This window comes from Flavobacterium sp. (assembly GCF_965277525.1).
Taxonomy (GTDB): Bacteria; Bacteroidota; Bacteroidia; order Flavobacteriales; family Flavobacteriaceae; genus Flavobacterium.
Genome location: NZ_CBDIDC010000005.1, coordinates 173,014 through 288,356, shown reverse-complemented (window position 1 = coordinate 288,356; position 115,343 = coordinate 173,014). Strand labels below are relative to the sequence as shown.

Here is a 115,343-nt window from a genome sequence, read left to right as displayed (position 1 = left end):
TTACTGTAGGTGAAATTGCAATCATGATGGATGTGCCGATTACTAAAGTAATTGGAACTTGTATGTCTCTTGGTATCATGGTTACCATGAATCAACGTTTAGATGCTGAAACATTAACAATCGTAGCAGATGAATTTGGTTACGAAGTTGAGTTTATTACAGTTGATATCGAAGAGGCTATTGAGGTAGTCGCTGATAAAGAAGAAGATTTAGTGGTGAGGGCACCAATTGTTACTGTAATGGGTCACGTCGATCACGGTAAAACATCTTTACTGGATTATATCCGTAAAGAAAATGTTATCGCTGGTGAGTCTGGAGGTATTACACAGCATATTGGGGCATACGGAGTAACTTTAGATAATGGTCAAAAGATTGCGTTCTTAGATACACCGGGTCACGAGGCGTTTACCGCGATGCGTGCACGTGGAGCTCAGGTTACGGATATCGCAATTATTGTAATTGCTGCGGATGATGATATCATGCCACAAACAAAAGAGGCAATTTCTCACGCACAAGCTGCTGGAGTACCAATTATCTTCGCTATTAATAAGGTGGATAAGCCAAATGCCAATCCGGAGAAAATAAAAGAAAGATTAGCAAGTATGAATTTACTTGTAGAAGATTGGGGAGGAAAAATCCAATCGCATGATATTTCTGCAAAAACAGGATTAGGTGTTAAAGAATTATTAGAAAAAGTGTTATTAGAGGCGGAGATTTTAGATTTAAAATCAAACCCGAATAAAGCAGCACAGGGAACTGTTGTTGAGGCTTTCTTAGATAAAGGAAAAGGATATGTTTCGACTATCCTGGTTCAGCACGGAACACTTAAAATTGGGGATTATATGTTGGCTGGAAAACATCATGGTAAAATTAAAGCCATGCATGATGAAAGAGGGCATACGGTTTTGGAAGCAGGTCCTTCAACTCCGGTATCTGTTTTAGGTTTGGATGGTGCAGCTACTGCAGGTGATAAGTTCAATGTTTTTGAAGATGAAAAAGAAGCAAAACAAATTGCATCTAAGCGTTCTCAGTTAATGCGTGAGCAATCTGTACGTACACAAAGACATATTACGCTTGACGAAATTGGTCGTCGTATTGCTCTTGGTCAGTTTAAAGAATTGAACGTGATCCTTAAAGGAGACGTTGATGGATCTGTTGAGGCATTGTCGGATTCATTCTCTAAACTTTCTACAGAAGAAATTCAAATTAATATCATACATAAAGGTGTTGGGGCAATTACTGAAACTGACGTTATGTTGGCTTCTGCTTCTGATGCGATTATCATTGGATTTAATGTTCGTCCTGCTGGAAACGCAAGACAACTTGCCGATAAAGAAGAGATCGATATCCGTTATTATTCTATTATCTACGCTGCTATCGATGACTTGAAAGATGCAATGGAAGGAATGTTAGCTCCTGAGATGAAAGAAGAGATTTTAGGAACGGCTGAAATTCGTGAGATTTTCAAAATTTCTAAAGTGGGTTCAATCGCTGGTTGTATGGTGATGGATGGTAAAATAATGAGAACTTCTAAAATTAGAGTTATTAGAGATGGAGTAGTGGTGCATACAGGAGAACTTGTTGCATTGAAACGTTTCAAAGATGATGTGAGGGAAGTTTCTAAAGGTTATGATTGTGGTATTCAGATCAAAGGTTACAACGACATCGAGGAAAGAGATGTTATTGAAGCATACCATGAAGTGGCTATCAAGAAGAAATTGAAATAATATTCAATAATTATATTTTAAAGTCCCAATTTATATTGGGACTTTTTTTTGTTTAAAACATTTGTGAAATCGAGTGAATTTGTTTTTGTGTTGGTTTAAATGTGATTTAGATGAGCTTTAATATAAAAGCGATGTTGTAAGTAGGTCAAAAAAATGATAATTTTTTGCTATAAATTCTAATAATTGACTTGATATAATTTGTAATATGAAACGGAAATGAGGAGCAGGGAGTATGGCTGATTAGATGATTATTTATTCTTTTGTGTGATTGTTGGCTTTTTAGAATAATAGTTTTGTCAGTGTATATTTCTGTGAAAAATGTTTTTTTATTGGTGGCAAGTTATGAAGGATGTTTTAAGTTTTGATTAACTGATTGGGTTGAGTAATGAGAAGGAGTTGTTTTGTAGAATGATGATATGATGGAGATAAAAATACTTTGTATTATTGGTGCACTTGTAAATAATGGTTTTAAGTTTAGTAATGGTGTGCAGCAATTTGCAAACGTTGAACAGTTTTAGTAAAATAATAGCTGGTTTGTTACATGGATATTTATTTGAAGAAATAAAGCCAAACGGCTTAGTGTTGTTGTCGTTGCTCCTACGAATACTTCTAAGGCATTTGAATTAGATTTAGGGTATGTGTCAAAGGCTTTAAGGTCTAAGGATGGTAATTGGTTTATGCAGCCTTTAAGTGATGAGGATTTGTCTTTTCGGGCTGCGTTTAATCTTTTGAAGGTGTTTTAGGTGTTGAAATTAGTGGTAATTGCAGATCCTGGATTGTTTGCTTATGCTTCTAAAATTATTATAAGCGTGAGCGAATCTTTTTTGGGTAATCATGCAAGAATATGTACTACAGAGCAAGGAGTACTGCGTAAGGTTGGTTCTTTTCTGTCTGGTTATGCAGCTGTTGGCTCAGCTTGGCTGTTAGTTTTTAGTGAAATTTTCCCTGGTAAAGAAGAGGTTATTGTGAAGTGTGTGCATGACCTTGATGAAAGTCGCATTATTGGTAATGTGCATTGGTGTAGCTATGGAGATATGGGTGAGGTCGTGGGGAAAGCCACTGTGGGATGTTTTTGTAATAACCGCGTTTTTCAAATGAATTTGGTAGAATATAAGTAGAGGTTTTAAGTGTCTGAATGAAATTGTACAAGAATAGAGTGATAGATTTTGATTTAAGATGGAGGTAAAATTGCTTTTTGTTTCTGTTCTGATGCATAGGAGGGAAATGAATGTTTGAAATTTAGGATTTTGTTTTAGGTGATTTTTCATCAGCTGTAGGTTTTAGAATCAATTTCGTTAAGAATTTACTTGTTCCCACAATAGTGTAGTGTTAATTCGGGTGTTGTGCTATGTAATTATTATAAGATTGTCTGAAGAATATCTTTTAGATTCTGATGGTTTTCTGCTGTGATAGAAATGATGTTCAAGAGCTGAAGATTCTGAAATTTGTTCAATTATTCGATTGTGATCATTGAATGGCCTGTGTTGGGAAATTTGATTTACAAAGTTTGGAAGTAGGTTATTTAGTGTTTTTTGGAGCTTAAATAATTTGAAATCCGCATTTTGCGTATAAAAAAAAGCGAGATTTTGGTCTCGCTTTTTTGTTTTATTTTAGAATATAATTTACTTCCCTGGTTTAATTAAAAAGACACTTTTGTATCTTTTTTTTATCTCCGCTAAATTGTGTTCTGCTTCTATTCTGGTTCTGAAATTTCCAACCATTACTTTGTAGTTGGGTGTATTGAAAATTATTGTTCCGTCAATAGTAGAGAATTCTCTTTTGAAATCAGATAAGGTTTTTTTTGCTTCTTCACTTTTACCACTAAAAATTTGAATTTTATAAGTATCATTTGTATTTATTGACGTGTTAATTTTGCGTTTCTCGTTCAGTAACTGCTCAAATTTAGGGTCTTGATTTAGGATTAAATTTTGATCTTGAGCATGGATATTATATGCTAAAGTGAACATTGTTAATGTTAAGAAAACTCTTTTCGAAGGGGCTAAAATTCTCATAATGTGATGTTTTTTATGCAAAAATAGTATTTAAAGTTTGTGTGGAAAATTTTAATATTATTTAGAATTAGTATAAATTGATATTTAAGAGTATTTTAAGGTTTTGAGAATAGTTCATAAGTCGTATTTTTGTGCAAGTTTTAAAAGAAGGTATTAATTTTTTGTTGGTTTAGTACAGAAAAAATCATACCAAAAATTAGTAGATAATTATTATACTATATGAAAAAGGTGGGTAACCATAATTCGATCTCAAGAAAATTACTATTTAGCTTATCGCTAACGTTAATTTTCTCCCTAACTTCATTTGCTCAAGATGCTGCTGCTCCTGCGGCGCCTGAAGCTGCTGCTCCGGCTGCTGCTGCAGGTGGTGATCCAGTAAAAGGGAAAGAACTTTTTAATGCAAATTGCGCTGCATGTCACAAATTAGATGCCAAATCAACTGGCCCAGCTCTTAGAGGAGTTGCTGCCAAACATGAGATGGCGTGGATCTACAAATGGGTTCACAACAGTTCTGAAGTGATTAAATCAGGAGATCCTGTTGCAGTTAAGTTATTTGAAGAAAATAATAAGTCAGTAATGACTTCTTTTCCTCAATTATCTACAGGTGATATTGATAATATTATCGCTTATACTTCTGAAGTAAAAGCTGAGCCTGCTGCTGGCGGACCTGGTTCTGCTGCTCCTCCGGGAACTAATGTTGAAGGTGGTGGTATTTCTAATAACATCATTTTAGGAGCTCTTGCTCTTGTTATGGCTATTTTGGTTGTTATGTTATTCATGGTGAATAAGGTTTTAACTAAAGTTGCTAGTAATAATGGTATTGTAGTTGCTCCTAAAGAAGCTAGGACTCCAATCTGGAAAGCTTTTGCAAGAAACCAGTTTTTAGTATTGGTTACTTCTATATTCTTGCTTTTGGCAAGTGGTTATTTTGTGTATGCTTTCTTAATGCAAGTTGGTGTTGATCAAAATTATGAGCCAATTCAGCCAATTCACTATTCTCATAAAATCCATGCCGGAGATAATGAGATCAATTGTAAATATTGTCACTCTGCTGCTCGTGTGAGTAAAAATGCTGGTATTCCTTCTTTGAATGTTTGTATGAACTGTCATAAAAATATTTCTGAAGTTGCTGAAACTACCGCTACTCCTGAGTACAGCAAAGCGTTTTACGATGCTCAAATCCAAAAATTGTATGATGCTGTTGGTTGGGATAAAGCTAAACAAGCTTATACTGGAAAAACGCAACCTGTAAAATGGGTACGTATTCATAATCTTCCTGATTTTGTTTACTTTAATCACTCTCAACACGTTACTGTTGCGGGTGTTGAATGTCAAACTTGTCACGGTCCAGTGCAGGAATTTGAGATCATGAAGCAATATTCTAAATTAACAATGGGATGGTGTGTTGATTGCCATAGAAAAACTGATGTTAAGATGGAAGGAAATGCTTACTATGATAAAATTCATGCTGAACTTTCTAAAAAATACGGTGTAGAGAAATTGACTGCAGCGCAAATGGGAGGTTTAGAATGCGGTAAATGCCACTATTAATCGAATTATTAAGATTTTAATATTTATATACAATGTCATCAAACAAAAAATACTGGAAAAGTGTTGAAGAACTAGAGAATAGTTCTATTGTTGAGGCGCTTAGAAATAACGAATTTGTTGAAGAAATTCCTACTGAAGAATTCTTAGGAAATGCAGATGCTTTAGCTTCATCTGGAACTTCACGTCGTGACTTTTTAAAGTACGTAGGATTTAGTACTGCAGCCGTTACTCTTGCTGCCTGCGAAGGTCCTGTTCACAAGTCTATACCATATGTTTTACAACCAGAACAAATCATTCCTGGTGTTGCTGATTATTATGCAACTACTGTTTTTGATGGTTTTGATTTTGCTAACTTATTAGTAAAAACTCGTGAGGGTCGTCCAATTAAAATTGATAACAATACTATTTCTGGAGCTAAGTTTTCAGCCAATGCAAGAATTCATGCGTCTATATTATCATTGTATGATAGTATGCGTTTGAAAGAGCCTAAATTGGATGGAAAAAATAGTAGCTGGTCTGCTGTTGATTTAAGAATTAAATCAAGTCTTGCTGATGCAAAAGCAAAAGGTGGACAAGTGGTATTGTTGACAAATACTTTAGCGAGTCCGTCTACAGAAAAATTAATAGCTGAATTTATTGCTAAAAATCCTAATGCAAAGCATGTTGTTTATGATGCAGTTTCATCATCTGACGCATTAGATGCATTTGAAACAGTTTACGGAGAAAGAGCTCTTGTTGATTATGATTTTTCAAAAGCTTCTTTAATTGTTTCTGTTGGGGCTGATTTCTTAGGAGATTGGCAAGGTGGTGGATATGATGCCGGATATGCACAAGGCAGAATTCCTGCCGGGCCTACCGGATCTAAAAAAATGTCCCGTCATTTTCAATTAGAATCAAACATGACATTGTCTGGAGCTGCTGCTGATAAGCGTATTCCAATGAGTATCGCAAATCAAAAACAAGCTTTAGTTCAAATTTATAATATCATTACAGGCTCTTCTATTGCTGTTTCTTTAGATGCTAAATTTAAAGATGAAGTAGTTAAAGCTGCTCAGCAATTAAAACTTGCTGGTTCAAAAGGAGTTTTAGTTTCCGGTTTAGAAGATAAAAATGCTCAGTTATTAGTTTTAGCTATCAACCAGGTGTTGGCTAGTGAAGCTTTTAGCACTGTCGGAACAAGACAAATTAGAAAAGGTTCTAATGCGGTTGTTTCTCAATTGATAAAAGATATGAACGCAGGAAGTGTCCATACTTTAATCATGAGTGGAATTAATCCTGTATATACGTTAGCTGATTCAGCTTCTTTTGTATCTGGATTGAAAAAAGTACAAACATCAGTTGCATTTTCTTTAAAAGAAGATGAGACTGCATCTGTAGCTACGATTGCTGCTCCGGTACCTCATTATTTAGAGGCTTGGGGAGATGTTGTGATTACAAAAGGAACTTATAGTTTGACTCAGCCAACTATTCGTCCAATATTCAATACAAAACAATTTCAAGACGTTTTATTATCATTAAACGGAACTCCTGGAAATTTCTATGATTATATCAAAGCTAATTCAGCATCGGTAGTTGTAGGTTCTTCTTGGAACAAAGTTTTGCATGATGGTGTTTTTGTTATTGGTTCATCTGCATTGTCTGCTGGATCTGTTGATTATGTTTCTGCTGCAAATGCTGTTGCAAAATCAAAATCTTCGGGCGAATTTGAATTAGTATTGTATACAAAAACAGGTTTGGGTGACGGACAGCAAGCAAACAATCCTTGGTTGCAGGAGTTTCCGGATCCAATTACAAGAGTTTCTTGGGATAATTACCTAACTGTTTCTAATGCTGATGCTAAGAAATATAACTTAACAAATGAAATTGTTGCTAACGGAGGTTTAAACGGAAGTTATGCTACAATTACTACTGTTGATGGTTTAAAACTAGAAAATGTGCCGGTAATTGTTCAGCCAGGACAAGCTGTTGGTACAGTAGGTTTAGCATTAGGATATGGTCGTAAGGCTGCTTTGAAAGAAGAAATGATGGTAGGTTTAAACGCTTACTCTTTATATAAAAATTTCAATAGTGTTCAATCTGTTACTATTGCGAAAGCAAATGGTGTTCATGAGTTTGCTTGTGTTCAGGGACAGAAAACATTAATGGGTAGAGGAGATATTATTAAAGAAACTTCTCTTAAAATCTTTAATTCTGAGGATCCTGAACATTGGAACGAACAACCAATGGTATCTTTAGATCACGAAGAAGTTAAAGCTACAACAGTTGATTTATGGGAATCATTTGATCGTTCTACTGGACATCACTTTAACCTTTCTATTGACTTAAATGCTTGTACAGGTTGTGGAGCATGTGTTATTGCTTGTCATGCTGAAAACAACGTACCGGTTGTAGGTAAAGCAGAGGTAAGAAGAAGTCGTGATATGCACTGGTTGCGTATTGACAGATACTATTCTTCTGAAAGCACTTTTGAAGGTGATAACGAAAGAAAAGAGAATATCGCTGGTTTGTCTAGTTCATTATCTACATTTAATGAAATGGAAAAAGCAGGAGATAATCCACAAGTTTCATTCCAGCCAGTAATGTGTCAACACTGTAATCATGCACCATGTGAAACAGTTTGTCCTGTTGCTGCAACTTCTCACGGTCGTGAAGGTCAAAATCATATGGCATACAACAGATGTGTTGGTACTCGTTATTGTGCAAACAACTGTCCGTATAAAGTACGTCGTTTCAACTGGTTCTTGTATAACAAAAACAGTGAATTTGATTATCACATGAATGATGATTTAGGTCGTATGGTATTAAACCCAGACGTAAATGTTCGTTCTCGTGGAGTTATGGAAAAATGTTCTATGTGTATTCAAATGACACAAGCGACTAAATTGAAAGCGAAAAATGAAGGTCGTCCAGTTGCTGATGGAGAATTCCAAACAGCTTGTTCAAATGCTTGTTCTTCTGGAGCAATGATATTTGGAGATGTTAATGATACTGAAAGCAAAGTAGCTAAATTAGCTGCTGATGATAGATCATATCACTTATTAGAGCATGTAGGAACTAAGCCTAATGTGGTTTACCATGTTAAAGTTAGAAATACTTAGAATAAATTATTAATTAAGAAACAATATAAAGGATTATGTCGTCTCACTACGAAGCACCCATTAGAAAACCTTTAGTTATAGGTGATAAATCTTATCACGATGTAACAGTAGATGTAGCTGCACCTGTTGAGGGTAAAGCAAACAAACATTGGTGGATTGTATTTTCAATCGCATTAACAGCTTTCCTTTGGGGATTAGGCTGTATAATTTACACCGTATCTACCGGTATCGGAACATGGGGATTAAATAAAACAGTTGGTTGGGCTTGGGATATCACGAACTTCGTTTGGTGGGTTGGTATTGGTCACGCCGGAACATTAATTTCTGCGGTACTATTACTCTTCCGTCAGCGTTGGAGAATGGCTATTAACCGTTCTGCTGAAGCAATGACTATCTTTTCGGTAGTTCAGGCAGGTTTATTTCCAATTATTCACATGGGGCGTCCATGGTTAGCATACTGGGTTTTACCTATTCCAAATCAATTTGGATCTTTATGGGTAAATTTTAACTCACCGCTACTTTGGGACGTATTCGCAATTTCTACGTATCTTTCAGTATCATTAGTTTTCTGGTGGACTGGGTTATTACCTGATTTTGCAATGCTACGTGATAGAGCAATAACGCCTTTTAATAAAAGAGTATATTCTATCCTAAGTTTTGGATGGAGTGGTAGAGCAAAAGACTGGCAACGTTTTGAAGAAGTATCTTTAGTTCTTGCAGGTTTAGCTACTCCACTTGTACTTTCTGTACACACAATTGTATCGATGGACTTTGCTACTTCTGTAATTCCAGGATGGCATACAACAATTTTCCCTCCTTACTTCGTTGCTGGAGCGGTATTCTCGGGATTTGCGATGGTAAATACATTGTTGATCATCATGAGAAAAGTTTCTAATCTTGAAGCATATATTACGTTGCAACATATCGAGTTAATGAATATTGTAATCATGATTACAGGTTCTATCGTTGGGGTGGCTTATATCACTGAGTTATTTGTGGCTTGGTATTCAGGTGTAGAATATGAGCAATATGCGTTCCTGAACAGAGCTACCGGACCTTACTGGTGGGCATATTGGTCAATGATGACTTGTAATGTTTTCTCTCCACAATTTATGTGGTTCAAGAAATTAAGAACAAGTATCATGTTTTCATTTATTATTTCGATTGTGGTAAACATCGGAATGTGGTTTGAAAGATTCGTAATTATTGTTACTTCTTTACATAGAGATTACCTTCCATCTTCTTGGACAATGTTTTCACCAACATTTGTTGATATTGGAATTTTCATCGGAACAATTGGTTTCTTCTTTGTATTGTTTTTATTATACTCCAGAACATTCCCTGTAATTGCTCAGGCAGAGGTAAAAACAATTTTGAAAGGAACAGGAGATAATTACATTAGAGAAAGAGCAAATAAAGATTCACATCATGAGTAATAAAGTAATATACGCCATTTATAATGACGATGATATTTTGATGGATGCAGTAAAGAAAACCAGAGCTGCTCATCATCATATTGAAGAAGTTTTTACTCCATTCCCAGTTCACGGATTGGATAAAGCTATGGGTTTAGCACCAACAAGATTAGCAATTTGTGCTTTTTTATACGGATGTGTTGGTATTTCTGTTGCAACAACCATGATGAGTTATATTATGATTCATGATTGGCCACAAGATATTGGAGGTAAACCAAGTTTTAGCTTCATTCAGAACATGCCTGCATTTGTTCCGATTATGTTTGAAATGACAGTATTTTTTGCTGCTCACTTAATGGTTATTACTTTTTATATGAGAAGTAGATTATGGCCATTCAAACAAGCGGAGAATCCTGATGTAAGAACAACAGATGACCATTTTTTAATGGAAGTTGCTGTAAATGATAACGAAGCAGAATTAGTTTCTTTTTTCGAAGGAACAGGAGCTGTTGAAGTTAAAGTAATTGAAAAGAATTAATTGTAGCTATGAAAAGGATATATAAAATAACACTTTTAGTTGGTATAACTATTTTAGTTTCATCTTGCCACAATAATTCGGCACCAAACTATCAGTATTTCCCTAATATGTATGAGTCTGTAGGTTATGAAACCTATTCAGAAGCAAAAATATTTAAAGGTGGAAAAGAAGGACAGCTTCCTGCAGAAGGAAGTATCAATAGAGGTTTTGAACCTTATGAATATGAAAATTCAACCGCTGGTTATGAATTGGCTAAAGCTAATTTAAAATCACCTTTGGATTCTATCGAAAGAAATTCCGGAAAAGGAAAAGAACTTTTCGAAATTTACTGTATCAGTTGTCATGGTGCAACTGGAAACGGTAAAGGTAAATTGGTTGAAAGAGAAAAATTTCTTGGAGTACCTAGCTATAAAGACAGAGTAATTACTGAAGGAAGTATCTTTCATGTTGAAACTTATGGTTTAAATGCAATGGGTTCACATGCAAATCAATTAAGTGCCCACGAACGTTGGTTAGTTGCTGACTATGTTCTAAAACTAAAAAGCCAATTATAATTGTTGAACAAACTGATCGTAATAGATATGTATACATTTTCAAGTAAATTAAAAACTCTTTCTATCATTCTAATGGCCCTTGGTATATTAGGAATTGGATATGGTTTTTTAACTGCTCCTAAAGATATTCAAGAAGTTGAAAAAATTCTAGCTGCAGATGCACATGGATCTCATGGTGCTGCGCATGAAGCAACAGCAGAAACTTCACATCAAGAAGCTGGACATCATGAAGCTGCTGAAGCTTCACATGAATCGCACAACGGTGGTGAGCATGCAAAAGTTAACGCTACTGATGAGCACGAAAAACATTTAACACATGTATTGCACCAATTGCAAAATAAGCCTTGGTCAGCTTTATATGTTGCTTGTATTTTCTTTTTACTACTTTCTATGGGAACTTTAGCATTTTATGCTATTCAACAAGTTGCTCAGGCAGGTTGGTCTCCGGTTTTGTTTAGAGTTATGCAAGGAATCACGGCTTATTTGCCTGTTGGTTCTATCATTTTCTTTATTATATTAATTCTTTGCGGATTACACTTTAATCACATATTTGTATGGTTAGGTGAAGGAGTTACAGACCCAAAAAATCCAAACTATGATGCAATAATTGCTGGTAAAGCGGGTTATTTAAACTTTACTTTCTGGATTATTAGAGCTGCTATCTTTTTAGTAGGATGGAACTTATATCGTTACCAATCCAGAAAAAATTGTTTAGCTCAGGACGAAGCTAATGATGATCTATATTACAAAAAGAACTTCAAGTTAACTGCTGGATTCTTAGTATTCTTTATTGTTTCTGAGTCTATCATGTCTTGGGATTGGATTATGTCAATTGATCCACACTGGTTTAGTACATTGTTCGGATGGTATGTATTTGCTTCTTTCTTTGTAAGTGGTATTACTGCAATTGCATTGGTTACTGTATACTTAAAATCTAAAGGATATTTAGAATATGTAAATACAAGTCATATTCACGATTTAGCTAAATTTATGTTTGGTATTAGTGTTTTCTGGACTTATTTATGGTTCTCTCAATTCATGTTGATCTGGTACGCTAATATTCCTGAAGAAGTTACGTATTTCGTAACAAGAATTCAATTATACAATTTGCCATTCTTTGGTGCTGTTGTTATGAACTTTGTGTTTCCGTTATTAATATTAATCAACACAGATTTCAAACGTCTTAGCTGGGTTATTGTAATGGCTGGTGTTGTTATCTTACTAGGTCACTATATAGATTTCTTTAATATGATTATGCCTGGTACAGTTGGAGATAAATGGTTTATTGGAGTTCCTGAAATTGCATCTATACTTTTCTTCTTAGGTTTGTTTATTTTTGTTGTATTTACTGCATTAACTAAATCTCCTTTGTTAGCAAAAAGAAATCCTTTCATTGAAGAAAGTAAACATTTTCATTATTAATATTTAAAGAAGTAAACAGATGACAAGTTTGTTGGTAATTGTAGTTTTAGTTTTATTAGCAATTGCATTGTGGCAATTGACCAAGATATTTGATCTTACTCAAGTGGGATCTTCTTCGGACGATTCTCAAGTGGCATCAGATAATGATAATAATATTCAAGGATATATTATGTTCGGCTTTTTAGCTTTCATTTATATATTTACGATTTACGGTTTACTAAAATGGGGTAATTTAGCACTTCATACTCCTGCTTCAGAGCATGGTCTTTTAGTAGATAATTTGATGAATATTACTTGGGTTTTAATTTTTGTAGTTCAATTTATTACACAAGGTTTACTATATTGGTTTTCTTTTAAAAATAGAGGGAATAAAGATAAAAAAGCATTATTCTTTGCTGATAGTAACAAATTAGAGGCACTTTGGAGTATTATTCCATCTGTAGTTTTGGCTTGTTTGATTCTTTACGGATTGTATGCATGGAACAATATTATGTTCGTTGATAAAGACGAAGATGTTATTGAAATCGAATTATATGCACAACAATTCAAATGGACTGCCAGATATGCAGGACAGGATAATGTTTTAGGAAAAGCTAACGTGCGTTTGATAGAAGGTATTAACACTTTAGGTGTTGATATGTCTGATCCTAATGCTCAGGATGATATCGTAGTTTCTGAATTACATATTCCAAAAGGTAAAAAAATACATTTCAAGATGCGTTCTCAGGATGTATTGCACTCAGCTTATATGCCTCACTTTAGAGCGCAAATGAACTGTGTTCCGGGAATGGTTACTGAGTTTGCTTTTATTCCAACTTACACAACATCTGAATACAGAGAGTTACCATTTATGGTAGAGAAAGTTGCAAATATCAATAAGCTTAGAGCTGAAAAAAGTGTTGAGTTGGTTGCGAAAGGCGGAACAGCTTTAGATCCTTATACATTTGATTACTTATTATTATGTAATAAAATTTGTGGAGCTTCTCATTACAACATGCAAATGAAAGTAGTAGTTGATACTCCTGAAGACTATAAAAAATGGTTAAGCGAAAAAACTACTTTAGCTCAGGATATTAAAGCGGCAGCTGCTGCTAAAGCGCCGGCTGAAGGAGCTAAAGCTACTACAGATAGTACAGCTAAAGATACTGTTAAAGCAGTAATTGATACTGTTAAAGCAGCTGTAGCTAAAGTTGCTATGAAATAATATTTATTAAGAAAATTTAAAGTACACATATATGTCAGCAGAAGCGCACGGTCACGATCACGGACACGATCACGAGCACGAACATCATCATAAAGACACGTTCATTACTAAATATATTTTTAGTATTGATCACAAAATGATTGCTAAGCAATATTTAATTACCGGTATCATTATGGGTATTATAGGTATTGCAATGTCCTTGCTTTTTAGAATGCAATTAGCATGGCCAGAAGAGTCTTTTAAGATTTTTAATGTTTTATTAGGAGATAAATTTGCACCTGATGGTGTAATGGCAAATGATATTTATTTAGCTTTAGTTACAATACATGGTACCATAATGGTATTTTTTGTACTGACAGCTGGTTTAAGTGGAACATTTAGTAATTTACTTATTCCGCTTCAAATTGGGGCAAGAGATATGGCTTCCGGATTTATGAATATGATTTCATACTGGTTGTTTTTCTTATCTGCTGTAATTATGCTAAGTTCTTTATTTGTTGAAGCTGGACCAGCTTCTGCAGGTTGGACAATTTATCCTCCATTAAGTGCTTTACCGCAAGCAATTCCAGGTTCTGGAACTGGTATGACTTTATGGTTAGTTTCGATGGCTATCTTTATTGCATCTTCTTTAATGGGATCTTTAAATTACATCGTTACGGTTATCAATTTAAGAACTAAAGGAATGTCTATGACAAGACTTCCACTTACAATCTGGACATTTTTCGTAACGGCTATTATTGGTGTTATTTCGTTCCCTGTATTGTTATCTGCAGCTTTATTATTGATTTTTGACAGAAGTTTTGGTACTTCATTCTTCTTATCTGATATTTATATTGCAGGAGAGGTTTTACATTATCAAGGAGGTTCTCCAGTATTATTCGAACACTTATTCTGGTTTTTAGGACACCCTGAGGTTTATATCGTAATCTTACCAGCGATGGGACTTGTTTCTGAAATTATGGCTACGAACTCTCGTAAACCAATCTTTGGATACAGAGCGATGATCATGTCAGTTCTTGCAATTGCATTTTTATCTACAATTGTTTGGGGTCACCATATGTTTATTTCGGGTATGAATCCTTTCTTAGGATCTGTATTTACTTTTACCACTTTGTTGATTGCAATTCCATCTGCTGTAAAAGCGTTCAACTGGATTACGACTTTATGGAAAGGTAACTTACAATTCAACCCTGCGATGTTATTCTCTATCGGAATGGTTTCTACTTTCATCACTGGAGGTTTAACCGGAATCATCTTAGGAGATAGTACTTTAGATATTAACGTTCACGATACTTACTTCGTAATTGCTCACTTTCACTTAGTAATGGGTATCTCTGCACTTTATGGAATGTTTGCTGGTATCTACCATTGGTTTCCTAAAATGTACGGAAGAATGTTGAATAAAAACTTAGGTTACATTCACTTTTGGGTAACAGCAGTTTGTGCTTACGGAGTTTTCTTCCCAATGCACTTTATTGGATTAGCTGGTTTACCAAGACGTTATTATACAAACACCAACTTCCCATTATTTGATGATTTACAAAATGTGAATGTTTTAATTACAACATTTGCTCTTGTAGGAGGTGCGTTCCAATTAGTATTCCTATACAATTTCTTTAGTAGTATTTTCTACGGTAAGAAAGCAGTTCAGAATCCATGGAGATCTACAACTTTAGAATGGACTACTCCTGTAGAACATATTCACGGTAACTGGCCAGGTGAAATTCCTCATGTATACCGTTGGCCATATGACTATAGTAACCCAAATCATGATGTAGATTTTGTACCGCAAAATGTACCAATGAAAGAAGGTGAAGAAGTTCTACACCACTAAAAATATTTTAAAAGACTGTCCGTGAGGACAGTCTTTTTTTGTTTTGATAAAAGTGTGATTAATTGAAATTTTTTCGATATCCTAAATTTTCAATTATGTTCAGTATTTTATTGTAATTAAGCATTTTTTTATTTGGGATTTATCTATTTTACAAACTGATTACTTTGCCTATCTTTGTAAAATGAATGAGAACCTAGATCCCACTACAAATGGGTACAATCCAGAAGAATTAGATCTTGAAAAAAGATTACGTCCGCTGTCATTTGATGATTTTGCCGGGCAAGATCAGGTTTTAGAGAACTTAAAAGTTTTTGTTGCCGCAGCCAATCAGCGAGGTGAAGCTCTTGATCATACTCTTTTTCATGGTCCTCCCGGATTAGGAAAAACGACTTTGGCTAATATTCTGGCTAATGAACTTGAAGTTGGAATTAAAATTACGTCTGGTCCTGTTTTAGATAAACCCGGAGATTTAGCTGGTTTATTGACCAATCTTGACGAAAGAGATGTTTTATTCATTGATGAGATTCATCGTCTAAGCCCAATTGTCGAGGAGTATTTATATTCAGCTATGGAAGATTTTAAAATTGATATTATGATCGAGTCAGGCCCAAATGCCAGAACAGTACAAATCAATTTAAATCCTTTTACCTTAATTGGGGCAACAACCCGTTCAGGATTATTAACCGCACCAATGCGTGCCCGTTTCGGAATTTCATCACGTTTACAATATTACACTACTGAACTTTTGACGAGTATTGTCGAAAGAAGTTCTTCTATACTTAGAATGCCTATTTCATTAGATGCTGCTATCGAAATCGCTGGTAGAAGTCGTGGTACACCTCGTATTGCTAACGCGTTGTTGCGAAGAGTACGAGATTTTGCACAAATAAAAGGAAATGGAACTATTGATCTTGAAATTGCGCGATATGCCTTAAAAGCACTTAATGTAGATGCACATGGTCTCGACGAAATGGATAACAAAATCTTGTTGACCATTATCAATAAGTTCAAAGGTGGACCTGTGGGACTTTCGACCTTAGCAACCGCTGTCTCTGAAAGTAGCGAAACTATCGAAGAAGTTTACGAACCTTTTCTCATTCAGGAAGGATTTATTATGCGAACTCCAAGAGGAAGGGAAGTTACCGATAAAGCGTATAAACATTTAGGTAAAATAAATACGAACATTCAGGGCGGACTATTTTAATTCTGGTATCGCGATGTCTGAAAACACAAAATATAATTACCCTAACAGGCTTTCGATATTGAGATTCTTTTTGGATGCTGAAGGAGTGCGTAAAAATCCGATTCCGTTTCATGAAAAATATTTTGATAAACTTGGAGATTCGTTTTCTCTTAAAATTGGCAGATCTAAGCATATAATTTTATCAAGGGATAATGAAGTTGCCCAGTATATCTTGCAGAAAAATCAAAAGAATTATCATAAATCGAAATTCCAATCTGTATATCTTTCAAAATATTTGGGCAAAGGTCTTTTGACTGTTGATGGAGAATTTTGGTTGAAACAACGTAGACTTATTCAGCCTGCATTTCACAAGCAAAAGATGAATCAGTTGGTCGGAAATATGAATGAGACAATTGCTTTAGAATTGAAAGATTTAATTGAAGATAAGCCAGTCGATCTTTTTCCCGTAATGAGTCAATTAGCCTTTAATGTTGTGGCTAAATCATTATTTCAACTTTCAATTTCGGACGAAAAATTAAATAGAATAAAATTTATTATAGAAGAAGTGCAGAATTTCTTAATTAAAGAAATCAGACTTCCTCATAAGGCATGGTGGTTTTCGTTAAGTGGCCAGGTAAGGAATCATCTTGAACTGGCTCAGGAGAATAATAGTATTATTCAGGAAATTATAGAAGAAAGAATGGCTTCGAAAGAAGAAATTAATGATTTGTTGAATATGCTCTTAGAAACCCGATATGAAGATACTGGGGAAGGCATGTCAGTAAGTCAATTGGTCGATGAAATTAAAGTATTGTTTATTGCAGGACATGAAACTACTGCAAACGCTTTAACTTTTGCATTGCATCTTTTAGGAAGGAATCCTGAGGTACAACAAAAAGTTTTTGATGAGATTACCGGGATTCAATCTCAAACAGGTGATATTGTTGAGCAACTTCAGAAAATGAGTTATACCAATGCAGTTTTAAATGAATCAATGCGTTTGTATCCGCCAGCCTGGATTACGGATAGGCAAAATGTTACAGATGATGTACTTGCGGGTTATCATATAAAAAAGGAAACTCTAATAGGTGTTTCTTTTTATGAATTACATCGAAATCCTAAATATTGGGAAAATCCGAATCAATTTATTCCGGAGCGATTTCTTGGAGAGCAGCGAAAGCAATCTATGCAGTACTTTTATCCCTTTGGCGCAGGTCCAAGAATGTGCATCGGAGCGGGATTTGCCATTTATGAAATGTGTTTGACCATTTCGCAAATTGTAAAAAAATACGAGATTAAATCCAGTACAGATACTGTTCACTTTAATCCTCTAATAACGTTAAAGCCAGTTGGTGTAGCAGTTTCATTCTCGAAAAGATGAGCATTAATGCAAAAGAAACATATTCGAAATTTATAAAATCTGAAGCAAAACGTCTTGGTTTTCTTTCTTGTGGAATATCTAAAGCAGGTTTTCTGGAAGAAGAAGCGCCACGTCTTGAAAAGTGGCTCAACAACAATCATCATGGTCAAATGGCTTATATGGAAAACCACTTTGACAAACGTTTAGACCCAACCTTATTGGTTGATGATGCCAAAAGTGTCGTTTCTCTTTTACTAAATTATTATCCTGAAGAAACTCAAACTCAGGAAAGTTTTAAAATCTCAAAATATGCCTACGGTCAGGATTATCATTTTGTAATCAAAGAGAAACTAAAAGAATTTTTGCATTCTATTCAGGAAAATATTGGAGATGTTTCCGGTCGTGCTTTTGTTGATTCAGCACCTGTTTTAGATCGTGCCTGGGCGGCAAAAAGTGGCTTAGGATGGATTGGTAAAAGCGGTAACCTGCTAACTCAAAAAGTGGGTTCTTTCTATTTTATTGCAGAACTCATACTTGATTTAGATCTGGAATATGATCATGCTACTACAGATCATTGTGGTTCTTGTACGGCTTGTATCGATGCTTGTCCCACTCAGGCAATTGTGGCTCCACATGTTGTTGACGGTAGTAAATGTATTTCTTATTATACTATCGAACTCAAAGAAAATATCCCTTACGAAATGAAAGGAAAATTTGATGAATGGATGTTTGGTTGTGACACTTGTCAGGATGTTTGTCCATGGAATAGATTTTCAAAACCACATTCGGAACCATTATTTAATCCGAATCCGGACTTACTTTCTTTTTCTAAAAAAGACTGGATCGAAATTACGGAAGAAACTTTCCGTGCAGTTTTTAAAAATTCTCCCATTAAAAGAACAAAGTTTGATGGTTTAAAACGAAACGTGCAATTCTTACAATAGTTTTTTGAAGTATTTTTCCTTGTAATTACTGTGTTTTTGTCTTTTTTCAAATCTAATATCCTATTCCTTGTTTGTCTTTTTTTTGTAAGATTTTTATGTTTTTATCTAGTATTTACTTAAAAATCAACAATACACTAAAAAATTAAGAAATTTCTGCTATTTTATTATCGAATAGTTAAGTTTTTGGCACTTTAAGGTTAATTTTTGTTGTAAAAAAGTGTAATTCAACGTTTATCTGGGTAGTTTGTCGACTAAAGTAGCTAGTACATAGGTGTTTGCATATTTTCGCGGCTCCAAAACTACTAATTTAACCGTAAGACAATTTTTGTGTCTTGAACTATAATAATTTATGGTGCGAAAACTACTTTATTCTTGTGACGATCTTGAAATAACTTTTTTAAGATTTACAAAATCCATTTTCTCTGTTTTATCGTATCTGTTTCAAATACTGAAAACCAAATTAGGTTTTTCAATTTCCAATATTTCTATTCTTAAAATCACAGTTGTCTATGCGTAATTTTACTCTTAGTCAGTCTAAACTTTTTAGACTAATTTCTCTTGTTTTATTGTTTGTTACTTCTATTTCTTCGTTTGCACAAGTTTGTGGAACGCCAGGAGCAGATGGTCCTGTTACAGTATTAAGTTCTATAAATACATATTATCCTATATCAGGTAATATTACCTTAAATGCGGGAGCTCAATCTATACTCTTAGCGGGAGTACCACCAATAGATCGGTATTCTAATAATTTTGGGTCTACTCAAATTTCTGCAGGAGATTTGATTTTGATTATCCAAATGCAGGATGCTACAATAGATTCAAGTAACAGTCCTAGTTATGGATCAGGAACAACGAATAGCGGTCCGGACGGTTTAGGAGGTACTGGTTTTACAAGTATTGGTAATACTGGTGTTTTTGAATATGTTATTGCAACTAATAATGTACCGCTGACAGGTGGGAATTTAACTTTTAAGGGTACTGGTACCGGCGGAGGGATTCTTAATAGTTTTTATAATGCTGATGCAACATCCGCTAGAGGTAAAAGAACATTTCAAATTGTTAGGGTGCCTCAATACTCAAATTTAACTTTAAATTCAGATATAACAACCCCACCTTTTAACGGTATTGCCGGCGGAGTAATTGCTTTTAATGTTTCAGGAACTTTCAATTTTAACAGTAAAATAATTAATGGAACTGCAAGAGGTTTTAGAGGTGGATACAGTCCTAAGGCAGATTCAGGTGTAAATAATTCGACAATCTATGTTGGTCTGTCTACGAATAATAAGATTTCTGGAAAGGGAGAAGGAATGGCAGGAACGCCTAGATTTATGTGGGATGGCTTTAATGAAGTAGATAATATTGCTGAAGGTATGCCTGGCGGATCTGCTGGAAGGGGTGCCGCTGCGAATGCCGGTGGGGGTGGTAATGATCATAACACGGGTGGAGGTGGAGGTGGTAATGGAGGTTTTGGTGGTCTTGGAGGTGCCGGATGGCAAGGCGGCGGCGGAGATCTTTATCCTGCTTACACAGGAGGAGGAAGGCCAGGTTTCAAATCTTATACTACAGCAACACCTTTTCCAAGACTAGTTATGGGTGGCGGTGGCGGTGCTGGTGATGCTAATAATGCTTCGTCTGGTGTAAAGGGTGGAGTTGGAGGAGCAATTATACTCATTAACGCAGGTACCGTTCAAGGCACCGGTTATATTAACGCTAATGGAGGAAATGGTGCTGCAGGTACTTATTCAGGTTCACCTGATGGAGCAGGAGGAGGTGGAGCAGGAGGAACTGTACTTTTGAATATCTCTAATAATAGTACGGCAAATATAACAATTAATGCAAATGGAGGAAATGGAGGGAACTCAGAAAATGATAGTGGGAATGAGCACGGTCCAGGTGGTGGTGGTGGTGGTGGAATTATTAGTCATAATCTTTCTAGTTCATCAACAATAACATCTAGTGTAAATGGTGGTTTAGCAGGTAAATCTAATGCAGGAGCAGGAATTAATCATGGTGCTGTAAATGGGACTATTGGTTATGTTACGAAATTTACGGTTAGCGACGTACCCACTAATCTACAGGTTAATGCAAATTGTTTTCCTAGTCTTGAGACTAAAGTGAAATCTTTATCTACTGCATCAGCTTGTAATTCGATTGGTGAGAAAGTTTCTTATGAAATTCAGATAAAAAATACAGGAGCTGGGAATGCAGCGGGTGTTGTTTTGGATTTTAGTTTCCCTGCAGGTATCGAATTTGATTCTGCTACAGCCACATATTCAATCGAGGCTTCTGGCCCATTGGGTCCATTGACTAATATTAATACCACAGTACCTAATAATCCTTTATTAGGGATGTTTAATATTGGACAAAATGGTGTTGTTACAATAACCTTGATTGGGAAAGTAGCAGCGTCTATATCCCCAGGGGCATATAGTTCTAATGCACAAGCATTATATCTTGACCCAACACGTACAACTGCGAATTCGACAAGAAAAATAACTGCAGCTACAAACGCTTATGGCACAGTAAATAAAAAATATGAAGGTGCTAACCAAGCAGATGTTTCAGGGGTAAACTTTAGTGGTAGTAGTACGAATCTCGATGATATAACAATTCTAGCTTTGCCGGCTGTTCCAACTTTTATGGCTACACAGCCAACATGTACCCTACCAACAGGAACAATAAGAGTAGATACTCCTGCCAATGGCACAGGAATAAATTATACACTAACAGGAACAAATCCTGTAACGGCTCCGGTAAATAATGCGACTGGTATTTTTTCTGGGCTAGTAGCGGGTATATATAAGTTGACGACAACCAATTCACAAGGTTGTACTTCACTTTCTACTGCAGATATTACTATAAATGCACTTGCAGGTGCACCAACCACAACAGGAGTTTCCATTTGTCAAGGTGATGATAGCGTAGCATTAGTAGCTACTTCTACATGTTCTTCGGGTACTATTCAATGGTATACAGCTGCTTCAGGAGGTACATTGTTGTACACTGGTGTTTCTTTTAATCCGGTGGGAGTTGCCGGATCAGGTTTGGCAGATACGAATACCGCAAAGACTGTAATTTATTATGCGGCATGTACTGGTTCAACTTGTAGAACAGCTACGAGTTTTGTTATTAAGCCAAAACCAACAATTACAAGCACAACGCCAAATTCACGATGTGATGCAGGAACTGTGACTTTGGGGGCTACAGCTTCATCAGGAACAATCAATTGGTATGCTGCAGCAACAGGTGGCCCATCATTAGGAACAGGAGCTACTTTTACTACACCAAGTTTATCTGTAACAACTGACTTTTATGTTGATGCAACAGATAATGGATGTACTACAGTAACTAGAACTCCTGTTAAAGCAACAGTAAATACCTCGCCAACAATAAATTCAACAATAGAAGGTTCTAGATGTGGTACAGGAACAGTTGCACTAAGTGCAACTGCATCAACAGGATCTACCATTTATTGGTATGCTAATCCAACAGGTGGCCCATCATTAGAGACAGGAGCTACTTTTAATACACCAAGTTTATCAGCTACTACGACTTATTATGTAGGAGCTACTACAACTGAGGGTTGTACTACAGCATCAAGAATTGCAGTTGCAGCAGTTATAAATACAGCTTCGACGGTTGTACTAACAAGTGCGACTAGTACACAAAACCAAACTTTATGTGAAGGAACACCAATTACCAGCACTGTTTATACTTTTGGAGGAAGTGCAACGAATGCTGTAGCCTCAAACTTACCACTTGGTTTAGGGAGCATTGTTGATACCAATGCAAAAACAATAACAATTTCAGGGAGTCCAACAACAAGTGGCCCTTATACTTATACAATAACAACGGTTGGGCATACATCACCTTGTAGTGCTGCTACGATAAATGCTAATGTAACGGTAACAGCAAATAATACAGTAAGTGCGGCATCAACTACACCAACATTATGTATCAATACTGTTTTAACAAATATTACGCATACTACAAGTGGTGCGACAGGAATAGGCAGTGCGACAGGATTACCTGCAGGAGTTACTGCAGCTTGGGCATCTAACAAGATTACTATTAGCGGTACTCCAACAGTAGCAGGTATATATACGTACAGAATTCCATTAGTTGGAGGTTGTGGAACTGTTTTAAATGCGACTGGGAAAATCACAATTACAGCTGCACCAAATGCGGGAACTTTATCAGGAACACAAAATATTTGTGTTGCAGGAACCACTACATTTACATCAACAGGAGATTCAGGAAGCTGGTCAAGCAGCAATAATGCAATTGCGACAGTTAATCCTTCAACAGGTTTAGTTACAGGTGTTACAGCTGGAACAGCAACCATCACTTATACCGTAACAGGAACCGGAGGTTGTACAAATGCAACAGCCAATAGAGGGGTTACCATTACAGCTGCACCAAATGCGGGAACTTTATCAGGAACACAAAATATTTGTGTTGCAGGAACCACTACATTTGCATCAACAGGAGATTCAGGAAACTGGTCAAGCAGCAATAATGCAATTGCGACAGTTAATCCTTCAACAGGTTTAGTTACAGGTGTTACAGCTGGAACAGCAACCATCACTTATACCGTAACAGGAACGGGAGGTTGTACCAATGCAACAGCCACTAGAGGGGTTACCATTACAGCTGCACCAAATGCGGGAACTTTATCAGGAACACAAAATATTTGTGTTGCGGGAACCACTACATTTGTATCAACAGGAGATTCAGGAAGCTGGTCAAGCAGCAATAATGCAATTGCGACAGTTAATCCTTCAACAGGTTTAGTTACAGGTGTTACAGCTGGAACAGCAACCATCACTTATACCGTAACAGGAACCGGAGGTTGTACCAATGCAACAGCCAATAGAGGGGTTACCATTACAGCTGCACCAAATGCGGGAACTTTATCAGGAACACAAAATATTTGTGTTGCAGGAACCACTACATTTGCATCAACAGGAGATTCAGGAAACTGGTCAAGCAGCAATAATGCAATTGCGACAGTTAATCCTTCAACAGGTTTAGTTACAGGTGTTACAGCTGGAACAGCAACCATCACTTATACCGTAACAGGAACGGGAGGTTGTACCAATGCAACAGCCACTAGAGGGGTTACCATTACAGCTGCACCAAATGCGGGAACTTTATCAGGAACACAAAATATTTGTGTTGCGGGAACCACTACATTTGTATCAACAGGAGATTCAGGAAACTGGTCAAGCAGCAATAATGCAATTGCGACAGTTAATCCTTCAACAGGTTTAGTTACAGGTGTTACAGCTGGAACAGCAACCATCACTTATACCGTAACAGGAACCGGAGGTTGTACAAATGCAACAGCCACTAGAGGGGTTACCATTACAGCTGCACCAAATGCGGGAACTTTATCAGGAACACAAAATATTTGTGTTGCAGGAACCACTACATTTGCATCAACAGGAGATTCAGGAAACTGGTCAAGCAGCAATAATGCAATTGCGACAGTTAATCCTTCAACAGGTTTAGTTACAGGTGTTACAGCTGGAACGGCAACCATCACTTATACCGTAACAGGAACCGGAGGTTGTACCAATGCAACAACCACTAGAGAGGTTACCATTACAGCTGCACCAAATGCGGGAACTTTATCAGGAACACAAAATATTTGTGTTGCAGGAACCACTACATTTACATCAACAGGAGATTCAGGAAACTGGTCAAGCAGCAATAATGCAATTGCGACAGTTGATCCTTCAACAGGTTTAGTTACAGGTGTTACAGCTGGAACGGCAACCATCACTTATACCGTAACAGGAACTGGAGGTTGTACAAATACAACAGCCACTAGAGATGTTACCATTACAGCTGCACCAAATGCGGGAACTTTATCAGGAACACAAAATATTTGTGTTGCAGGAACCACTACATTTGTATCAACAGGAGATTCAGGAAACTGGTCAAGCAGCAATAATGCAATTGCGACAGTTGATCCTTTAACAGGTTTAGTTACAGGTGTTACAGCTGGAACGGCAACCATCACTTATACCGTAACAGGAACTGGAGGTTGTACAAATGCAACTACAAGCCGAACAATAACCATAAAACCAATTCCTTCAGTACCAGTTTTAAGTTCTGTAATAGAACAGACATGTACCGTGGCAAAAGGAAGTGTGACTATTATAAATTACGATATAATTTACACTTATATAATAACTCCATCAACAGGAGTTGTTCAAAATGGTGCCGAAGTTATAGCTCCTGTAGGAAGTTATACTATTACAGCTTCAGCTAATGGATGTATTTCTGATAGTTCAAGTTTTACTATCAATTCTAAAATCTGTGCCAAAGACGATAACACATATGCGGTTCAGGTTCCGGGAACAACAGTGGCTACCACCGTTGGAAACGTAACAACAAATGATACCTTAAACGGAACAGCCGTTACAGCTTTAAATACAACAGTAACCGCCATAACAACAGGTCCGTTAAGTATAGATGCCAACGGAGTCTTGACCCTTGATCCTAATACGGCATCAGGAAGTTACAGCATTACTTATGAAATCTGTGAGAAAGGTGCTACTCCTGCCAACTGCGATACTGCAACAGCAACCGTAGTGGTAAAAGGTACTCTAGATGCCAAGGATGATAACACGTATGCGGTTCAGGTTCCGGGAACAACAGTGGCCACCACAGTTGGAAACGTAACAACAAATGACACTTTAAACGGAACAGCCGTTACAGCTTTAAATACAACAGTAACGCCAATAAGCACAGGTCCGTTAAGTATAGATGCCAACGGAGTCTTGACTCTTGATCCTAATACAGCATCAGGAAGTTACAGCATTACTTATGAAATCTGTGAAAAAGGAGCTACTCCTGCCAACTGTGATACTGCAACAGCAACCGTAGTGGTAAAAGGTACTTTAGATGCCAAGGATGACAATACGTATGCGGTTCAGGTTCCGGGAACAACAGTGGCTACCACCGTTGGAAACGTAACAACAAATGATACCTTAAACGGAACAGCCGTTACATCCACTAATACAACAGTAACCGCTATTACAACAGGTCCGTTAAGTATAGATGCCAACGGAGTCTTGACTCTTGATCCTAATACAGCATCAGGAAGTTACAGCATTACTTATGAAATCTGTGAAAAAGGAGCTACTCCTGCCAACTGCGATACTGCAACAGTAACCGTAGTGGTAAAAGGTACTCTAGATGCCAAGGATGATAACACGTATGCGGTTCAGGTTCCGGGAACAACAGTGGCTACCACCGTTGGAAACGTAACAACAAATGATACCTTAAACGGAACAGCCGTTACAGCTTTAAATACAACAGTAACGCCAATAAGCACAGGTCCGTTAAGTATAGATGCCAGCGGAGTCTTGACTCTTGAGCCTAATACGGCATCAGGAAGTTACAGCATAACTTATGAAATCTGTGAAAAAGGAGCTACTCCTGCCAACTGCGATACTGCAACAGCAACCGTAGTGGTAAAAGGTACTTTAGATGCCAAGGATGATAACACGTATGCGGTTCAGGTTCCGGGAACAACAGTGGCTACCACCGTTGGAAACGTAACAACAAATGACACTTTAAACGGAACAGCCGTTACATCCACTAATACAACAGTAACCGCCATAACAACAGGTCCGTTAAGTATAGATGCCAACGGAGTCTTGACTCTTGAGCCTAATACAGCATCAGGAAGTTACAGCATTACTTATGAAATCTGTGAAAAAGGAGCCAATCCTGCCAACTGCGATACTGCAACAGCTACCGTAGTGGTAAAAGGTACTTTAGATGCCAAGGATGATAACACGTATGCGGTTCAGGTTCCGGGAACAACAGTGGCTACCACCGTTGGAAACGTAACAACAAATGATACCTTAAACGGAACAGCCGTTACATCCACTAATACAACAGTAACCGCGATAACAACAGGTCCGTTAAGTATAGATGCCAACGGAGTCTTGACTCTTGAGCCTAATACAGCATCAGGAAGTTACAGCATTACTTATGAAATCTGTGAAAAAGGAGCCAATCCTGCCAACTGCGATACTGCAACAGCTACCGTAGTGGTAAAAGGTACTTTAGATGCCAAGGATGACAATACGTATGCGGTTCAGGTTCCTGGAACAACAGTGGCTACCACCGTTGGAAACGTAACAACAAATGACACTTTAAACGGAACAGCCGTTACATCCACTAATACAACAGTAACCGCCATAACAACAGGTCCGTTAAGTATAGATGCCAACGGAGTCTTGACTCTTGAGCCTAATACAGCATCAGGAAGTTACAGCATTACTTATGAAATCTGTGAAAAAGGAGCCAATCCTGCCAACTGCGATACTGCAACAGCTACCGTAGTGGTAAAAGGTACTTTAGATGCCAAGGATGATAACACGTATGCGGTTCAGGTTCCTGGAACAACAGTGGCTACCACCGTTGGAAACGTAACAACAAATGACACTTTAAACGGAACAGCCGTTACATCCACTAATACAACAGTAACCGCCATAACAACAGGTCCGTTAAGTATAGATGCCAACGGAGTCTTGACTCTTGAGCCTAATACAGCATCAGGAAGTTACAGCATTACTTATGAAATCTGTGAAAAAGGAGCTACTCCTGCCAACTGCGATACTGCAACAGCAACCGTAGTGGTAAAAGGTACTTTAGATGCCAAGGATGATAACACGTATGCGGTTCAGGTTCCGGGAACAACAGTGGCTACCACCGTTGGAAACGTAACAACAAATGATACTTTAAACGGAACAGCCGTTACATCCACTAATACAACAGTAACCGCCATAACAACAGGTCCGTTAAGTATAGATACCAACGGAGTCTTGACTCTTGATCCTAATACAGCATCAGGAAGTTACAGCATTACTTATGAAATCTGTGAAAAAGGAGCTACTCCTGCCAACTGTGATACTGCAACAGCAACCGTAGTGGTAAAAGGTACTTTAGATGCCAAGGGCGACAATACGTATGCGGTTCAGGTTCCGGGAACAACAGTGGCCACCACCGTTGGAAACGTAACAACAAATGATACCTTAAACGGAACAGCCGTTACAGCTTTAAATACAACAGTAACCGCCATAACAACAGGTCCGTTAAGTATAGATGCCAACGGAGTCTTGACTCTTGAGCCTAATACAGCATCAGGAAGTTACAGCATTACTTATGAAATCTGTGAGAAAGGAGCTACTCCTGCCAACTGCGATACTGCAACAGCAACCGTAGTGGTAAAAGGTACTCTAGATGCCAAGGACGACAATACGTATGCGGTTCAGGTTCCGGGAACAACAGTGGCCACCACCGTTGGAAACGTAACAACAAATGATACCTTAAACGGAACAGCCGTTACAGCTTTAAATACAACAGTAACCGCCATAACAACAGGTCCGTTAAGTATAGATGCCAACGGCGTTTTAACCCTTGAGCCTAATACAGTATCAGGAAGTTACAGCATAACTTATGAAATCTGTGAAAAAGGCGCTACTCCTGCCAACTGCGATACTGCAACAGCAACCGTAGTGGTAAAAGGTACTTTAGATGCCAAGGATGATAACACGTATGCGGTTCAGGTTCCGGGAACAACAGTGGCTACCACCGTTGGAAACGTAACAACAAATGATACTTTAAACGGAACAGCCGTTACATCCACTAATACAACAGTAACCGCCATAACAACAGGTCCGTTAAGTATAGATACCAACGGAGTCTTGACTCTTGATCCTAATACAGCATCAGGAAGTTACAGCATTATTTATGAAATCTGTGAAAAAGGAGCTACTCCTGCCAACTGCGATACTGCAACAGTAACCCTTATAGTAGGGCAACCAGCAATCATTGCAGTAACAGAAAATACACTTCCAATTAATGGAAGTATTGGAGGAACCACATTCTCATTAACAAACAATGATACATTAAACGGAGATCCAGCTGTTATCAAAAACAGTAATGGAGGAATAATCCTGACGCCAGTAAATGTACCAACGGGATTAACTTTAAATCCAGACGGAACAGTAACGGTAAAACCAGGAACTCCAATAGGAAATTATGAAATAGAATATACTATTTGTGAATATTTAAATGCTACAAGCAATTGTGCTACTATAAAAAGTTATGTTCCTGTAACGGGAGCGGTTTTACAGGCTAATAATGATAATGCAGGAACTGTAGATAGTAGTAAAGGGCAAAGTTCAACAACAAGTATATTTCATAACGATACTTTAAACGGATCGATAGTTAATCCTTCAGATGTTGTTTTGAGTACTGTTGTTTCAAATCCTAACTTAATTTTAAAGACAGACGGTACAATAGAAGTAAAACCTGGAACACCATCCGGAAATTATGAATTGACATATCAGATTTGTGAAGCCTTAAATACATCTAATTGTAGTCAGGCAGTAGTGAAGATTACTGTAGTGAATACTCCGCCAATAACACCATTAATACAACTTATCATTAATAATGATGGAGTAGTAAATGTTGACGGAATAAATGGTTCACTTGAGTTTATCAATGTTTTGGATAATGATTTATTAAAAGGCTTACCAATAAACCCTTTAGATGTTTTAATTACAAATACACCAAATAAATATTTCGAATTTAACTCAGATGGAACTGTAAATGTAAAACCAAATACTCCGGGAGGAAATTACTCTCTGGTATATCAGGTTTGCGAAAAAGCCAATCTTACGAATTGTGGTACTGCAACGTTAAGTGTTTTTGTAGAAGTTCCTGCTATTGCGATTATAAAAACAGCAGTGTTTAATGATGAAAATGGTAGCGGATTTGCAAATGCAGGTGAAACCATTACCTATAAATTCAAAGTAACAAACACAGGAAATGTTCCTTTAACCGGAGTTATGGTTTCAGATCCTTTACCTGGTCTGGTACTTACCGGACAAGCAATAGATTTAGAGGTAAACGAATCAGATGAACATAATTTTATAGCAACTTATAAAATTACACAAAATGATATCAATAAAGGAAGTATAAGCAATCAGGCAACTGTAAAAGGGCGCAGCAACAAAGGAGTTGTTGTCGAAGACAAGTCAGATGACGAAAACAATCTGGAAGACAAACCTACAGTATTACCGCTAAACGGATGTGTTATAAAAGTCTTTAATGCATTCTCTCCAAACGGAGATGAAAAAAATAAGAGATTCTATATTCAGGGATTGGAATGCTATCCTGACAATACGGTAGAAATTTATAACCGTTGGGGTGTTTTAGTTTACAATATAGACAATTATAATAACGAAGACCGTGCTTTTGTAGGTTACTCTGAAGGACGTACAACTATAAAACAATCTGAAGGATTGCCAGTAGGAACCTATTTCTATATTGTGAAATACAAAGACAGTGGCTCAAATTCACACGAACTTTCAGGTTATTTATATATAAACAAATAAAAATTATGAGCGGCTTAGTTGTTTGCTAAGCCGCTTTTTAAAAGCCTTTTAAATGAAAAAGATAGTTTTAATTTTCATGTTTTTCACGATGGTGTGTTCGGCGCAGCAGGATGCTCAATTTACACAATATATGTACAATACCATCACAATAAATCCAGCTTATGCAGGCTCCCGTGGCGCTTTAAGTGTTTTTGGATTATACCGTACACAATGGGTAGGACTTGATGGTGCACCTGAAACAAGTACTTTCTCTGTAAACACTCCTTTAAATAATAGTAATCTGGGACTGGGAGTTTCTTTGGTAAATGATAAAATTGGGCCAACGAACGAAAATACACTATCTGCTGATTTATCTTATACTGTTCCAACTTCTGAGACGTTTAAACTTTCTTTTGGGATAAAAGCCACAGCCAATCTCTTTAATTTGGATGTAAATAAATTAAGTTTTGAAGATCAGGGAGATCCCCAGTTTCAGGATTTAAACAATAAAATTACCCCAAATATTGGTGCAGGTGTTTACTGGCATTCAGACAAAGCTTATTTAGGATTATCTGTTCCTAATTTTATCGAAACAAACAGGTATAATGATAATGATACGGCTATTTTTAAAGATAAAATAAATTACTATTTCATGGCAGGTTATGTTTTTGATCTTGATTATTATATCAAATTCAAACCGGCCTTATTGACCAAAATGGTACAGGGAGCTCCTTTGCAGGTAGATGTTTCAGGTAACTTTATGTTCAACGATAAATTTGTAGTTGGTCTTGCATACCGTTGGAGCGCATCAGTAAGTGCGATGGCCGGTTTTCAGGTGTCAGATGGTTTATATATAGGATATGGTTATGACCACGAAACAACCAATTTAAGAAGATATAATTCTGGATCGCATGAGATTTTCCTGCGTTTTGAGTTTTTTAATAATTATAACAGAATTACATCACCAAGATTCTTCTAAAAAAGCCAATCCATGAAAACCAAAACCCTCAATTATACTGCTTTATTTTTACTTTTTTGTTTCAGTACAATTGCCCAGACAAACAGTATAAATTATGCCAACGACAAATACGATAAATATGCTTATGTAGATGCAATAAAAGTCTATGAAAGTGTAGCCAACAAAGGTTATAAAGACGAAAAAATGTTTCAGCGTCTTGGTAATTCCTATTATTTTAATGGCGAATTGGTAAAAGCCCTAAAATGGTATGACGAATTGTTTGCGATGAATGAGCAACAAGATACAGAATATTTATATCGATATGCCCAATGTCTGAAATCTGCCGGAAATTATGCTAAAGCAGATACGATTTTAGAAAAGTTCAATCAAAAACTTACTACTGACAAAAGAGGTCTTTTGTTCGAAGCCAATAAAAATTATTTAGAAGAGATAAAATCTAATTCAGGCCGATTCGAAATAGCCGATGCAGGAATTAATTCTAAATATTCAGATTATGGAAGTGCTGTTTATGATAATAAACTGGTATTTACTTCTGCACGTGATACTGGTGGAATTGCGAAAAAAAATTTTAAATGGACGAACAGATCCTTTACTAATTTATACACCGCCGAATTATTGCCTGACGGAAGTATTGGAACTCCGCAGCGTTTTCAGAAAAAAGTAAATACAAAATTCAACGAGTCAACGCCCGTTTTTACAAAAGATGGAAGAACGATGTATTTTACACGAAATAATTTTTTAGACGGAAAAAGAGGCAGAGACGAGAATAAAATTACATTATTAAAATTATACAAAGCAAACCTTATTAATGGGGAATGGAAAAATATTGAAGAACTACCCTTCAATAGCAATCAGTATAGTGTGGCACATCCTACTTTAAGTGTAGATGAAAAAACATTGTATTTTGCGTCTGATATGCCGGGAACGTTAGGGCAATCTGATTTGTTTAAAGTAAAAATAAATCAGGACGGAACTTTTGGAAAACCGGAAAATCTGGGAGCAACAATTAATACAGAAGGAAGAGAGACATTTCCGTTTATTTCAGGAGATAACGAACTCTATTTTGCAACAGACGGAAGACCCGGATTAGGTGGACTTGATATCTTTGTTTCTAAAATAAATAACGACGGTTCTTTTCAGCAAATACAAAATGTGGGAGAACCAATAAACAGTAAACAAGACGATTTTGCTTTTATAATTGAAAGTAAAAACAGAAATGGGTTTTTCTCTTCGAACAGAGAAAATGGTCACGGATTCGATGATATTTATCGTTTTACAGAAACCAGAAAACTTAATTGCGAGCAGGAATTAACCGGAACAGTTACAGATGCTGAAACAAACATAAACCTTTCAAATACAACTGTAGCTTTGTTCGATGAAAGTTTTCAACCCGTAGCAGAAGTTGTTTCTGACGAAAAAGGAAATTACGTTTTTCCTGCTGTAAAATGTGGCTTAAAGTATTTTGTCAGAGCATCAAAAACAGATTATGAAAGTAAAGAAACTCCGGTAACAATCAAAAAAATATCCGGAAAAACAACTCTATTAATTCAATTAGAAAAAAGGGTTAAACCTATAACAGTAGGAACAGATTTGGCAAAAACGCTAGATATCCCGATTATTTATTTTGATTTAGATAAAGCAACTATCAAAAAAGAATCTGCTTTTGAATTAGAAAAAATTGTCGAAATATTAAAACAATATCCAACCTTAAAACTCGATATTCGTTCGCATACAGACAGCCGACAAACAGCTAAATACAATCAGGTTTTATCTGATAAAAGGGCAAAAGCAACACTAAATTGGTTAGTTGATAAAGGTATAGATACAAGTAGGTTAACAGCAAAAGGCTACGGCGAATCACAATTAGTAAACGGATGTTCTGATGGTGTAAAATGTTCAGAAGAAGAACATAAGCTGAACCGAAGAAGCGAATTTGTGATTACCAATTTATAAAAAAATAGAACTGTAAATCCCTTTTCTAACTTAGAAAAGGGATTTTTTATTTGAAATTTTCACCCTTTGATTGTAATGTATATTGTATATTTTTAACTGGACTAAAGTCCAGCCCTACAATATAATTTGTTCCTTCGGAACTTTATAAAGGATAATTGACGGGATGTTTGTTATAGTTCTAATTTAACTTTTTATAAAACATTTTGTCCTTCGAAAACCAAAAAGAGCCATCGGTTCGATTTATATTGTAGTGCCGGACTAAAGTCCAGCCCTACAATATAATTTGTTCCTTCGGAACTTTATAAAGGATAATTGACGGGATGTGTATTATAGTTCTAATTTAACTTTTTATAAAACATTCTGTCCTTCGAAAACCAAAAAGAGCCATCGGCTCGATTTATATTGTAGGGCTGGACTTTAGTCCAGTCTATAAGACAACATTTAGATTTTCGATTATTATGTATTGTGCTTTAATTATCCGGAGCAAACATTTGATTAATTTCACCTAACAATTCAAATTCATTCATAGGAAACATCTCAAGCACCATTTCTAAAACAAGAGAGACATTGATAGGATTTTTGTTTGTACTGGATCTTTTATCGCCGTCATGATCAAGTGTCAAAATACACATTTTTATCATATTGGTAATCACACAACCCAGTTCATAATAATTGATATTAATGTGAGCCGTATAAACTTCTGATTTATTGTTTCCAGACTTGGAGGTATTGAAATAGGAAGCAATTAATTTTCTAAGAGTTTCTAATTTTTCAGTTTCATTTGTTTCCATTATAGTATATTTTTGGGTTTGTATAATTTATTCTTTTTCACAAATCAAATCTGTTAAACTGTTTGAAAAGATAGTACGACATAAATATCGTGTTAAGATATAATGGTATATTCTAACATATTACGCAGAAGAATATTGTCACCTTTCATACATTTAAAAGCTTATTTTAATCTTAGGCAATTTGCATTTTATATTTATTATTTCCGACATATTATAATATGTTAATGAAAGTTTTTTCTAAAAATCCCATCGGGATGACATATTTATAGAAATAAGAAGTTAGGCAAATGAACCCCATCGGGGTGGTATACGGAACTTTTTTTTGCGATTCCTTCGTCAGAAAGACGACATGGTGTCAAATAGTTTTTTAAATAAAAAATGATATGATCATATGAATTGGCATAAAGACCTCTCCTAAAATTAAGAAAAGGTCTTTTTTATTTAGAATAAATCTATTAACGTAAAAAAGATTATGTTTTTCGTAAAAAAGTGCTAAAATTCATTCAAATATTTAGGATATAACCTGTAAATTTTAAGGTATTAGATATTATGTTTAAAATGAATGAGTTAAGTTTTAAAAAATCGTTTTCGTTGTTGTTTATATTCATTTTTTTCTAACTTTATAGATCTAAATTTTTTCAGATATGACTGTAAATCAAATACTAAACGCAAAAGGAAAAAATGTTTATTCAGTTCTTTCAACAACAACGGTTTATGAAGCCTTAAAAGTGATGGGAGAGAAAAACATAGGTGCTATCCTTATTATTGATGGCAATGATTTAAAGGGAATATTGTCTGAAAGGGATTATGCCCGAAAAATTGTTTTAAAAGACAAATCATCAAAAGAAACTTTTGTTCATGAAATTATGGAAAGCAATGTTTTTTCGGTAAAACTTTCAGATAATCTAGAAAATTGTATGGAGCTTATGAGTACAAAAAGAATTAGGCACTTACCCGTTCTCGAAGATAGAACCGTGGTAGGAATAGTTTCTATTAGTGATGTGGTTAAAGCAATTATTGAAATTCAAAAAGACACCATAAATCATTTAAACTCTTATATATCTCAATAAAAAAAATCAAAATATAAGTTTTATCAAATAGTCCAAATGCTACTGGACTATTTTTTTTTGGATGTAATAAATGGTATTTTGCTAAAAGAAAATAATAAAAATACGCCATTTTAAACCAAGACTTATATCTTTGTAAGCTAGAATAAAAGCTAAAATAAATGAACAAAGAGAGTAAAAGAAGAGAAGCGTTACTGTATCATTCAGAACCAACTCCAGGAAAAATTCAGGTAGTTCCAACAAAAAAATATGCAACTCAAAGAGACTTGTCTTTGGCTTATTCGCCAGGTGTTGCAGAACCATGTTTAGAAATTGCAGCAAATGTAGATGACGTTTACAAATATACAGCAAAAGGAAATTTAGTTGCTGTGATCTCAAACGGTACAGCTGTCTTAGGACTTGGGGACATTGGTCCTGAAGCTTCTAAACCAGTAATGGAAGGAAAAGGATTATTGTTTAAAATATTCTCTGATATTGACGTTTTTGATATTGAAATCGGAACAAAAGATATAGAAGAATTTATTCAGACCGTAAAAAACATTGCCCCAACTTTTGGAGGGATAAATCTGGAAGATATTAAAGCACCGGAATCTTTCGAAATCGAAAGAAGACTGGTAGAAGAATTAGATATTCCGGTAATGCACGACGACCAGCACGGTACGGCAATTATCTCTTCGGCGGCTTTAATCAATGCACTTGAATTAGCAGGAAAAAAAGCAGAAGATGTAAAAGTAGTAGTTTCCGGAGCAGGTTCTGCTGCGATTGCCTGTACTGATTTATATGTTTTATTAGGCGTAAAAGTCGAAAATATTTTAATGTTTAATAGTAAAGGACTTTTAACAAAAGACAATCCTTCATTATCAGAACTACAGTTAAAATATGCTGTAAATGGGCCTAAAATTGAGCTTGCAGAAGCTGTAAAAGGCGCTGATGTTTTTATCGGATTATCTTCAGGAGATATCCTGACACCGGAAATGTTATTAACAATGAAAGACAGTCCGATTGTTTTTGCAATGGCAAATCCAAATCCGGAAATCGATTATAATTTAGCGACCGAAACGCGAAAAGACGTTATTATGGCTACAGGACGTTCAGATTTTCCTAATCAGGTTAATAACGTTCTTGGTTTTCCATATATTTTTAGAGGAGCGCTTGATGTCAGAGCTACGAAAATTAACGAAGCTATGAAAATGGCTGCTGTAAAAGCGTTGGCAATATTGGCAAAAGAACCGGTTCCTGAGCAGGTAAATGTAGCTTACGGAGCAACAAAATTAGGTTTTGGAAGAGATTATATTATCCCAAAACCATTTGATCCAAGATTAATTACAATAGTAGCACCAGCAGTTGCGAAAGCAGCAATGGAATCCGGTGTTGCCAAAAATCCTATTACAGACTGGGCAGCTTATGAAGATGTGCTTCGTGAACGTATGGGGAATGACAACAAAATGGTTCGTTTGATGACTAACCGCGCAAAAATGGATCCTAAAAGAATTGTGTTTGCAGAAGCAGATCAATTAAATGTATTAAAAGCAGCTCAGATTGTTTATGAGGACGGAATTGGTTTTCCAATTTTGTTAGGAAATAAAGAAGTTATCCTGGAGCTTAAAGCCGAGTTAGGTTTTGATGCTGAACTGGAGATTATTGATCCTAAAACCAATGAAGAAGAAGCAAGAAGAAACAGATTTGCGACTTCATACTGGGAAACAAGAGAAAGAAGAGGAGTTTCGTTACTTGATTCTCAAAAATTCATGCGCGAAAGAAACTATTTTGCAGCCATGATGGTAAACGAAGGCGAAGCAGATGCTTTGGTTACAGGACATACAAGAAGTTACCCAAGTGTTGTAAAACCAATGTTACAATTGATTGAAAAAGCGCATGGAGCCTCACTTGTTGCAACAGCAAATATGATGTTAACGTCTCGTGGGCCAATGTTTTTATCAGATACGGCAATCAATATAAATCCATCATCCGAAGATTTGGTTAATATTGCTATTATGACCGCAAAAACAGCAAAAATGTTTGGTGTTGAGCCCGTTATTGCAATGATTTCGTATTCAAACTTTGGATCATCAACAAGTCAAAGCGCTTCAAAAGTAAGAGAAGCAGTAGCCTATTTGCATAAAAATCATCCGGAACTAATTGTTGATGGAGAAATTCAGGCAGATTTTGCTTTGAATCAGGAAATGCTTTCAGAGAAATTTCCTTTCTCTAAATTGGCAGGTAAAAAAGTAAATACATTGATTTTTCCTAACTTAGAGTCAGCTAATATTACTTATAAATTGCTAAAAGAATTGTATAAAGTAAACTCTATTGGTCCAATTATGATGGGAATGGGTAAACCGGTTCACATTTTCCAGTTAGGAGCAAGTGTTGAAGAAATGGTGAATATGGCAGCAATAGCGGTCATTGACGCTCAGGAAAAAGAAAATAAAAAAAATAAATTAGCAAAATAGTATAAATAATAAGGATCGAATAATATTGTCGTATTTTTATTATATTTGACCCTAATAAATTTATACTATGATAGCACATTTGCAAGGGAAATTAGTCGAGAAAAACCCTACTGAGGTCGTAATTGATTGCGGAGGGGTTGGTTATCAGGTAAATATATCTTTACATACCTTTTCGTTAATTCCCAATGCTGAGCATATAAAACTGTATACGCATCTTCTGATTAAGGAAGATGCGCATACTTTATTTGGTTTTGCCGAGAAATCAGAGCGCGAAATATTCAGAATGTTACTATCTGTTTCCGGAATTGGAGCAAATATTGCCAGAACAATGTTATCTTCAATAGAACCAAGACAAATTATTAACGCAATCGCATCCGGAGATGTAGGAATTATACAGTCAATAAAGGGGATAGGAAACAAGACAGCGCAAAGAGTTATCCTTGATTTAAAAGAAAAAGTGTTAAAGTTGTACGATTTAGACGAAGTTTCGGTAGTTCAAAACAATACAAATCGAGATGAAGCGTTATCTGCTTTGGAAGTTTTAGGTTTTGTTCGAAAAACTTCAGAAAAAGTAGTCGAAAAAATTGTTAAGGAAGATCCGGAAGCTACTGTAGAGACTATCATTAAAAAAGCGTTAAAAAGCCTATAAACTCAATTTTATATAAACGAATTGTATGCGTAAAATTTGTATTTTTTTACTGTTTTTATTTTGCGGTAATGTTTTGCGTGCGCAAGTAAATCCAGCAGTCAAAGATACAACCAAGACTCAATTTTCTGTTGGTAAAGTAGAGTTGCAGGATCCGCCAAGTATAATTTCTGCTTACAGGTACGATCCCATAACAGATCGCTATATTTATACCAATTCAGTTGATGGTTTCTCTATCAATTATCCTATTATCTTAACTCCAAAAGAATACGAAGATTTAGTTTTGAAAGAATCCAGAAGAGATTATTTCAGAAAGAAATCAGATGCTATTGATGGTAAAAAATTAGGAAGTGAAGCGGCTAAAAAAGATTTATTGCCCCGCTATTATATTAATTCAAGTCTTTTTGAAAGCATCTTTGGGAGTAATACAATCGACGTAAAGCCTACAGGATCAGTCGAAATGGACTTAGGTGTTCGATATACCAAACAAGATAATCCTTCTTTTTCTCCAAGAAACAGATCAAGCCTTACTTTTGATTTTGATCAGCGAATCAGTATGAGTTTAATGGGGAAAGTAGGAACCAGATTAGAGGTAAATGCTAATTATGATACCCAGTCTACATTTGCTTTCCAGAATTTATTTAAACTGGCTTATACTCCTTCTGAAGATGACATTGTTCAAAAAGTAGAGGTAGGGAATGTGAGTATGCCATTAAATAGTACCCTTATTCGCGGTGCCCAAAGTTTGTTTGGGGTCAAAACACAATTGCAATTTGGTAAGACAACAATAACAGGAGTTTTCTCAGAACAGAAGTCACAAACAAAGAGTATAGTTGCAGAAGGTGGCGGAACAGTTCAGAACTTTGATTTGTATGCTTTAGACTATGATAATGACAGACACTTTTTCTTATCGCAATACTTTAGAAATAAATACGATGCTTCGTTAACGAAATATCCATTTATTGACAGCCGTGTTCAGGTTACAAGAATAGAAGTTTGGGTCACCAATAAACAAAATAGAGTAAGCACAAACAATAATAATCTTAGAAACATTATCGCACTTCAGGATTTAGGTGAAGGGCAGATTACAGGTATTCCGGATAATCAGGTTGTAGTTATTAGTTCTTCGGCAGGTTTCTTTAATAACCCTATCGATTCACCAACAGACAATAAAAATAATAAATATGATCCGGCAACAATTGGCCAGGCCGGAGCTTTCTTAAATTCGAATATTAGAGAAATTGTAACTGCTAAATCAGGTTTTAATAATCCTAATACGAGTGAAGCTACAGATTATTCAGTACTTGAAAATGCCAGAAAATTAACTTCGAACGAATTTACGTTTAATGCACAATTAGGATACATCTCTTTGCAGCAACGTTTGGCAAATGATGAAATTTTAGCCGTAGCGTTTGAGTATACTATTGGAGGTAAAGTGTACCAGGTTGGAGAATTTGGTAGCGATGGAGTTGACGGGACTGTAGTTACAGGAAATAACAACGCAAATCAGGCGATTATCACACAAAGTTTGGTTTTGAAAATGCTGAAAAGTAATTTGACAAATGTTCAAAATCCGGTTTGGAACCTGATGATGAAGAACGTTTATCAAATTCCACAGGCATATCAGATCAAGCAAGACGATTTTAGATTAAATATACTTTATACTGATCCGTCTCCAATAAATTATATTACACCTGTTCAGGGAACTAGTTTTCCTGCAAACCCAACAGCCGATAATAAGGTCGAACAGACACCATTACTAAATGTATTTAACTTAGATCGATTAAATTATAACAATGATCCTCAAACGGGTGGAGATGGTTTCTTTGATTATATTCCGGGTGTAACAGTAGATGTTCAAAACGGACGAATTATTTTTACCACCAAAGAACCTTTTGGGGAACTTTTATTTAAAAAATTACAAAATTCAGGTTCAGGAGAAAACTACGATGATGCCAATTCGTACAATGCCAATCAACAGAAATACGTGTTTAGAAACATGTATCGAAACACACAGTCCGGAGCTTTGCAAGACAGTGATAAAAACAAATTCTTATTAAGAGGAAAGTATAAATCATCCGGAAGCAATGGAATACCAATTGGAGCCTTTAATGTGCCGCAAGGTTCTGTTGTCGTTATGGCTGCCGGAAGAAAGTTAGTCGAAGGTATAGATTATAGTGTCGATTATCAACTGGGTCGTGTTCAGATTTTAGATCCTTCACTTCAGGCTTCGAATACGCCAATTGAAGTTTCATTAGAAAACAATTCAATTTTCGGGCAACAAACCAGAAGGTTTATGGGGTTCAATGTTGAGCACAAAATTTCAGATAATTTTGTTGTTGGAGGTACTTATCTGAAAATGACAGAAAAACCATTTACTCAAAAATCAAGCTATGGTCAGGAATCTGTAAACAATACTATCTTTGGTTTCAATGGAAATTATTCTACAGAAGTTCCATTCTTTACCAGATTAGTCAATAAATTACCAAATATTGATACAGATGTTCCGTCGAACCTTTCGATTCGTGGAGAAGTAGCATTTTTAAAACCGGATGCACCAAAAGCAAGTGATTTTGAAGGAGAAGCAACTATATACGTAGATGATTTCGAAGGATCGCAATCGACAATCGATATGCGCTCTGCTTATGCCTGGAGTCTGGCTTCTACACCATTTGTGAATTCTATCAATGATAATACTTTTAATGCCAATTCAAGTACATTAGAGTATGGCTATAAGCGTGCAAAATTATCCTGGTACACTATTGACCCTATTTTTTATTCGTCAAAACCATCCGGTATATCAAATGATGATTTATCACTCAATACAACCAGAAGGGTTTACAGTAAAGAGTTGTATCCAAATACAGATATTGCTCAGGGACAAATTCAGGTAATTAATACGCTGGATTTAACATACTATCCATCTGATAGAGGGCCATATAATAACAATCCTAATTTTGGTACCAATCCGGCAACTTCAAACTTTGGAGGAATCATGCGTGCTTTAAATTCAACCAATTTTGAACAGGGAAATGTCGAGTATATTCAGTTTTGGGTTTTAGATCCTTATGTTGGAAATGCAGAAGCACCAACTAATAATACAGGAAAAATATATTTCAATTTAGGGGAGATTTCTGAAGACGTATTAAAAGACGGAAGAAAACAATATGAAAACGGATTAGGGCCAGGTCAGATAATGGTAAATCCACAACCGCTTTGGGGAGATGTTCCTGCATCACAATCCCTGATTTATGCATTTGATACAAATGCTGAAAATCGTAGAAACCAAGATGTTGGTTTAGATGGTTTGCCAAGTTCCAGAGAGGGTTCAGTTTATACTAATTATGCAGGAGAGGCAGATCCTGCAGCAGATGACTATACGTACTATTTAAATACAACTGGTGGAGTTTTGGATCGTTATAAAAATTATAACGGTACAGAAAATAACTCTGCGGTAAGTGTAGACGATCCTAATCGTGGTTCGACAACTTTGCCGGATGTAGAGGATATCAACCGTGACAATACGATGAGCACGATCAATGCTTATTATGAATATAGTATCGATGTAAAACCGGGCATGCAGGTAGGACAAAATTACATTACAGATATCCGTGAGGTAAGTAATGTCGACTTGCCTAACGGGTCTACAACAAATGCGAGATGGATTCAGTTTAAGATTCCTGTTTCTCAGCCACAAAATACAATCGGGAATATTTCAGATTTCAGATCTATCCGATTCATGCGTATGTTTATGACTGGTTTTAATAACCAGATGACAGTTCGTTTTGGAGCTTTAGATTTAGTAAGAGGAGAATGGAGAAGGTATACAGGTTCGCTGGATGCAAATGATACGAACCCTGATGATGATGGTACTGAGTTTGATGTTTCAGCGGTTAATATTCAGGAAAACAGTACAAAATGCCCTGTAAATTATGTAATGCCACCAGGAGTGCAAAGAGAGCAATTGTATAATAACAATACGATCATCAACCAGAATGAGCAAGCATTGGCTTTGCGTGTAGGTGGTGCAGGTTTGCAGTATGAAGACTCGAGAGGAGTTTTTAAAAGCGTAAGTGTTGATATGCGTCAGTATAAAAAACTGAAAATGTATTTGCATGCTGAATCCCTGCCTAACGAAAATACGTTGCAAGATGATGAAATGATTGGTTTTATTCGTTTTGGAAATGATTATACACAAAACTTCTACCAGGTTGAGGTTCCGTTAAAAGTAACCCGAACAGGCGGATCTTGTACAATAAGTGCAGATCAGGTTTGGCTGGAAGATAATAATATAGATTTGGCTCTTGAACTGTTGACAAAAATGAAAATCAAGGCCATGAGTATTGATATTAACTCCAACAAGCGAGACATAAACGGAATTTATTATCCGGATGATGATTTAAGCACGGGAGGTGATGGTGATAGCAGGTTAAGATTAGGGATAAAAGGAAATCCTAACTTTGGTTTGGTTCGAAATTTAATGGTGGGTGTAAAAAGCAGGGCAGATCACAAAAGTATAAAAGGAGAGGTTTGGTTTAATGAACTTCGTTTGGCGGACTTAGAGAATAAAGGCGGAATGGCTGCAATATTGAATATTGACACCAATATGGCTGACTTCGCTACGGTTTCGGCTACTGGTAAAAAAAGTACAATTGGTTTTGGATCTTTAGAACAAGGCGCCAACGAAAGAGATCGTGAAGATATTCAGCAGTATAATATTGTTACCAATCTTAATTTAGGTAAATTATTACCTCATAAATGGGGAATCAATCTGCCTTTTAATTATGCGATTGGTGAAGAAGTAATTACGCCGGAATATGATCCTTTTAATCAGGATATAAAATTAGATCAGTTGATAAGAGAAACTACTGATCCGGCAGAAAAAGAAAACATCAGAACACGTGCTGTTGATTATACAAAACGCAGAAGTATCAACTTTATAGGCGTAAGAAAAGACAGGGCTCCTGAGCAAAAACCACACGTTTACGATGTCGAAAACTTAACATTCTCACAATCATATAATCAGGTAGAACGCCATGATTATGAAGTAGAAAGTTATCTGGACGAGCAATCTAATACGGCAGTAAATTATGCATATACTTTTCAGCCAAAAGAAGTAGTTCCTTTCAAGCAAACTAAATTCATGAAGAAAAGCGAGTATTGGAAGTTGTTGAGTGATTTTAATTTTAATTACTTGCCATCTAATATCTCTTTTAATACCAATATTTTAAGACAAAGTAACCGTCAGCAATATAGAGAAGTTGAAGTGCAGGGAATAGGTCTTGATCCGTTATACAGAAGAAACTTCGCTTTTAATTATCAATATGGCTTTGGTTATAATTTGACAAAATCATTAAAGCTAAATTATACTGCGGCATCAAATAATATTGTGCGAAACTTTTTGAATGATGATAATTCGCCAAAAGAAGATTTTAATATTTGGGATGATTATTTAGATATTGGAACGCCAAATCAGCACTTGCAACAATTAGTACTGAATTATGATATCCCAATTAATAAAATTCCGGTTTTTGGTTTTGTAAAAGCCTCTTATTCTTATACAGCGGATTATAGCTGGCAGCGTTCATCAACAGCATTTTCTCAGTATGAGGAGCAAAATCCTGATGGATCATTTTCTAGCTATAATTTAGGAAATACCATCCAGAATGCGAATTCAAATACGCTTACTACAACTTTTACAATGAATACGTTGTACAAATATTTAGGACTAACGCCAGGATCAAAATCAGCAGCGAAAGCTAAGCCAACAGCGCCGCCAAAACCGGGAGAAAAAATTGTAAATAATGCAAAACCTGTTACAAGCAGCAGTCCGTTTTATGATGGTATGATTGGTATTTTGACCAGTATAAAAAACATTCAGGTTAATTATACTAAAAACAGCGGAACCGTTTTGCCGGGATACACACCAAGTGTTGGTTTCTTTGGAACATCAAGGCCAACTTTAGGATTTATTTTTGGAAGTCAGGATGATGTGCGTTACGAAGCAGCTAAAAGAGGCTGGCTGACAGATTATCAAGACTTTAATCAAAGCTTTACACAGGTAACCAATAAGCTATTGAAAGTTACGGCTAATATTGATTTATTGCCGGATCTAAAAGTTGATTTGTCGATGGATCGTGCTTATTCTGAAAATTCATCAGAACAGTTTAGTGTGGTAAATGGAGAATACATGCCATTATCTCCTTATACTTATGGAATGTTTTCGATCTCGACGGTACTGATAAAAACAGCATTTTCTACCAGTAGCGAAACAGAGTCAGCGGCATTTGATGATTTTAGAAACAATCGTTTGGTTATTGCAGACCGTCTGGCCGGAGAGCGCTATGGAGCAGGTGCAGTAATCCCGAGATATGGAGATGCAAATAATCCAATTCCGGCAGAAACAGATCCTAATTATAAAGTATATGTAGCCAATCAGGGCTATCCGATAGGTTTTACAAAAAGCAATCAGGCGGTTTTATTGCCTGCATTTTTAGCAGCTTATTCAGGAAGTAATGCTTCGGGTAGTTCAACGGATATTTTTAGAAGCTTCCCTATTCCAAACTGGAGTATAAAATACAATGGTTTGATGCGTTATAAATATTTTAAAGATAAATTTAAGCGTTTCTCATTGCAGCATAATTACAGGGCATCTTATACAATAAACCAGTTCAGATCTAATTTTGATTATACAGAAAAACCGGACGGACAAGATGTGAATACCAATTTCTTTAATAAAACCATCATGTCAAATGTCAACTTGGTAGAGCAGTTTAGTCCGCTTATTCGGGTAGATTTTGAATTGAAAAGTTCTTTGCGAATACTTACTGAAATCAAAAAAGACAGAGCTTTATCAATGAGTTTTGACAATAATTTATTGACAGAGGTAAAAGGTATGGAGTATATAGTGGGTATGGGATATCGTTTTAAAGATGTTATTTTCTCTTCAAGACTGGCAGATAGTCCAACCGGAATTATTAAAAGTGATATCAATATTAAAGCTGATTTTTCTCTTAGAAAAAATGAAACCCTGGTACGTTATTTAGATTATGATAACAATCAATTAGCGGCAGGGCAAAATATCTGGGCATTAAAACTAACAGCTGATTATTCGTTTAGTAAAAACCTTACGGCTATATTCTACTACGATCATTCATTTTCAAAAGCGGTAATTTCGACCTCATTTCCTTTAACGAACATCAGGTCAGGATTTACACTTCGATATAATTTCGGAAATTAATTTTTTTAGTTTCTAAACGGGATTTCATTAGAAGATTATTACATTTGTGGCTTAATTATTAAATTATCAATTTACAAACATACTATTATGAGCATACCAGCAAATTTAAAGTACACAAAAGATCACGAATGGGTTAGCATCGAAGGAGATGTTGCAACAGTAGGAATTACTCATTTTGCACAAAAAGAGTTAGGAGATATCGTGTATGTTGAAGTAGAAACTTTAGATCAGACACTTGATAAAGATGAAGTTTTTGGAACAGTTGAAGCTGTAAAAACAGTATCTGATTTATTTTTGCCTTTGACAGGAGAGATTATTGCTTTTAATGATAGTTTGGAAAGTGCACCGGAAACAGTAAACTCTGATCCTTACGGAGCGGGATGGATGATCAAAATAAAAATTGCAGATGTATCAGAAATAGATTCTTTATTGTCTGACGAAGCATACAAACAACTTATCGGTGCCTAAACAATTATTATTACTCTGGGCTCTAATTTGCTCAGGTGTTATTACTTATTTTTGTCTGACAGATTCAAGTAATATTCCTGCCGTAAGTTTTCCGAGCATAGATAAAATTGTACATTTTTGTTTTCATTTTGGATTTACAATTTCGTGGATTTTGTTTTTCAAAAAAGAACTTAAAGGAAAAGCACCTGATGATTATAAAGCCTATTTGATTTCTTTTATATTTTCTGTTTTTTTTGGAATTACAATCGAAATCCTGCAAAGTGTTCTTACTACAACAAGATCGTCTGATGTTAGTGATGTTTTAGCCAATGCACTGGGAGCTTTATTTGGTGTTTTTATGGCAATAGCTTTTAAGAAGCAGATCGATAAAATATAAGAATATAATGACCCACTTCGGTGGGTTTTTTATTGCCAAAAAATCAAGCTTTAAAAAGTGTGTTTTTTTCTGAATATAAAATGTATTTTTGTCGCAATTCTATAAAATCATGAACGTTAAGCAATATTTAGATTCGACCTACTTAAAAACTGCCAGTCAAGCCGGACTTTCGGAGGCAGAAAATAATAGTGTGGTTATAAAGGCTATTGAAGAAGCAATTCTTGAAGGTTTTAAACTAATTATGATTAGGCCTGAACATGTAGTGCTGGCGAAAGAAATGATTTCGAAGGCCAATTCTGGTTTGCTTATTGGTACGGTAATCGATTTTCCGGAAGGGACTTCAGGTATTGAAGCTAAAATAAAAGAGGCAAATAAAGCAATCGAAGATGGAGCAGACGATCTGGATTTTGTTTGTAATTATGAAGCTTTTAAAAATGGGGATATTGCTTTAGTAAAACAAGAAATCTTATTAGGAACCCAAATTGGACTAGCGAATCATAAAACAGTAAAATGGATTATTGAAGTTGCAGCTTTAAGTGATAAGGAAATTATTCAGCTTTCGGCTTTGATAAAAAATGTTGTGATTTCAAACTTTAAAGAAGAGGAGTATTCTTCTGTTTTTGTGAAATCATCAACAGGTTTTTATAAAACCGAAAATAATTTACCAAACGGAGCGACTATTCCAACCATTATAATGATGTTAGAAAATGCATCGCCTTTATCAGTAAAAGCAGCCGGAGGAGTCCGGTCTTACGATGATGCAACAGAGATGATTCGTTTAGGTGTTAAGCGCATCGGAACTTCCGCAGCAAAAGTGATTGCAAATGGAGGAAATACCACAAATCAATATTAAATGAAAACCAAAAATTACGTGAATAAGATTTTTCTATCTTTTGTTCTGACAATTTCTTCCTTCTTTGCCTTTTCGCAGGAAAATAATAATTCCTCAATAAAATCAGGATTTACATCAGAACAATTTCCTGTTTTTCCGGGTTGCGAAAATTTACAGTCAAAAAAACTGGAGAATTGTTTTTATAAAGAGGTTCAGGATTTTGTTTTTCATAATTTTGAAGTTCCCGAAAATTTAAAACACGCAAATTACAGAGGAGAAGTCAAAGTGCTTTTCGAGGTTGATGTAAATGGAGAGTTTAAAGTAATTTATATAAATGCGGTAAACGATGCATTGTCAGAAGAAGCAAAACGTGTTTTTGGGAAATTCCCTAAAATAACACCATCAACTTATAACGGAAAGCCAACTTATTCAAAATATACAATTTCTATAGCTATTCCGGTAAAAAGTGCTGATCAAATTGCAGCAGAAGCTTTGGCTGCCGCCGAAATTTTAAAACCCATCGAAAAGCCAATGACGGAATTGGATAGTATTGTGTATAAAAAATACAACAATCCCGAGTTCGAAAGTCATCTGAATATTCCGTTTTCTCATAGTTATTACGCGCAATTTGATGGCGCTATGAATCAGGTTGGAAGTAATAATCATACAGCTTCTAAGCCTTATACGTATGCTGAGGTTTCAAAATATTATAATTTAAAAGCCGTAAATGAATCGCTTCAGAAAAATGTTTCGACCTGGTTAGGAAGGAAATTCTGGAACGAGAATTTAGTTCAGATTCAGGGAGAAGATTATTGGCTGTCGTTAAATCCTATTCTTGATTTGCAAATGGGTAAAGCTTCTGATCTGGATGCTTCATATACCTATGTAAACACCCGGGCATTAAATTTTAGAGGAGGCTTAGGAAAGCAAATCAACTTTACGACTACTGTTTTTGAGAGTCAGGGAAGATTTGCAGGTTATTATAATGATTATGCCGAAACGTTAAAGCCTTCAGGGGGAAATCCGGCAATTATTCCGGGAATGGGAATTGCCAAACGATTTAAAACCGATGCTTACGATTTTCCATTAGCAGAAGCCAATATTACATTTGCTCCAAGCAGGTTTTTTGATTTGCAATTGGGGTACGGAAGAAATTTTATAGGAGATGGATACCGTTCATTATTTGAAAGTGATGGTGCAAGTCCTTATCCTTATTTTAAAATTAATACCAATTTCTGGAAGATAAAATATACCAATACTTATATGTGGCTGAAAGATGTTCGTCCGGATGTTACTGTGGAAAAAACCTATGCCACAAAATTTATGGCGAATCATTACTTAAGCTGGAATGTGTCGAATAAGCTGAATTTAGGATTTTTTGAATCAGTAGTCTGGACTGATACCAATAATAGAGGTTTTGATGTTAATTTTGTTAATCCGATTATTTTTTATCGTTCAGTAGAATTTTCATCATCGTCCAGAAGTGGAAATGCCCTTTTGGGAATGTCAGGTAAATATAAGTGGAACAATAATGTTAATTTATATGCCCAGTTTTTGCTGGATGAATTTTCAGTAGGAGACATGGCAAGTGGCAATAAAAGCTGGAAAAATAAATTTGGATATCAATTGGGCGCGAAATATTATAATGCATTTAAAGTAAAAGATTTGTTATTGCAATTAGAATACAATCATGTCCGTCCGTATGTGTATTCGCATAGTGCGGTAATTACAAATTATGGTCATAATAATCAAAGTATCGGGCATCAGTGGGGTGGTAATTTTGAGGAGTTTGTTGCAATTGGGCGTTATCATAAGGGGCGTTACTACGCTGATACCAAATTTACAATAGGTAAACGTGGTTTAGATTTTGATACGGCAGAAGACAGCTATAATTACGGAGGTAATATTTATAAAAGTTACGATGAAAAACGACCGTATGATACAGGGGTAAAAGTAGGACAGGGAAATAAAACCAATATTTTTATTGCTGATGTACAGGCGGGATATTTGATAAACCCGATGACAAATTTGAAGTTTTTTGGAAGTCTTATTTACAGAAATTTTGATCCGACACAAGAAACAGCGACTACTTTTAAGCAAAGTACTACTTGGTTTAGTATTGGATTGCGTTCCGATATCTTTAATTGGTATTTTGATTACTAGGATTTTTAATAAGATTTTTCGAAATAATTGTGTTAAAGATTTGCAAGTCCTTATTTTGTAAAGGTTTTATTGAAAAAAATCTAATTTTATAGGTCCGTATTCTACAATCTAATTTGTACATTTGCACCACTTAAAAAAAACATACAAACAAATACCGTATTGAACGCTACTAAAAATACATTTTCAATAAAATCAATATTTAACGATTTCAAAGAAATAACAAAAGCTGGTTTGGCGATCAGTGTATTGTTTTCTTCAATAGCGGGATATTTGCTAGGTGTTAATGATGCGCATCCTTTTGAATGGAGTGTTTTGATTGTTTTGTCTATTGGAGGATATTGTATGGTTGGGGCTTCAAATGCTTTTAATCAGGTCATAGAAAAAGACATTGATTCCTTAATGGATCGCACTAAAAACCGTCCGGTTCCTTCGGGGCGTATGTCTCCAAAAACAGCTTTATTTGTGGCAATTTTGCTCACGATTATAGGGATTTCATTGCTATATACCATAAATGCAAAGTCAGCAATGTTTGCTGCAATTTCAATATTTTTATATACAAGCGTTTATACACCTTTAAAAACAGTAACTTCGTTATCAGTTTTTGTAGGTGCTTTTCCGGGAGCAATTCCGTTTATGTTGGGTTGGGTGGCGGCCACAGGAGATTTTGGTATTGAGGCAGGAACGCTTTTTCTAATTCAGTTCTTCTGGCAATTTCCTCATTTTTGGTCCATTGGCTGGTTTTTATATGAAGATTATGAAAAAGCAGGGATATTTATGCTGCCAACCGGAAAAAAAGACAGAAAGACTGCTTTGCAGATTATTTTATATACAGTTTGGCTTATTATAGCTTCATTATTGCCTTCTTTAGGATTTACAGGGCAGCTGTTTATTACGCCAATTGCAGCAATTATAGTATTTTTGTTAGGATTGTGGATGTTGTTTTACGCGGTACGTTTGTATCAGTTGCGAACTGCAAAAGCAGCAAGAACATTAATGCTTGTAAGTGTTTCGTATATTTCATTACTGCAAATAGTATTTATAGTAGATAAATTTTTAAGATAGTTATGGAAATGACAATGACAATGACAACAGGTGAAGAACAATTAAGAAAAGCAAAATCGGCTAAATTGATTTTGTTATTTGCAATGGTGAGCATGACGATGATGTTTGCCGGACTTACAAGTGCATTTGTGGTAAGTAAATCCAGAGCCGACTGGTTGAAGAATTTCGAATTACCAACGGCATTTTATTACAGTACAGTAGTTATTATTGGTTGTAGTGTTACTTTTTATCTCGCAAAAAAAGCGATTCAAAAAGACAATAGAAGTGCTACTACAGCGTTTCTTTTAGGAACATTAGCGCTGGGTATTTTATTTGTGGTTTTACAGTTTGCAGGTTTTGGACAAATCGTAAAAAGTGGTTATTATTTTACAGGAGAAGGTAGTTCAATTACTACAACTTTTCTTTATGTAGTTACCGTTACACACTTATTACACTTGGCTGGAGGCTTGATTTCACTTTTAATTATAATTTATAATCATTTTAAACAAAAATACAATTCGACTCAAACTCTTGGTATAGAACTAGGTGCGATGTATTGGCACTTTTTGGATTTATTATGGGTATATTTATTTTTATTTTTATATTTCTTTAAATAAGAAAAAAACGTAAATTTGGGAACTTTTTAACGAATATCTTTTATGGAAGCGACAGTAACTACTGCAAATAACAACGAAAAAACTTGGGGAGGCGGCGATATCCAGCCATTAGGAGCAAGTTATGGTAAAATGATGATGTGGTTTTTTATCGTATCTGATGCCTTAACATTCTCTGGATTTCTGGCAGCTTATGGTTTTTCTAGATTTAAATTTATTGAAACTTGGCCTTTGGCTGATGAAGTGTTTACTCACTTCCCATTTATGCACGGTGTTACGGCTCCGATGTATTATGTAGCCTTAATGACTTTTATTTTAATTTTCTCATCTGTAACAATGGTTTTGGCTGTTGATGCAGGTCATCAGTTAAAAAAGACAAAAGTTGCAATCTACATGTTTTTAACTATTATTGGAGGTATCATTTTCGTTGGTTCTCAAGCCTGGGAATGGAAAAACTTCATTAAAGGGGAATATGGTGCTGTTGAAACAGTAGGTGGAAGCCTATTGCAGTTTGTTGATAAAGATGGTAAAAGAGTAGCTCTTGAGGAGTTTGCTGTGAAACTGCCAAATCAGCCGGAAGAACTTACAAGAGCAAAAGGAAAATGGTTCATGGAAAGTGCGGAAACAGTTCCAACATATTCGGTAGCGGATATTCAGGCAGGTTTTAAAGCGCATCCGGAATTATTAATAAGAACTGAGCATCTTACAGCTGAAAAGAAAAAAACAATTTTGTCAAGAGCAGAATCTGAAGCTCGTTTGAGTACTGCAAAATATGTTGTAGAAGGTGCGAACCTAACAAGAAACGAATACGGAAGTAAATTGTTTGCTGATTTCTTTTTCTTTATTACAGGATTTCACGGATTTCACGTATTTTCTGGGATTATCATCAATATCATTATTTTCTTTAATGTGTTGTTGGGTACTTATGAAAAAAGAAGAAGCTACGAAATGGTAGAGAAAGTTGGTTTATACTGGCACTTTGTCGATTTAGTTTGGGTATTTGTATTTACAGTTTTCTACTTAGTTTAATTTTAGATTTTAATTATTATGTCACACGAGCACGTATCAAATACAAAAAGAATCTGGTTTGTTTTTGCTTTACTATCAGCAGTAACTACAGTAGAAGTTATCCTTGGTATTATTAAACCAGGAGCATTAGAATTTAGTCATTTTTTAGGTTTGAATTTGTTGAACTGGATATTTTATATCTTAACAATATTCAAAGCATATTATATAGTATGGGCATTTATGCACATGGAAGGTGAGAAAAGCAGCCTTAGATGGTCAGTTGTTTCACCAGTTATTTTCCTAGTTTTATATTTATTGTTTATTCTGCTAACAGAAGGACATTATATTTATGGGGTTTTTAAAGATTCTACTATTAAATGGAATTTTTAACATGATATTAATTCGAAAAGAGGCTCCGTTTAACGGAGCTTTTTTTATTTTTGTACCTCAATAACTTCTGTTAATACAATGAAAAAAAATATAGTTCTCTTTGTACTTTTTGTTTTGCCAATTGTAGCCTATTTGTTTTTTGCTTCAGGTGTAAATAGTTTTACCAAACTTCCTGTCATAACTCCTAAAATTGCCGATTTTGGTAATTGGAAATCCCTTAAAGGTGAAAAAGTAACCTTAAATGATAAAATTACAATTCTTGGTTTTTCAGGAACTGAGATTTTAAAAAACAGAGGTAATTTTTTCAATCTAAATGAAAAGATTTACCAACGTTATAATGGGTTTAAAGATTTGCAATTTGTAGTCGTGTGTCCTTTAGGAACCGAAAAGGATGCTGAAAAGATCATAGAATCTTTAGGGGCTTTTACGGATGTTTCCGGGTGGCATTTTATTTTTGCTTCTCCTGAGGAGATAAAAGCGTTTTATGATCAACTGCATTTAAAAGGGAAACTCGATCAGGATCTTGGTACTTCGAATGTTTATATCGTAGATAAAGAACGAAATTTGAGAGGTAGAAAAGAGAAAGATGAATACAAGGAAGGGTATAATACTTTTCATCCTTCTGAGTTGAGTAATGAAATGTTGGATGATTTTAAAATTATCTTATATGAATATCGTGCAGCGCTAAAAAAGAATCACAACGCAACAAAAGAACTTTAATCTTTATACCATGTTTAAAAATAAATCATATATCGGAATTTCGTTTATTATTTTAATCTTCGGAATTTACGCCGTTCCTAAAATTGTGGAGAGAATAAAAAATGGTGAAATTGTAAAAGGAAACCGTCTGGATAATGTGGGACTGAAAACATCAAAGTCGGATGGGAAATTAATAAAAATTGGACCTGCTCCTAAATTTGAATTAACAAATCAGGATAATGTTAAAGTTTCTAATGAAACTTATAAAGGCAAAGTCTACGTTTTAGAATTTTTCTTTACCACTTGCCCGTCAATTTGCCCAAAAATGAATTTAAGCATGTTGGAGATTGAGAAAACTTTTTTCGGTAATCCAAATTTCGGAATTGTTTCAATTACAATCGATCCTAAACATGATACGCCTCAAGTTCTAAAAGATCATGCTAAGCTATTGGGAGTAAAATCTTCTAACTGGAATTTTTTAACTGGTGACAGAGCTGTTATTATGGATTTATCAAACAAAGGATTCAATTTATACGCTGGAGAAAATGAAAAAGTAAGCGGCGGTTTTGAGCATTCTGGTTTGTTTGCTTTAATTGATAAAGACGGTAACATTCGTTGTAGAAAAGATGAATTTGGTAATCCAAACATCTATTATGACGGACTAGATAAAAAAGGAGTTAGAGACATTCAGGAAGATATTAAAATATTATTAGCAGAATAAAGATGGAAGATCATTCATTAGAAAAAAAGTATAGCAAACTTATTATTGCAGTTTCAATTATAATTCCGGTTGTCGTTGCGATTTTATTCGGAGTTAAATTAAAAGATTTTGGTATCAATGTAGAGCCACTTTCGTTTTTACCTCCTATTTATGCTACAACAAATGGTATTACAGCGATTGTTTTAGTTTGGGCGGTAATGGCTATTAAAAACGGAAAACAAAAATTGCATGAACGTTTAATGACTTTTGCTATTGCATTATCGATTGCTTTTCTGGTAATGTACGTAGCATATCATATGACAGCTGATTCTACTAAATTTGGTGGTGAAGGTGCGATACGATATATATACTTCTTTATTTTAGTAACGCATATATTGTTGTCTATTGCAATTATTCCTCTAGTACTAATTACTTATGTAAGAGCACTTGCAAAAAGATTTGACAGACATAAAAAAATAGCTAAAATAACTTTTCCGCTTTGGTTGTATGTTGCCGTTACAGGTGTTGTAGTGTACTTAATGATTTCTCCTTATTATGCTTAAAATAGAAAATAAAATAAAGAATACAGGAAATAGAAAAGCAGATAGAAGTAGATTTATGGATTTTTTCTCCACGAAAATGTTCTGTATTCTATTCTCTTTTTTCTTTTCTCTTGCAGCTAATGCTCAATGCGCAATGTGTCGTGCTGCGCTTGGCGGTGAGTCAAATGTAAAAAAAGCCGAAGCAGTTAATAACGGTATCGTTTATTTAATGGTAATTCCGTATTTGCTTGTTGCAGTAATTGGCTATTTGATTTATAGAATGTACCAGTCAAAAAAGAAAAAAGCAGAATAATTTTATTCTGCTTTTTTTGCTTTATTTCAATCCGTCAACAGAAACATTGACCGTTCCGTTTATTTTTATAAAGGCAATAATCGCCTGATTGGTCAATTGAATTTTATCAAATTGAATGTCTTCCATTTTTCCATTCACAAAAACACCCGGCATTGGTGAATAATTCTTCAGGTAAGTTGCCATGCTTTTTTTGCCTTCTTCTAAATTGGGTTGAATGGAATAGCGACAGCTTTCTTCCATTTTTCTCAAGATATAACCTTGGCCCAGCCAGCTGGCAGTTCTCATTAGTTTGCTTTTAGTATCTAAAACGTAATCTAGTTTTTCAAAATAAATTTCTTTTGTTTGAGGATTGTATTGTGGAAATCCGTTTAAATAAAGCGTGCCGTCTATAGATCCTAAAACGTCAAGTGCAATAACCATTTTGCCGTTTTTGTGCCAGATAGAAACATTCTTTACGGTTACTTTTTTAGTTCCTGATCCAAACTCCTGCCCTGCAAAATTTTTGGTCATGATTTTTGAAGCATCAATGTAAGTTGAAATAGCGGCGATATTTGCCGAAATCTGATTAGGAATTTTAGTTACAGGTTTTAAAACAATTTTGCTGGCATTGAATTTAGATTCCGGTTGTTTGCCTACGATAGTTTCCATATTGCATTTCATTCCCATGTCTAACAAAAACAAATCGTTTTTAAGTTTTGCGTTTGTAGAATAAATTTCAACGGGAACAATTCGTAACCAGCTTTCATAAGTATCACTCATCTGGAATGGTGTACATATTTTTTCTAAAGCGGATAAAACATTAGGTTTAAAATCCATTGACTTTTCGATGGCTTCATCAATTTTCTTTTCAATTTTAGATTTGAAAATAGAAATTGCCGGATTCACTAAATAAGTGATAGGCATACTTTTTCCAAATACCAGCATTGTTGGAGTTTCGCTCCAGTCTAATGACTTGAATTCGGTTTTAGTATTTAGTTTCCAGTTGGTCAGCGCTACTTCACTCGATAAAGTAATAACTCCGTTCAGATTAAATTCTCTTGTGTCATAAAGTTCGACGCCTAATTTTTTAGTCCCGATTCTATATTTGATCGTTGCTTTTAGCGGTAGAATTGTTTTGATTTTTTTATCCGGATTAGCGGGATCGTTTTGAATTTTTATGGGAGCTTGTTTCCATATTTTCATTTCGATATCATCATCTTCAATGTTATTGTCTTCGTAAATCAAACCATTCAGTAAAGAATTGGTTTGGTTTTGAATGTCACTAAGCTTTACCGTTATGGGTAAGTTAATAAAGGAAGGATTTGCTTCGTAAACCAGTGGGCTTGCGTCGTCTGGTTCCGGTTTTAGGGTTTCTAATTTTTGAGATGTCGAACAGCTACTAAGCGTGGCAAGTACTGTAAATAAAGAGATAATTGAAAAAAACTTCATGATTAAGATTTTTTTGATGATGCAAAATTAAGAAAACAATTATATTATCTTAAAAAAGTGTAACATTTGATAAGGAATCGAGTCTTATTGTAATAACTAAACGGAATTATTAACGTTTCATTATCATAAATTACTTAATAAAAATGTTATTATTGTTTTAAAATTTAACAATACCATGATCGAAATCAAAGATTTACATAAGTCCTATAAAATGGGAAATTCAGCATTGCATGTGTTAAAAGGAATTAATTTTAATATCGAAGAAGGCGAATTAGTTGCGATTATGGGATCCTCAGGATCAGGAAAATCGACACTTTTAAATATTTTAGGAATTCTCGATGAAGCAGATTCTGGTAGTTATATTTTAGATAAAACACCCATAAAAAATTTGAATGAAACGATAGCATCAAGATATCGAAATAAGTTTTTGGGATTTGTATTTCAATCCTTCAATTTAATAAATTATAAAACGGCACTGGATAATGTTGCTATGCCTTTATATTATCAAGGTATAAAACGAAAAGAACGTTACGAGATTGCCATGAAATATTTAGAGAAAGTTGGCTTAGGGTCACATTCTCATCATTTACCAAACGAATTATCAGGAGGTCAAAAACAGCGTGTAGCAATCGCAAGAGCTTTGGCATCAAATCCTAAAGTTTTATTAGCCGATGAGCCAACAGGAGCTTTGGATACTAAAACTTCTTATGAAGTTATGGAACTTATTCAGGGAATTAATGATGAAGGTAAAACAATTTTGATTGTGACACACGAGCCAGATATTGCCGCAATGTGCAAAAGAAATGTAGTCCTGAAAGACGGATTGATTATCGATGATAAAATGGTAGAACAAGTTAGAGCTTCATCTTATGTTTAATATTGAGCGTTGGCAGGAAATATTTGAGGCAATCTCAAAAAACAGGCTAAGAACATTTCTTACCGGAGTTTCTGTAGCTTCAGGTATTTTTATTTTGGTGATTTTGCTTGGTGCAGGTCAGGGACTTCAAAACGGAATTCAAAAACAATTCGAACGTGATGCTGTTGGAATTATTGAAGTTTGGTCCGGTAGTACAACAAAAGCGTATAAAGGATTAAATCCAGGGAGACAAATTCAATTTAGAGATGGAGATTATAAAGAATCAGTACAGAAATTTGAAGATAAATTAGATCTAAGGGCTGCTACTTATAATTTCTGGGGAGGTGCTTTTTCTTACGGTAAAGAATCTGGAAATTATCAGTACAGAGGCGTAGATCCGGACTACGCCGGTGTAGAAAATCTGACTATTGTTCAAGGTCGATTTATAAATAGTAAAGATCTTGCCAATAATGAGAAAGTAGCTACTATTGGGATGAAAGTTAAAACAGATTTGTTTAAAGATAAAGATCCGTTAGGGAAGGAAATTTTAATTAACAATATCAATTTCAAAGTAGTAGGAGTTTTTACAGATCCCGGAGGTGAAAGAGAAGAAGCGAGGGCTTATTTGCCTAAGACAACTGTACAAAGGGCTTATGGAGGCGGGGATAAAATAAGTAATTTGTTTTTTACCTTAAAAAAAACAGATGATTATGATGCGGCACTGGCACAATCACAGAAATTTACCCAGGATTTAAAGGATTTACTTAAAAGCAGAAATACGGTAGCCCCTAATGATGATGGCGGTGTTGGGGTTTATAATTCTGTAGAAGAAGGAAAAAAATTTTATGACCTAAATCTTTATATCAGATTGTTTTTCTGGTGGGTTGGTATTTGTACTATTATTGCAGGAGTAGTAGGAGTAAGTAATATCATGCTTATTATAGTAAAGGAAAGAACGAAAGAAATCGGGATCAGAAAAGCGTTAGGCGCATCACCGTTTTCTATCATTTCGATGATACTTCATGAATCTATTTTTATTACTACTATTGCTGGTTTTGTTGGATTACTGGCAAGTTTGTTATTGTTAGAATTTGTAGGTCCAATGATTCAAAGTGAATATTTTCAGAATCCTTCAGTAGATTTCAGTGTAGCGTTAACCACATTGGCATTGCTTGTCTTTGCGGGTGCAATGGCTGGATTTTTTCCGGCATACAGAGCAGCCAAAATAAAACCTATTGTAGCACTTAGAGACGAATAATTATGTTTAAGAAAGATAATTGGGACGAGATTTTAGAGGCTTTAACAGCCAACGTTTTCAGAACAGTCCTGACTGCATTTGGAGTGTTTTGGGGAATTTTTATCTTGGTAATATTGCTTGCTGTTGGAAAGGGACTTGAAAATGGAGTAAAAAAGGATTTTGACGGAATAGCGACTAATACAATGTTTATGTGGAGTCAGACTACCTCAAAAGCCTATAAAGGTTTACCTAAAACACGTCGTTATGATTTTAGAAATAGTGATGTTGCGGCCTTAAAAGCTGCTTTTCCGGATTTGTTATATGTTTCGCCCAGAAATCAATTGGGAGATTCTAATAACGGAACGAATAATGTGGTACGTGGTACAAAAACATCGGCTTTTTCTGTTTATGGAGATTATCCTGAACTAATTAAACAACAGCCAATGGATATCATAAAAGGGCGTTTTGTAAATCAACAAGATATTCTGGAAAGACGAAAAGTAGCGGTGATTGGAAAAGGAGTGATTAGCGAGCTTTACGGAAAAGAAGAAGAAGCTGTTGGAACGTATTTAAAAATCAACGGAATCAATTTTATGGTGGTGGGAGTTTATAAATCGAAACAAACAGGTGGGAATGCAGAACAAGAACAAAAGAATATATTTGTGCCCTTTACTACTTTTCAGCAAGCATTTAATTATGGAGACAAAGTAGGCTGGATGGCTATTACAGCAAGAGATGAAGTTTCGATTACAGATCTGAAACCAAAAATTCTGGATCAGATGAGGATACTTCATTCTATACATCCCAAGGACGATCGTGCTGTGGGAAATTATGATATGTATGAACAATTTGGAAAAGTGCAAAGTTTGTTTGATATCTTAAATTTCATTGCTTATTTTGTAGGATCTTTAGTGCTGATTTCCGGTGTAATCGGAATCTCTAATATTATGCTGATTGTAGTCAAAGAACGTACTAAAGAAATCGGAATTCGCAGGGCTTTAGGAGCTACACCGGGTGCAATTCGTGGTCAGATCTTATCCGAATCGATATTTTTGACTATTATCTCAGGGATGTTTGGTGTTGCTGTAGCAACCGGTGTTGTTGCACTCCTGAATATGTTTTTAGATTCAATGCCAGCAGGAAATAATACTATGTTTGCTAACCCAAGCGTAGATTTAAGAGTTGTATTTGTAGCCTTATTAATATTAGTAGGATCAGGTTTGCTGGCAGGATTTATTCCGGCACAGACGGCAATTAGTGTAAAACCCGTAGACGCTTTACGAACAGAATAAATTATCAATCAAAATATAATCGATTAAACCAAAAACAAAATGAAAAAAGGAGTAACCGTAACCATTTTAATCTTCATTGCTATAGTTTTCTTTGGCGCACTATATTATCTGTATGCTAAAAATCAACAATCTCCAATTGTTTTTCAAACTGAAAAGGCAGAGGTTAAAACGATCGTAAAAACGGCAATTGCAACCGGTAACATTCAGCCTGATGAGGAAGTTCTAATCAAGCCAAACATCTCAGGTATTATCGAAGAAGTGTATATCAAAGCAGGAGAGAAAATCAAAGCTGGCGATATGATTGCTAAAATTAGAGTTGTGGCTAATGTGTCTAATGTTAGTAACACTCAAAATCAGGTACAAACGGCTAAAATTGCTTTAGACAATCAGGAGAAAATTTATAAAAGACAAAAGACTTTGTTTGATAAAGATGTTATCTCTGCTAATGATTTTGATGCGGCTCAACTAGCTTATACACAGGCAAAACAAAATTATCAGGCTGCAAGACAAAGCTTAGATATCGTAAAAACAGGAACAACAACATCATTAGGAAGTTATGCAAATACCCTAATTCGTTCAACAGTAACCGGAATGGTTTTAGCAGTTCCTGTAAAGGTTGGAAATCAGGTTATTGAAAGTAATAACTTTAATGAAGGAACTACAATTGCAAGTGTTGCAGATGTTGGAAGAATGATTTTTATTGGAAAAATTGATGAATCTGAAGTAGGGAAAATCAAAGAAAAAATGCCTATTGAGATTACAGTTGGAGCCATCGAAAATAAAAAGTTCGAAGCTGTTTTGACTGATATAGCTCCAAAAGGAGTTGTAGAGAACGGTGCTATTCAGTTTGAAATAAAAGCAAGATTAGAAAACAGGGATGCCACTTTTATTAGAGCCGGCTTAAGTGCAAATGCTTCTATTATTTTAGAGAAAGCAGATAAGGTTCTGGCAATAAAAGAATCATTAGTTCAATTTGATAAAAAAACGCAAAAACCATACGTTGAAATAGAAACTGCTGCTCAAAAATTTCAAAGAAGAGATTTGGTCTTAGGAGTTAGTGACGGAATTTATGTTCAGGTCAAAAGCGGACTTAAAAATACGGATAAAATCAAAATCTGGAATCAGGGTTTGATAAATGAAGGTGAAAAAAAATAATCTGAAAGTATAAAAGAGTTTTGGTTTTAAAAAATGTTAAATTTGCGTAGCATCTTTTTGCTATGCTTTCATTCAAAATCTATGAAAATAAATAAATATAATAGTCTTGTTTTTGCCATGCTATTTGGGTTTGGTTTATCAGCTCAGGCACAATCAAAACAATGGACATTAGAAGAATGTGTACGTTATGCATTGGACAATAATATAACTATAAAATTATCGGAGTTAGACGTTAAAAATGCGGCAATTGATAAAAAGGGAGCATTAGGAAGTTATCTTCCATCAGTAAGCGGAAATGCTTCTCATTCCTGGAATATTGGTTTGAACGTTAATCCGGTGACCAATATTGCTACTACTCAAACAACACAATATTCTTCATTAGGAGTTAATGCAGGGGTTGATATTTATAAAGGTCTGCAAAATCAAAATACCTATCGAAGAGCTAAACTTTCTATTATAGCATCACAATATCAATTGTTGAAAATGCAGGAAGATATTTCATTAAATGTAGCTAATGCATTTTTGGAAATTCTTTTTAACAAAGAAAATTTAAAAGTAAAAAAAGAACAATTACTGATTGATCAAAAACGTTTGGCTCGTTCTCAGGAAATGGTTAATGCAGGAACAATTCCGCGTGGCGATTTATATGATTTGAAAGCCACTGAAGCCACTGATCAGCAAGCTATAATTATGGCTGAAAATAGTTTGTTAATTTCTAAATTAAGTTTAGCACAACTTTTACAATTGAAAGAGTTTGCAGATTTTGATGTTGTAGATGATACAAATGCAAAGGATGAAAATAATATTCTGGCACAAACTCCAACTGATATTTACAATAAAGCAAAAGAAATAAGAACAGAATTGAAGCTGGCACAAACGAATCTGGAAATTGCAGAGAAAAGTGTTGCTATCGCACGAGGTGCTTTTCAGCCTACGCTTAGGGGGTTTTATCAGTTTAGTACAAGTGCAAGTTACAGTGATAGAATTGTTGGAACAGATGGTAGCGGAAACCCGGTTTATGGAGGGCCACATTCTGTTTTAGATCAGTTTAGTGATAATAAAGGACACAATTTTGGTTTTCAATTGAATGTTCCAATTTTTAATGGTTTTTCAGTTAGAAATAACGTAGAAAGAAGTAAGGTAAGTTTAGAGAAATCTAAAATAGATTTAGAACAAAAAAGTTTAGATTTGCAACGTAACGTTTATACCGCTTTTACAGATGCAAAAGGCGCTTTGAATACTTATGAATCGTCAACAGTAACATTAGAGGCAAGACAACAGGCTTATAATTATGCTAAAGAAAAGTACGATGTAGGTTTGATGAATTCATTTGACTTTACTCAGGCGCAAACATTGTTAACCAATGCACAGTCAGATGTTATCAGAACAAAATACGATTACATGTTTAAAATAAAAATACTTGAATTCTACTTTGGAATTCCAATTGTCCCAATTATCACAAAATAATTTATTATGTCAAAAAAAACAATTTATTTCTTACTTGGTGGTGCAGTAGTTCTTATCGCAGCTTTAATTGGTCTTTCTAAAGCAGGAGTAATTGGAAATAAAGATGAAGGAAAAGAAGTAGAAATTTCAAAGGTTTTAGCTTCAACCATTGTTGAGACAGTTTCAGCAACGGGTAAAATTCAGCCGGAAATAGAGGTGAAGCTTTCCTCAATGGTTTCGGGTGAAATTATTGCATTAAATGTAAAAGAAGGACAAGTTGTTAAAAAAGGAGATCTGCTCGTTAAAATAAATCCGGATTTATATACTTCAGGCTTAGACAGATCTGTTGCAAATTTATCAGGAACTAAAGCAGGTTTGACACAATCTGAAGCTAGTTATAAAGAAGCAAAAGCAAGTTACGAGCGTAATAAAACATTATATGATAAAGGTGTAATCTCAAAATCAGATTGGGATAAAGCTATTTCTACTTATGAAGTAGCAAAAGCAACGAGACAAAATGCTTATTATAATGTTCAGAGTGCTTCGGCATCAGTTACAGAAGCAAAGGATAATTTAGGACGTACCTTGATTTATGCTCCTGCTGATGGAACAATTTCAGTTTTAAATGTTGAATTAGGAGAGCGTGTGTTGGGAACGCAACAAATGGCGGGAACAGAACTTTTAAGAGTAGCCAACCTGAACAATATGGAAGTTGAAGTGGATGTGAACGAAAATGATATTGTAAAAGTAAAAATTGGAGATGAAGCCAATGTTGAAGTTGATGCGTATTTAAAAAAGAAATTTAAAGGTACTGTAACTAGTATTTCTAACTCAGCAAGTACAACTTTAACATCAGACCAGGTAACCAATTTTAAAGTTAAAGTTCGTATTCTGAAAGAATCTTATCAGGATTTATTAGAAGGACAACCAAGTACTTATTCTCCTTTTAGACCAGGGATGACAGCGACGGTTGATATTATTACAAAAACAAAAAATAATGTTCTGGCAGTGCCAATTAGTGCTGTTGTGGTAAAATCAGATACTACTGCTGTAAAAGATTTTAAAGTTGAAGATCCAAAAGATGATAAAAAAGCAGCAACAAAAAGCGATAAAAAATTCGAATGTGTTTTTGTAAAAGTAGGTGATAAAGCTAAAATCAGGATCATTAAAACTGGTATTCAGGACGATACAAATATAGAAGTAATGTCAGGATTAAAATCTGGGGATGTTGTGATTACGGGGCCTTATACGACAGTCTCTAAAGACCTGAATTCAGGAGATAAAGTCAAGCTTAAAAAAGCAGATTTGCCTAAGAAATAAACAAAGTATATCTTTAAAATATTGTCAGGCTAAGCGAAGTCGAAGTCCTTTTTTAGTTTGAAAGTTTCGACTTGTTTAGCCTGATATGAATAATTAATTAAAAAAAAATAAACATTTTGCCTTTTATTCTCAATATAGAAACTGCTACTAAAAATTGCTCCGTATCCATTGCTAAAAATGGAGAAACAATAGTGTGTAAAGAAACTGCTGAAGAAGGCTATTCTCATGCTGAAAAACTACATGTTTTTATTGAAGAAGTACTTGCCGAAGCGGGAATTTCGGTTCAGGACTTAATTGCAATTGCTGTAAGTCAGGGCCCGGGTTCTTACACAGGTTTGCGTATTGGAGTTTCGGCAGCAAAAGGATTATGTTATGCACTAAATATTCCGTTGATTGCAGTGGATACTTTGCAGACATTAGCTTCTCAGGCAAATGTTTCAGATGGGAAAATTATTCCGATGATCGATGCAAGAAGAATGGAGGTCTACAGTGCCGTTTTTAATGCTAATTTAGAAGTTGAAAGACCAATTGAGGCTGAAGTTATTACAGAGGATTCTTTTTCATCCTATACAGAAACAATTTATTTTGTTGGTGATTGTGCAGATAAATGCAAAACAGTTTTAACTAAAGGAAACTTTGTATTTTTAGAAGAAATTAAATATCCTTCGGCTGCTGCGATGAGCAAAATCAGTTACGATAAATATCAAAAAAGCGACACTGTAGATGTCGCTTATTTTGAACCGTATTATTTAAAAGATTTTATGGCACCTCCATCAAAAAAATAACAGATTATCTTATTTTTGGATGGTATAGGGCTGAATCGAAATACCTGCTTCATCTAGAGCCAGTTTGCAATTTTCTAAGGTCTCAGAAACAACAGCTCCATAATTTGCATTTGTCGCCCAGGGACGTACTGCAAAATCTATAGAAGCAGCCGTTAAGTTTTTTACGAAAACTTCCGGAGCCGGCTTTTTAAGGACTTTAGGATTTTTGATTAAAACATCTAAAAGAATATCTTTTGTTTTTTTAATGTCTGAATCGTAAGAAATTGAAAAAGTCAAATCGGCTTTTCTTTCTCCCTGCATGGAGTAATTGATAATAGTTCCGTTGGATAAAGCACCGTTTGGTACAAAGACAGTCTGATTATTACCCGTAAGCATTTTAGTTACAAAAATTTGAATTTCTACTACTGTTGCAATAACACCTTGTGATTCGATCGTATCACCAACTTTAAAAGGTTTGAAAACGATAATTAGCATTCCTCCGGCAAAATTAGAAAGTGAACCTTGCAATGATAAACCTACTGCAAGTCCCATTGCTCCTAAAATGGCGACAAATGACGAAGTTCCAATTCCAAGTTTGTCAATTACTGTTACGAATAATAAAATTCGGAGAGCCCATATTAAGATGTCCGAAAGAAACCTTGTTAAGGTAGGATCTAAATTTCTTTTGATCATCACCTTTGTAATAATTCTGTTTATTAATCTGATAGCATAAATACCAACAAATAAAATAATAAATGCGGAGATTAATTTAGGGGAATAATCAACTAATACGTCAATAAATTTAGTAACGTAATTGCTAACTTGTTCTGGATTCATGTTCATATTTTTCGAATAAAAAAACCTTCTCAAAGAGAAGGTGTATTAGTACTGCAAATATAGAGATATTTATTTTTATAAGAAAAAAGAGTTTCTATTCCTTCTAAGAAACGTTATCAGTAGGTTTTTCTATTACAGTTACAGTTTTTTCGGTAGTATCTGTTACTGTTTCTGACACAATAGTTTTGGTGGTTCCGGAAACTTCAGTCGCTTTTTCTTTTATAGAATTGATTACATCACTTATTGAACCTGAAGCTTTTTCAACATATTCGCTTACGATATCTTTTGCCTGATGGGCATATTCTGTTGCGCTGTCAAGTATGGGTTCAGAAGCTTCTTTTGCTTTCGCTATGGTTTCTTCTGCAAAAGTTTCTGCCTTATCAATATAAGGTGCGGCAACTTCCTTGGCTTGTTCAAATTTAGTTTCGGCTTGTGCAGCCAAATCGCTCGCAGAATCTTTGGCTGTGCCAAATAAATTCTTGAAAAATGAAGATAATCCCATAGTTTTATATTGATTGGTTTAGAATACAATATTAACTATTTTTTGAGGATTTTAAGAAAAAAAAATCAAAATAACTTGTTGATAATTAAATGTGTATGAGATTTTTGGAGAAAAGTCTTATTCTAATATATATAAGTCCTATAGGGGCTTAATGATTAGTTGCAAAAGTTTTATTTTACTTAAATGATATATCAGCCAATTAATTAAATAAACAAAAGAGGATGGCACATTTTTCAGACCAGGTTCATATTACTATTGGAAGTTTTACTCAAAACATTATTTATTATGATTTAGAGCTATCACAGAAAATGGCGGATCACCATCATTTTTCATTTGTTTGGCAATATACAGGTAAATCACTAATAAATCCGGCAGATCAGGCTAAAGCGATAAGAAGCTATTTAGGTGATGAAGTTATTTTTACTTTCAAGAGTCTTACCGGAATCAAATTAATGAGCAAAGGAATTATTACTAGTCTTGTTTCTATTGATCTTCACGGTAGCCCTGTAGGATTGCATGTAACAGGAGTAAGCCACACGATTGTTCTGGATGATATGCCAAAATCCCGAACCTACCTGCAACGCGGAATGGATGATATTGTCCTGAATATTTTTGCTGAAGGTCCCGGAGAGTTCTATCAGAGAGATGCTATACGATCTACTTATTATAAAGAATTCAAATACATGGCACAGTATAACGAAACCAGTTTTGAATTCTTAAAGCGATTAGCAGCCCGTTACGGTCAATGGTTTTATTTTGACGGAATGCGAATGCAGTTCGGACAAACGAAAACCAGTAAAATAAAACTGATTAACGGTGCTTCTTTGCATAGTTTTAAGATCCAGGCTACTATGGCTTCGCATAAGATATCTTTGGCAGGTTATAATTATAATAATGCAGAAGGTATTCGAAAAGCAGAAGCGAGAACCTCAATGGGCAGTAAAGACAGCTTTGCTTCTGTAATAGGTTACAATCAGGGTACTGTGGTACAACCTGAGTTAAGTATTGGTGCTTATACCAATAACGCCCAAAGCAAAGACGAGATAGAAGAAATGGTCAAATTGCAAACCGCAGGCAGCGATGCCAATAGTGTGTATTATAGCGGAATCTCTTATTTCCCGCTAGGACTTGGGCAGGTATTCACTATCGTAAACCAAACGGTAGAACACGAGCTGATTGTTATTGAAGCAATGCATCATTCTAAGGTTCACGGAAATTACACCTGCGAGTTCAAAGCAATTCCTGCTGATGTAGCAGCACCACATTATACCAATGTTCATGCTTTTGCAAAAGCCGAAACCCAACCTGCAAAAGTAACAGACAATAATGATCCGGAAGGATTAGGACGCGTAAAAGTAGATTTTTACTGGGCAAACGGAGGGAAATCAAGCGAATGGATGAGAATGATTCAGCCACACTCAGGAGCAGGAAAAGGTTTTTATTTTATTCCCGAAATAGGAGAAGAGGTTTTAGTGGGCTTTGAAGGAGGTAATGCACAGAATCCGTATGTCATGGGAACGCATTATAACGGGCAGGAATCATCAGGTTATAATACTCCAAAAAATGATATGAAAGTAATTCGTACCCGTTCCGGAATTATAATTGTTTTTAACGATGCTGATGGAAGTGTTTTAATTCAGGACCCAAGCGGCAATAAATATTTGATGGATGGTAATGGCAATATGGAATTTGAGGCTCCTAAAAACATGACATTCAATGCAGGTGGAAACATTACTATGAATGCCGGACAAAACTTGACCACAAATGTAGGTGTTAACAAAACGGATACTGTTGGCGGAAATTATACGGAAACAATAACAGGCTCGAAATTTCTTTCGATTGGTATTAATTTCATGGTTAAGGTTATGGGCAATTTTGGAGAACTTATTAAAGGAAAAAGAGAATCAGAATCGAGTGAAAGAAAAGAAATGGCAAAAATGGTTTCTCTAATTAGTACCGAAGAACATATAAATGTACATGCCTTTAAAAATCTAAACAAGTATAGTGGTGAAAATACAACAAATTCGTAAATCATGAGTATTCTAAGAATTGTTGAAGGTGAAATGATAAACACCACAACAGGTGCAATGGATTTGCGCGCTACAGAAGGAGATTTTACTATTCATGCCGCAGGAAAAAACCGTTGGCATGGTGGTGAAGAAGGTATTTTTGAAAATGATTATGAGCCTGGACATCCGGAAGATTCATTAGACAATACTCTTAATGTTAGCTTAAACATTTTTTTTGATGGTACCCAAAACAATAAAACCAATACCGAGAAAGGAAAATATTATAAAGAATCCAACCATGAAGATGATAGCTATACCAATGATTTCTCTAACGTAGCACGAGGCTATGACGCAATAGATCCTAATATTGCCTTTCAAAAAAAACTTTATATAGAAGGTATTGGTACACATGATGAAAAAAGTGATGATGTTTTTCCGGATGTTGCACTAGGTATGGGGAGTCGTGGAGTTGTGGCAAAGGTGGTAAAAGCCTGTGTAAATGCTCCCGGAATGCTATTACAATATAATGATAAAGAAATTGACATTTTAAAAGTTAATGTCTTTGGGTTTAGCCGAGGGGCAACCGCTGCCCGACATTTTTTGCATATTGCCAATAGTCCTGCCATTGTATATAGTCAGCTTCCGGATAATAAAGTACAAATAGCTGCACCAGGCTCTTATGAGGGTATGGAGGATAAAAATAATATTCTTACAGTATCAAATAACCCACTTCTGGAACAACATGGTTACTTTGCTGCCTGCTTATTAAATGATAATTTTAAGATAAAAAAAATCGAAATTAATTTTGTTGGTTTATACGATACTGTGGCTTCACATGGCTTTTACCATGGTAACGACAGCAAAGATTTGCATTTGAACGCCGTTAAAAAAGCACGTTTTGTTTTGCAGTTATCCTCTGATGATGAATATCGCGAAAATTTTGATTTAACCAATATTGACAGTGCGGGTTTGCATGGTTTAGAACTTACTTTGCCCGGAGTACATTCAGATATAGGAGGTTCGTACGTAAACAACTCAAAAGAAATTTCAGTTTTATACTATAAAAGAGAATCGCTTTATAATAAAATGATTCACCATTCAGACAAAGAAGTTGAAAAATTAAGAAAAATTGTAATTAGTGAAGGCTGGTATAAAAAGGATCAAATTGACGCCGGTATTCTTCACAAATCTGATATCGATGATAAAATAAAAAAAGGTTCTGTAGAGGATTTAGAAGAATATTATGCTGTAGTTGGGACACGCAATTTGTACAATACTTATGATCAAATTCCACTCAATCTAATGTTTCACTTTTCTAAAGATAGCGGAGTTGAATATGATGGCGATTACATAACTGAAAACCATAGTATAAAAAATGAATTTATTAAATCGGTAAGCAATAATTTAAATAAGTATGTGAACGCCTGTAATAATTTACGCAGTAGTTATGTCGAAATGTACAATGGTGATCTGGTAGACAAAAGCTCTATAGACAGCGACTATTTGTTCAGATTAAAACAATTATCGTATCTCGATTACATAGACGAGGAAGCACTAAAAAAATTAAGGAACCAATACCTGCACTGGTCTGTAAAAGCAAACGAATTAGGTTTGGGTTCCCGCGAAAGTCAGGCACCTAATAAAGATGGTGCTTATGAAAGTCGATTTAGAAAAAGAGAAATACAAAATGGATAAAAATTGGATAAAAATAATAGTATGCTTTTTAGTGTGCATACCAATAAGCAGCTGTCAAATGAAAAATGAAAAAATACCGGAGTGGACTGCCGAAATGTGTCATCCTGCCAATAAATATAGTGTTGACATGGTAAAAGACGAAATTATTACCCTTGAAGGTATTCATGCAGGAATGCCTTATGGCAGTTCTTCGGGCACATGGGGAGATTCAGGTAAAATGTGGACGAAGCAACATGGTACCCCTATTGGAGCAGACATAACCTATTATGCAGGTTATAACAATACTTTTTACAGGTTGAAAATTGATTTTCCGGTGGAGAAAATGAAAGATCTGGTAAGACGTAATTATGCTAGTCGTGAAGTAAAAAACAAAACGATAGAAGAATATAAATATGAAGGTGACCGTGATCTACAATATATAATGGGTGATGCGGATGCTGCATATAAATCATATGATAATATGTCCTCTTTAGTTTTTGGTTTTGCGCCCAAAGGAATGGTGGTGGTCTGGGTTAACTATGGTTTAACAGTTATCGAGATAGGCAGATATCAGGCTAAAGTAATTACTGACCCGAAAGAATTGGAAAGTGCCAAAAATAAACATTTGGCAACATGGAGATTTACCCCTGAATATTTTGATGAACTGGCGAAGAAATTACACAACCCCAATACCAATTGTGCTTTATGGGATATGTTTCGTTTGCGATACAATTGGAAACCGGTATTTATATCTGATAATCCTAAATTTAGATTATTTGAAGTTAATAGCGAGTATTATAATGGAGAGAGAAATCAAATGTTTCGTCCCTGGTTACTCGAAAACAAAATACGCGACAGGGCTTTGCCAAGTGTTTTTCAGTTTTTTTGGGAAACAGGTAAAGGCGAGAAATTTGAAGGCAGAATATTTTTTAATCAGGATGAAATATTTAACCGTTTTAAAAACTTAACAGGAGATAATGAAATTCAGGTTAAAATAGCCTCTAATAATGGAGATTTAGAGGTTATGCTTAATAATGAAAAACTCAAGGTAGACAGTATTAGAATTTACCCTAGTGATAGGGAATTTAATGATTCTTATAAATAATTTTTCATTCATCTGACAGCAAAAAAGAGAAAAACAAAATGGATAAAAATTGGATAAAAATAATAGTATGCTTTTTAGTGTGCATACCAATAAGCAGCTGTCAAATGAAAAATGAAAAAATACCGGAGTGGACTGCAGAGATGTGTCATCCTGCAAATCAATACAGAGTTCAAATGGTAAAAGACGAAATTATTACCCTTGAAGGTATTCATGCAGGAATGCCTTATGGCAGTTCTTCGGGCACATGGGGTGATTCTGGATCAATGTGGACGAAGCAACATGGTACCCCTATTGGAGCAGACATAACCTATTATGCAGGTTATGACAATACTTTTTACAGGTTAAAAATTGATTTTCCGGTTGAGCGTATGAAGGATTTGGTACGGCGAAATTACGCTATTCAGGAAGTAAAAAACAAAACGATAGAAGAATATAAATATGAAGGAGATCGTGATCTACAATATATAATGGGTGATGCGGATGCTGCATATAAATCATATCATAGTATATCCAGCCTTATTTTTGGTTTTGCGCCCAAAGGAATGGTGGTGGTCTGGGTTAACTATGGTTTAACAGTTATCGAGATAGGCAGATATCAGGCTAAAGTAATTACTGATCCGAAAGAATTGGAAAGTGCCAAAAATAAACATTTGGCAACATGGAGATTTACCCCTGAATATTTTGATGAACTGGCGAAGAAACTATACAACCCCAATGCCAATTGTGCTTTATGGGAAATGTATCGATTACGATACAATTGGAAACCGGTATTTACATCTGATAATCCTAATTTTAGATTGTTTAAAGTCAACACGGAATACTACAATGGAGAGAAAGATCAGTTAATGCGTCCCTGGTTACTCGAAAACAAAATACGCGACAGGGCTTTGCCAAGTGTTTTTCAGTTTTTTTGGGAAACAGGTAAAGGCGAGAAATTTGAAGGCAGAATATTTTTTAATCAGGATGAAATATTTAGCCGTTTTAAAAACTTAACAGGAGATAATGAAATTCAGGTTAAAATAGCCTCTAATAATGGAGATTTAGAGGTTGTGCTTAATAATGAAAAACTCAAGGTAGACAGTATTCGAATTTACCCTAGTGATAGGGAATTTAATGATTCTTATAAATAATTTTTCATTCATCTGACAGCAAAAAAGAGAAATACACAATGGATAAAAATTGGATAAAAATAATAGTATGCTTTTTAGTGTGCATACCAATAAGCAGCTGTCAAATGAAAAATGAAAAAATACCGGAGTGGACTGCAGAGATGTGTCATCCTGCAAATGAATTCAGAGTTGATATGGTAAAAGACGAAATTTTTACCCTTGAAGGCATAAGTGCCGGAATGCCTTACGGAGGCTCATCCGGCACATGGGGTGATTCAGGTAAAATGTGGACCGAACAACACGGTACACCTATTGGAGCAGACATAACCTATTATGCAGGTTATGACAATACTTTTTACAGGTTGAAAATTGATTTTCCGGTTGAACGTATGAAGGATTTAGTACGACGAAATTACGCTATTCAGGAAGTAAAAAACAAAACGATAGAAGAATATAAATATGAAGGAGATCGTGATCTACAATATATAATGGGTGATGCGGATGCTGCATATAAATCATATCATAGTATATCCAGCCTTATTTTTGGTTTTGCGCCCAAAGGAATGGTGGTGGTCTGGGTTAACTATGGTTTAACAGTTATCGAGATAGGCAGATATCAGGCTAAAGTAATTACTGATCCGAAAGAATTGGAAAGTGCTAAAAAGAAATATTTAGAAACATGGCGTTTTTCATCTAAACGTTTTGATGAATTAGCTCAAGATTTTTATGTTCCAAATGCCAATTGCGCTTTATGGGATATGTTTCGTTTGCGATGCAATTGGAAACCGGTATTTACATCTGATAATCCTAACTTTAGATTGTTTAAAGTCAACACGGAATACTACAATGGAGAGAAAGATCAGTTAATGCGTCCCTGGTTACTCGAAAACAAAATACGCGACAGGGCATTGCCAAGTGTTTTTCAGTTTTTTTGGGAAACAGGTAAAGGCGAGAAATTTGAAGGCAGAATATTTTTTAATCAGGATGAAATATTTAACCGTTTTAAAAACTTAACGGGAGATAATGAAATTCAGGTTAAAATAGCCCCTAATAATGGAGATTTAGAGGTTATGCTTAATAATGAAAAACTCAAGGTAGACAGTATTAGAATTTACCCTAGTGATAGGGAATTTAATGATTCTTATAAATAATTTTTCATTCATCTGACAGCAAAAAAGAGAAATACAAAATGGATAAAAATAAAAGTCAAACACAAGTTAATCCTTCAATGAATTCTGGAAATAGAAGAATAAGTAAAAATTACTCAAAACAATAAAAAATAAAATTATGTATTACGAACTAATAGTAGAGGGAATTCAAATTGTTGTTCCTTATTATGATCATGAAGAATATTATGTAATTATAAATAAATTAAGTGAAGCTAAATTTATAATTAATAGAGCTATAAAATTTGAAGATGAGGTATTGGTAATGTATACAGACTCTTTTGGTAATCTAATGTCGAACAATAAAAAATTGAAAGTTGTGCTCAATAAAGATCAGGAAATTCAATTTAAAAATTATAGGGAGCAGGTTACTCTAAAAAGTGGTAAGACAGTTTCAATATTACCTATGAAAGATATTCAGGAAATTGCTAATCAAACATTTTATGTTGACAAACAAAAACATGTTGTCAATTTTTTAAATTTCACAATAATACAGGGTGATAATGCTGAATGCCTTTTTAATCTAATTGGAAAAAGAAATGAAAAGAACTAAAAAGCCCCAAAAGCATTGCTAGTGAGGCTTTACAACCATACAAAAGGAACTTAAGTTGTATGTGTTTTCAATTCTAATAATTATGCATTTACAGCTTCTACTTTAATCGCTTCATCATTCAACATACTTTTTAGCATATTTTCGATTCCGCTTTTCAAAGTAAAAGTCGAAGAAGGACAACCGCTACAAGCCCCTTGTAAAATCACTTTTACCGTTTTGTCATTTTCGTTATAAGAGTCAAAAGCAATATTTCCTCCGTCAGCGGCAACTGCCGGTTTTACATACTCTTCTAAAATATTAATGATTTGTTGCGATGTAACATCTAGTTTATCAAATGCTTCATCTTTCGTAATATCGTTTTTAGTAGCGACTTCAATTAAGCTTTCATCTAAAACAGTTCCTCCGTTTTCGATATATTGTTTAATGAAAGTTCTCACTTCCAAAGTGATCTCATCCCAGTCATTGATATCATATTTAGTTACCGAAATGTAATTTTCATCAATAAAAACTTCTTTTACATACGGAAATTTAAACAATTCTTTTGCTAATGGAGAAGAAGCAGTCTGATCGATATTTTTATATTCAACAGCATTTTTGGTTAACATTCTGCTCACTACAAATTTTAAAGCTGCAGGATTAGGAGTTGTTTCTCCGTAAACCGTTATAGGTTGTTTTTTGGGCTGATTTTCGTCGATTTTTATAATAACACCACCTTTGTCTACAAAGGATTCAATTTGTTCCGCAACGGCGTCTTTTACATCGTCCCATTCTACAATGCTGTATCTCTCGATCGCAATAAAGTTTCCTGAGATATAAACTGTTTTTACAAACGGAAGATAAAATAATTGTTGTGCTAAAGGCGATGATTGTGCTTCGTCAATATTTTTAAATTCGAAATTTTGATTTTTTGTAATGAAATCTTCAAATTCAAACTTTAGTATAGTTGGATTTTGAGTTTCTTTTATGGTGATTTTTGTCATGATTTATAATTTTTTACAAATTTAGTAAAGTTATTTTCTACTAATACCTATATTTGGTTTTTTAATAAAATAATTAAGACTCTTTTCAAATAAATCGTATTAAATTAGGAGAGTCTAAAACATAATTGCCTTTATGGAATTTAGAATCAGGGTTTTATTTGTTTTTTTAATCACTACATTTTATTCTTATTCGCAAGAAGGAATTCCAGTTTATTCAGATTATTTATCAGATAACTATTACCTGATTCACCCTTCAATGGCCGGAGCTGCAAACTGCGCAAAAATAAGACTGACAGCCAGAAAACAGTGGTTTGGTCAGGAAGATGCACCCACACTTCAAACCTTGACTTTTAATGGTAGAATAGGAGAGCGATCGGGAGCAGGAATTATTGTTTTTAATGATAAAAATGGTTACCATTCGCAAAAAGGAGTAAAACTTACTTATGCACATCATATTATGTTCTCCAGAGATGAAATAGATTTGAATCAGCTTTCTTTTGGTATTAGCGGAGGATTGATTCAGAGTCAGTTAGATGAGACGAAATTTGGCGGAACTTTTGATCCAATTGTTTTCGGGGCTATTCAAAAAGATTCTTATTTTAATGTTGATGTGGGAGCATCCTATAATTACCTTGATTTTTATGCCCACGCAACTGTTCAGGGATTACTTGAAACCAGAAGAGAATTGTATACGGATTATGAAAGTGATAACTTGAGAAAGTTTCTTTTGAGTGCCGGATATGTTTTTGGTAAAAGAGAAAATATTACCTGGGAACCATCAGTTTTATTTCAACTATTTGATAAGACGAAACAGAAATCCATAGATTTGAATATGAAGGCTTACAAAAATATGGATTTTGGAAGTATATGGGCTGCATTGTCTTACAGAAGAAGTTTTGATGGTGCACAATATAGCACATCAAGTGGAGTAGCAGCTCAAAAGCTACAATACATTACACCTATAATAGGTGTTAATTATAATAATTTTATGTTTGCTTATACCTATTCACAAGTAACCGGTGATGTGAAGTTTGATACCGGAGGATACCATCAAATTACTTTAGGAATCAATTTGTTTTGTAAAAAGGGACGCTACGATTGTAATTGTCCGGCGATTAACTAAATTTATATTATGCTTATTAAATCTGTAAACGGAAAAACGCCTTCTATTCCAGAAGATTGTTATGTTGCTGAAAATGCTACTATTGTTGGTGATGTTGTATTTGGAGATTCTTGCAGCGTTTGGTTTAATGCTGTTATTCGGGGTGATGTTAATTTTATTTCAATAGGAAATAAGGTGAATATTCAGGACGGAGCTATTATTCATTGTACATATCAGAAACACCCCACTATAATAGGAAATAATGTTTCAATAGGCCATAATGCTATTGTGCACGGATGTACCATTCATGACAATGTTTTAATAGGAATGGGAGCTATTGTAATGGATAATTGTGTAATAGAAAGTAATTCGATTGTTGCTGCTGGTGCTGTTGTAACACAAAATACAATAGTAGCTTCAGGAACTATTTATGCGGGTGTTCCGGCAAAAAAAGTAAAAGACATAGATCAGTCAGACTTTGCCGGTGAAATTGAGCGTATTTCGAACAATTATGTAATGTATTCCGGTTGGTTTAAAAACGAAGAATAAACTAAAATTACAAAAACTCCAAAATAAAAATTCCAAATTCAAATAGCACTTCAGGCATTTTGGAATTTGGATTTTTTTTGTTTTTGGAATTTAAAAAACTTACAAGTTGATTCTTTCGAAAAAAGTATTTTTATAACTTTCGCTAATCGGAATTCGTTTGTCACTAATCAAAACTTTATTTTTTTGTATTGATTTTACATGTTTTATGTTAATGATATACGATCTGTGAATTCGGGAGAATCCCTTACTGGAGAGTAAATTTTCTAATTTTATTAAACTGATTAAGGTCAAAGTAAATTTACCATCGGTAGTATAAATTTTGACATAATCCTTTAGGCCTTCAATAAATAAAATATCCGAAAAATTCATTTTTACGTTTTCATATTCTGCTCTTACAAACATAAAGTCCTGCTCTAATTCCGGAGCAGTTGTATTTTCGGAAATGGTCTGAACGGGAGCTGAGGGATTTAGAACTTGCTGTGCACGTACAACAGATTTTAAAAAACGATGAAACGGAATGGGTTTTACTAAATAATCGACAGCTCCAAGATTAAAACCTTCAACGGCATAATCAGAATAAGCAGTTGTAAAAATAACCAAAGGCTTTTTTTCGATCGTATTTAAGAAATCAATTCCTGAAAAATGAGGCATCTGAATGTCCAGAAAAATCAAATCAACATTATTTTGATTGATAAATGAAACTGCATCAATGGCATTATTAAAAGTACTGATCAATTCAAGGGAATCTACCTTTCGAACAAAATCTTCTAATAATTCAACTGCTAAAGGTTCATCGTCTATAATTACACATTTCATTTATTGAAGTTTAAGTTTGAAAAATCAGTCTAGCAGTCAAAAGTAGTTTTAAACCAGTAAATTAAGTTTTAAAATTATCATAAAATACAGGTAGTGATAAAACTATCCGTTTACGGTAATTGTTTTGCTTAAAGTGTAACCGTCTGTCAGATTACCCGTTAGCGTTGCTAGTTCGTTGGCTAAACTATCTGAGAAAACGTTGTCTTTTGTATTTGAGGTATCAGCCTGACCGTGGGCAACATAATTCGCACTTGAATACACAGTACTTGAAACCGTTTCAGGAAAGGCAATTTGTGTCACCAATAATGATGATCCGGTACTGCTTAAAACTTCAACATGCACATGTGGTGCCCTGCCCTGATACCAACCCGGAAAAATCGAAATAAAGGAAACTTCTCCTTTTGAATTAGTGGTTTGTCTTCCTCTTAAAAAATGAACAGTAGTATAGTCAGTTTGTTGCATCGACGTGCCTCCATATTCGGAATAATTTCCGTCTTTATCACAATGCCAGACATCAACTAACACACCTGATAATGGTGAACAGTTATTGTTTTTATTTTCGATCACTAAATTGATAAGTAAAGCAACTCCAACACGGTCAGATTTTATGTTTTCTAAAACCAGCTGACTTGGTGTTTTAATAGGGAAGGGGCCTTTGGTTTCTGATGGGGAAATGGTGCAACTGCCGTCTCCCGAAGCGTCTGTACCAGTAGTATCATTATCACTTTTAGAACATGATTCTAATAATTTTGAAGCAGTTGCTAACGAAGCAATTCCTAAAATACCATTTCGGATGAATTTCTTTCTGTCCATAATAAGTTTTGTTAATGTATTGCAGTTTGAATTTTATCTAATTTTAAATTCAAATGCACACGATAAAATTGATTGTCCTGCGCTATGGTAAGTTCGTGTGCGTTTGGATATAGCAGATCCAGTCGGTTTTGAATGTTTACCAGTCCAATTCCTGAGTTGTCAGGATCTTTGATATAATTCTCAATTGTATTTTCTATCCAGAAATCAAGGCTGTTTTCTAAAATGAAAATCTTGATTTTTACATGTGCGGCACCCTTGTAATCAGTTCCGTATTTAAAGGCATTTTCGACAAACGAAATCAACAGTAAAGGTTCAATAAATTTATTTTTAGTGTCACCATGAACGTTGATAACAATGTCTTCGATATTGTTGAGCCTGAGTTTTTGCAGCTCAATGTAATTCTGGATATAATTGACTTCTTTTTCTAAAGCCACCGTTTTATTATCCGTTTCATACAGCATATAGCGCATTAATTCTGATAATGTTACGATGGCATCAGGGACCAAATCAGATTTTTTGTGTGCCAGGGAATAAATACTGTTTAATGAATTGAATAAAAAATGTGGATTGGTTTGTTTACGCAAATAAATCAATTCGGTATTTGTTCTGTGTGTCTCGGCAATTAATTTGTTTTGTTGGTTGTTATAAAACTCGGTTAATGTTCTAATAATTGCACTAATGGTAATAATTAAAATATAGAAAAATGAAGGCCCAATTTTAAAAAACAATGGTTGTCTCCTCGCCATTATAGCTGGTCTTGTTCCTTTGTACATTAATTTAAAGTCTTCGGGCGGAGGCATATTTCTGATTTTGAGATGTCTTACTTCTGAGAAATCGGGGATAAAATAATTGATCCTTATAATCATAAAAAGTAAAATAACAGCAAATACAAAAATGAAATAAAGCCAGTATTTTTTTTCTAAAAGTAGTACGGGAACCAAATAAAAATAATTCAGATAAAATAGAATAATTCCTGTAGTCCATTGTATATAAAAGTCATTGTTGATCTTAAACGGACTTTCATAAAATTGAATTAATGAAGTCAGAATAAAGAAAACCCATATGATGCAATGGAAAAGGATTTTATTTGAACTTGTATTTTTGATGGTATCTAGTGTCATTTATAATTTTATTTTTAATAAAATTAAATCATTTTTGGTTACCCTTGGTGATATCTTTTGATTGAGTTTCTCTACTACCAGATTCGCTACTTTTAAAGCGTCAGCTTCTGTTGAAAAACTTTTAGTATCGTTTATTACCGGAATAATAGATTGTCTGATAATGATTTTATTTTTAAAAGCAACTGTATATCCCCAGCCTGATGTGGTTTTAAAAGATTCACTTTTAAAGGTTTCGTGTCTGGCACAGGCCGTAAATTGTAAAACCAATAAAACCAATAATAAATTCCTCCGGATTTTACTCCGGAAGAATTTCATCTTTGTCTTAGTTGTCATCGCTGGTTTGCTCTTCTAAAGGTTTAAATTCCCAGGCATCATCAAAGTAAGTAGAACCTACTCTTCCTAACATATAGAACCCACGATTATTAATTGCGAATCCAACAGCATCTGTTCTGCTGGCTCCTTCCATAGGCGTTTTTTCTACCCATAAATCGGTTGTTGGGTTATATTCCCAGATTGTTTTAATGCTTTCTCCACCCACAACATATCCTAATCCGTTCATAGAAAAACTAGAGGCATTCGAACGAACGATTGCGTAGTCATCATTGTAAGAATAATCATCATCAGTATCTTTATCGATGTCACGTTTTCTGGTCCATACCTCTGTAGAAGGATCAAATTCCCAGAAATCTTCCTGATATACTCCATTATTAATTCCGGTTCCAAGATATACTTTATCTGCAATTACAAAAGCAGTTGCATTACGTCTTTTGTTTCCGCTGAATCCGTTTACAAGAGTCCAGGTATTTGTCTGATCGTTGTATTGATAAAAATCTTTTAAGTAATTTCCATCATAACCAGTTCCAAAATATGCTTTTCCACCAGCCTGAAAACCTACAGCAGCATAACGGCCTGTGCCTGCAAAATCAGTTTTTTGAGTCCAGCTATTGCTTGTAGGATCGTATTGGTAAAAGTCTTTTAGTTTGTTGGTCCCATCGTAGCCAAGACCCACATAACCTTTATCATTAAGGGTGAAACTCGAAGCAGAACTTCTGCCAACACCCGTAAAATCTGCTTTTTGTTCCCAATAATCTCCGGTAGAGTTATACGCCCATAAATCTTTTAAATATACATCACCAGTATAGCCTGTTGCTACATAGGCAAAATCTCCAATAACAAAACTAGTGGCACTAGATCTTGCAGGGCCATCAAATGCTGATTTTTTTACCCAGTTTCCCATTAAATCATCATCGTCATTGTCGTTGCTGCAGCCTATAAAAATAAGACCTGAAAACAATGCCGCGAATAATATTCCTTTTTTAAAATTATTCATAGTGTATTAAATTTATTTATTGTTTGTATTTGATGCCAATTCCTAAAACATAACCATTACCGGTATTAAAATCATATACTTTATGATTGCTATTGTCGATCAGGTTGTATTTTTTGTCAAAATCATATCCGGCTTTAAAATTCAGAAACCAGTTTTTATCTACGTTTCTTTCATATTCGAGTGCCGATGTCATTTGCGATAAGCTAGCTTTTGAGGCATTATTATTTAAATTATTCTGAGCATCCAAATGATAAAAATTACCATTAAAACTATTACTCAGACTAAACTTGTTTCGAATATTGTTTGAGTATGAAATTTTTGAATCCGGAAACCCAATCAGTAACGAACTTTCTTCGTTTACCTTGTAGTTTAAGGATAGAGTGGGCATGAATTTAGGAGAACCAAAAACAGTTGTTCTGGCGATACCAATGTTAATACTTGTATTTGAACTTAATTGCTGTTTAATGTCAAAATTTCCTAAAACGGAAAAAGCATCAGCACTTAAATTACTTTGAAAATTAACTGTTGGGATAATCGAAAAATTCAGGTTTGTTGTATTTGAAATTTCATGAGAAAATTCAAACTTGTTCTGAATCTGATTAAACCGATCCAAATTATCATACGCGCTACTTTCTAATTCATAATTGACTTTCAAATTCGAATATTCTAATGTGTTTGTTATACTGTTTTTGGTGCTTATTTTTTTGTTGAATGATAAACCGATATTGGTTTCATTAAAATCAATTTTATCAGTAGGCTCTGTTTTTACATTCATCCTGACTGAAAAGTTCTCCTGAGCTTTCATATTGAAAATTGAAATCAAAAAAATCGAACAAATTAAAAACCTTATTTTCATTACCTCTTTATTGGTTCAAAAGTAGGTGGCTAATGGTTTTAAAAAAAAGAAGATATATGTACGGCACTTTTTGATAGACTAATTCGCCTTTTTTACGGTTGAATCGGGTATTCGTTGGTATTAATCTATTGTAGATGATTTTTTGCTGTTTGTAGTATAAAAACACTGGACTGTATATGTTATAGTGTGGTGCAGGATCGTGCATTTTATATTTGTTCAAAAAATTGATTATGCACAAGTTTATATTGATGTTGTTTTTAGCCATCGGCATAGTTTCATGCGGAACTGATGCAGATGCGGGTGAATTTGTTGTTGGATCGGATTACTTGGCAGTAGGCAATAAAGTTATTTTAATTGATACTTTGACAGTGGATATGTCTACAATAAATTTTGATTCTTTAGTGACCTCTAATCAAAGCCGAATTTTAATCGGGAATTACGAAGATCCAATTTACGGAAAGGTAAAATCGAATAGTTATTTTCAGTTGGCTTCAAGTTCATACACATTAAACAACAGCGGATCTGATACGGAAGTGACTAATTTTGTTTTCGATTCTATTTCGATGATTTTAAAATATGATAACTATTATTACGGAGATACTACAAAAGTGCAAACGTTTGATATTCATCGATTAACACAAAGTGTAAAACCAAATACTGACGATAAGAGTTTTTATAATAATTCGTCTTTGAGTTATAGTGATGAAAGTCTCGGGACAATCTCCTATAAACCAAGGCCAATCGAGAAAGATTCAATTAACATTAAGATGAGTGATGCCTTTGGAGCCGCACTTTTTCAAAAATTAAAGAAAAGAGAAATTACAGACTTTGATAGTTTCAGTGAATACTTAAAAGGCCTTGTTCTCGTGCCGTCAGGTTCTAATTCTTCGAGTGTCATTGGTTTTCATGTCGCAACAAGTAAAGTTCGGTTGTATTATTCAAAATATCAGGCAGATACTGAAGAGGTTCCTTATATAATAGATTTTACCATTTTGGATGCTACAAAACAGTTCAATTCAATTTCATCGGATAAGACGGGAACTTTATTAGAGAATTTACCTGTCTCGACTAGTAAATTATCAAGCACATTAACCAATCGACAGGGGTTTATTCAGTCCGGAACAGGAGTGGCGTGTAGAATTGATTTTCCCAATATCAAACAACTAAAAAATATTGCTGCTAATGGAGCAATTGTAGATGCTCAAATATTTCTTAAACCGGTCAATAATACATATTCGGAGAAATATCCCCTTGCAGATTCCCTGAAAATTTATGTGGCTGATAATTTAAACCGGATCAGTGCTTCATTAGTGAATTCTGCTGGTACTGCGGTTTTTGGTATTCTGAATAAAAAAAGTGATGAATTTAATGAGAATATTGGTTATACAGTTCCAATTGGTGCTTTTTTGCAGAAAGAAATGTTGAAACAATCTGATTCCAGGTCTTCTCTTATTCTAACATTGCCGGGAATTTCTAAAGCAGTAAACAGAATTGTTTTGGGAGATCAAAAACATATAAACAATAAAATCCAAATTAAAATTTATTACATCTCCTATTAAATGAAAAGTAAAATAATATATTTAAGCTGCTTCGTTTTAATGTCACTAACTTCATTTTCTCAAAGTATTTCAAGTTCACCTTATTCATTATATGGAGTGGGTAGTGTTTATGATGCTGACTTTGGTGTGATTCCGTCAATTGGTTCTTCAGGAATGGCATTGCCCTCAGATACTTTTATAAACAATCTAAATCCCGCATCATTAGGTTATTTGCCCCAGAATCACTTTATGTTTGATATTGGAGGAAAAGCTATTGCTACTACTTATCAGAGTAGTTCAAGAAGTGAAAGTCGTAATAATTTTCAGTTTTCGCATATTGCTTTTGCTTTTCCGGTTACTAAAAATTCCGGGTTTAGCGTAGCGTTGCGTCCCTATTCGAGTGCAACATTTAAAATTTCTAATTTAAAACTACCCATCGAAAACAGTCAGGACTATTATTATTTGACTGCTGCAGGTTCCGGGGGATTAAATAATTTTGATTTTTCATATGGATACCGATTCGGGAAAAAATTCTCTGTGGGTGCATCAGCAGCTGTATTGTTTGGAAATACCAGTGATGATAGAAGTTTTCTGATTATGAATTCAATTACAAGTATTCAGAAAAAAACAACTTATAACGGTGTAAGGGCTACATTTGGTGCACAATATAAAATTGATTCTACTTTTACAGTGGCAACAACGTTTAAATTGCCAACGCAGGTTAAAGCGTCTAAAGTGCAAACGGTCCAAACTGTTGCTAATGATGTTGTGACTACTGTAGAGTCTAATGTGGCTTCGGATACAGATGATTATTATATGCCTTTAGAAATGGGTATAGGAATCAGTAAGCGTTTTAAAAACAATTTGAATATGACATTGGATTATGAAAAGAGTTTGTGGAGCAATAGTAATCAATCTGAGTTATACGGAAATTTTGTAAACCAGGATCGATTTGCCCTTGGATTTACTTATAGTGCTAAAAAGAATATCCGAAAATATTGGGACAGGGTTCAATATGCTACAGGCGTAAATTTTGATACCGGTTATCTTGAAGTCGACGGAAAAAGAGTAAATAATGCAGCTGTTTCTATCGGGCTTACTTTGCCAATAGAAAATACCTACTCGGCTTTGCATATCTCTTATTCGTATGGACAAAAAGGAAGCATATCAAGTGATCTAATAAAGGAAAATTACCATAAAATATCCCTTAATTTATCATTAGACGGAATTTGGTTTATTAAACGAAAAATAGATTAAAAATCTAAAAGTCTTTTTCGATCACAGGATATTTATACTCTAAAATTGATTTTAAAACTTCAGGATTAGAGTTAACGTAAAATATAGGATCACTATTTTGAGTGTTGGTAAAACCCACTTTCTCGCGTAAAATATTTTGTGTTTGTCTTGCTACAGCTTCTCCGGAATCTATAATGTGAATATGTTCCGGCAGGATTTTTTTAATCTGAGGAATTAGATAAGGATAATGGCTGCAACCCAAAACCAGGTAATCAATATTGGCATCAATCATAGGTTGAAGATAGGATTCTAATAGTTGCGTCATTTCTGGTGAGTTTAGATTTCCATCTTCAATAAGCTGAACAAGTCCATAACCTACCTGTTCAATTATTTTAGTATTCTGGAACATCTCTGCCGTTTTGTTAAATAACTCACTATTTAGAGTGCCCTTTGTGGCCAGAATACCAATGACTTGTGTTTTGGAGTTATTGGCAGCTGGCTTTATTGCAGGTTCAATGCCTATAAAAGGAATGTCATAATCAGCTCGAAGTTCCAGGATAGCATTTGTTGTGGCAGTATTACATGCTACAACAATAAGTTTGCAATTCATGTCAAGTAACAGATCAACATTTTTCTTGCTTAGAGCAACGATTTCTTCTTTGGTTCTTTGACCGTAAGGAGCATTTTTACTATCGGCTAAATAAATAGTTTTTTCGTTTGGAAGTAAATTGTGAATGGCTTTCCAGATGGAAGTTCCTCCAATACCAGAATCAAAAACGCCTATTGGATTGTTGTTCGTCATAGTACAAATTTAGTGTTTTTTGAAATAAATGTATATTCCAATTTACGTGAAATGTGCGAATATTATAATTTTTTAGTTTTAATTTAATGTAAAAAAAAACTGCTTAAAACTTTTGAAGGTTTAAGCAGTTTTTTTGTTTTTAAGATTTTCGTTTTTTAGAATCCTAAATCTTTTTTTACATCAGCAGTAATGTTTGGACCATCAGCTAATAAAAGAGTAGAACCATCTAATACATATTGGAAACCTTTAGCTTTTCCAACTTTTTGGATAGAAGCTCTAACTTTTTCCATTAATGGTTTTACGATGTCAGTTTCTTTTTGTTGTAATTCTTTTTGAGCATTGTCTCTGTAATCAACGATTCTTTTTTGCATGTCCTGAACTTCTTTAGAACGTTCTCCGTTTACAGCATCAGTTACAGTTGCAGCTTCACCTTCGTACTTTTTGATTTTTACTTGGTATTCGTCAACCATTTTTTTGTATTCTGCATCGTATGTACCACTTAATTTTTGTAGTTGATTTTGTGCATCTAGCATTGCAGGCATTTTCGACATAATCTCGCTAACATCAACATGGGCTACCTTAGCTTGTGCGTTCATTGTGTTACTTGCTGCTAAAATTAGTACCGCAGCGATTAGTAAAGTTTTGATTTGTTTCATCATTTTTAAAATATTAATTAATTATTGGTCGTATTTGTTTTTTGTGTTTCGGCTTCTTTTGCTTTTTTAGCCGCTTCTCGTTCTTCTAAAATTTTCTTTCTTCTTTCTTCTAACTCTTTTTTACGTTGCTCGTAAAGTTTTTGTCTTTCTGCCGCCTTATCCACTACTGGCTCAGTAGTTGTTGTCGCATCAGTTCCGGAAGCAGCAGGTTTGGCTGTTGCGTCAGTTCCTGTGGTAGCAGGTTTTGCCGTTGCATCTGTTTTAGCAGGTTCAGAAACCGTGCCATTTTTTTTAGCCTCTCTTTCGGCTGCTATTGCTTTTCTTCTGTCGTCGTATTCTTTCTTCTTAGCTTCTTGCTCTAATCGTCTGTCTTCAATTAATTTCTCTCTGGCCGTTCTCTTTTCGTCTAAAGCTTTTTTGCGATCTGCCATTGCCGGATTCTCATCAATAGCATTTTCTAAACTTTCTTTAGCTTCCTGATCTTTTAATTGTTTTTTAGTCAGTTGTTCTCGCTTATCAGTTCGGTTTAAAACACGTATTACCTGATCGCTGATGTCAAATCTTTTGTTACTAAAAAGCATTGTTAAATCTGATGATTTGTCAAAAACAAAATCATAATTTTTAGCTTCGGCTATATCCTGAACAGCAGTAAAAACCTGATCTTGTATCGGTTTTGCCAATGCAGCTTTTTGATGGATTAAATTTCCATTAGCTCCAAATTGCTTTTCCTGATAGCTCAACATTTCATCTTCCAGAAATTTAATTTCTGTTTCCCTTTCATCAATTAGCTCTTTGGTAAGTAAAGCCCTTTCGGCTTTAAGACCTTCTTTAAGAGTATTGATGTCCAGTTTTTTTGCTTCTATATCTTGTTTCCACTTTTGAGCTTTTAACTCTAATTGAGCTTTTGCTTCTTTATAATCTGATACATTTTCTAAAATATACTCCATGTCAATGTAGCCAATCCTTGTCGTTCTAGTCTGAGCTTTACTTGTATTTGCTACAATCAAGGCTAAAAACATAAATAAAAATTGTTTTCTCATAACATTAGTATATTTTAAATTTTCAAACAAATGTATTAAAAATTTTACTAAAACTGTTGTCCAATGATAAAGTGAATTTCTTTACCGTGTGCTTTTGTTTCTCCTGGCTGAGGATCGAAACCATAACCCCAGTCAATACCTAATAATCCAAATGCAGGCATAAATACACGTAAACCAACACCAGCAGAACGATTCAGATCAAATGGATTATAATCTTTAAAAGTCGGGTATGATGATCCGGCCTCTAAGAAAGCCAACGCGTAAATCGATGCAGATGATTTTAATGTAATTGGATAACGTAACTCCATAGAGAATTTATTATAAATAGTTGCTCCAATTTGTTCTCCATTTTTATTTACCGGAGTTAATGAGTTATTTTCATAACCTCTTAACTGGATTGTTTCTCTACCATCCATAGAGTAATTTGCCATACCATCTCCTCCTAAGTAGAAACGCTCAAATGGTACAACACCTCTTGATTGATCATAAGCACCTAAGAAACCAAACTCTGTTAATGTTCTAAGAACTAATTTACCATAAAGTTTAGTGTACCAGTCTGCTTTAAATTTAATTTTATAGTATTCTAACCAATTGTATTTCTTTTGATCGACTTTACCCTGATCCGTATCAGCACTCGCATAATCAGATCCAACGCTGACAATACCGGATTGACCGTTTATAGTTTCTGTTTTTACGTAATCACCAGTATTAAGTGGTTGCCCGTCTACACCAGATGTTGGTGTTCCTGTATATTGTGATTTGTATTCTTTTTGGTTTTGTAAATCTCCATAATCAACTCCATTAAATAAGGAATAAGGAGGCGTAACCTTTGCAGAGATACTAAAGTCTGAGCCATAAGTTGGGAAGATTGGGTTGACCCCTTTATTACTTCTTGAAAGTCCAATTGTATAGGCTAAGTTTCTTGATGCTCCGTTACCAAATGTAAATAATCCTGTATTATAATTATTCAGATCATAATGTTGGTAACTTACAGATTGTGATAATACAAAATAATCATCCGGCACAGTAAGACGTTTTGCTAAACCAACTTGTAATGTCAGGATATTGAAACTTTTGCTTTTGTCTACGGTTCTTGTAGCGTAGTTGTTTAAAAATTGTTTACTATAAGAAATAGATGAACTAAATTGTACTGGTTTTTTTCCTCCAAACCACGGTTCTGAGAATGATAAGCTATATGTTTGGAAATAAGTACTTCCTTGTAAACGAAGTGCTACTTTTTGACCATCTCCCATTGGTAATGGCTTATAGGATTCTTTATTGAATAAGTTTTTAGCTGAGAAGTTATTAAAAGATAATCCTAAGGTTCCAATGAAACCTCCACCACCGTAACCTCCTTGAAGTTCGACCTGGCTGGATCCTTTTTCTACAACATGGTATTCAATGTCTACAGTTCCTGCCGCAGCATCAACATTTTTGAATTTTGGATCAATTGCTTCTGGATCAAAAAATCCTAATTGTCCAATTTCACGAATCGTTCTAACCAACTGTTCTTTACTGTATTTTTCTCCTGGTTTGGTTCTAAGTTCACGGTAGATAACGTGGTCATTCGTTTTGTCATTTCCTACGACGGATATTTTATTAAAATAGGCAATAGGACCTTCTGTAACTCTTATCTCAAAATCGATAGTATCGTTTACTGTTTTTACCTCTACAGCATTGATATTAGAGAACAAATAACCATTGTTTTGGTATAAGTTTGTAATATCTTCAGCGTCTGGTTTTGTTTTATCTGCAATACGTTTTTCAAGTAAAACCCCGTTGTAGGTTTCTCCTTTTTTGATTCCTAAATAACGATTTAATAATTGATCAGAATAAACAGTATTTCCAAGGAATTTAATATTACCAAAGTAGTATTTGTTTCCTTCTTCCATTTTAATTTTAATAGCAAGCATATTTTTATTCTTGTTATAAGTAACAGAATCATAAATAATACGAGCATCACGATATCCTTTTTCTTTATAGGAAGCAACAACTTTCTCTAAGTCGGTTTTGTATTTTTCAGGAATAAATTTAGAGGATTTTAAAACACGAAACACATTTTTTTGTTTAGTGTCTTTCATTGCAGATCGTAATTGATTTCCGGTAAGCTGTTTATTACCAGTAAATTCGATGCTGCTGATTTTTACTTTGTCACCTTTGTCTACCCGAACAAGCATATTTACCTGATGTCCGTTTATGGTGTCAGGAGTATTTGTGATGGTAACTTTGGTATTATAGAATCCTTCTTTTTTGTATTTATTTTCTATATAATTTTTAGTTGTCGTGATTAAGTTTTCGTTTACAATCTTGTTTTTAGTCAAGTTGTTATCCTTAATTAATCCTTCGACTTTGCTTTTCTTAATGCCAACAAATTTTACTTCATTTAGTTTAGGAAGTTCAACAATGTTCAAGTCCAGATAAATACTGTCATTATCGATTTTATTGACATAAAAAGCGATCTCATCAAATAGGCCAAGTTTACCTAATTTTTTGATAGCACCACTGATCTCTTCCCCGGGAACTGTTATTTCCTGTCCTTTTTGAAGACCAGAAAAAGTAACAACGGTTTGTTCATTGAAGCTTATTTTACCAACAACAGAAACTTTAGCAAGAATGTATTTTTTTCCCTGATCAAAAGGAACTCTTTCTTGTGCTTTTATTTGTGAAAAACTACCCAAAAGAAGTAGGGTAAGGACTATTTGTACTCTTTTTTGTAACACTAAAAAATTATTTAATTTGTTCGCTGGTTTTTCCAAATCTACGTTCTCTTTTTTGATAACTAATAATAGCCTCATATAAATCTTGATCTTTAAAGTCTGGCCACAAGACATTAGTAAAATATAATTCTGCATAGGCAATTTGCCATAGCAAAAAATTACTTATTCTATGTTCTCCACTTGTTCGTATTAATAAATCTACGTCAGGTAAATTTTGCGTGTAAAGATGCTCATTTATAATTGAATCGTCAATAGCGTCTATTGAAATTATATTATTTTTAACTTTATCACTGATGATTCTCACAGCATTTACCAATTCTTCTCTCGATCCGTAACTTAAAGCAAGAGTTAGGGTAAGACGGGTGTTGTTTTTTGTTTTATCTATTACATCCAAAAGCTCTTTTTGAGCTGATTTTGGCAATTTATCAAGATTTCCAATTGCATTAAGTTTGATATTATTTTCTTGTAAGGTAACAAGTTCTTTTTTTAATGAATTGATTAATATTCTCATTAATGCTTCGACTTCAAGTTTTGGTCGATTCCAGTTTTCTGTAGAAAAAGCATATAAGGTTAAGTACTCAATACCAAGTTTAGCACAAGTTGTAATTGTTTTTTTTACAGATTTGGTTCCGTTTTCGTGACCAAATGCTCTTAAAAAACCTTGTTGTTTTGCCCAACGACCATTTCCGTCCATAATAATGGCCAAATGTTTGGGTAAGTTTGTTTGATCTATAGAGTCTAGTAAATTCATTTTATTAATATGCGCAATAGCAAGGTTTTTGTCCAAAGGTATAGGTTAAGGTGATACCTGAAAACACATACCAGTCATTATTATTTAAATTTCCAAAATGCAAAGACTTATAATTGCCATTGCTTGGGTTACTTCCGTCGATATCGTCTGTGAACGTGTATCGGGCTCCAACTTCAGCGCCCAGAACCCAATGAGGTGCAATATTTGATTTGATTCCCAATGTTATTGGTATAGCAATCGAACCTGAACTTTTATCTTTTCTTGTTTGCCCTCCCGTTATGTATAATTCGTCATACATAAAGTAACTTAATCCTGAATATATATAAGGTGTAATTTTTGGATGATAATCATGGAGGTTAAAATCAAAAAAATTAAATTCTAAACCGGCAGAAAGTTCTTTTACGGTATTTTCAAAACTATAACCTCTCTGGTTCCTGCCTGTTTCTTTTGAATCGAGATCATTTCCTGCAATAGTGGATTGCGTGTAGGAGAAGCGGTACGCATGGCGTGGGCTTTTATTCCATTTGTACAAAATACCAAAAGTCAGTTTTTCAGGAGCAATATAAGTTGTGCTTCCTACGTCACCTACAAAGTTGCTTCCGCCAAGAAAAACACCAATCTCATTGATCTGAGCGTTTAGTGTGATAAAGGGGAAAAAACATAACAATAAATTAAAAATTTTCTTCATTTAATTCAAAATTGCGTGCAAATATAATAATTATCAATACGAATCAACGTTCCTTTAGTTAAATGTGCTTTTTTTTCAATTTACGATATTATTTTGAGACATTTAATGATGATTCAATACATGCAGAACGGCAAAAAGTGGCATTATCGTATAGTGGTGAATCATAAAAGAACTTAATTTCTCTTATCTTCTCCCCAAAGCAATTTATTTCTTAAGGTTTTTAAGAAAGTTTCTCCTGGAATTTCGACCATTTTTATTTTAAAGTCAGTTTTTTTGATGGTTAAAAGCGATTCATTTTTTACTGAAGCAATTCTGGAATCTAATGAAACTAAATAATGATCTTCTCTTCCTGATACTCTAAGTTTGATTTCAGTATCATCAGGGATAACAAGAGGTCTTGCTGTTAGATTATGAGGTGCAATGGGTGTGATTACTAAGCTTTTAACTTCGGGTGTTAACAGTGGTCCTCCACAACTTAAAGAATATCCTGTAGATCCTGTAGGTGTAGAGATAATCAGGCCATCTGCCCAGTATGAATTTAAATATTCATCATTTAAATAGGTGTCAACCGTAATCATCGATGTCGTATCTTTTCTGCTTACGGTAACTTCATTCATGGCAAAATTCAATTCTTCTTCAATAGCTTCATTTTTTGGGTCGCAGGTTAAGCTTAACAACGTTCTTTCAGAAGTAGTGTAATTTTTGTCAATTACAAACTGTAAAAAGCTATCAATATTTTCTTTTTGAACAGTAGCTAAAAAACCGAGTCTTCCTGCATTTATTCCTAAAATTGGCACACCTGAATTACGAACAAGCGTAGCAGCCCTTAAAATAGTGCCGTCTCCTCCAATGCTAATCAGCATTTCAAAACTATTATCCAGAGATGTACTTGCTGAAAATGTTTCGTATCCCTTTGTTATAAGTTCTTTTTCGTAAAGCATTTTCAGAAAGTTCTCCTCAATTACCATTTCTACATTGTTGGAATTGAAGAACTTGAAAATATCTTTAATAATAGGTTCAGTACTGTTTTGGTAATATTGTCCGTAAATAGCTATTTTCATTCTTTGTAATTAGATAATGAGTCAATTAGATAATGAGTCAATGTGGCAATTCGAAAAATCAACAATATGTAAATTAGATGGACTAATAAATTATCTAATTGACACATTTTCTAATTTCTACTATATATTAAGGTATTTGTCTAAGTAATCTGAACGCTCTTTCAGACTGTTGATGTAAGCATCTTCCTGATGTTCTGAAATGATTTCATAACCATATCTTCTATAAGTCTGAATGATCTCATTCATCGGTCCAACACCAATTTTTATCGTAATCTGAACATTTTCCAGATCAGCTTCAGAAACGAAACAGCCCAGAATTTTACCATTATTGCTTTCTACAATCTGAGTCACCTGACCCATTGAATAATCTAAAAGGCCTTTTTGAACGATAATTATGCCGCCTTGTTCTTTTAAAAATGGAGTTTCCTGAAAAAATTTCATGATGTCTTCCATTTCATAATATCCAATGTAGTTATTGTTTTCGTCAAGAACCGATACTACATTTGTATGGTTTTTTGCAAAAACTTCTAAAACATCAAGCCATAGCATTGATTTTCGGGCAAAACAACGTTCCAGAGTATATTTGTAATCAATAACTTTTTTATCTGTATCAAAAGTTTCAACATCATCAGCAGCGATACTTCCAATGAAAATTCCGTTCTCCAGAACCGGAAAATGCGAAAAATTCAAATCAGCAAAAAAGTCCTGAACCGAGGCTATCGTTTCCTGACTATCAATCGCTCTGAAATCATTGGTGATATAGTTTATAATTTCTGTCATAAATCTGTTAGGGATATTTCATGCAAAATAATCAAAAAATAGCAAAAACTGCTACGTTTTACTTTGTATTTTTGTCGTAACAAATATAGTGTTACTAGAATTAATTATCTATTTATATGACAAAGTTAAGTGTAAATATCAATAAAATTGCAACCCTTCGAAATGCACGAGGAGGAAATGTTCCTGATTTATTAAAAGTGGCTGCTGATATTCAGAAATTCGGCGCAGAAGGAATCACGATTCATCCACGTCCGGATGAACGTCATATTCGCTATCAGGATGCACGCGATTTAAAAGCAATCGTTTATACCGAATATAATATCGAAGGAAATCCGCAACATAATTTTATAGATTTGGTTTTAGAATGCAAGCCAACTCAGGTAACATTAGTTCCGGATGCAATTGGAGCCATTACATCATCTGCAGGTTGGGATACCATAAAAAATCAATCCTATTTGACGGAAGTGATTCAGGAATTTCGACGTAACGGGATCAGAACGTCGATTTTTGTTGATCCGGTTCTCGAAATTATCGATGGAGCAAAAAAAACAGGAACAGATCGTATCGAATTGTATACCGAGGCTTTTGCACATCAATATGACTTGGGTAACAAAAACGGAATTGATCCTTATGTGAAAGCAGCACAATTAGCAAATGAATTGGATTTAGGAATCAATGCAGGCCATGATTTGAGTTTGGATAATATTCAGTTTTTCAATCAAAATATTCCTGGTTTATTAGAGGTTTCTATTGGTCATGCTCTAATAGCAGAAGCACTTTATCTTGGTTTGGATAATGTTGTTAATATGTATTTGAATAAATTGAAGTAAAATAAAAAGGAGTAGCACATGACCCGCAGAAAAAGCGGGTCGGGCTTCCCGATAGCTATTGGTACATTTTACCCGAGCGAAGCGAAAAAATATTTTAATCTTCTGTTTTTCAAAGAAAAACAAAAAGATTTTCACTTCCATCCCTCATGCGCCATTCAGGTAACAATGAATTTCTTTGCTCATGAATTTTAAACAATAAATAAAATATTTACTTCCTCTAAGAATTGATTTTTAATTGTTTACTTTCGCACTTTTCTTATTAAAATCAAGTGCTGAAACCAATTTTATTCTTTTTTTTATTCTCTTTTTCTGCTGTATTTGCGCAATCAAAAGGCATTATAACGGGAAATATAAAATCTTCTGAAAACGAAAACCTGCTTGGTGTCAGTGTTTCTTTAGAGGTAAATAATCAACACTACTACACAATATCTGATACTCTGGGTAACTTCTCAGCAAACATACCCTCAGGTCAGATCAAAATAACGTTTAATCAATTGGGGTATCTTAAGAAATCAATTGATCTTGATTTTGTAAAAGACACTCTAATTTCAATTGTACTGGAAAAAGATGTTTCGCTTTTGAAAGAAGTTGTAATTACCAATGATAAAAAAAGTGGAATTACAAATTTGTCAGGCGGAAAACTATCGTTCAATTTAAAAGAGCTGTCTTCTGTGCCTACAGTTCTAGGAACTACAGATATTATAAAGCTTTTGCAACTAACACCTGGAGTACAAAATTCCGGAGATGCAAACGGGTATTTATATGTAAGAGGTGGTGATCCGGGACATAATGCTATGTTATACGACGGAACTCCTATATATGGAATGTCTCATTTGCTAGGTGTTTTTCCTTTTTACAATACAGATCATATTAAGGAAGTCGAATTTGATAAATCAAGTTCTAATGCAAAATATGGCGGACGTTTAAGTTCTACAACACTTTTGATCCCCAATACAAAAATACCTTCTGAATTGGGTATTCAGGGAAATGTCGGCATTTTAGCTTCACAACTTACTTTTACAGTTCCTTTAAACAATAAAACCGGTTTTTATATCTCCGGAAGAAAAACCTATATCGATGAAATTGTTGCGCCATTGCTGCGCTCCAGTTCTAAAAATAATGATGTTCAGGATATGAAATACGGTTTCTCTGATGGCAACCTGACTTTCATTTCTCAGATTTCTAAAAATAATTTACTTTCTGTAGATGCCTTTATTAGTGGAGACAAATTAAAAATAAAGGATAATAATCTGGCTTTGAAAACAGATTTAAAGTGGAGTAATTTTACCATTTCTCCAACTTTAATTACTACCGTTTCGCCTAAATTAAGTATGTCAAATGCTATTTATTTTAGTAAATATTCTAATGAGCTGAATATGGAGCAAGCGACAATCGAATTTGGAGTTTCTTCGTATGTAAAAGATTTTGGATTTAATAATGCCTTTCGCTATCAGATAAAAAATATCGCTGTTGAATCTGGTTTGCAATATGTACATCATAATTTACAGCCTCAAAAAGTGAATATCGAAAATTTGACAGATAATAATGCATCTCAAAATAATATAATCAATGCTGATGAAGTTGCGGTTTTTGCTACTATAAAACCAAAGATTACGGATCGTTTAAATGTTGAATTAGGACTGAGAATTAATTATTATACTTCTGGTTCTAATGATTCTTATTTGCATTTTCAACCTCGCGTTTTATTCAATTATATAACCAACGAAAAATATTCTTTTTACGGATCATACAACAGGCAATATCAATATCTGAGTTTGATAACCACTTCAAGCGTTGGAATCCCGACTGATTTTTGGATCGCGAGTTCTGATGGAATAAAGCCGCAATCTTCTGACGAGTTTTCGATTGGCTCCAATCAGAATATTTCAAAAAATATTTCTTCTTCATTAGGAGGATTTTATCGTTCGATGAAAAATTTACTTGAATATCCTTACGGAATAACGCAGTTTAACGAAATCACAACTTTAAAGAATGATTTGTTAGTTGGAAAAGGAAAAGCATACGGATTAGAAATGATGTTGCGCAAAAAAAACGGAAAATTTTCAGGTTGGTTAAGTTATACGCTGAGTTGGTCTGATCGAAACTTTGATGAACTGAATAATGGGAAAACTTATTTTGCAAAATACGACAGACGTCATAATCTTTCGTTAGTTGGGATGTATGATTTAAATCCAAAATGGAATTTTGGTGTCACTCAGATATTCAGTTCAGGAAATCGTTTTACGATGCCTACTTCATGGTATTTTATTAATAACAATCCGGTAAAAGAATATTCAGAATATAATAATGCTCAAATGCCTAATTATATCAGAACAGATCTTTCTGTTAATTATTTCTTCGTGAAAACAAATAAAAAAGAAAGTGCCTTGAATTTTTCGATTTACAATACTTTTAATATTGATAATCCTATTTATGTCGTTTTAGATGTTGAAGTCAATAACGATAAAAATACCGTGATTGTAAAACAGGAAAAAAAAGTATTGTACCGCATTCTGCCTTCAATAAGCTGGAGGTTTAAATTTTAAACAATGAAAAAATACATATTATTTCTTTTTACTCTCGTTGCTGTAAGTTGTTCTAAAGAGGATTTTAGCGAAAAAAGTATTGAATCTAAAATTGTAGTCGAAGGATGGATTGAAGAAGGTGATTATGCCCAGGTTTTATTGTCAAGCAGTATTCCTGTTACAGATGCTATAGATTCTACAAATGTTTTGAATCATGTTATTCGTTCTGCAAAAATAACCATATCTGACGGGCAGGTATCTGAGGTCTTGAAAGTGAAAAATGATAAAAACAGAGTGCCGCCTTTTGTGTATTTTGGATCAACTTTAATGGGTGAGGCAGGAAAAGAATACTCCATTAAAATAGAATATTTAAATCGTGTTGTTCAAGCCGTAACAACAATACCAAAGGCAGTAAAACTTAAAAGTGCTGAGTATATTAAAAAGAATGCTGCAGATACAACAGGATATATTTTTGTGAAATTTGATGATCCGGTAAATGAAAAAAACTACTATCAGATTGCCACAAAAATAGACAAAGAAGAACCTGTTTTTGTGCCTGCATTTTATGGTAATTTAGATGATAAAAATTTTAAAGAACCTTCAGTTTCAGTACAGATAAATCGTGGGATTTTGCTTTTTCCTAAAACTAAATTTACCCCTTATTTTGTGGATGGAGATTTAATTCACGTAAAATTAAGAACCCAGAATAAAGATGCCCTGGATTTTTGGAACAGCTGGCAAAACGAAATAGTAAACAGCAAGAATCCAATTTATCCATCCAATACAAGTCTTAAATCGAATATAAAAGGCGGAATTGGTATTTGGGCAGGATATGGGCAAAGCACTTTAATTGTTAAAACGCCTCCTAAAAAATAAAGCCGATTTGAATGGTTTCAAATCGGCTTTAAGTAAAATTTTAAAGACTATTTATTTTTTAAAAGATTTAGCGAAATCTTCAAATTTAGTTTTCAAATCACTAAATCCAATAGAGAAATAAGCACTAACTGTTACTTCAGTATTATCATTAAATCTTAAGTAATCTACTTCATTATAAGTTTGTATAAGGGTTGTTTTATTATCAGATGTAGACCAGTAACCGCCTTTATTATTTTCATAAGCGACCCATGTTGGTAAACTTACTTCATAAGAGTGTCCTTTTTCAGAATGTTGAACAACGTCTGCAATTTTAGTTCCGTCTTTTTTAGAAACTAAAATTAATTTGATGTTCTTGTTAAAATTAGTTGTAACTCCTTGAGAATATTGTTGATAGTATTTGTTTTGTGCTGCATAGTATGCTGGGTAATTAGCATCAGCAGTGTTGTAATCAGGAAAAGAAGGTTGAGTTACTGATTTTTCTAAAGCATCTTCGTCTCTTGCTGCTGTGGCTAAATCCATGTCAGCAACAATAATAAAATTGTCCATCAATTTGAACAATCCATTACCTTTTCCTCTGTATTGTTTAAGTTCGTCGTTATCAATTAAACCGTCTATGTTCGTGGTACTTCCGGCATTAAAGTCGAGTAAAGTTTTGTTGTTATAAGTAAGAGTAGCTTTAGCGGTGTTTTCAACACCTTTTTTACCGCTCATTTCCCAAACATACCCATCGTTTAAAGTCATTTTATAAGTAAATTCATCTGGAGCTTGTTTTCCATTAGAATAACTGGCTCTTTGAGCAAAAACAGCAGCCTGAGCGTTATTAATTGTTAAAACTGCATCTGATGATGAAGGTAAAAAAACGTGGTCGTAAACTGATTTTGTATGAATGTAATCATCCGTTTTTTCGTCATAAACGTAACTTCCGTTCGTGTCTGTAATTTTTATTTTTACAGTTGAAGATACACTTTTAGCAGAAAGTATTGCATTGTTTGATGTTTCTGATTCTTTAGAAGGGAAAATAAATTTTAATTCAGAAGTTGAGGCTGTTTTTACCCAGATTTTCCCGGAATTATTCCAGGTATAAATACCGTAAACGTCAGAAACATTTAAAATGTCTTCTATTTCATTACCATTTTTTGCGTTAAAAATATCAACAGGATTAATAACTAATAAGCGGTGTAGGTTTTCTATCGCTTTAATAGCGCTTGAGCCTTTAGATTTGTCTAGCTGAACCAGCATTTCATTAGCTTCAGCTTCAAGTTTTAGCTTTTGTTGTGCCGGAGTTAAAGCCGAATATGGTTTTTTAACAAGTTCTGCAATTTGTTCCGCAAGAGTTGGGTCTTTTACCGGTTCTTTTGGTTCTTCTGTTGTAGGATCTTTTATAGGATCTGTGTTGTCATCGCTAGAGCAAGACAGGGTAAGTTGAGAAATAATTACAGATAATAAAAATAATTTTTTAATCATGGTTAGGGTTTAAATTAAATAATTAATCAAAAAAGATCGTTTTGATTTTAAGAAGGCGCAAGGTAGTTTTTATATTTGTTGTTTCTTTACGGGAAACCGTATTTTGTAAACTTTTTTCTAATAAAATAAGCCGAAATTCAGAACTTGGACTTTATTAGTTTACAGATTAATAAAGAACTTTTTTACCTTTGTAGTCAGTTTTTAAAATCATAATATAAATGTTATACTCAAAAATAGAAGGCGAAGGAAAGCCGTTCATCATCATGCACGGATTTTTAGGTATGTCTGATAACTGGAAAACCCTTGCCTCACAATATGTAGAGGCCGGATTTCAGGTTCATATTTTAGATTTACGAAATCATGGTCGCAGTTTTCATTCTGATGAATGGACTTATGAAGCCATGGTGCAGGATGTTTTCGAATATTGTCAGACGAATCAATTAAGTAAAATAGATATTCTCGGACATTCAATGGGAGGGAAAGTAGCGATGCTTTTTGCGACCACACACCCGGAAATCGTAGATAAATTGATTGTTGCTGATATCGGCCCGAAATTTTACAAGCAACATCATCAGGATATTCTGGCGGGTTTAAATGCAGTTGATTTTTCTGTAAAACCAAGTCGAAATGATGTTGAAGAAATTTTATCACAATATGTTCCTGATTTCGGAACACGACAATTTTTATTAAAAAATTTATATTGGCAGGAACCGGGACAATTGGCTTTTAGATTCAATCTTGCTGCTTTTAATGCTAATTTAGACGCCATTGGAAAAGCTTTGCCGGATGATTTGGTTTTTGATAAACCCACCTTATTTATTCGTGGAGGAAATTCGGGATATATTTTAGATTCAGATTTTGATGCCATACGTCAGCATTTTCCAAGTGCTAAGTTTGAGACAATTCCAAATGCCGGACATTGGTTGCATGCTGAAAATCCTAAAATGTTTTTTGAATTAACTGCTGGATTTTTAAAAGAATAGTGTTTGCAAGATTAAAAGGATTGGAAAGATTTTTTTAAACATGTAACGCTTAGTCTGTGAGAATCTTTTAATCTGTGGCGAAAAAACAATATAAAATTCCTTACTTTTATTAAAACTTTAAATCAAAAATCATGAAAATATTACTTAGACTCCTTGTTACTGCGGCCTTGGTGTTGCTAATTGCAAACTTTTTAACCGGGGTACATGTTGCTAGTTTTGGTACAGCAGTAATTGTTGCAATTGTTTTAGGACTACTGAATCTTTTTATAAAACCAATATTGGTTATCCTGACATTACCTGTTACCTTTATTACTTTAGGTTTGTTTTTATTGGTGATTAATGCGATCATTATTTTATTGTGTACCAATATTGTAGGCGGTTTTGCAGTCGATTCATTCTGGACAGCATTGTTGTTTAGCGTTATATTGTCTATCCTCCAGTCGATTACTTATAAAATTTTGGGAGACGATAATTAAATCAAAATAGAAACGACGTTTAAAACGTCTTTAAATACAATAGATTAAAAACTTGGTTGGGTTGCAAAAATTTTATAATTTTGCAACCCAATTTTATTATGTAAATTAAAGAAGAAGATGGATATTAAAAGAGTAGCAATAAACGCTGTGAATGAAACAATTGTAATGACAGTTGTTCACATGGATTATAAAGGTCAAGTAGCAAAAAGAATAAACGAAAAAATGCCTTTGGCTACCGTAAAAGGTTTTAGAAAAGGGCAAGTACCTAAAGACCTTGTTGAAAAACAATACGGAAAAGCAATTAAGCAAGAAGAAGTTCAAAAAGTTGTTGATTTGGCTTTAGAGCGTTTTGTTCAATCTGAAAGATTAAATCTTTTAGGAACTCCTCTTGCAAAAGTAAACGAAAACTTTGATTGGGATGCTGAAGAGCTAACTTTCGAATACGAAATTGGTTTAGTGCCAAACTTCGAAATTGATTTAGAAGCTAAAAATGATATCGTAAAATATATCGTTACTGCTGATGATAAATTAATCGACGGACAAGTAGAACGCATCCAAAAACAATTTGGAAAAGCAATTCCACAAGAAGTGGTATCTGCTGATTCTGATTTGACAGGAACTTTCTCAAACGAAGAAAAAGGGATCAACAATACGACTACAATTTCTGTATCTACATTTAATAAAGCTGCTGCTGATAAATTTATCGGTAAAAAAGTTGGAGATGTTGTTGCAGTAAGTACAAAAGGTCTATTCGAAGATGATCACCAATTAATGGATTACTTAAAAGTAGGTCATGACGATGTGCACGGTTTAGATATCGAAGTAAACTTTACTATCGAAGCAATTAACGGAGCTGAATTGGCTGAATTAAACCAAGAGTTATTTGATAAACTTTTTGGTGAAGGAAAAGTAGCTTCATTAGAAGATTTGAAAGCTAAAATTAAAGAAGATGCTGAAGCTCAATTCGCACAGCAAGCAGATCAAAAATTATTGTTAGACGTTCAGGATTTCCTTATCGAAAACACAAAATTTGATTTACCTGCTGAATTTCTTAAAAAATGGTTACAAACTGTTGGAGAGAAAAAACTTTCTCCAGAAGAAGCTGAAGCTGAATACGCAAGATCTGAAAAAGGATTACGTTTTCAATTGATTGAAGGAAAAGCAATGGCTCAAAGCAATATCCAAATTACATTTGAAGATTTGAAAGCTTTTACAACAAACGCTATCAAACAACAAATGGCTCAATTTGGACAAACAAATCCAACTGACGAAGAAGTACAAGGAATCGTGGCTAGAGTTTTATCTAACCAGGAAGAAGTAAAAAGACTTTCAGAGCAAGTGGTAGCTGAAAAATTGTTAGAGGTGTTTAAAGAAAAAGCAAATCCAACAACTAAAGAAGTAACTTACGAAGAATTTATTGCCGCTTCATACGGAGAATAATTTCTAAAAATTAAGTATATTTGAGCGTCAGGAAGTTTTTCTTGACGCTCTTTTATTTTGTTTCATGTTTGTGATTTCAGGTTATCAATATTAAACTTGTAACAATTTTGACAAAAAGAAGACAAATTGACATCCTTTATAAAAAGGTATGACCTTTGTAGGAAATGAAATATACACCATATTATAAAACTTAGAACAGATACATATGAACTACGGTAAAGAATTTAAAAAATTTGCTACAAAGCACCAAGGAGTAAATGCGATGTACTACGATAAAATCGTAGCAGCAATGAATCCAACGAATATGACTCCATATATTATTGAAGAGCGTCAGTTGAATATTTCTCAATTAGATGTGTTTTCAAGATTAATGATGGACAGAATTATCTTTTTAGGAACAGGTATCGACGATCAAATCGCAAATATCGTTCAGGCTCAGTTGTTATTTTTAGAAAGTGCTGATGCTTCAAAAGACATTCAAATTTATCTAAATTCTCCAGGAGGAAGCGTTTACGCAGGATTGGGAATTTACGATACCATGCAATACATCAAACCAGACGTAGCGACAATTTGTACTGGTATGGCAGCCTCTATGGGAGCTGTTTTATTGTGTGCAGGAGCAGCAGGAAAACGTTCAGCTTTACCGCATTCAAGAGTTATGATTCACCAGCCATCAGGAGGAGCACAAGGTGTTGCTACTGACATGGAAATCAACTTACGTGAGATGTTGAAACTAAAAGATGAATTGTATAATATCATCTCTCAACATTCAGGACAAACTTTTGATAAAGTGCACAAAGACAGTGAGCGTGATTACTGGATGAAAGCTGACGAAGCTAAAGAATACGGAATGATTGATGAAGTGTTGAGAAGAGGTTAAAAATTAGTTTAAAGTTTCAGGTTTCAAGTTGTTATCCTTAACTTGAAACCTGAAACCATTAAACTTGAAACATAAAAAATGGCAAAAGTAGTATTAGAATGTTCGTTTTGTGGAAGAAAAAAGCCAGAAACCAATTTATTGATTGCGGGTATCAATGCACATATTTGTGATAAGTGTATTGAACAAGCACACGGAATTGTATTAGAAGAATTAAAATCAAGCGGAAGTGCAAAACTTGTTGGGGACTTAATTTTAAAGAAACCAAAAGAAATCAGGGCTTTCTTAGATCAATATGTTATTGGTCAGGATCAGACTAAAAAAGTAATGTCGGTTGCAGTTTACAATCACTACAAACGTTTAATGCAACAGCAATTAGATGATGAAGTAGAGATCGAAAAAAGCAACATCATTATGGTGGGTCAAACCGGAACAGGTAAAACATTGGTAGCAAAAACTATCGCAAAAATGTTAGACGTTCCTTTGGCTATCGTTGATGCAACTGTACTTACAGAAGCAGGTTATGTGGGTGAAGACGTCGAAAGTATTTTGACGCGTTTATTACAAGCTGCTGATTATGATGTAACCAAAGCCGAAAGAGGAATCGTATTTATAGATGAAATTGATAAAATTGCCCGTAAGAGTGATAATCCATCCATAACACGTGACGTATCTGGTGAAGGTGTACAACAAGCTTTGTTGAAATTATTAGAAGGAACTGTTGTAAACGTACCACCAAAAGGAGGTCGTAAACACCCGGACCAGAAATTTGTTGAGGTAAATACTCAAAACATCTTGTTTATTGCAGGAGGAGCTTTTGATGGAGTAGAACGTATAATCTCGAAACGTTTGAACCGCCAGGCAGTGGGGTATTCTACTTCTAAAAATGTTGATAATATTGATAAGGATAATTTATTGCAATACATTATTCCAAAAGATATTAAAGACTTTGGTTTAATTCCGGAGATTATTGGTCGTTTGCCAGTTTTGACGCATATGGACCCTCTTGACAGAGAAACTCTACGTGCGATTTTGACACAACCTAAAAATGCCTTAATCAAACAATATCAAAAATTATTTATGATGGATGATGTTGAATTTAATATTACAGATGAAGCATTAGATTTTATTGTTGATAAAGCATTAGAATACAAATTAGGAGCTCGTGGATTACGTTCGTTATGCGAAGCAATCTTAACAGATGCAATGTACGAACTACCAAGCTCAGACGATAAAGTTTTGACAATCGATAAAGATTATGCAAAACATACTTTAAATAAAAATTTATTGAAGCGAATGGAAATTGCTTCGTAAATCCTGATATTAGTTTGTCAAAGTTCAAAGCTTTGACAAAGTTGACTTAAAACCTGTTCATTTATTTGAGCAGGTTTTTTTATATTTTGAAAATAGAAATTTCTCGTATAGCCCTGATCGAAACGGCATCCTTTTGTGGTGGCGTTCACCACAAAAGATATAGTGTAGAGCAGGACAATTGGTGTTTTAAAATTAAAACTTCTGCTCCTGAAAAAAATTATTGCACCCTAAATTTCTCCCGATATTCAATAGGTTTCATACCTACCATTTTAAAAAAAACTTTTCTGAACGCTTTTGGATCATTATAACCGGTTTTTTCTATAATTTCAGAAATCGAAAGCTGGGTTTGTTCCAGATATTTCTTTGAACTTTCAACCCTGATATTTTGAAGGTATTCGATTGGCGGAATTCCGGTAACTTGTTTAAATCTGCGTGTCATGTTTCGGGCGCTGGTTGGAATGTCTTTAGTGATTTCTTCTAGTTTTTCGATAGAATGATATTGACTTTCTATTTTTTGCTGTAACATCGCAACCAAAGCATCATTGTGTAAATGATTGGGTCTGAAAGTGCTGAAGTAGCTTTGTTTGTATCGGTTTAAATCAATAGAAAAAATCTTGGCAATTTGAACAGCAATTTCGTTTCCGCAATATTTCTGAACCAAAAGAATCAGCAAATGAAACGTTGAGGTCGAACCGCCACTGGTGTATAGACTCCCATCAGCTGTTAGGGTTTCTTCGGATTTTAATTTTACTAACGGGAATGCTTTCGTAAAAGCACTGCAGGCATCAACATGCGTCGTTGCCAATTTTTCGTTTAATAATCCGGAAGCAGCAAACAAAAAAGCGCCTGTACAAAAACTTGCCAATTCGGCTCCGGATTGGTGCTGCTTTTTGAGCCAGGGAATAAAGTTTTTGTTTTTTACGATCATTTCGCTCATATTATCAGTAGTAAAAGCAGGGATTAAAATCAGATCTAAAATTTCATTCGATTCTTCGATCGAGTTGGCTTTATATCCAAACAAGCGCTCTTCAATGATTTGTTCCGAAGATTGAAAAACCATAATTTCAAAATATTTTTCAGCTTCTTTAGAAAGTTTATTAGCCGTTTCAAAAACTTCTAAAATCGCAGCTATACTTAATAATTTATAGTCATACGGTACAATTAAGCCTACTTTCTTACTCATAATGTGATGTGTTTTATAAAAATGATACTATGTAAAAATACGTATTTTGTCTTAAATGGCCCTAAAGTTGACTTTTAATGTATCATAAAGCTTAACGTATTATTTTAAATTTGCTTTAAATAATTTGTAATTTTATATAAAAATGGAAACAAAAATTTTCTTGAATCTTGCTGTAAAAGATTTAAATAAGTCGATTGCATTCTTCACCCAACTAGGTTTTTCATTCAATTCAAAATTCACAAATGAACAGGGAACCTGTTTGGTAATTGGTAAAAATATTAATGCAATGCTTCTAACAAAAGAATTTTATCAAACTTTTACCAATAAACAAATTTGTAACACAGCTACGACAAATGAAGTTATTATTTCAATTTCAGTTGAAGGACGAGATAAAGTGGATGAAATGATGGACAAGGTCATTAAAGCCGGCGGATCAGAATATATGAAGACACAAGATTATGACTGGATGTATAATCGTACTTTCCTTGATTTAGACGGACACCAATGGGAGGTTTTCTATATGAATGAAAGTAAGATCCCGGAAATGAAGTAATTGTAATATAAAAAAAATAAAAAAATATGATAACAGTACAAAACACGATTAATGCAGGAATAAATAAAGTTTGGGAATTCTGGACATTACCTGAACATATTACAAAATGGAGTTTTGCTTCTCCGGAATGGCATACACCTTATGCAGAAAATGATTTAAGAGAAGGTGGAAAATTTAAATCGACTATGGCAGCAAAAGACGGAAGCATGAGTTTTGATTTTGGTGGCGAATACACTTTGGTAGAAAAAAATAAAGCAATTGAATATGTTCTGGAGGATGGCAGAAAAGTTGAAATTAGTTTTACAACAACACCAGATGGAGTAGAAATAGTTCAAAATTTTGATCCTGAAACACAAAACCCGGAAGAAATGCAACGCGGGGGCTGGCAGGCAATCATGGATAATTTTAAAAAGTATACTGAGGCTAATATCTAGTAGCAAAGGCTCACAGTTTGTAGGTAGCAAAAAAAACTTTGCGAGAGAATAAAAATGGCTTCTTATATTATCTTGTATGATTTAAAATAATTAAAATGGTTTAACTCAAATGCAGAAACTATGACAAAACAAATATGGTTGAATTTGCCAGTTAAGAATGTAGCAAAAGCTAAGGATTTTTTCTGGAAAATAGGTTTTTCCTTTAATGAGCAACATGATACGCCCAGCTCTACATGTATGGTGGTAGGTGAATCGCATTTTGTAGTGATGCTTTTTGAAGAATCGTTATTTGCCAGTTTTTCTCAAAACAAACTAACAGATACGCAATCAAGTTCAGAAGTTTTGATTTCGATTGACGCCGAAAGCGTTTCGGAAGTGGATGAGCTGGCAAAGAAAGTCGAAGAGGCCGGTGGGATCGTTTTTTCACCTCCTACAGAGAGCCAAGGCTGGATGTATGGCTTTGGTTTTGCTGATTTAGACGGTCATCGCTGGAATGTTTTATTTATGGATTTTAGTAAACTATCGTAGCAATATCAGTATCAATATCAAAAAACAAAAAACAAAAAACACAAACAAAAAAACAAAAATATCATGGCAACATCAGTAAACCCTTATTTAATTTTTAACGGAAATTGCGAGGAAGCATTTCTGTTTTACAAATCAGTTTTTGGAGGAGAATTTCCTTATATCGGAAAATTTAAAGACATGCCTGCTGACGAAAACGGAAGTTGTCCAGAAATCTCAGATAAAGACGCCAACAGAGTGATGCACGTTTCGCTACCAATTGGAAAAACAATTTTAATGGGGAGTGATAGCAACGAGCAATCCGGAGATGTGGTTTTTGGAGGTAATTTTTCAGTATCCATCAATGTCGAAAGCACAGACGAAGCAGATAGGATTTTTAATGGACTTTCGGCAAACGGAACAATTTATATGCCAATGAACAAAACATTTTGGGGAGCCTATTTCGGAATGTTCAAAGACAAATTTGGTATAAGCTGGATGGTAAATTTTGATGAATCTGAAGCGCATAAAGAATATAATAGTTAGGTTATTTTAATACCGGAACATATTTGTTAAATTACTTGAAAAAGCACATTATTATGTGCTTTTTCTTTTCAAAAAAACGAACAATATCCTTTTTTATCAACAATAGATTGCCGATTTTTGTCGCTTCTTAAAATCAATAGATAAAATGGCAATAGAAGGTAAAGAGATTATTTTATTAAAAGTTTCAGGACATGATAAAATAGGAGTAACAGCAGGTTTAACAGCTGTTTTGGCAACTTATGATGCCAATATTCTGGATATTGGTCAGGCTGATATTCATGACACACTTTCTCTTGGGATTTTGTTTGAGATCGAAGCCGGTTCAAGTTCAGGACCTGTTTTAAAAGATTTGTTGTTTAAGGCATATGAATTAGGAGTTAAGGTTAAATTTATTCCAATTTCTGTAGAAGATTATGAGACGTGGGTAAAATCACAATCAAAGCAACGTTACATCATCAATATTTTAGGTGAAAAACTGGCAGCTTCACAGCTTGCAGCAGTTACTAAAATAATGTCAGATCAAAACCTGAATATCGATTCTATAATTAGATTGACAGGAAGAACATCTATTGTAGAAAAAGAAGAATATCCCCGCTCTTGCATACAATTATCCGTAACCGGCGAAATTGTAAATAAGATTATCATGACGGCAAGTTTCATGGAAATTTCCAGAACCCTGAATGTTGATATTTCGTTCCAGGAAGATAATATCTACAGACGAAACCGTCGTTTGGTATGCTTTGATATGGATTCGACTTTGATCCAAACCGAAGTTATCGACGAACTGGCAGAACTAAACGGAGTAGGAGCACAAGTTCGTGCCATTACAGAATCGGCGATGAACGGAGAAATAGATTTTAACGAAAGTTTCAAACAACGTATGGCGTTGCTTGAAGGTTTGAGTGAAGATGTTTTGCAAAATGTAGCCATCAATTTGCCCATCACAAAAGGAGCCCATCGTTTGATGAAGGCATTGAAATATTACGGATATAAAACGGCAATTTTATCGGGAGGATTCACTTATTTTGGAGAATACCTGCAAAAAGAATTGGGTATCGATTACGTTCATGCTAATCAGTTAGAAATAAAAGACGGAAAACTTACCGGTAAATATTTAGGAGATATTGTTGACGGACAAAAGAAAGCGGAATACCTAAAAGCCATAGCCGAAAAAGAAGGAATTCACATCAACCAAACTATTGCAGTTGGAGATGGGGCCAATGATTTACCAATGCTAAACTTAGCCGGCTTAGGAATCGCTTTTCACGCCAAACCAAAAGTAAAAGAAAGTGCTTCAACCTCAATATCAAGTTTAGGTCTTGACGGAGTTTTATATTTATTAGGATATCACGACCGGTATATTGATATGATGTAACATATCGAATAAACATACAGTTTGTCATGCTGAGGAACGAAGAATCTCTGCAAGTAACTCAACAATCAAAATAAATTAGACCTTAGTTTCAATAAAAGCTAAGGTTTTTTTATGGGCATGTCCCTCCGGGCCGGGCTATCCGTTTCAATCTTTTGTGCCTCCCGATAGCTATGGGGACGGCACAAAAGGATTTCCACTTCTATCCCTCATGCGATCTAGTACGATTAAAGGGTTTTAATTAAAATAATCGCAAGTTTGTCATTTTGAGAAACGAGAAGGGACAAACTTGCCGTTAAAATCTTAAAGGAGATAATTTAAAATTGATTATGCTCATGAGCGGAACGCTTGCGATACAAAATATAAATTAGCAAAAATTCCCGGCAAACTTTTTTACATCTCCTTCAACTGCTCCAAATAATCTCTTTGATTCGAAAGTCTCGGAATTTTATGCTGTCCGCCCAGTTTGTCTCTTTCTTTAAGCCAATCATAAAATAAATTTTCACGAGCGACATTAATCACCAAAGGATTTAAAGTCATATTGTTGTGGCGTTTGGCTTCGTAGTCAGAATTTAAAGTCTGCAGTGTTTCATCCAGAACTTTCTGGAACAGACCAACGTCCGCAGGTTTTTTCTTGAACTCGATCATCCATTCGTGCGCACCTTTTTCTTTGTCCTGCATAAAAATAGGGGCAACGGTATAATCTATCACTTCAGTTTGGGTAAGTTGGCAGGCTTTGGCAATTGCCTGATCGGTGTTTTCGACCATTAATTCTTCACCAAAAACATTAATATGATGTTTGGTCCTTCCTGTAACACGAATTCTGTACGGATTTAAAGACGTAAAACGAACGGTGTCACCAATCAAATAACGCCATAAACCGGAATTGGTCGTGATAACAATAGCGTAGTTTTTATCCAATTCAACATCGGCCAGACGAATCACTTTTTGATTTGGAGTTCCAAAAGTATCCATTGAGATAAATTCGTAGAAAATACCATAATCCAGCATCAGCAATAAATCACTCGAATTATTCAGATCCTGAATGGCAAAGAAACCTTCAGAAGCATTGTAGATTTCGTAGTATTTGAAATCCTTGCTGGGTAAAATTTTCTTATATTGTTCTTTATAAGGAGAAAAACTCACGCCTCCGTGAAAGTAAACTTCCAGATTAGGCCAAAGTTCTAATAAACTTTGTTTTCCTGTGTTTTCTAAAACCTTATTCATTAAAACCAGCATCCAGGACGGAACTCCGGCAAAGCTGGTCACGTTTTCGTTTTTAGTTTCGTTTATAATGGCAGCGATTTTAGCTTCCCATTCGCTCATCAATGAAGTTTTGCTACTTGGCGTACTGCTAAATTCGGCCCAAATAGGCATATTCTCAATCAGGATAGCCGACAAATCTCCAAAGAAAGTATTGTTATTTTCGTAGATTTGGGAACTTCCGCCTAAGCGAAGACTCTTTCCTAAAAACAATTCTGAATCTTCGTTATTGTTTAGATACAAACAAAGTAAGTCCTTACTTCCTTTATAGTGGCAATCCTCTAAAGCTTCAGTGCTTACCGGAATAAATTTACTTTTAGCATTCGTAGTTCCACTAGACTTGGCAAACCATTTTATAGGTGTTTCCCAAAAAACGCCTTGTTCGCCCTGACGTGTACGTTCGATCAAAGGTTGCAACTCTTCATAAGTCGCAATTGGAACTCTTTCAGCAAATGTTTGATAGGAACTTATCGATTCAAAATCATATTGTCTGCCGATTACGGTATTCTCTGAGGCAGTCAATAAATTATGCAACAGTTCTTCCTGAACTTCGTTGGGATATTTCAGAAAAAGTTCTATTTGATGTATCCTTTGTTTCAGGACCCAAGAGGCAAACGAATTGATTATTGATAACGGCATGAGTAAATTTTAGATTTTATTCCCGACAGCTGCTATCGGGAGATTTTAAATTTTTAGATTTTACGATTGACGCAAAATCAGGAAATTTAAAATTTGAATATCGATGGACAAATATTAACTTTGTCGTTGTATCAAAAATAGTGTTTTTTTGTAAAAAAAACCATTCTATTTTTACTAAAGATTCTAATTCTGTTGAATTAAAAATTAAACTCAGAACTCTGAGAACTCAATCTAAAATCGAGTCCCGATCGCTATCGGCACAGCAATCTAAAATAAAATGACATATCAAGGTGTACTTACAAAAATGCAAACTGAATTAGGAAATCCAATTCAATATTATTTGGTTTTCGAAGATAGTTTTTTAAATATGAATCAACTTTTGAATAAAGAGATTGAAATTAATTTTGCAGGTTACGAGTGTTTGAATTGTCATAAAAAGAAAAAAATATTCCGTCAGGGATTTTGCTATGATTGTTTTTACTCCAGTCCGGCTGTTGGTGACTGGATCATGAGACCGGAATTAAGTACAGCACATTTAGGAATAGCGGACCGTGATCTTGAATACGAGCAAAAAGTACAATTACAACCGCATGTGGTTTATTTGGCTTTAGCAAGCGAAGTAAAAGTGGGTGTAACCCGTAAAACGCAGGTTCCAACACGATGGATTGATCAGGGAGCAACACAAGCCATTGCGATTGTTGAGGTTCCTAATAGGTATTTAGCAGGAATTACAGAGGTAGCTTTAAAAGATCATTATACAGATAAAACCAATTGGAGAAAGATGCTTCAAAATACAAGCGGCAGTTTTGATTTAATTGGTGAAAAAGTAAAAGTAGAAAGTTTAATTCCCGATGAAGCTAAAGAATATTTCTACTCACAAAAAAATGATTTGTATGAATTGCATTATCCAGTTCTAAATTACCCTGTAAAAGTAGCAAGCTTAAATCTTGATAAAACTCCTTCTTTCCAGGGAAAATTAATCGGAATTAAAGGCCAGTATTTAATTTTTGAAGATGGAACTGTTTTTAATGTTCGTAGCTCAGAAGGGTATGTTGTCACAATTAACGTCTAGGTTTATGGGGCGGTCGTCTAGTGTTATTGCCTAACTGTCTAATATTTTGAGTTTTAGAAAATAGTTTTTGTATATTTAAATCTCTTTTAAGTAATTGAAGATGTGAATGTTGATACATTTGATTACAATTTTGTAATAATTGCTTATTGAAAGAATTTAATTTTAGAAAAAAAAAGAAGCTAGTTTTGAGCTAGTTGAAACTTTGTTTTTTTTGAATTTAAATGAAGATTTAATAATTCTTAAAATTATTTGACAAGATGAGTATTTTAAAAAATGTAAATATGTTTAGGCGTAGCTTAATGCGCAATCTGACTAAGAATATTGGAAAAGCAAGTTCTCAAGAAGATATTATTTTAGTAGATAAAACTGATATAAAACGTATTTTAATTTGCAGGCCAAATGGAAGACTGGGAAATCTGTTATTGATTACACCTGTCGTTCAGGAAGTCACAGAAATATTTCCAAATTGTAAAGTCGATTTGTTTGTTAAGGGAACGTTATCTCCTTTAATTTTTGAGAATTATGATCATATTGATAAAATAATCGACTTGCCCAAAAAGCCCTTCAAAAGTTTATTGAAATATCTGAATGTATGGATTTCGATAAAAAGACAAAAATATGACATTGCGATCAACGTAGATCAAAATTCTTCCTCAGGACGTCTGGCAGTCCAATTTTCTAATGCCAAGTATAAATTTTTTGGAGATTCGAATGAAGAATCCCAGCTGATAAAAAATGATTACGAACATATCGCAAAATATCCCGTTTATAACTTCCGCTATTATTTAACCAAACTCAGATTTCCAAAAATCAATAAAGTAGTAGCTCCCCTGGATCTTAAATTATCATCTTCTGAAATTAGTAATGGCAAGAATATTTTAAATAGTATTGTCCATAATGCGAAGAGAACTATTTGCATATTTACCTATGCAACAGGAGAAAAATGTTTGACAGAAGATTGGTGGGGAAATTTTTATACACAACTCAAAGATGAATACCAAAATTATAATATCATTGAAATATTGCCTGTAGAGAATGTTTCACAAATTGGCTTTAAAGCGCCTACATTTTATAGTAAAGACATTCGTGAAATAGGAGCTGTAATCGCCAGTGCTGATTTATTTATTGGAGCCGATAGCGGAATTATGCATCTCGCAAGTGCAGTTAAAACTCCAACAGTAGGATTGTTTTCGGTATCAAACATCAGGAAATATGAACCTTATGATAATTCCAGTGTCGCAATAGATGTTAATTTGTCTACGAAGAAAGAATATTTTAAAATCATAAATTCAATTTTAAACAACGGAAAATTAAGTATCTATTCTGATGCTATTTAATTATACCATATAAAGTAAAAGAAGAAGGCGTCTACTACACAGTAGACGCCTTCTTTTTTATTCTTGTTTAATTTCTCTTAGTTTTTCTTCTTGAACAAGCCATTAATCAGGTCACTGGCCTTTTTTGTAGCTTCCTGCGTTTTCTGTTCTTTTTCTGTTTTTGCAGCTTGCGTGGTATCTTTTGCTTTTGTATTCTTATTGATCAAATCAGTAAGGGCCGAAGTACCTTTTTGGGTCAGTTTTTCTTTTTGCTGGTTTACTAATTGAGTAGTCAAACTCGTAACCGCGCTTTTCATATCTGTAGACACCTTTGGATTAGAAAAATTACCGGTAATCATTGCATTTATAGGAATGTTTTGCAGTTTTGCAGCATCTGCCGGAGACATTTTTGATATAAATGCGTTGGCTTCAGTTCCTAAATACTTAGCAGGAACATCTAATTTTAAGTTGTAATTCATCGTTTGATCAAAACCATGAGTTCCTCCAACTGTTATTTTAATATCCTGATATTTGATGTCAAATGGTTTTACATTTACTTTTCCGTTTTCAAAAGTCAAGGCTGCTTTGATGTCGTTTAAATTCACTTTATTCATATCAATGAACTTAATGTTTGAAGTTAAGGCATTTAATACCGTTGAATTTTTAGTATTTACAGTTGTAGAAAGTAATTGTCCTATCAGATCTCCAGAGATCGATTTTAAATCCGGAGTTAATTCTTTGGCATCAAGATTTCCATTTAATTTTATGGTAGAGTTCAACTTTCCGTTAATAATTCCGGCTATTGGAGCAATTTTTTTCATCATGTCCAATTGTGTAAAAGTTTGTGCAATATCAACCTGATTAAAACCTAAATCCATATTAAAAGTAGGTACTTTCTCTTTGGTAGAAACCGTTCCGGTTAAACCAATCGTTCCTCCAAAAATAGAAGTTTTAAAATTTTCTAAAGTTGCTTTTTCATCCTTTACAATCAATTTCCCCGAAACAGCGGTTAGTTTTAAATTGTCATACAAAACCGTGTTTGCTTTTGCATTTATGGTACAATTTAAAAAAGCAGGAATCTTCATTGCTTCTACTTGTTTTGCAGGTGTTGATTTTGTTTCACCTTCTTTTCCAGTGGCAGTTCCTGTTTTGGCAGGTTCTCCCGCAGTCATAAAATCATCGACTGCCAATTGGTTTGAACTCATATTAAAGTTTCCTCTCAGCTCTTGTTTCTTAAACATAAAACCATAGAAATTCTCCAGAACCCCATTAATACTCAGGTCACTTTTTCCGGTTGTAGCATCAAATCTTTTCAGGTTGATCGTACTCGGATTAAACTCAACCAAAGCCGTACTGATATTCATCGATTTGTTGTTTTCATCTGTATATTTAAATCCTGACAAACTCATCGTTCCGGCATTTTTGATATTTTGATATTGGCTTTTTTCTACAGATGCCATATCAAATTGGGTTGTTACATCAGCTTTTAAAATACCTGCAAGAGGTTTGTCCATTTTGATTGGATATGCTTTTGAAAGATTAGCTAAATTAATCGTTCCTTTTAAAGCAGCATCTACAAACGGATTTATAGTGATATTTTTAATATTTGCTTTAGCGTTAAAAACGTCCTGATCAATTCTAAAAGACAGTTTGTCCAGATTAACGTAAGTGTCATTTAAAATTCCGGTTTCATTGATGATTTTAGTATCGATTACGATATTCTGAACTGATTTTGGTAAGTTAGGATATTGAAAAGAGGCATTGTTTGAGGCAATCGCAATATTAAATTTTGGAACTGTTGTATCTGTCAATTGCCCTTTTGCAAAGCCAACAACCGTAAAATCTCCGGTTGTTTTTACACCATTTAATCCCGAAGAATACGCCGAAGGAATTAGTCCTAAGAAATTGGTAAACGATGAGGTAGGGGTTTTAAATTTTAAATCATAATTCTGACCCGCATCCACCATCTGAATAAATCCGTCAAATTCTAATGGCAATTGATTGATTAAAGCTTTATTTTCTTTAAAAGTGTATTTCTTTTGTTCTAAGTCAATTCCTAAAACAGCGTCTAAAGTCAGTTTTACGTTTTTCATGTAATTGATTTTATCCATATCCAAAGAAACTTTAGCAGTAGATTTAGTAGTTAAATCTAATTTTGAATTGGTAAAATCTCCGGTTCCTTCGTGATTTAAACTGTCAATCACCATTTTTATTTTAGAGCCCTGATCAATATATCGGAAAGTAAAATTCTCGATTTTATAGTTCTGAATTTTTAAAGACAGCGGCTTGCTTTTGTCGTCTTTGGCTGTTTCTTTTTTGTCTTTTAAGGCAATATCAAAATTACCAATACCATCTTTATTAAAAATAATATTGATCAGACCATTGGTAGAGCTTATTCCCTGAATGCTTAAAGGTTCGTCTTTTCCTTTAAAAAGCTCTTTTATGCTCATTTTTAAATTAAGTTCACCTAAAGAAACCAAAGTATCACCTTCAAAAGGAGCTTTATTGATGATTACCAGTTTTTCGATCCCAACGGTTGCATTGGGGAAATTTTTGAATAAACTTAAATCAGCATCAGCAAAACTTACTTTAGCATCTACACTTTCGTTGATGGCATCTGCAATTTTTGCTTTTATTTGATCTTTAAAGAAATAAGGAATGGCAAATAATGCAGCTACAATCACCACAAGTACAATAGCTGTAATTTTTAAAATTTTCTTTAACATATAAATAGATTTGAGGGTTTTAAATTGACAATCGACTCATGCAAAAATAGTTTTTTTTGATGGAGTTCATAAATAAAGTTTTTATTAAATGTAAGAATATATTTAAATTTGTTAAAAATAAAAAATCCGTCTGAATATAGATTCAAACGGATTTTTTATAGTTTTATGATTTTAATTATTTTTTAATGAAAGAGACAATCTTACTGGTCATGATTTCAGAAAGAGGTAAGGTTTCATTATTATAGCTTTCCATATTGGCCTGATTGTCACCTGTGATTGTTTTCATGATATGATTCATATTCTCAATAATCAAAAGTTCTGCATTTTTATTGGCTTGTGATAAAAGCTCAGCATCTTTTACGGTTACTTGTAAATCTTTATTGCCTTGCAGAATTAAGATCGGAACAGTTAGTTTTTTAATTTCTGTTTGAGGATTGTATTTAAACCACGAAATTAAGTACGGCTGTATGCTTGGTCTAAAAAGAGAATTAAGCATAGGGTCAACTTTTTGGGCATAGTGTCCGCTTTTTAAGCTATCAATAATAGGAAAAGTCATTTCCTCTATTTGTTTATTTGATTTAGAAGCAATTTGCGCTTTGATCAATTTATCCGCTGATTCTCCGGGACCTGCAATAGAAATGAATTTGTTTGCTTTTGCTCCGGCAATCATTCCTATTAATGAACCTTCGCTGTGACCAATAACAATTATTTCAGAGAAACGTTTGTCCTGTTTTAATAAATTAATCCAGCTTTTGGCATCTTCAGTATAATTTTCAAAAACTAAAGTTTGTTCCGTGACCGCAGAGGCTTTGCTTTCTCCAATTCCTCTTTTATCGTATCGCAGTGATGCAATTCCGTTTTTTGCCAGAGCTTCTGCCAGCATTTTCAACGAATTGTTTTTCATCATCGGATTATTTCCATTTCGATCCGTTGGCCCTGAACCTGAAATTATCAATGCTACCGGATATTTCGTTTTTAAATCCGGAGTAGTTAACGTACCAAAAATCTGATCGATATTAATTTTTAAAATTAAAGGAGATTCTTTAAACGTGATTTCATTTTTATTCTGAGCACTAACAAAGCCTATGATCAAAATAGCAGCAATAGCAAATAATTTTTTCATTTTAAAAACGGAA

89 protein-coding genes (1 of these 89 running past the window's edge) are annotated in these 115,343 nt (G+C 34.5%); 64 read left to right on the top strand and 25 right to left on the bottom strand.

Annotated elements, in window-relative coordinates; all coding sequences use genetic code 11:
* Window positions 1-1,727, top strand: partial view of a translation initiation factor IF-2 gene (infB, locus tag ACQY44_RS09585; RefSeq protein ID WP_428230144.1) — the 3' portion only. 1,156 nt of this gene lie to the left of the window's left edge; only the last 1,727 of its 2,883 coding nucleotides appear in the window; its start codon lies beyond the left edge, outside the window; the stop codon is at window positions 1,725-1,727.
* A 743-nt stretch (window positions 1,728-2,470) separates the two neighbouring features.
* Window positions 2,471-2,845: a hypothetical protein gene (locus tag ACQY44_RS09580; RefSeq protein WP_428230143.1), complete on the top strand. Its 375-nt coding sequence runs from the start codon at window positions 2,471-2,473 to the stop codon at window positions 2,843-2,845.
* 504 nt (window positions 2,846-3,349) lie between these two features.
* Here ACQY44_RS09580 and ACQY44_RS09575 read toward each other — a convergent pair.
* Window positions 3,350-3,739 carry an SPOR domain-containing protein gene (locus ACQY44_RS09575; protein WP_428230142.1) on the bottom strand — a complete coding sequence of 130 codons (390 nt, stop codon included), beginning with the start codon at window positions 3,737-3,739 and terminating at the stop codon, window positions 3,350-3,352.
* A 219-nt stretch (window positions 3,740-3,958) separates the two neighbouring features.
* Here ACQY44_RS09575 and ACQY44_RS09570 point away from each other — a divergent pair, with 219 nt between their 5' ends.
* The 14 genes from ACQY44_RS09570 (at window position 3,959) to ACQY44_RS09505 (ending at window position 33,182) form a co-directional block, all read left to right on the top strand.
* The gene (locus ACQY44_RS09570) at window positions 3,959-5,290 is read left to right on the top strand and encodes a cytochrome c3 family protein (RefSeq protein ID WP_428230141.1); all 1,332 of its coding nucleotides are present in this window, start codon (window positions 3,959-3,961) and stop codon (window positions 5,288-5,290) included.
* Window positions 5,291-5,322: 32 nt separating this feature from the next.
* Complete coding sequence (locus tag ACQY44_RS09565) at window positions 5,323-8,388, top strand: TAT-variant-translocated molybdopterin oxidoreductase (protein ID WP_428230140.1); 3,066 nt, start codon at window positions 5,323-5,325, stop codon at window positions 8,386-8,388.
* A 35-nt stretch (window positions 8,389-8,423) separates the two neighbouring features.
* Window positions 8,424-9,824 (top strand): NrfD/PsrC family molybdoenzyme membrane anchor subunit, encoded by a 1,401-nt coding sequence (gene nrfD, locus ACQY44_RS09560; protein ID WP_132031653.1) that lies wholly within the window; start codon window positions 8,424-8,426, stop codon window positions 9,822-9,824.
* The gene (locus ACQY44_RS09555) at window positions 9,817-10,341 is read left to right on the top strand and encodes a DUF3341 domain-containing protein (RefSeq protein ID WP_056245298.1); all 525 of its coding nucleotides are present in this window, start codon (window positions 9,817-9,819) and stop codon (window positions 10,339-10,341) included. The genes nrfD and ACQY44_RS09555 overlap by 8 nt, the downstream gene beginning before the upstream one ends.
* Window positions 10,342-10,349: 8 nt before the next feature.
* Window positions 10,350-10,895, top strand: coding sequence for a c-type cytochrome (locus tag ACQY44_RS09550; RefSeq protein WP_395357657.1), 546 nt, complete (start codon window positions 10,350-10,352; stop codon window positions 10,893-10,895).
* Window positions 10,896-10,922: 27 nt separating this feature from the next.
* Window positions 10,923-12,317: a quinol:cytochrome C oxidoreductase gene (locus tag ACQY44_RS09545; protein ID WP_428230139.1), complete on the top strand. Its 1,395-nt coding sequence runs from the start codon at window positions 10,923-10,925 to the stop codon at window positions 12,315-12,317.
* Window positions 12,318-12,336: 19 nt separating this feature from the next.
* Window positions 12,337-13,521: a cytochrome c oxidase subunit II gene (locus tag ACQY44_RS09540; protein ID WP_428230138.1), complete on the top strand. Its 1,185-nt coding sequence runs from the start codon at window positions 12,337-12,339 to the stop codon at window positions 13,519-13,521.
* A gap of 31 nt (window positions 13,522-13,552) precedes the next feature.
* A complete protein-coding gene (locus ACQY44_RS09535) occupies window positions 13,553-15,355 on the top strand; it encodes a cytochrome c oxidase subunit I (protein ID WP_155101208.1) in 1,803 nt (600 codons plus the stop codon).
* Window positions 15,356-15,536: 181 nt separating this feature from the next.
* Window positions 15,537-16,559 (top strand): Holliday junction branch migration DNA helicase RuvB, encoded by a 1,023-nt coding sequence (gene ruvB / locus ACQY44_RS09530; RefSeq protein WP_072954312.1) that lies wholly within the window; start codon window positions 15,537-15,539, stop codon window positions 16,557-16,559.
* Between the two features lie 13 nt (window positions 16,560-16,572).
* A complete protein-coding gene (locus ACQY44_RS09525) occupies window positions 16,573-17,919 on the top strand; it encodes a cytochrome P450 (protein ID WP_428230137.1) in 1,347 nt (448 codons plus the stop codon).
* Window positions 17,916-18,842 (top strand): tRNA epoxyqueuosine(34) reductase QueG, encoded by a 927-nt coding sequence (gene queG / locus ACQY44_RS09520; RefSeq protein WP_428230136.1) that lies wholly within the window; start codon window positions 17,916-17,918, stop codon window positions 18,840-18,842. Before ACQY44_RS09525 ends, queG begins: the two co-directional genes overlap by 4 nt.
* Before the next feature lie 509 nt (window positions 18,843-19,351).
* Complete coding sequence (locus tag ACQY44_RS09515; RefSeq protein WP_428230135.1) at window positions 19,352-30,271, top strand: Ig-like domain-containing protein; 10,920 nt, start codon at window positions 19,352-19,354, stop codon at window positions 30,269-30,271.
* Between the two features lie 52 nt (window positions 30,272-30,323).
* Window positions 30,324-31,229 carry a PorP/SprF family type IX secretion system membrane protein gene (locus ACQY44_RS09510; protein ID WP_428230134.1) on the top strand — a complete coding sequence of 302 codons (906 nt, stop codon included), beginning with the start codon at window positions 30,324-30,326 and terminating at the stop codon, window positions 31,227-31,229.
* Between the two features lie 12 nt (window positions 31,230-31,241).
* On the top strand, window positions 31,242-33,182 hold the full coding sequence (locus ACQY44_RS09505) for an OmpA family protein (protein WP_428230133.1): 1,941 nt from the start codon (window positions 31,242-31,244) through the stop codon (window positions 33,180-33,182).
* Between the two features lie 470 nt (window positions 33,183-33,652).
* On the opposite strand, the gene ACQY44_RS09500 is transcribed toward ACQY44_RS09505, so the two are convergent.
* A complete protein-coding gene (locus tag ACQY44_RS09500) occupies window positions 33,653-33,973 on the bottom strand; it encodes a hypothetical protein (protein WP_428230132.1) in 321 nt (106 codons plus the stop codon).
* A gap of 644 nt (window positions 33,974-34,617) precedes the next feature.
* Between ACQY44_RS09500 and ACQY44_RS09495 the strand changes: the two genes are divergently transcribed.
* From ACQY44_RS09495 to ACQY44_RS09420, 16 genes are all read left to right on the top strand, one after another.
* Window positions 34,618-35,043 carry a CBS domain-containing protein gene (locus tag ACQY44_RS09495; protein WP_428230131.1) on the top strand — a complete coding sequence of 142 codons (426 nt, stop codon included), beginning with the start codon at window positions 34,618-34,620 and terminating at the stop codon, window positions 35,041-35,043.
* A gap of 158 nt (window positions 35,044-35,201) precedes the next feature.
* Window positions 35,202-37,493: an NADP-dependent malic enzyme gene (locus tag ACQY44_RS09490; RefSeq protein ID WP_428230130.1), complete on the top strand. Its 2,292-nt coding sequence runs from the start codon at window positions 35,202-35,204 to the stop codon at window positions 37,491-37,493.
* Between the two features lie 67 nt (window positions 37,494-37,560).
* Entirely contained in the window at window positions 37,561-38,142 is a 582-nt protein-coding gene (gene ruvA, locus ACQY44_RS09485; RefSeq protein WP_428230129.1) for a Holliday junction branch migration protein RuvA, read from the top strand.
* A 25-nt stretch (window positions 38,143-38,167) separates the two neighbouring features.
* Window positions 38,168-45,379: a cell surface protein SprA gene (gene sprA / locus ACQY44_RS09480; RefSeq protein WP_428230128.1), complete on the top strand. Its 7,212-nt coding sequence runs from the start codon at window positions 38,168-38,170 to the stop codon at window positions 45,377-45,379.
* Window positions 45,380-45,466: 87 nt separating this feature from the next.
* The gene (gene gcvH, locus ACQY44_RS09475; protein ID WP_263762775.1) at window positions 45,467-45,847 is read left to right on the top strand and encodes a glycine cleavage system protein GcvH; all 381 of its coding nucleotides are present in this window, start codon (window positions 45,467-45,469) and stop codon (window positions 45,845-45,847) included.
* Window positions 45,840-46,223 carry a VanZ family protein gene (locus tag ACQY44_RS09470; protein ID WP_428230127.1) on the top strand — a complete coding sequence of 128 codons (384 nt, stop codon included), beginning with the start codon at window positions 45,840-45,842 and terminating at the stop codon, window positions 46,221-46,223. Before gcvH ends, ACQY44_RS09470 begins: the two co-directional genes overlap by 8 nt.
* 109 nt (window positions 46,224-46,332) lie before the next feature.
* Window positions 46,333-47,076, top strand: coding sequence for a deoxyribose-phosphate aldolase (deoC, locus tag ACQY44_RS09465; protein ID WP_428230126.1), 744 nt, complete (start codon window positions 46,333-46,335; stop codon window positions 47,074-47,076).
* Window positions 47,077-49,218, top strand: coding sequence for an energy transducer TonB (locus ACQY44_RS09460; RefSeq protein ID WP_428230125.1), 2,142 nt, complete (start codon window positions 47,077-47,079; stop codon window positions 49,216-49,218).
* A 159-nt stretch (window positions 49,219-49,377) separates the two neighbouring features.
* Window positions 49,378-50,280: a heme o synthase gene (gene cyoE / locus ACQY44_RS09455; RefSeq protein ID WP_428230124.1), complete on the top strand. Its 903-nt coding sequence runs from the start codon at window positions 49,378-49,380 to the stop codon at window positions 50,278-50,280.
* An 8-nt stretch (window positions 50,281-50,288) separates the two neighbouring features.
* A complete protein-coding gene (locus ACQY44_RS09450) occupies window positions 50,289-50,876 on the top strand; it encodes a cytochrome c oxidase subunit 3 (protein WP_428231190.1) in 588 nt (195 codons plus the stop codon).
* Window positions 50,877-50,918: 42 nt separating this feature from the next.
* The gene (locus ACQY44_RS09445; protein ID WP_428230123.1) at window positions 50,919-51,902 is read left to right on the top strand and encodes a cytochrome c oxidase subunit 3; all 984 of its coding nucleotides are present in this window, start codon (window positions 50,919-50,921) and stop codon (window positions 51,900-51,902) included.
* An 18-nt stretch (window positions 51,903-51,920) separates the two neighbouring features.
* Window positions 51,921-52,271, top strand: a complete 351-nt coding sequence (locus ACQY44_RS09440) for a cytochrome C oxidase subunit IV family protein (RefSeq protein ID WP_428230122.1) — start codon at window positions 51,921-51,923, stop codon at window positions 52,269-52,271.
* Window positions 52,272-52,349: 78 nt separating this feature from the next.
* Window positions 52,350-52,991, top strand: a complete 642-nt coding sequence (locus ACQY44_RS09435; RefSeq protein ID WP_428230121.1) for a hypothetical protein — start codon at window positions 52,350-52,352, stop codon at window positions 52,989-52,991.
* 10 nt (window positions 52,992-53,001) lie between these two features.
* Entirely contained in the window at window positions 53,002-53,691 is a 690-nt protein-coding gene (locus tag ACQY44_RS09430; protein ID WP_428230120.1) for an SCO family protein, read from the top strand.
* Between the two features lie 2 nt (window positions 53,692-53,693).
* The gene (locus ACQY44_RS09425; protein WP_428230119.1) at window positions 53,694-54,233 is read left to right on the top strand and encodes a DUF420 domain-containing protein; all 540 of its coding nucleotides are present in this window, start codon (window positions 53,694-53,696) and stop codon (window positions 54,231-54,233) included.
* Complete coding sequence (locus ACQY44_RS09420) at window positions 54,226-54,525, top strand: hypothetical protein (RefSeq protein WP_428230118.1); 300 nt, start codon at window positions 54,226-54,228, stop codon at window positions 54,523-54,525. The genes ACQY44_RS09425 and ACQY44_RS09420 overlap by 8 nt, the downstream gene beginning before the upstream one ends.
* A 21-nt stretch (window positions 54,526-54,546) precedes the next feature.
* On the opposite strand, the gene ACQY44_RS09415 is transcribed toward ACQY44_RS09420, so the two are convergent.
* A complete protein-coding gene (locus tag ACQY44_RS09415; protein WP_428230117.1) occupies window positions 54,547-55,953 on the bottom strand; it encodes a DUF4403 family protein in 1,407 nt (468 codons plus the stop codon).
* Between the two features lie 175 nt (window positions 55,954-56,128).
* Here ACQY44_RS09415 and ACQY44_RS09410 point away from each other — a divergent pair, with 175 nt between their 5' ends.
* The 7 genes from ACQY44_RS09410 (at window position 56,129) to tsaB (ending at window position 64,044) form a co-directional block, all read left to right on the top strand.
* Window positions 56,129-56,830, top strand: a complete 702-nt coding sequence (locus ACQY44_RS09410) for an ABC transporter ATP-binding protein (RefSeq protein WP_428230116.1) — start codon at window positions 56,129-56,131, stop codon at window positions 56,828-56,830.
* Window positions 56,823-58,067, top strand: coding sequence for an ABC transporter permease (locus tag ACQY44_RS09405; RefSeq protein ID WP_428230115.1), 1,245 nt, complete (start codon window positions 56,823-56,825; stop codon window positions 58,065-58,067). Before ACQY44_RS09410 ends, ACQY44_RS09405 begins: the two co-directional genes overlap by 8 nt.
* Window positions 58,068-58,069: 2 nt before the next feature.
* Window positions 58,070-59,338: an ABC transporter permease gene (locus tag ACQY44_RS09400; RefSeq protein WP_428230114.1), complete on the top strand. Its 1,269-nt coding sequence runs from the start codon at window positions 58,070-58,072 to the stop codon at window positions 59,336-59,338.
* Window positions 59,339-59,377: 39 nt separating this feature from the next.
* On the top strand, window positions 59,378-60,493 hold the full coding sequence (locus ACQY44_RS09395; protein WP_428230113.1) for an efflux RND transporter periplasmic adaptor subunit: 1,116 nt from the start codon (window positions 59,378-59,380) through the stop codon (window positions 60,491-60,493).
* A gap of 81 nt (window positions 60,494-60,574) precedes the next feature.
* Window positions 60,575-61,960, top strand: coding sequence for a TolC family protein (locus ACQY44_RS09390; protein WP_428230112.1), 1,386 nt, complete (start codon window positions 60,575-60,577; stop codon window positions 61,958-61,960).
* Window positions 61,961-61,966: 6 nt separating this feature from the next.
* Complete coding sequence (locus ACQY44_RS09385) at window positions 61,967-63,259, top strand: efflux RND transporter periplasmic adaptor subunit (RefSeq protein WP_428230111.1); 1,293 nt, start codon at window positions 61,967-61,969, stop codon at window positions 63,257-63,259.
* A 116-nt stretch (window positions 63,260-63,375) separates the two neighbouring features.
* Entirely contained in the window at window positions 63,376-64,044 is a 669-nt protein-coding gene (tsaB, locus tag ACQY44_RS09380) for a tRNA (adenosine(37)-N6)-threonylcarbamoyltransferase complex dimerization subunit type 1 TsaB (RefSeq protein ID WP_428230110.1), read from the top strand.
* Between the two features lie 9 nt (window positions 64,045-64,053).
* On the opposite strand, the gene ACQY44_RS09375 is transcribed toward tsaB, so the two are convergent.
* Both ACQY44_RS09375 and ACQY44_RS09370 read right to left on the bottom strand, forming a co-directional pair.
* Window positions 64,054-64,866: a mechanosensitive ion channel family protein gene (locus tag ACQY44_RS09375; protein ID WP_428230109.1), complete on the bottom strand. Its 813-nt coding sequence runs from the start codon at window positions 64,864-64,866 to the stop codon at window positions 64,054-64,056.
* Window positions 64,867-64,963: 97 nt separating this feature from the next.
* The gene (locus ACQY44_RS09370) at window positions 64,964-65,362 is read right to left on the bottom strand and encodes a YtxH domain-containing protein (protein ID WP_428230108.1); all 399 of its coding nucleotides are present in this window, start codon (window positions 65,360-65,362) and stop codon (window positions 64,964-64,966) included.
* A gap of 221 nt (window positions 65,363-65,583) precedes the next feature.
* Here ACQY44_RS09370 and ACQY44_RS09365 point away from each other — a divergent pair, with 221 nt between their 5' ends.
* The 6 genes from ACQY44_RS09365 (at window position 65,584) to ACQY44_RS09340 (ending at window position 72,978) form a co-directional block, all read left to right on the top strand.
* Window positions 65,584-67,392, top strand: coding sequence for a type VI secretion system Vgr family protein (locus ACQY44_RS09365; RefSeq protein ID WP_428230107.1), 1,809 nt, complete (start codon window positions 65,584-65,586; stop codon window positions 67,390-67,392).
* 3 nt (window positions 67,393-67,395) lie between these two features.
* Window positions 67,396-69,066 (top strand): phospholipase effector Tle1 domain-containing protein, encoded by a 1,671-nt coding sequence (locus tag ACQY44_RS09360; protein ID WP_428230106.1) that lies wholly within the window; start codon window positions 67,396-67,398, stop codon window positions 69,064-69,066.
* A 58-nt stretch (window positions 69,067-69,124) separates the two neighbouring features.
* On the top strand, window positions 69,125-70,150 hold the full coding sequence (locus ACQY44_RS09355; RefSeq protein ID WP_428230105.1) for a DUF2931 family protein: 1,026 nt from the start codon (window positions 69,125-69,127) through the stop codon (window positions 70,148-70,150).
* A gap of 104 nt (window positions 70,151-70,254) precedes the next feature.
* Window positions 70,255-71,280: a DUF2931 family protein gene (locus tag ACQY44_RS09350; protein WP_428230104.1), complete on the top strand. Its 1,026-nt coding sequence runs from the start codon at window positions 70,255-70,257 to the stop codon at window positions 71,278-71,280.
* A 104-nt stretch (window positions 71,281-71,384) separates the two neighbouring features.
* Window positions 71,385-72,410: a DUF2931 family protein gene (locus ACQY44_RS09345; protein ID WP_428230103.1), complete on the top strand. Its 1,026-nt coding sequence runs from the start codon at window positions 71,385-71,387 to the stop codon at window positions 72,408-72,410.
* A 136-nt stretch (window positions 72,411-72,546) separates the two neighbouring features.
* The gene (locus tag ACQY44_RS09340) at window positions 72,547-72,978 is read left to right on the top strand and encodes a hypothetical protein (RefSeq protein ID WP_428230102.1); all 432 of its coding nucleotides are present in this window, start codon (window positions 72,547-72,549) and stop codon (window positions 72,976-72,978) included.
* Window positions 72,979-73,058: 80 nt separating this feature from the next.
* On the opposite strand, the gene ACQY44_RS09335 is transcribed toward ACQY44_RS09340, so the two are convergent.
* Window positions 73,059-73,958, bottom strand: a complete 900-nt coding sequence (locus ACQY44_RS09335; RefSeq protein WP_428230101.1) for a NifU family protein — start codon at window positions 73,956-73,958, stop codon at window positions 73,059-73,061.
* Between the two features lie 133 nt (window positions 73,959-74,091).
* Between ACQY44_RS09335 and ACQY44_RS09330 the strand changes: the two genes are divergently transcribed.
* Together ACQY44_RS09330 and ACQY44_RS09325 are read left to right on the top strand one after the other, a co-directional pair.
* On the top strand, window positions 74,092-75,081 hold the full coding sequence (locus tag ACQY44_RS09330; RefSeq protein ID WP_428230100.1) for a PorP/SprF family type IX secretion system membrane protein: 990 nt from the start codon (window positions 74,092-74,094) through the stop codon (window positions 75,079-75,081).
* A gap of 9 nt (window positions 75,082-75,090) precedes the next feature.
* Window positions 75,091-75,609 (top strand): gamma carbonic anhydrase family protein, encoded by a 519-nt coding sequence (locus ACQY44_RS09325; RefSeq protein ID WP_428230099.1) that lies wholly within the window; start codon window positions 75,091-75,093, stop codon window positions 75,607-75,609.
* A 99-nt stretch (window positions 75,610-75,708) separates the two neighbouring features.
* Here ACQY44_RS09325 and ACQY44_RS09320 read toward each other — a convergent pair whose 3' ends face one another.
* The 6 genes from ACQY44_RS09320 to ACQY44_RS09295 all read right to left on the bottom strand — a co-directional run bounded on the left by ACQY44_RS09320 (window position 75,709) and on the right by ACQY44_RS09295 (window position 80,494).
* A complete protein-coding gene (locus tag ACQY44_RS09320; RefSeq protein WP_428230098.1) occupies window positions 75,709-76,425 on the bottom strand; it encodes a LytR/AlgR family response regulator transcription factor in 717 nt (238 codons plus the stop codon).
* 102 nt (window positions 76,426-76,527) lie between these two features.
* Entirely contained in the window at window positions 76,528-77,238 is a 711-nt protein-coding gene (locus ACQY44_RS09315; protein WP_428230097.1) for an intradiol ring-cleavage dioxygenase, read from the bottom strand.
* Window positions 77,239-77,249: 11 nt separating this feature from the next.
* Complete coding sequence (locus ACQY44_RS09310; protein ID WP_428230096.1) at window positions 77,250-78,359, bottom strand: sensor histidine kinase; 1,110 nt, start codon at window positions 78,357-78,359, stop codon at window positions 77,250-77,252.
* Complete coding sequence (locus ACQY44_RS09305; RefSeq protein WP_428230095.1) at window positions 78,360-78,692, bottom strand: DUF4907 domain-containing protein; 333 nt, start codon at window positions 78,690-78,692, stop codon at window positions 78,360-78,362. It abuts the gene before it with no gap.
* Entirely contained in the window at window positions 78,682-79,689 is a 1,008-nt protein-coding gene (locus ACQY44_RS09300; protein WP_428230094.1) for a Kelch repeat-containing protein, read from the bottom strand. Before ACQY44_RS09300 ends, ACQY44_RS09305 begins: the two co-directional genes overlap by 11 nt.
* A 16-nt stretch (window positions 79,690-79,705) precedes the next feature.
* A complete protein-coding gene (locus tag ACQY44_RS09295; RefSeq protein WP_428230093.1) occupies window positions 79,706-80,494 on the bottom strand; it encodes a DUF6268 family outer membrane beta-barrel protein in 789 nt (262 codons plus the stop codon).
* Window positions 80,495-80,775: 281 nt separating this feature from the next.
* On the opposite strand from ACQY44_RS09295, the gene ACQY44_RS09290 reads away from it, so the two are divergent.
* Both ACQY44_RS09290 and ACQY44_RS09285 read left to right on the top strand, forming a co-directional pair.
* The gene (locus ACQY44_RS09290) at window positions 80,776-82,104 is read left to right on the top strand and encodes a DUF4270 family protein (RefSeq protein ID WP_428230092.1); all 1,329 of its coding nucleotides are present in this window, start codon (window positions 80,776-80,778) and stop codon (window positions 82,102-82,104) included.
* A 39-nt stretch (window positions 82,105-82,143) separates the two neighbouring features.
* Complete coding sequence (locus ACQY44_RS09285; protein ID WP_428230091.1) at window positions 82,144-83,340, top strand: aromatic hydrocarbon degradation protein; 1,197 nt, start codon at window positions 82,144-82,146, stop codon at window positions 83,338-83,340.
* Window positions 83,341-83,344: 4 nt separating this feature from the next.
* Here ACQY44_RS09285 and murI read toward each other — a convergent pair whose 3' ends face one another.
* The 8 genes from murI to ACQY44_RS09245 form a co-directional block, all read right to left on the bottom strand.
* A complete protein-coding gene (gene murI / locus ACQY44_RS09280) occupies window positions 83,345-84,121 on the bottom strand; it encodes a glutamate racemase (protein ID WP_428230090.1) in 777 nt (258 codons plus the stop codon).
* 155 nt (window positions 84,122-84,276) lie between these two features.
* Complete coding sequence (locus tag ACQY44_RS09275; RefSeq protein ID WP_428230089.1) at window positions 84,277-84,780, bottom strand: OmpH family outer membrane protein; 504 nt, start codon at window positions 84,778-84,780, stop codon at window positions 84,277-84,279.
* 14 nt (window positions 84,781-84,794) lie between these two features.
* Entirely contained in the window at window positions 84,795-85,817 is a 1,023-nt protein-coding gene (locus tag ACQY44_RS09270; protein ID WP_428230088.1) for an OmpH family outer membrane protein, read from the bottom strand.
* 47 nt (window positions 85,818-85,864) lie between these two features.
* Complete coding sequence (locus ACQY44_RS09265; protein ID WP_428230087.1) at window positions 85,865-88,612, bottom strand: BamA/OMP85 family outer membrane protein; 2,748 nt, start codon at window positions 88,610-88,612, stop codon at window positions 85,865-85,867.
* The gene (locus ACQY44_RS09260) at window positions 88,545-89,285 is read right to left on the bottom strand and encodes an isoprenyl transferase (RefSeq protein WP_428231189.1); all 741 of its coding nucleotides are present in this window, start codon (window positions 89,283-89,285) and stop codon (window positions 88,545-88,547) included. The genes ACQY44_RS09265 and ACQY44_RS09260 overlap by 68 nt, the downstream gene beginning before the upstream one ends.
* A 4-nt stretch (window positions 89,286-89,289) precedes the next feature.
* Window positions 89,290-89,973 (bottom strand): DUF6089 family protein, encoded by a 684-nt coding sequence (locus ACQY44_RS09255; RefSeq protein ID WP_428230086.1) that lies wholly within the window; start codon window positions 89,971-89,973, stop codon window positions 89,290-89,292.
* A gap of 173 nt (window positions 89,974-90,146) precedes the next feature.
* On the bottom strand, window positions 90,147-91,034 hold the full coding sequence (locus ACQY44_RS09250; protein ID WP_428230085.1) for an NAD kinase: 888 nt from the start codon (window positions 91,032-91,034) through the stop codon (window positions 90,147-90,149).
* A gap of 120 nt (window positions 91,035-91,154) precedes the next feature.
* Complete coding sequence (locus ACQY44_RS09245; RefSeq protein ID WP_428230084.1) at window positions 91,155-91,814, bottom strand: CBS domain-containing protein; 660 nt, start codon at window positions 91,812-91,814, stop codon at window positions 91,155-91,157.
* 116 nt (window positions 91,815-91,930) lie between these two features.
* On the opposite strand from ACQY44_RS09245, the gene ACQY44_RS09240 reads away from it, so the two are divergent.
* The 3 genes from ACQY44_RS09240 to ACQY44_RS09230 all read left to right on the top strand — a co-directional run bounded on the left by ACQY44_RS09240 (window position 91,931) and on the right by ACQY44_RS09230 (window position 96,045).
* A complete protein-coding gene (locus tag ACQY44_RS09240; RefSeq protein WP_428230083.1) occupies window positions 91,931-92,644 on the top strand; it encodes a pyridoxine 5'-phosphate synthase in 714 nt (237 codons plus the stop codon).
* A 269-nt stretch (window positions 92,645-92,913) separates the two neighbouring features.
* A complete protein-coding gene (locus tag ACQY44_RS09235; RefSeq protein ID WP_428230082.1) occupies window positions 92,914-95,190 on the top strand; it encodes a TonB-dependent receptor in 2,277 nt (758 codons plus the stop codon).
* A gap of 3 nt (window positions 95,191-95,193) precedes the next feature.
* The gene (locus ACQY44_RS09230; protein WP_428230081.1) at window positions 95,194-96,045 is read left to right on the top strand and encodes a DUF4249 domain-containing protein; all 852 of its coding nucleotides are present in this window, start codon (window positions 95,194-95,196) and stop codon (window positions 96,043-96,045) included.
* Window positions 96,046-96,096: 51 nt separating this feature from the next.
* Here ACQY44_RS09230 and ACQY44_RS09225 read toward each other — a convergent pair whose 3' ends face one another.
* Window positions 96,097-97,509: a hypothetical protein gene (locus ACQY44_RS09225; RefSeq protein WP_428230080.1), complete on the bottom strand. Its 1,413-nt coding sequence runs from the start codon at window positions 97,507-97,509 to the stop codon at window positions 96,097-96,099.
* A 218-nt stretch (window positions 97,510-97,727) separates the two neighbouring features.
* Between ACQY44_RS09225 and ACQY44_RS09220 the strand changes: the two genes are divergently transcribed.
* The 5 genes from ACQY44_RS09220 (at window position 97,728) to clpX (ending at window position 102,599) form a co-directional block, all read left to right on the top strand.
* The gene (locus ACQY44_RS09220; RefSeq protein ID WP_428230079.1) at window positions 97,728-98,492 is read left to right on the top strand and encodes an alpha/beta fold hydrolase; all 765 of its coding nucleotides are present in this window, start codon (window positions 97,728-97,730) and stop codon (window positions 98,490-98,492) included.
* Window positions 98,493-98,623: 131 nt separating this feature from the next.
* The gene (locus tag ACQY44_RS09215) at window positions 98,624-98,968 is read left to right on the top strand and encodes a phage holin family protein (protein ID WP_208682527.1); all 345 of its coding nucleotides are present in this window, start codon (window positions 98,624-98,626) and stop codon (window positions 98,966-98,968) included.
* 117 nt (window positions 98,969-99,085) lie between these two features.
* Complete coding sequence (locus tag ACQY44_RS09210) at window positions 99,086-100,408, top strand: trigger factor (RefSeq protein ID WP_428230078.1); 1,323 nt, start codon at window positions 99,086-99,088, stop codon at window positions 100,406-100,408.
* Window positions 100,409-100,613: 205 nt separating this feature from the next.
* Complete coding sequence (gene clpP / locus ACQY44_RS09205; RefSeq protein ID WP_066080212.1) at window positions 100,614-101,288, top strand: ATP-dependent Clp endopeptidase proteolytic subunit ClpP; 675 nt, start codon at window positions 100,614-100,616, stop codon at window positions 101,286-101,288.
* Window positions 101,289-101,366: 78 nt separating this feature from the next.
* Window positions 101,367-102,599: an ATP-dependent Clp protease ATP-binding subunit ClpX gene (clpX, locus tag ACQY44_RS09200; RefSeq protein ID WP_428230077.1), complete on the top strand. Its 1,233-nt coding sequence runs from the start codon at window positions 101,367-101,369 to the stop codon at window positions 102,597-102,599.
* A gap of 217 nt (window positions 102,600-102,816) precedes the next feature.
* Here the strand turns inward: clpX and ACQY44_RS09195 are convergent, their stop codons facing one another.
* A complete protein-coding gene (locus ACQY44_RS09195; protein ID WP_428230076.1) occupies window positions 102,817-103,782 on the bottom strand; it encodes a GlxA family transcriptional regulator in 966 nt (321 codons plus the stop codon).
* Between the two features lie 142 nt (window positions 103,783-103,924).
* On the opposite strand from ACQY44_RS09195, the gene ACQY44_RS09190 reads away from it, so the two are divergent.
* The 5 genes from ACQY44_RS09190 to serB all read left to right on the top strand — a co-directional run bounded on the left by ACQY44_RS09190 (window position 103,925) and on the right by serB (window position 107,194).
* Window positions 103,925-104,335, top strand: a complete 411-nt coding sequence (locus ACQY44_RS09190; protein WP_428230075.1) for a VOC family protein — start codon at window positions 103,925-103,927, stop codon at window positions 104,333-104,335.
* Window positions 104,336-104,361: 26 nt separating this feature from the next.
* The gene (locus ACQY44_RS09185; protein ID WP_428230074.1) at window positions 104,362-104,769 is read left to right on the top strand and encodes an SRPBCC family protein; all 408 of its coding nucleotides are present in this window, start codon (window positions 104,362-104,364) and stop codon (window positions 104,767-104,769) included.
* A gap of 120 nt (window positions 104,770-104,889) precedes the next feature.
* Window positions 104,890-105,297: a VOC family protein gene (locus ACQY44_RS09180; RefSeq protein ID WP_428230073.1), complete on the top strand. Its 408-nt coding sequence runs from the start codon at window positions 104,890-104,892 to the stop codon at window positions 105,295-105,297.
* A 63-nt stretch (window positions 105,298-105,360) separates the two neighbouring features.
* A complete protein-coding gene (locus tag ACQY44_RS09175) occupies window positions 105,361-105,819 on the top strand; it encodes a VOC family protein (protein WP_428230072.1) in 459 nt (152 codons plus the stop codon).
* Between the two features lie 145 nt (window positions 105,820-105,964).
* A complete protein-coding gene (gene serB / locus ACQY44_RS09170) occupies window positions 105,965-107,194 on the top strand; it encodes a phosphoserine phosphatase SerB (RefSeq protein ID WP_428230071.1) in 1,230 nt (409 codons plus the stop codon).
* A gap of 390 nt (window positions 107,195-107,584) precedes the next feature.
* On the opposite strand, the gene ACQY44_RS09165 is transcribed toward serB, so the two are convergent.
* Entirely contained in the window at window positions 107,585-109,093 is a 1,509-nt protein-coding gene (locus ACQY44_RS09165; protein ID WP_428230070.1) for a GH3 auxin-responsive promoter family protein, read from the bottom strand.
* 277 nt (window positions 109,094-109,370) lie between these two features.
* Between ACQY44_RS09165 and ACQY44_RS09160 the strand changes: the two genes are divergently transcribed.
* Together ACQY44_RS09160 and ACQY44_RS09155 are read left to right on the top strand one after the other, a co-directional pair.
* Window positions 109,371-110,165 (top strand): DUF2797 domain-containing protein, encoded by a 795-nt coding sequence (locus ACQY44_RS09160; protein ID WP_428230069.1) that lies wholly within the window; start codon window positions 109,371-109,373, stop codon window positions 110,163-110,165.
* Between the two features lie 257 nt (window positions 110,166-110,422).
* Window positions 110,423-111,502, top strand: coding sequence for a glycosyltransferase family 9 protein (locus tag ACQY44_RS09155; protein ID WP_428230068.1), 1,080 nt, complete (start codon window positions 110,423-110,425; stop codon window positions 111,500-111,502).
* A 77-nt stretch (window positions 111,503-111,579) separates the two neighbouring features.
* Here the strand turns inward: ACQY44_RS09155 and ACQY44_RS09150 are convergent, their stop codons facing one another.
* Complete coding sequence (locus ACQY44_RS09150; protein WP_428230067.1) at window positions 111,580-114,207, bottom strand: AsmA-like C-terminal region-containing protein; 2,628 nt, start codon at window positions 114,205-114,207, stop codon at window positions 111,580-111,582.
* Between the two features lie 175 nt (window positions 114,208-114,382).
* Entirely contained in the window at window positions 114,383-115,330 is a 948-nt protein-coding gene (locus ACQY44_RS09145) for an alpha/beta hydrolase (RefSeq protein ID WP_428230066.1), read from the bottom strand.
* Window positions 115,331-115,343: the final 13 nt, after the last annotated feature.

What these genes read in the sequence shown, in the direction of transcription:
- ACQY44_RS09225 (WP_428230080.1), bottom strand. Translation starts at nt 97,509, where the DNA reads ATGATTAAAAAATTATTTTTATTATCTGTAATTATTTCTCAACTTACC.
- ACQY44_RS09570 (WP_428230141.1), top strand. Translation starts at nt 3,959, where the DNA reads ATGAAAAAGGTGGGTAACCATAATTCGATCTCAAGAAAATTACTATTT.
- ACQY44_RS09300 (WP_428230094.1), bottom strand. Translation starts at nt 79,689, where the DNA reads ATGAATAATTTTAAAAAAGGAATATTATTCGCGGCATTGTTTTCAGGT.
- ACQY44_RS09210 (WP_428230078.1), top strand. Translation starts at nt 99,086, where the DNA reads ATGGATATTAAAAGAGTAGCAATAAACGCTGTGAATGAAACAATTGTA.
- ACQY44_RS09395 (WP_428230113.1), top strand. Translation starts at nt 59,378, where the DNA reads ATGAAAAAAGGAGTAACCGTAACCATTTTAATCTTCATTGCTATAGTT.
- ACQY44_RS09505 (WP_428230133.1), top strand. Translation starts at nt 31,242, where the DNA reads ATGAAAACCAAAACCCTCAATTATACTGCTTTATTTTTACTTTTTTGT.
- serB (WP_428230071.1), top strand. Translation starts at nt 105,965, where the DNA reads ATGGCAATAGAAGGTAAAGAGATTATTTTATTAAAAGTTTCAGGACAT.
- gcvH (WP_263762775.1), top strand. Translation starts at nt 45,467, where the DNA reads ATGAGCATACCAGCAAATTTAAAGTACACAAAAGATCACGAATGGGTT.
- ACQY44_RS09535 (WP_155101208.1), top strand. Translation starts at nt 13,553, where the DNA reads ATGTCAGCAGAAGCGCACGGTCACGATCACGGACACGATCACGAGCAC.
- ACQY44_RS09290 (WP_428230092.1), top strand. Translation starts at nt 80,776, where the DNA reads ATGCACAAGTTTATATTGATGTTGTTTTTAGCCATCGGCATAGTTTCA.
- ACQY44_RS09410 (WP_428230116.1), top strand. Translation starts at nt 56,129, where the DNA reads ATGATCGAAATCAAAGATTTACATAAGTCCTATAAAATGGGAAATTCA.
- ACQY44_RS09255 (WP_428230086.1), bottom strand. Translation starts at nt 89,973, where the DNA reads ATGAAGAAAATTTTTAATTTATTGTTATGTTTTTTCCCCTTTATCACA.
- ACQY44_RS09155 (WP_428230068.1), top strand. Translation starts at nt 110,423, where the DNA reads ATGAGTATTTTAAAAAATGTAAATATGTTTAGGCGTAGCTTAATGCGC.
- ACQY44_RS09335 (WP_428230101.1), bottom strand. Translation starts at nt 73,958, where the DNA reads ATGACAAAAATCACCATAAAAGAAACTCAAAATCCAACTATACTAAAG.
- ACQY44_RS09550 (WP_395357657.1), top strand. Translation starts at nt 10,350, where the DNA reads ATGAAAAGGATATATAAAATAACACTTTTAGTTGGTATAACTATTTTA.
- nrfD (WP_132031653.1), top strand. Translation starts at nt 8,424, where the DNA reads ATGTCGTCTCACTACGAAGCACCCATTAGAAAACCTTTAGTTATAGGT.
- ACQY44_RS09565 (WP_428230140.1), top strand. Translation starts at nt 5,323, where the DNA reads ATGTCATCAAACAAAAAATACTGGAAAAGTGTTGAAGAACTAGAGAAT.
- ACQY44_RS09250 (WP_428230085.1), bottom strand. Translation starts at nt 91,034, where the DNA reads ATGAAAATAGCTATTTACGGACAATATTACCAAAACAGTACTGAACCT.
- ACQY44_RS09310 (WP_428230096.1), bottom strand. Translation starts at nt 78,359, where the DNA reads ATGACACTAGATACCATCAAAAATACAAGTTCAAATAAAATCCTTTTC.
- ACQY44_RS09360 (WP_428230106.1), top strand. Translation starts at nt 67,396, where the DNA reads ATGAGTATTCTAAGAATTGTTGAAGGTGAAATGATAAACACCACAACA.
- ACQY44_RS09165 (WP_428230070.1), bottom strand. Translation starts at nt 109,093, where the DNA reads ATGCCGTTATCAATAATCAATTCGTTTGCCTCTTGGGTCCTGAAACAA.
- ACQY44_RS09430 (WP_428230120.1), top strand. Translation starts at nt 53,002, where the DNA reads ATGTTTAAAAATAAATCATATATCGGAATTTCGTTTATTATTTTAATC.
- ACQY44_RS09350 (WP_428230104.1), top strand. Translation starts at nt 70,255, where the DNA reads ATGAAAAATGAAAAAATACCGGAGTGGACTGCAGAGATGTGTCATCCT.
- clpP (WP_066080212.1), top strand. Translation starts at nt 100,614, where the DNA reads ATGAACTACGGTAAAGAATTTAAAAAATTTGCTACAAAGCACCAAGGA.
- ACQY44_RS09490 (WP_428230130.1), top strand. Translation starts at nt 35,202, where the DNA reads ATGAACAAAGAGAGTAAAAGAAGAGAAGCGTTACTGTATCATTCAGAA.
- ACQY44_RS09325 (WP_428230099.1), top strand. Translation starts at nt 75,091, where the DNA reads ATGCTTATTAAATCTGTAAACGGAAAAACGCCTTCTATTCCAGAAGAT.
- ACQY44_RS09500 (WP_428230132.1), bottom strand. Translation starts at nt 33,973, where the DNA reads ATGGAAACAAATGAAACTGAAAAATTAGAAACTCTTAGAAAATTAATT.
- ACQY44_RS09425 (WP_428230119.1), top strand. Translation starts at nt 53,694, where the DNA reads ATGGAAGATCATTCATTAGAAAAAAAGTATAGCAAACTTATTATTGCA.
- ACQY44_RS09260 (WP_428231189.1), bottom strand. Translation starts at nt 89,285, where the DNA reads ATGAATTTACTAGACTCTATAGATCAAACAAACTTACCCAAACATTTG.
- ACQY44_RS09390 (WP_428230112.1), top strand. Translation starts at nt 60,575, where the DNA reads ATGAAAATAAATAAATATAATAGTCTTGTTTTTGCCATGCTATTTGGG.
- ACQY44_RS09185 (WP_428230074.1), top strand. Translation starts at nt 104,362, where the DNA reads ATGATAACAGTACAAAACACGATTAATGCAGGAATAAATAAAGTTTGG.
- deoC (WP_428230126.1), top strand. Translation starts at nt 46,333, where the DNA reads ATGAACGTTAAGCAATATTTAGATTCGACCTACTTAAAAACTGCCAGT.
- ACQY44_RS09340 (WP_428230102.1), top strand. Translation starts at nt 72,547, where the DNA reads ATGTATTACGAACTAATAGTAGAGGGAATTCAAATTGTTGTTCCTTAT.
- queG (WP_428230136.1), top strand. Translation starts at nt 17,916, where the DNA reads ATGAGCATTAATGCAAAAGAAACATATTCGAAATTTATAAAATCTGAA.
- ACQY44_RS09420 (WP_428230118.1), top strand. Translation starts at nt 54,226, where the DNA reads ATGCTTAAAATAGAAAATAAAATAAAGAATACAGGAAATAGAAAAGCA.
- ACQY44_RS09385 (WP_428230111.1), top strand. Translation starts at nt 61,967, where the DNA reads ATGTCAAAAAAAACAATTTATTTCTTACTTGGTGGTGCAGTAGTTCTT.
- ACQY44_RS09365 (WP_428230107.1), top strand. Translation starts at nt 65,584, where the DNA reads ATGGCACATTTTTCAGACCAGGTTCATATTACTATTGGAAGTTTTACT.
- ACQY44_RS09575 (WP_428230142.1), bottom strand. Translation starts at nt 3,739, where the DNA reads ATGAGAATTTTAGCCCCTTCGAAAAGAGTTTTCTTAACATTAACAATG.
- ACQY44_RS09190 (WP_428230075.1), top strand. Translation starts at nt 103,925, where the DNA reads ATGGAAACAAAAATTTTCTTGAATCTTGCTGTAAAAGATTTAAATAAG.
- ACQY44_RS09495 (WP_428230131.1), top strand. Translation starts at nt 34,618, where the DNA reads ATGACTGTAAATCAAATACTAAACGCAAAAGGAAAAAATGTTTATTCA.
- ACQY44_RS09515 (WP_428230135.1), top strand. Translation starts at nt 19,352, where the DNA reads ATGCGTAATTTTACTCTTAGTCAGTCTAAACTTTTTAGACTAATTTCT.
- ACQY44_RS09525 (WP_428230137.1), top strand. Translation starts at nt 16,573, where the DNA reads ATGTCTGAAAACACAAAATATAATTACCCTAACAGGCTTTCGATATTG.
- ACQY44_RS09150 (WP_428230067.1), bottom strand. Translation starts at nt 114,207, where the DNA reads ATGTTAAAGAAAATTTTAAAAATTACAGCTATTGTACTTGTGGTGATT.
- ACQY44_RS09180 (WP_428230073.1), top strand. Translation starts at nt 104,890, where the DNA reads ATGACAAAACAAATATGGTTGAATTTGCCAGTTAAGAATGTAGCAAAA.
- ACQY44_RS09265 (WP_428230087.1), bottom strand. Translation starts at nt 88,612, where the DNA reads ATGAGGCTATTATTAGTTATCAAAAAAGAGAACGTAGATTTGGAAAAA.
- ACQY44_RS09330 (WP_428230100.1), top strand. Translation starts at nt 74,092, where the DNA reads ATGGAATTTAGAATCAGGGTTTTATTTGTTTTTTTAATCACTACATTT.
- ACQY44_RS09405 (WP_428230115.1), top strand. Translation starts at nt 56,823, where the DNA reads ATGTTTAATATTGAGCGTTGGCAGGAAATATTTGAGGCAATCTCAAAA.
- ACQY44_RS09270 (WP_428230088.1), bottom strand. Translation starts at nt 85,817, where the DNA reads ATGAGAAAACAATTTTTATTTATGTTTTTAGCCTTGATTGTAGCAAAT.
- ACQY44_RS09355 (WP_428230105.1), top strand. Translation starts at nt 69,125, where the DNA reads ATGAAAAATGAAAAAATACCGGAGTGGACTGCCGAAATGTGTCATCCT.
- ruvB (WP_072954312.1), top strand. Translation starts at nt 15,537, where the DNA reads ATGAATGAGAACCTAGATCCCACTACAAATGGGTACAATCCAGAAGAA.
- ACQY44_RS09315 (WP_428230097.1), bottom strand. Translation starts at nt 77,238, where the DNA reads ATGGACAGAAAGAAATTCATCCGAAATGGTATTTTAGGAATTGCTTCG.
- murI (WP_428230090.1), bottom strand. Translation starts at nt 84,121, where the DNA reads ATGACGAACAACAATCCAATAGGCGTTTTTGATTCTGGTATTGGAGGA.
- sprA (WP_428230128.1), top strand. Translation starts at nt 38,168, where the DNA reads ATGCGTAAAATTTGTATTTTTTTACTGTTTTTATTTTGCGGTAATGTT.
- ACQY44_RS09435 (WP_428230121.1), top strand. Translation starts at nt 52,350, where the DNA reads ATGAAAAAAAATATAGTTCTCTTTGTACTTTTTGTTTTGCCAATTGTA.
- ACQY44_RS09230 (WP_428230081.1), top strand. Translation starts at nt 95,194, where the DNA reads ATGAAAAAATACATATTATTTCTTTTTACTCTCGTTGCTGTAAGTTGT.
- ACQY44_RS09445 (WP_428230123.1), top strand. Translation starts at nt 50,919, where the DNA reads ATGGAAGCGACAGTAACTACTGCAAATAACAACGAAAAAACTTGGGGA.
- ACQY44_RS09415 (WP_428230117.1), bottom strand. Translation starts at nt 55,953, where the DNA reads ATGAAGTTTTTTTCAATTATCTCTTTATTTACAGTACTTGCCACGCTT.
- clpX (WP_428230077.1), top strand. Translation starts at nt 101,367, where the DNA reads ATGGCAAAAGTAGTATTAGAATGTTCGTTTTGTGGAAGAAAAAAGCCA.
- ACQY44_RS09460 (WP_428230125.1), top strand. Translation starts at nt 47,077, where the DNA reads ATGAAAACCAAAAATTACGTGAATAAGATTTTTCTATCTTTTGTTCTG.
- ACQY44_RS09160 (WP_428230069.1), top strand. Translation starts at nt 109,371, where the DNA reads ATGACATATCAAGGTGTACTTACAAAAATGCAAACTGAATTAGGAAAT.
- ACQY44_RS09345 (WP_428230103.1), top strand. Translation starts at nt 71,385, where the DNA reads ATGAAAAATGAAAAAATACCGGAGTGGACTGCAGAGATGTGTCATCCT.
- ACQY44_RS09450 (WP_428231190.1), top strand. Translation starts at nt 50,289, where the DNA reads ATGACAATGACAATGACAACAGGTGAAGAACAATTAAGAAAAGCAAAA.
- ACQY44_RS09145 (WP_428230066.1), bottom strand. Translation starts at nt 115,330, where the DNA reads ATGAAAAAATTATTTGCTATTGCTGCTATTTTGATCATAGGCTTTGTT.
- ACQY44_RS09220 (WP_428230079.1), top strand. Translation starts at nt 97,728, where the DNA reads ATGTTATACTCAAAAATAGAAGGCGAAGGAAAGCCGTTCATCATCATG.
- ruvA (WP_428230129.1), top strand. Translation starts at nt 37,561, where the DNA reads ATGATAGCACATTTGCAAGGGAAATTAGTCGAGAAAAACCCTACTGAG.
- ACQY44_RS09375 (WP_428230109.1), bottom strand. Translation starts at nt 64,866, where the DNA reads ATGAACATGAATCCAGAACAAGTTAGCAATTACGTTACTAAATTTATT.
- ACQY44_RS09275 (WP_428230089.1), bottom strand. Translation starts at nt 84,780, where the DNA reads ATGATGAAACAAATCAAAACTTTACTAATCGCTGCGGTACTAATTTTA.
- ACQY44_RS09305 (WP_428230095.1), bottom strand. Translation starts at nt 78,692, where the DNA reads ATGACAACTAAGACAAAGATGAAATTCTTCCGGAGTAAAATCCGGAGG.
- ACQY44_RS09320 (WP_428230098.1), bottom strand. Translation starts at nt 76,425, where the DNA reads ATGAAATGTGTAATTATAGACGATGAACCTTTAGCAGTTGAATTATTA.
- ACQY44_RS09510 (WP_428230134.1), top strand. Translation starts at nt 30,324, where the DNA reads ATGAAAAAGATAGTTTTAATTTTCATGTTTTTCACGATGGTGTGTTCG.
- ACQY44_RS09545 (WP_428230139.1), top strand. Translation starts at nt 10,923, where the DNA reads ATGTATACATTTTCAAGTAAATTAAAAACTCTTTCTATCATTCTAATG.
- ACQY44_RS09195 (WP_428230076.1), bottom strand. Translation starts at nt 103,782, where the DNA reads ATGAGTAAGAAAGTAGGCTTAATTGTACCGTATGACTATAAATTATTA.
- ACQY44_RS09245 (WP_428230084.1), bottom strand. Translation starts at nt 91,814, where the DNA reads ATGACAGAAATTATAAACTATATCACCAATGATTTCAGAGCGATTGAT.
- ACQY44_RS09555 (WP_056245298.1), top strand. Translation starts at nt 9,817, where the DNA reads ATGAGTAATAAAGTAATATACGCCATTTATAATGACGATGATATTTTG.
- ACQY44_RS09175 (WP_428230072.1), top strand. Translation starts at nt 105,361, where the DNA reads ATGGCAACATCAGTAAACCCTTATTTAATTTTTAACGGAAATTGCGAG.
- ACQY44_RS09540 (WP_428230138.1), top strand. Translation starts at nt 12,337, where the DNA reads ATGACAAGTTTGTTGGTAATTGTAGTTTTAGTTTTATTAGCAATTGCA.
- ACQY44_RS09285 (WP_428230091.1), top strand. Translation starts at nt 82,144, where the DNA reads ATGTCACTAACTTCATTTTCTCAAAGTATTTCAAGTTCACCTTATTCA.
- ACQY44_RS09370 (WP_428230108.1), bottom strand. Translation starts at nt 65,362, where the DNA reads ATGGGATTATCTTCATTTTTCAAGAATTTATTTGGCACAGCCAAAGAT.
- ACQY44_RS09215 (WP_208682527.1), top strand. Translation starts at nt 98,624, where the DNA reads ATGAAAATATTACTTAGACTCCTTGTTACTGCGGCCTTGGTGTTGCTA.
- ACQY44_RS09400 (WP_428230114.1), top strand. Translation starts at nt 58,070, where the DNA reads ATGTTTAAGAAAGATAATTGGGACGAGATTTTAGAGGCTTTAACAGCC.
- ACQY44_RS09240 (WP_428230083.1), top strand. Translation starts at nt 91,931, where the DNA reads ATGACAAAGTTAAGTGTAAATATCAATAAAATTGCAACCCTTCGAAAT.
- ACQY44_RS09440 (WP_428230122.1), top strand. Translation starts at nt 51,921, where the DNA reads ATGTCACACGAGCACGTATCAAATACAAAAAGAATCTGGTTTGTTTTT.
- ACQY44_RS09295 (WP_428230093.1), bottom strand. Translation starts at nt 80,494, where the DNA reads ATGAAAGCTCAGGAGAACTTTTCAGTCAGGATGAATGTAAAAACAGAG.